General features: G+C 47.9%; 84 protein-coding genes, 4 tRNA genes and 1 pseudogene. 38 read left to right on the forward strand and 51 right to left on the reverse strand.

Annotated features, from left to right (window positions below; translation table 11 throughout):
• From ASC40_RS10085 to ASC40_RS10160, 16 genes are all read right to left on the reverse strand, one after another.
• Positions 1-743 (reverse strand): elongation factor Tu (locus ASC40_RS10085; RefSeq protein ID WP_141656144.1); only part of this gene is annotated, 743 nt, incomplete at its 3' end.
• A 115-nt stretch (positions 744-858) separates the two neighbouring features.
• Positions 859-934: transfer RNA gene (locus ASC40_RS10090), tRNA-Thr, on the reverse strand.
• Between the two features lie 15 nt (positions 935-949).
• A tRNA-Gly gene (locus ASC40_RS10095) sits at positions 950-1,024 on the reverse strand.
• Positions 1,025-1,090: 66 nt separating this feature from the next.
• Positions 1,091-1,175: transfer RNA gene (locus ASC40_RS10100), tRNA-Tyr, on the reverse strand.
• 17 nt (positions 1,176-1,192) lie between these two features.
• Positions 1,193-1,268: transfer RNA gene (locus ASC40_RS10105), tRNA-Thr, on the reverse strand.
• Between the two features lie 89 nt (positions 1,269-1,357).
• Positions 1,358-2,656, reverse strand: a complete 1,299-nt coding sequence (locus tag ASC40_RS10110; protein WP_055439692.1) for an adenylosuccinate synthase — start codon at positions 2,654-2,656, stop codon at positions 1,358-1,360.
• A gap of 76 nt (positions 2,657-2,732) precedes the next feature.
• Positions 2,733-3,899 (reverse strand): aminotransferase class V-fold PLP-dependent enzyme, encoded by a 1,167-nt coding sequence (locus ASC40_RS10115; protein WP_055439693.1) that lies wholly within the window; start codon positions 3,897-3,899, stop codon positions 2,733-2,735.
• 113 nt (positions 3,900-4,012) lie between these two features.
• Positions 4,013-4,897: a protease modulator HflC gene (gene hflC, locus ASC40_RS10120; protein WP_055439694.1), complete on the reverse strand. Its 885-nt coding sequence runs from the start codon at positions 4,895-4,897 to the stop codon at positions 4,013-4,015.
• 3 nt (positions 4,898-4,900) lie between these two features.
• Positions 4,901-6,088, reverse strand: coding sequence for an FtsH protease activity modulator HflK (gene hflK, locus ASC40_RS10125; RefSeq protein WP_055439695.1), 1,188 nt, complete (start codon positions 6,086-6,088; stop codon positions 4,901-4,903).
• A gap of 54 nt (positions 6,089-6,142) precedes the next feature.
• A complete protein-coding gene (gene hflX / locus ASC40_RS10130) occupies positions 6,143-7,438 on the reverse strand; it encodes a ribosome rescue GTPase HflX (RefSeq protein WP_055439696.1) in 1,296 nt (431 codons plus the stop codon).
• A gap of 35 nt (positions 7,439-7,473) precedes the next feature.
• A complete protein-coding gene (gene hfq / locus ASC40_RS10135) occupies positions 7,474-7,725 on the reverse strand; it encodes an RNA chaperone Hfq (protein ID WP_055439697.1) in 252 nt (83 codons plus the stop codon).
• A 144-nt stretch (positions 7,726-7,869) separates the two neighbouring features.
• On the reverse strand, positions 7,870-8,838 hold the full coding sequence (miaA, locus tag ASC40_RS10140; RefSeq protein ID WP_055439698.1) for a tRNA (adenosine(37)-N6)-dimethylallyltransferase MiaA: 969 nt from the start codon (positions 8,836-8,838) through the stop codon (positions 7,870-7,872).
• The gene (gene mutL / locus ASC40_RS10145) at positions 8,835-10,547 is read right to left on the reverse strand and encodes a DNA mismatch repair endonuclease MutL (protein ID WP_055439699.1); all 1,713 of its coding nucleotides are present in this window, start codon (positions 10,545-10,547) and stop codon (positions 8,835-8,837) included. The genes miaA and mutL overlap by 4 nt, the downstream gene beginning before the upstream one ends.
• A gap of 15 nt (positions 10,548-10,562) precedes the next feature.
• Positions 10,563-11,888 carry an N-acetylmuramoyl-L-alanine amidase gene (locus ASC40_RS10150; RefSeq protein ID WP_055439700.1) on the reverse strand — a complete coding sequence of 442 codons (1,326 nt, stop codon included), beginning with the start codon at positions 11,886-11,888 and terminating at the stop codon, positions 10,563-10,565.
• Complete coding sequence (gene tsaE, locus ASC40_RS10155) at positions 11,888-12,382, reverse strand: tRNA (adenosine(37)-N6)-threonylcarbamoyltransferase complex ATPase subunit type 1 TsaE (RefSeq protein WP_055439701.1); 495 nt, start codon at positions 12,380-12,382, stop codon at positions 11,888-11,890. The genes ASC40_RS10150 and tsaE overlap by 1 nt, the downstream gene beginning before the upstream one ends.
• A complete protein-coding gene (locus ASC40_RS10160) occupies positions 12,379-13,887 on the reverse strand; it encodes a bifunctional ADP-dependent NAD(P)H-hydrate dehydratase/NAD(P)H-hydrate epimerase (RefSeq protein WP_055439702.1) in 1,509 nt (502 codons plus the stop codon). The genes tsaE and ASC40_RS10160 overlap by 4 nt, the downstream gene beginning before the upstream one ends.
• An 85-nt stretch (positions 13,888-13,972) precedes the next feature.
• On the opposite strand from ASC40_RS10160, the gene queG reads away from it, so the two are divergent.
• The gene (gene queG / locus ASC40_RS10165; protein WP_055439703.1) at positions 13,973-15,088 is read left to right on the forward strand and encodes a tRNA epoxyqueuosine(34) reductase QueG; all 1,116 of its coding nucleotides are present in this window, start codon (positions 13,973-13,975) and stop codon (positions 15,086-15,088) included.
• A 311-nt stretch (positions 15,089-15,399) separates the two neighbouring features.
• On the opposite strand, the gene ASC40_RS10170 is transcribed toward queG, so the two are convergent.
• The 7 genes from ASC40_RS10170 to ASC40_RS10200 form a co-directional block, all read right to left on the reverse strand.
• Entirely contained in the window at positions 15,400-15,825 is a 426-nt protein-coding gene (locus tag ASC40_RS10170; RefSeq protein WP_055439704.1) for an OmpA/MotB family protein, read from the reverse strand.
• Between the two features lie 47 nt (positions 15,826-15,872).
• Positions 15,873-16,451, reverse strand: a complete 579-nt coding sequence (locus tag ASC40_RS10175; RefSeq protein ID WP_055439705.1) for a DUF1415 domain-containing protein — start codon at positions 16,449-16,451, stop codon at positions 15,873-15,875.
• Positions 16,448-16,858 (reverse strand): VOC family protein, encoded by a 411-nt coding sequence (locus tag ASC40_RS10180; RefSeq protein WP_055439706.1) that lies wholly within the window; start codon positions 16,856-16,858, stop codon positions 16,448-16,450. The genes ASC40_RS10175 and ASC40_RS10180 overlap by 4 nt, the downstream gene beginning before the upstream one ends.
• Positions 16,858-17,223, reverse strand: coding sequence for a DUF805 domain-containing protein (locus tag ASC40_RS10185; RefSeq protein ID WP_055439707.1), 366 nt, complete (start codon positions 17,221-17,223; stop codon positions 16,858-16,860). The genes ASC40_RS10180 and ASC40_RS10185 overlap by 1 nt, the downstream gene beginning before the upstream one ends.
• A gap of 108 nt (positions 17,224-17,331) precedes the next feature.
• Positions 17,332-18,246, reverse strand: a complete 915-nt coding sequence (locus ASC40_RS10190) for a M14 family metallopeptidase (RefSeq protein WP_055439708.1) — start codon at positions 18,244-18,246, stop codon at positions 17,332-17,334.
• Between the two features lie 28 nt (positions 18,247-18,274).
• Positions 18,275-18,685: an MAPEG family protein gene (locus ASC40_RS10195; protein ID WP_055439709.1), complete on the reverse strand. Its 411-nt coding sequence runs from the start codon at positions 18,683-18,685 to the stop codon at positions 18,275-18,277.
• A 90-nt stretch (positions 18,686-18,775) separates the two neighbouring features.
• Positions 18,776-18,994, reverse strand: a complete 219-nt coding sequence (locus tag ASC40_RS10200; protein WP_055439710.1) for a YheV family putative zinc ribbon protein — start codon at positions 18,992-18,994, stop codon at positions 18,776-18,778.
• A gap of 68 nt (positions 18,995-19,062) precedes the next feature.
• Between ASC40_RS10200 and ASC40_RS10205 the strand changes: the two genes are divergently transcribed.
• Both ASC40_RS10205 and ASC40_RS10210 read left to right on the forward strand, forming a co-directional pair.
• Positions 19,063-20,952 carry an ATP-binding cassette domain-containing protein gene (locus tag ASC40_RS10205; RefSeq protein WP_055439711.1) on the forward strand — a complete coding sequence of 630 codons (1,890 nt, stop codon included), beginning with the start codon at positions 19,063-19,065 and terminating at the stop codon, positions 20,950-20,952.
• Entirely contained in the window at positions 20,952-21,176 is a 225-nt protein-coding gene (locus ASC40_RS10210; protein ID WP_055439712.1) for a YheU family protein, read from the forward strand. The genes ASC40_RS10205 and ASC40_RS10210 overlap by 1 nt, the downstream gene beginning before the upstream one ends.
• Here the strand turns inward: ASC40_RS10210 and cysQ are convergent.
• Together cysQ and nudE are read right to left on the reverse strand one after the other, a co-directional pair.
• The gene (cysQ, locus tag ASC40_RS10215) at positions 21,151-21,996 is read right to left on the reverse strand and encodes a 3'(2'),5'-bisphosphate nucleotidase CysQ (RefSeq protein WP_055439713.1); all 846 of its coding nucleotides are present in this window, start codon (positions 21,994-21,996) and stop codon (positions 21,151-21,153) included. The two genes, ASC40_RS10210 and cysQ, sit on opposite strands and share 26 nt — an antisense overlap.
• Positions 21,993-22,541, reverse strand: a complete 549-nt coding sequence (nudE, locus tag ASC40_RS10220; protein WP_055439714.1) for an ADP compounds hydrolase NudE — start codon at positions 22,539-22,541, stop codon at positions 21,993-21,995. The genes cysQ and nudE overlap by 4 nt, the downstream gene beginning before the upstream one ends.
• Before the next feature lie 88 nt (positions 22,542-22,629).
• Between nudE and sthA the strand changes: the two genes are divergently transcribed.
• Positions 22,630-24,036 (forward strand): Si-specific NAD(P)(+) transhydrogenase, encoded by a 1,407-nt coding sequence (gene sthA, locus ASC40_RS10225; protein ID WP_055439715.1) that lies wholly within the window; start codon positions 22,630-22,632, stop codon positions 24,034-24,036.
• Between the two features lie 6 nt (positions 24,037-24,042).
• Here sthA and envZ read toward each other — a convergent pair whose 3' ends face one another.
• The 4 genes from envZ to ASC40_RS10245 form a co-directional block, all read right to left on the reverse strand.
• The gene (envZ, locus tag ASC40_RS10230) at positions 24,043-25,359 is read right to left on the reverse strand and encodes a two-component system sensor histidine kinase EnvZ (RefSeq protein WP_055439716.1); all 1,317 of its coding nucleotides are present in this window, start codon (positions 25,357-25,359) and stop codon (positions 24,043-24,045) included.
• Positions 25,359-26,099, reverse strand: coding sequence for an osmolarity response regulator transcription factor OmpR (gene ompR, locus ASC40_RS10235; RefSeq protein WP_055439717.1), 741 nt, complete (start codon positions 26,097-26,099; stop codon positions 25,359-25,361). The genes envZ and ompR overlap by 1 nt, the downstream gene beginning before the upstream one ends.
• 92 nt (positions 26,100-26,191) lie before the next feature.
• Positions 26,192-27,169, reverse strand: a complete 978-nt coding sequence (locus tag ASC40_RS10240; protein ID WP_082432551.1) for a sensor domain-containing diguanylate cyclase — start codon at positions 27,167-27,169, stop codon at positions 26,192-26,194.
• Positions 27,166-27,972, reverse strand: coding sequence for an alpha/beta fold hydrolase (locus ASC40_RS10245; protein ID WP_055439719.1), 807 nt, complete (start codon positions 27,970-27,972; stop codon positions 27,166-27,168). The genes ASC40_RS10240 and ASC40_RS10245 overlap by 4 nt, the downstream gene beginning before the upstream one ends.
• 176 nt (positions 27,973-28,148) lie before the next feature.
• On the opposite strand from ASC40_RS10245, the gene ASC40_RS11890 reads away from it, so the two are divergent.
• From ASC40_RS11890 to ASC40_RS10255, 3 genes are all read left to right on the forward strand, one after another.
• Positions 28,149-28,355 carry a chemotaxis protein CheW gene (locus ASC40_RS11890; protein ID WP_245622263.1) on the forward strand — a complete coding sequence of 69 codons (207 nt, stop codon included), beginning with the start codon at positions 28,149-28,151 and terminating at the stop codon, positions 28,353-28,355.
• Positions 28,352-28,840, forward strand: coding sequence for a transcription elongation factor GreB (gene greB / locus ASC40_RS10250; RefSeq protein WP_055439720.1), 489 nt, complete (start codon positions 28,352-28,354; stop codon positions 28,838-28,840). The genes ASC40_RS11890 and greB overlap by 4 nt, the downstream gene beginning before the upstream one ends.
• Before the next feature lie 108 nt (positions 28,841-28,948).
• On the forward strand, positions 28,949-31,276 hold the full coding sequence (locus ASC40_RS10255) for a Tex family protein (protein WP_055439721.1): 2,328 nt from the start codon (positions 28,949-28,951) through the stop codon (positions 31,274-31,276).
• 37 nt (positions 31,277-31,313) lie between these two features.
• Here the strand turns inward: ASC40_RS10255 and ASC40_RS10260 are convergent, their stop codons facing one another.
• Together ASC40_RS10260 and ASC40_RS10265 are read right to left on the reverse strand one after the other, a co-directional pair.
• Complete coding sequence (locus ASC40_RS10260) at positions 31,314-32,231, reverse strand: hypothetical protein (RefSeq protein ID WP_055439722.1); 918 nt, start codon at positions 32,229-32,231, stop codon at positions 31,314-31,316.
• A gap of 364 nt (positions 32,232-32,595) precedes the next feature.
• The gene (locus ASC40_RS10265) at positions 32,596-33,762 is read right to left on the reverse strand and encodes an acyl-CoA desaturase (protein ID WP_055439723.1); all 1,167 of its coding nucleotides are present in this window, start codon (positions 33,760-33,762) and stop codon (positions 32,596-32,598) included.
• 198 nt (positions 33,763-33,960) lie between these two features.
• Between ASC40_RS10265 and fabR the strand changes: the two genes are divergently transcribed.
• Positions 33,961-34,581 (forward strand): HTH-type transcriptional repressor FabR, encoded by a 621-nt coding sequence (fabR, locus tag ASC40_RS10270; protein ID WP_055439724.1) that lies wholly within the window; start codon positions 33,961-33,963, stop codon positions 34,579-34,581.
• On the opposite strand, the gene ASC40_RS10275 is transcribed toward fabR, so the two are convergent.
• Positions 34,550-36,328: an SLC13 family permease gene (locus ASC40_RS10275; protein ID WP_055439725.1), complete on the reverse strand. Its 1,779-nt coding sequence runs from the start codon at positions 36,326-36,328 to the stop codon at positions 34,550-34,552. The two genes, fabR and ASC40_RS10275, sit on opposite strands and share 32 nt — an antisense overlap.
• Positions 36,329-36,430: 102 nt before the next feature.
• Between ASC40_RS10275 and ASC40_RS10280 the strand changes: the two genes are divergently transcribed.
• The 3 genes and pseudogenes from ASC40_RS10280 (at position 36,431) to ASC40_RS10290 (ending at position 41,363) form a co-directional block, all read left to right on the forward strand.
• Positions 36,431-38,443, forward strand: coding sequence for a S9 family peptidase (locus ASC40_RS10280; protein WP_055439726.1), 2,013 nt, complete (start codon positions 36,431-36,433; stop codon positions 38,441-38,443).
• A gap of 19 nt (positions 38,444-38,462) precedes the next feature.
• Positions 38,463-39,560: a GGDEF domain-containing protein gene (locus tag ASC40_RS10285; protein WP_055439727.1), complete on the forward strand. Its 1,098-nt coding sequence runs from the start codon at positions 38,463-38,465 to the stop codon at positions 39,558-39,560.
• 72 nt (positions 39,561-39,632) lie between these two features.
• A pseudogene (locus ASC40_RS10290) lies at positions 39,633-41,363 on the forward strand (putative bifunctional diguanylate cyclase/phosphodiesterase).
• Positions 41,364-41,393: 30 nt separating this feature from the next.
• On the opposite strand, the gene pckA reads toward ASC40_RS10290, so the two are convergent.
• Complete coding sequence (pckA, locus tag ASC40_RS10300; RefSeq protein ID WP_055439730.1) at positions 41,394-42,995, reverse strand: phosphoenolpyruvate carboxykinase (ATP); 1,602 nt, start codon at positions 42,993-42,995, stop codon at positions 41,394-41,396.
• Positions 42,996-43,166: 171 nt separating this feature from the next.
• On the opposite strand from pckA, the gene ASC40_RS10305 reads away from it, so the two are divergent.
• Positions 43,167-44,492, forward strand: coding sequence for a sodium-dependent transporter (locus ASC40_RS10305; protein ID WP_055439731.1), 1,326 nt, complete (start codon positions 43,167-43,169; stop codon positions 44,490-44,492).
• A 2-nt stretch (positions 44,493-44,494) separates the two neighbouring features.
• Here ASC40_RS10305 and coaD read toward each other — a convergent pair whose 3' ends face one another.
• On the reverse strand, positions 44,495-44,986 hold the full coding sequence (coaD, locus tag ASC40_RS10310) for a pantetheine-phosphate adenylyltransferase (protein ID WP_055439732.1): 492 nt from the start codon (positions 44,984-44,986) through the stop codon (positions 44,495-44,497).
• A 113-nt stretch (positions 44,987-45,099) separates the two neighbouring features.
• Here coaD and ASC40_RS10315 point away from each other — a divergent pair, with 113 nt between their 5' ends.
• From ASC40_RS10315 to ubiA, 6 genes are read left to right on the forward strand one after another with little or no spacing between them, the layout of a single operon-like run.
• The gene (locus ASC40_RS10315) at positions 45,100-46,293 is read left to right on the forward strand and encodes a glycine C-acetyltransferase (protein ID WP_055439733.1); all 1,194 of its coding nucleotides are present in this window, start codon (positions 45,100-45,102) and stop codon (positions 46,291-46,293) included.
• Positions 46,294-46,316: 23 nt separating this feature from the next.
• A complete protein-coding gene (tdh, locus tag ASC40_RS10320; protein ID WP_055439734.1) occupies positions 46,317-47,342 on the forward strand; it encodes an L-threonine 3-dehydrogenase in 1,026 nt (341 codons plus the stop codon).
• A gap of 32 nt (positions 47,343-47,374) precedes the next feature.
• Positions 47,375-47,698 (forward strand): thiosulfate sulfurtransferase GlpE, encoded by a 324-nt coding sequence (gene glpE, locus ASC40_RS10325; RefSeq protein ID WP_055439735.1) that lies wholly within the window; start codon positions 47,375-47,377, stop codon positions 47,696-47,698.
• On the forward strand, positions 47,699-48,556 hold the full coding sequence (locus ASC40_RS10330; RefSeq protein ID WP_055439736.1) for a rhomboid family intramembrane serine protease: 858 nt from the start codon (positions 47,699-47,701) through the stop codon (positions 48,554-48,556). It abuts the gene before it with no gap.
• Between the two features lie 3 nt (positions 48,557-48,559).
• The gene (locus tag ASC40_RS10335) at positions 48,560-49,189 is read left to right on the forward strand and encodes a chorismate--pyruvate lyase family protein (RefSeq protein ID WP_055439737.1); all 630 of its coding nucleotides are present in this window, start codon (positions 48,560-48,562) and stop codon (positions 49,187-49,189) included.
• Positions 49,182-50,045, forward strand: coding sequence for a 4-hydroxybenzoate octaprenyltransferase (gene ubiA, locus ASC40_RS10340; protein WP_055439738.1), 864 nt, complete (start codon positions 49,182-49,184; stop codon positions 50,043-50,045). The genes ASC40_RS10335 and ubiA overlap by 8 nt, the downstream gene beginning before the upstream one ends.
• A gap of 1 nt (position 50,046) precedes the next feature.
• Here ubiA and plsB read toward each other — a convergent pair whose 3' ends face one another.
• A complete protein-coding gene (gene plsB / locus ASC40_RS10345) occupies positions 50,047-52,509 on the reverse strand; it encodes a glycerol-3-phosphate 1-O-acyltransferase PlsB (protein WP_055439739.1) in 2,463 nt (820 codons plus the stop codon).
• A 146-nt stretch (positions 52,510-52,655) separates the two neighbouring features.
• Here plsB and lexA point away from each other — a divergent pair, with 146 nt between their 5' ends.
• The 6 genes from lexA to ASC40_RS10375 all read left to right on the forward strand — a co-directional run bounded on the left by lexA (position 52,656) and on the right by ASC40_RS10375 (position 58,200).
• Positions 52,656-53,276, forward strand: coding sequence for a transcriptional repressor LexA (gene lexA / locus ASC40_RS10350; RefSeq protein WP_055439740.1), 621 nt, complete (start codon positions 52,656-52,658; stop codon positions 53,274-53,276).
• A complete protein-coding gene (locus ASC40_RS10355; RefSeq protein ID WP_055439741.1) occupies positions 53,273-53,686 on the forward strand; it encodes a hypothetical protein in 414 nt (137 codons plus the stop codon). Before lexA ends, ASC40_RS10355 begins: the two co-directional genes overlap by 4 nt.
• A 332-nt stretch (positions 53,687-54,018) precedes the next feature.
• Positions 54,019-55,107, forward strand: coding sequence for a cytochrome c oxidase subunit II (gene coxB, locus ASC40_RS10360; protein ID WP_082432556.1), 1,089 nt, complete (start codon positions 54,019-54,021; stop codon positions 55,105-55,107).
• A 12-nt stretch (positions 55,108-55,119) separates the two neighbouring features.
• A complete protein-coding gene (gene ctaD / locus ASC40_RS10365) occupies positions 55,120-56,706 on the forward strand; it encodes a cytochrome c oxidase subunit I (protein WP_055439743.1) in 1,587 nt (528 codons plus the stop codon).
• A 2-nt stretch (positions 56,707-56,708) separates the two neighbouring features.
• Positions 56,709-57,308, forward strand: coding sequence for a cytochrome c oxidase assembly protein (locus ASC40_RS10370; RefSeq protein ID WP_055439744.1), 600 nt, complete (start codon positions 56,709-56,711; stop codon positions 57,306-57,308).
• Positions 57,309-57,318: 10 nt separating this feature from the next.
• Positions 57,319-58,200: a cytochrome c oxidase subunit 3 gene (locus ASC40_RS10375; RefSeq protein ID WP_055439745.1), complete on the forward strand. Its 882-nt coding sequence runs from the start codon at positions 57,319-57,321 to the stop codon at positions 58,198-58,200.
• A gap of 30 nt (positions 58,201-58,230) precedes the next feature.
• Here ASC40_RS10375 and ASC40_RS10380 read toward each other — a convergent pair whose 3' ends face one another.
• Positions 58,231-58,446: a DUF2909 domain-containing protein gene (locus ASC40_RS10380; RefSeq protein WP_055439746.1), complete on the reverse strand. Its 216-nt coding sequence runs from the start codon at positions 58,444-58,446 to the stop codon at positions 58,231-58,233.
• A 50-nt stretch (positions 58,447-58,496) separates the two neighbouring features.
• Here ASC40_RS10380 and ASC40_RS10385 point away from each other — a divergent pair, with 50 nt between their 5' ends.
• From ASC40_RS10385 to ASC40_RS10405, 5 genes are read left to right on the forward strand one after another with little or no spacing between them, the layout of a single operon-like run.
• Positions 58,497-59,231, forward strand: a complete 735-nt coding sequence (locus tag ASC40_RS10385) for an SURF1 family protein (RefSeq protein WP_055439747.1) — start codon at positions 58,497-58,499, stop codon at positions 59,229-59,231.
• Positions 59,232-59,233: 2 nt separating this feature from the next.
• Entirely contained in the window at positions 59,234-59,776 is a 543-nt protein-coding gene (locus ASC40_RS10390) for a hypothetical protein (RefSeq protein ID WP_055439748.1), read from the forward strand.
• Positions 59,777-59,780: 4 nt separating this feature from the next.
• The gene (locus ASC40_RS10395) at positions 59,781-60,755 is read left to right on the forward strand and encodes a COX15/CtaA family protein (RefSeq protein ID WP_055439749.1); all 975 of its coding nucleotides are present in this window, start codon (positions 59,781-59,783) and stop codon (positions 60,753-60,755) included.
• A 44-nt stretch (positions 60,756-60,799) separates the two neighbouring features.
• Positions 60,800-61,723 (forward strand): heme o synthase, encoded by a 924-nt coding sequence (cyoE, locus tag ASC40_RS10400; RefSeq protein WP_055439773.1) that lies wholly within the window; start codon positions 60,800-60,802, stop codon positions 61,721-61,723.
• A gap of 6 nt (positions 61,724-61,729) precedes the next feature.
• Positions 61,730-62,353 (forward strand): SCO family protein, encoded by a 624-nt coding sequence (locus tag ASC40_RS10405; protein WP_055439750.1) that lies wholly within the window; start codon positions 61,730-61,732, stop codon positions 62,351-62,353.
• Here the strand turns inward: ASC40_RS10405 and ASC40_RS10410 are convergent.
• Positions 62,350-63,399, reverse strand: a complete 1,050-nt coding sequence (locus ASC40_RS10410; protein ID WP_055439751.1) for a polysaccharide deacetylase family protein — start codon at positions 63,397-63,399, stop codon at positions 62,350-62,352. The genes ASC40_RS10405 and ASC40_RS10410 overlap by 4 nt on opposite strands.
• Between ASC40_RS10410 and ASC40_RS10415 the strand changes: the two genes are divergently transcribed.
• The gene (locus tag ASC40_RS10415) at positions 63,389-64,750 is read left to right on the forward strand and encodes an MATE family efflux transporter (protein ID WP_055439752.1); all 1,362 of its coding nucleotides are present in this window, start codon (positions 63,389-63,391) and stop codon (positions 64,748-64,750) included. The genes ASC40_RS10410 and ASC40_RS10415 overlap by 11 nt on opposite strands.
• On the opposite strand, the gene ASC40_RS10420 is transcribed toward ASC40_RS10415, so the two are convergent.
• Both ASC40_RS10420 and nfuA read right to left on the reverse strand, forming a co-directional pair.
• Positions 64,716-66,113, reverse strand: coding sequence for a DUF4397 domain-containing protein (locus ASC40_RS10420; RefSeq protein WP_055439753.1), 1,398 nt, complete (start codon positions 66,111-66,113; stop codon positions 64,716-64,718). The genes ASC40_RS10415 and ASC40_RS10420 overlap by 35 nt on opposite strands.
• A gap of 100 nt (positions 66,114-66,213) precedes the next feature.
• The gene (gene nfuA, locus ASC40_RS10425) at positions 66,214-66,792 is read right to left on the reverse strand and encodes a Fe-S biogenesis protein NfuA (RefSeq protein WP_055439754.1); all 579 of its coding nucleotides are present in this window, start codon (positions 66,790-66,792) and stop codon (positions 66,214-66,216) included.
• Positions 66,793-66,943: 151 nt separating this feature from the next.
• Here nfuA and ASC40_RS10430 point away from each other — a divergent pair, with 151 nt between their 5' ends.
• Entirely contained in the window at positions 66,944-69,568 is a 2,625-nt protein-coding gene (locus ASC40_RS10430; protein WP_055439755.1) for a M14 family zinc carboxypeptidase, read from the forward strand.
• On the opposite strand, the gene ASC40_RS10435 is transcribed toward ASC40_RS10430, so the two are convergent.
• The gene (locus ASC40_RS10435; RefSeq protein WP_055439756.1) at positions 69,565-70,236 is read right to left on the reverse strand and encodes a ComF family protein; all 672 of its coding nucleotides are present in this window, start codon (positions 70,234-70,236) and stop codon (positions 69,565-69,567) included. The two genes, ASC40_RS10430 and ASC40_RS10435, sit on opposite strands and share 4 nt — an antisense overlap.
• Before the next feature lie 34 nt (positions 70,237-70,270).
• Between ASC40_RS10435 and bioH the strand changes: the two genes are divergently transcribed.
• On the forward strand, positions 70,271-71,074 hold the full coding sequence (gene bioH / locus ASC40_RS10440; protein ID WP_055439757.1) for a pimeloyl-ACP methyl ester esterase BioH: 804 nt from the start codon (positions 70,271-70,273) through the stop codon (positions 71,072-71,074).
• A gap of 40 nt (positions 71,075-71,114) precedes the next feature.
• On the opposite strand, the gene mutM is transcribed toward bioH, so the two are convergent.
• The gene (mutM, locus tag ASC40_RS10445; protein WP_055439758.1) at positions 71,115-71,930 is read right to left on the reverse strand and encodes a bifunctional DNA-formamidopyrimidine glycosylase/DNA-(apurinic or apyrimidinic site) lyase; all 816 of its coding nucleotides are present in this window, start codon (positions 71,928-71,930) and stop codon (positions 71,115-71,117) included.
• Positions 71,931-72,010: 80 nt separating this feature from the next.
• Between mutM and ASC40_RS10450 the strand changes: the two genes are divergently transcribed.
• Positions 72,011-72,667: a 2OG-Fe(II) oxygenase gene (locus ASC40_RS10450; protein WP_055439774.1), complete on the forward strand. Its 657-nt coding sequence runs from the start codon at positions 72,011-72,013 to the stop codon at positions 72,665-72,667.
• A gap of 69 nt (positions 72,668-72,736) precedes the next feature.
• Here ASC40_RS10450 and rpmG read toward each other — a convergent pair whose 3' ends face one another.
• The 4 genes from rpmG to ASC40_RS10470 all read right to left on the reverse strand — a co-directional run bounded on the left by rpmG (position 72,737) and on the right by ASC40_RS10470 (position 74,294).
• Positions 72,737-72,892: a 50S ribosomal protein L33 gene (rpmG, locus tag ASC40_RS10455; RefSeq protein WP_055439759.1), complete on the reverse strand. Its 156-nt coding sequence runs from the start codon at positions 72,890-72,892 to the stop codon at positions 72,737-72,739.
• 11 nt (positions 72,893-72,903) lie between these two features.
• A complete protein-coding gene (gene rpmB, locus ASC40_RS10460) occupies positions 72,904-73,140 on the reverse strand; it encodes a 50S ribosomal protein L28 (protein ID WP_055439760.1) in 237 nt (78 codons plus the stop codon).
• A 158-nt stretch (positions 73,141-73,298) separates the two neighbouring features.
• The gene (radC, locus tag ASC40_RS10465) at positions 73,299-73,976 is read right to left on the reverse strand and encodes a RadC family protein (protein WP_055439761.1); all 678 of its coding nucleotides are present in this window, start codon (positions 73,974-73,976) and stop codon (positions 73,299-73,301) included.
• Between the two features lie 48 nt (positions 73,977-74,024).
• Positions 74,025-74,294 carry a hypothetical protein gene (locus ASC40_RS10470; protein WP_055439762.1) on the reverse strand — a complete coding sequence of 90 codons (270 nt, stop codon included), beginning with the start codon at positions 74,292-74,294 and terminating at the stop codon, positions 74,025-74,027.
• Positions 74,295-74,469: 175 nt separating this feature from the next.
• On the opposite strand from ASC40_RS10470, the gene coaBC reads away from it, so the two are divergent.
• Both coaBC and slmA read left to right on the forward strand, forming a co-directional pair.
• Positions 74,470-75,690: a bifunctional phosphopantothenoylcysteine decarboxylase/phosphopantothenate--cysteine ligase CoaBC gene (gene coaBC / locus ASC40_RS10475; RefSeq protein WP_055439763.1), complete on the forward strand. Its 1,221-nt coding sequence runs from the start codon at positions 74,470-74,472 to the stop codon at positions 75,688-75,690.
• Positions 75,691-75,702: 12 nt separating this feature from the next.
• Positions 75,703-76,287, forward strand: a complete 585-nt coding sequence (gene slmA, locus ASC40_RS10480; protein ID WP_072243444.1) for a nucleoid occlusion factor SlmA — start codon at positions 75,703-75,705, stop codon at positions 76,285-76,287.
• On the opposite strand, the gene gpsA is transcribed toward slmA, so the two are convergent.
• The 3 genes from gpsA to ASC40_RS10495 are packed head-to-tail and all read right to left on the reverse strand — an operon-like array spanning position 76,288 to position 78,225.
• Positions 76,288-77,289: an NAD(P)H-dependent glycerol-3-phosphate dehydrogenase gene (gene gpsA, locus ASC40_RS10485; RefSeq protein ID WP_055439764.1), complete on the reverse strand. Its 1,002-nt coding sequence runs from the start codon at positions 77,287-77,289 to the stop codon at positions 76,288-76,290.
• Positions 77,290-77,301: 12 nt separating this feature from the next.
• Positions 77,302-77,805: a protein-export chaperone SecB gene (secB, locus tag ASC40_RS10490; RefSeq protein WP_055439765.1), complete on the reverse strand. Its 504-nt coding sequence runs from the start codon at positions 77,803-77,805 to the stop codon at positions 77,302-77,304.
• A gap of 30 nt (positions 77,806-77,835) precedes the next feature.
• Positions 77,836-78,225 (reverse strand): rhodanese-like domain-containing protein, encoded by a 390-nt coding sequence (locus ASC40_RS10495; RefSeq protein ID WP_245622262.1) that lies wholly within the window; start codon positions 78,223-78,225, stop codon positions 77,836-77,838.
• A gap of 220 nt (positions 78,226-78,445) precedes the next feature.
• On the opposite strand from ASC40_RS10495, the gene gpmI reads away from it, so the two are divergent.
• From gpmI to ASC40_RS10510, 3 genes are read left to right on the forward strand one after another with little or no spacing between them, the layout of a single operon-like run.
• Positions 78,446-79,981, forward strand: coding sequence for a 2,3-bisphosphoglycerate-independent phosphoglycerate mutase (gene gpmI, locus ASC40_RS10500; protein WP_055439767.1), 1,536 nt, complete (start codon positions 78,446-78,448; stop codon positions 79,979-79,981).
• Positions 79,982-80,004: 23 nt separating this feature from the next.
• Positions 80,005-81,111 (forward strand): murein hydrolase activator EnvC family protein, encoded by a 1,107-nt coding sequence (locus tag ASC40_RS10505; protein WP_169782096.1) that lies wholly within the window; start codon positions 80,005-80,007, stop codon positions 81,109-81,111.
• Positions 81,111-81,920, forward strand: coding sequence for a divergent polysaccharide deacetylase family protein (locus ASC40_RS10510; protein WP_055439769.1), 810 nt, complete (start codon positions 81,111-81,113; stop codon positions 81,918-81,920). Before ASC40_RS10505 ends, ASC40_RS10510 begins: the two co-directional genes overlap by 1 nt.
• 333 nt (positions 81,921-82,253) lie before the next feature.
• Here ASC40_RS10510 and ASC40_RS10515 read toward each other — a convergent pair whose 3' ends face one another.
• The 3 genes from ASC40_RS10515 to ASC40_RS11960 all read right to left on the reverse strand — a co-directional run.
• Positions 82,254-82,727, reverse strand: coding sequence for a hypothetical protein (locus ASC40_RS10515; protein WP_055439770.1), 474 nt, complete (start codon positions 82,725-82,727; stop codon positions 82,254-82,256).
• Positions 82,727-84,097, reverse strand: coding sequence for an RHS repeat domain-containing protein (locus ASC40_RS10520; RefSeq protein WP_169782097.1), 1,371 nt, complete (start codon positions 84,095-84,097; stop codon positions 82,727-82,729). The genes ASC40_RS10515 and ASC40_RS10520 overlap by 1 nt, the downstream gene beginning before the upstream one ends.
• A 367-nt stretch (positions 84,098-84,464) precedes the next feature.
• The coding region (locus ASC40_RS11960) for a hypothetical protein (protein ID WP_211256885.1) at positions 84,465-84,672 on the reverse strand (208 nt) is incomplete at its 5' end.

Consider the following 84,672-nt stretch of genomic DNA (forward strand, 5'->3'; position numbering starts at 1 on the left):
ATACCAACGATTTCAACTTCGTCACCAGTACGAACGATACCACGCTCTACACGACCAGTTACTACAGTACCACGGCCTGAGATTGAGAATACGTCTTCGATTGGCATGATGAACGGCTTGTCGATATCACGCTCTGGCTCTGGAATGTAGGTATCCAATGCTTCTGCCAATTCAACAATTTTCGCTTCCCACTTCTCTTCGCCTTCCAACGCTTTCAACGCTGAACCTTGAATGACTGGCAAGTCGTCGCCTGGGAAATCGTACTCAGAAAGAAGTTCACGAACTTCCATCTCAACCAATTCCAACAACTCTTCGTCGTCTACCATGTCACATTTGTTCATGAAAACGATGATGAATGGTACGCCTACCTGACGTGACAACAAGATGTGCTCACGCGTTTGTGGCATTGGGCCGTCAGTTGCAGCTACTACCAAGATAGCGCCGTCCATCTGCGCAGCACCAGTGATCATGTTTTTAACATAGTCAGCGTGCCCTGGGCAGTCTACGTGGGCGTAGTGACGTGCTGGAGTGTCATACTCTACGTGTGAAGTTGCGATGGTGATACCACGCGCTTTTTCTTCTGGTGCGTTATCGATTTGATCGAATGCACGTGCTGAACCACCGTAGGTTTTCGCCAATACTGTAGTGATCGCAGCGGTCAGAGTAGTTTTACCGTGGTCAACGTGGCCGATTGTACCAACGTTAACGTGCGGTTTGGAACGTTCAAATTTTTCTTTTGCCATGACAGCCTCTTTTTGGACAACGTACGGTGAGTTAACACCAACAATTGAAAATCATTAGCCGGCGATTATGCCGAATTAAGTGAGACGAGACAAGGGAAGAGTTTGGCCAGATACGTGGTGCTGATAGGCGGATTTGAACCGCCGACCTCACCCTTACCAAGGGTGCGCTCTACCAACTGAGCTATATCAGCACAAATACAGATTATTGGAGCGGGTAGTGGGAATCGAACCCACATCATCAGCTTGGAAGGCTGAGGTAATAGCCATTATACGATACCCGCATGCCTTGAATCGGGCCACCTCAAACCATTCTGGACTCACCGCATTCGCATGACCATGCTAAAAATTGGTGGAGGGGGCAGGATTCGAACCTGCGAAGGCTGAGCCGTCAGATTTACAGTCTGATCCCTTTGACCGCTCGGGAACCCCTCCAAAACCAGATTTTAAAATGGTGCCGGCACCAAGAGTCGAACTCGGGACCTACTGATTACAAGTCAGTTGCTCTACCAACTGAGCTATGCCGGCACCCCGGTTAGGTGGAGCGCATTCTATTGTATCGATTTTGATGATGCAATAGTAAAACGAATTTTTTTTAGCTTTTACGGTCCGTTTGGTTAATTTGCGAACGGATGACGCAAAATCATGGTCTCTGCGCGGTCTGGACCTGTTGAAATAATGTCCACTGGAACACCAGTCAAAACTTCAATTCGTTTTATATAAGCAAGCGCCGCCGTTGGCAAGTTTTTGTGCTCAGTAATACCAAAAGTACTCTCTTTCCAACCCGCCATGGTTTCATAAACGGGTTCAACGGTTTCATAATCTTCTGCAGCCATTGGCGGATAATCAACCACGTCGCCATTTGGTAATTTATAACCGATACAGATTTTCAATTCGTCTAAACCGTCAAGTACGTCCAACTTGGTTAAGCAAAAACCACTCACTGAGTTAATTTGCACTGCACGACGTGCTGCTACCGCATCGAACCAGCCAGTACGACGTTTACGGCCCGTAGTGGCACCAAATTCATGACCTTTAACACCAAGGTGTTGGCCTACTTCGCACTCAAGTTCAGTAGGGAATGGGCCGCTACCAACGCGAGTAGTATAGGCTTTAACGATCCCCAAAACATAGTCAATGTAGCGCGGACCAAAACCTGCACCCGTTGACACGCCACCGGCTGTGGTGTTTGAAGAAGTTACGTACGGATATGTACCGTGGTCGATATCCAACAACGTACCTTGCGCGCCTTCAAACATGATATGCCCGCCAGCACGACGTGTTTCGTCAAGCAATGCTGGAATGTCGGCAATCATACCTTCAAGCAACTTGGCAACTTCACGGCAATATTCCAGTACCGCTTCAACATCGACAGCTTCGGCTTGGTAATATTTAACCAAGGTAAAGTTATGAAACTCGACCACTTCGCGAAGTTTTTCTTCGAAGCGTTCAAAATGGAATAAGTCGCCAACTCGCAAACCGCGACGCGCCACTTTGTCTTCGTACGCTGGTCCAATGCCGCGGCCGGTGGTACCGATTGCTTTGCTACCGCGGGCTTTTTCGCGCGCTTGGTCAAGCGCAATATGGTAAGGCAAAATAAGTGGACAGGCTTCACTAATCAATAAACGCTCACGCACTGGTACGCCGCGTTTTTCGAGCATAGTAATTTCTTCCATCAATGCTTCTGGTGATAGCACCACACCGTTGCCGATAATGCATTTTACATTGTCGCGCAAAATTCCGGATGGAATGAGGTGTAAAACGGTTTTTTCACCGTCGATAACGAGGGTATGACCTGCGTTATGTCCGCCTTGATAGCGAACTACTAATGACGCCTTGTCTGTCAGCAAATCTACGATTTTGCCTTTACCTTCGTCACCCCATTGCGTACCTAAAATTACTACATTTTTGCCCATGATCTCGTTACCAGCGGTTACTGTTGAAAAAACAGGCGGCGATTTTAACAGGTATTTGGCATTGACGGTAGCCCGATCAGTTCGGGCTTAACGCTTTTTTCAATCGTTGGTAGTCTTCAACATCATGGTAGATAGCAAAGCCAAAACGTAAGCGATTGCCCCGATAATCAGTGCTGACACCCTGGTCTTCTAACTGCTGAGCTAATGCAGCTACCTGCTCCGCCGTGTCGAGCCTAAAAGTTAGGAAGTGGCCATGCTCTGCCAAATCGGCCGCTAATAAATGGTCGCGATTGACCAACGGATGCTGCAACTCGTCAAGCGTCGCCAAAAATGCCAGTTGCAACTGTTGTACATAGGTATGCATTTTCGCCAAGGATAGTCCGTCTCGCTGCCACCACTCCAATACACTTTGCAATCGATATAAGGCCGTAAAGTCCATAGTGGCACCAGCGAATCGCATGCCATCGTCGGCGTATGCAACCTCGCCTTGCTGCGGTTTCGCTAAGCTGGCAAAGTCAGCAAACCAACCGGTATATTCTGGACGTAACTGGCATTGTTTAGGTACCGCCATGAAGCAACAGCCCTCCCCAGCCTGCAAGTATTTATATCCGCCAGCTAGGTAAAAAATTCGGTCAGCATAGGGGCACAAATCTGTGGGTAACGCACCACAGCCGTGGTAGCCGTCGATAATAACTTGCGTCTGTTCTGGTACGTTAGGTAGCCAGGTTGATAGCTCTGGCGCTACCACACCAGAGTTATAGAATACCTGGCTGGTGAAAATAACGTCGTAGCCCCCCTGTTCTACTGCTGTTAACCAGCGTTGTGGGAAGGTTTCAAAGGGCTCGGTAGCAACGGTTACTAGTTCGAAGTTGTCACGTTCTTGCAGGCGCCGAATCTGGCGTGAAAAACTATGAAACTCACTGTCGGTACTAAGCACTCGTAGCGGCTTAGCTGGGTCAAAACTACTAAACACGCGATATAACAACTCGTGCGTATTGCCAGCAAATACAAACTGCTGCGGATGCGGGTGGTTTAGTAATTCTGCCAAACGACGCTGCACATCGGGTACGCGTTCACCAAAGATTATGTCCCATTTATGATCAACACCTTTAGCGCTATCAAGCCAATAAGCTAACTGAGCATCGCGGGTGCAATCTGGCCAGTAATGGTGGCTGTGTGGCGCACAATGCAAGGTGTCAGGATGCTGTGCCATAAATTCTCGGTAATGCGACTTATAAGACATAGTTGGTTGCTCGTTATTCGTTATTTGCTAGAGCTTAAACACAAAAAACCCGCGGAACAACCGCGGGTTTTTCTCTAATATCTAATATCTAATATCCGATATCGCACTTGCTCTTAATTAGCTGTTGATTGCTTCAAGTACTTGAAGAAATCGCTGTCCGGCTCCAACACCAACACATCGTTACCCGCTTCAAAGCTCTTTTCATACGCTTGCAAGCTACGAATAAACGAGAAGAACTCGGCATCTTTACCGTATGCATTTGCATAGATACCTGCCGCTTCGGCGTCACCTTGACCACGAAGTTCACGTGACTCACGTTCTGCGTCAGCCAACATTACGGTAACTCGGGCGTCCACGTCAGCACGAAGAAACTCGGCTTGCTCGCGACCTTCAGAGCGGTGCTCCATAGCAACGGCTTGACGTTCTGCACGCATACGCTGGAAAATTGACTGGCTTACTTCGGTTGGCAAGTTAATTTGCATTACCCGTACGTCAATAACTTCGATACCTAATTCCTGTGCACTATCAGCGCCACGAATCAAGGCCTCACGCATGAGGTTATCACGCTCGCCAGACACAATTTCTTTAATAGTTCGGCTACCAAACTCAGCGCGTAACCCACTGCTAACACGACGCGTCAAAAGGGCTTCCGCCTGCGCTTGATTACCGCCATTGGTTGACAAGTAATATGTGGCAAAGTCAGAAATACGCCATTTTACATAGGTATCAACAATAAGGTCTTTTTTCTCGCTTGTGACAAAGCGGTCTGGGTTGCCGTCTAAAGTTTTAAACCGTGCATCAAGACGTTTCACGTCTTCAATAAACGGTAATTTGAAATGCAAACCTGGGGTGTAAACAACAGGTTCACCGGTATCTGCATCACGCAGTACCTTTCCAAATTGAACAACAATGGCGCGTTGACCTTCTTTCACCACAAAAATCGATGAAAAGCCCAACACTACGGCAACGATTACGAGTACAGCTACAAAATTTTTCATCGTTTACCCCCGGCCATTATTAAAGCGGTCGCTGGTGCGAATACCGCTATTGTTAGAGCGTGTTGTGGTGCTACTACTTGGTTGCACGCTTTCTGTCGGACGCGAATTGGTGCTTGATGCTTCATTTCGCGCAGGCTGCTCACTAGCACGCTGCTTCTCAAGAATTTTATCTAATGGCAGATACATCATGTTGTTGCTGCCCTCAACGTCCACCATAACCTTGGCAGTGTTGCTGTATATATTCTCAAGTGTTTCTATGTACAAACGTTCACGAGTAACCTGTGGCGCGGCTTTATACTGCGGCAGTAACTCATTGAATCGAGCAACTTCACCTTGCGCTTTTAACACCACTTGCTCACGGTAGGCTTGTGCTTCTTGTAACACACGGCGTACCTGACCACGTGCTAGTGGCTCAATTTCACGCGCATAGGCTTCTGCTTCACGAATAAAACGTTGTTCATCTTCTTGCGCGGCAATGGCATCATCAAATGCGTCCTTCACCGCCTCTGGTGGGCGAGCTGGGAGCAAGTTGATATCCACAACTTGAATACCTAACTGATACGGCGCAATGATATTTTCAAGCAACTCAAGAGTGTTCTGGCGTACGGCTTCACGGCCAACAGTGAGTACTTCGTCCATGGTGGTGTGACCCACAACATAACGCAGCGCACTGTCAGTTGCTTGTGCCAAGCTGTTGTCAGCATTTTCTACCGCATATAAATAATCGCGCGGGTTCACAATGCGATACTGCACGTCCAGCTCGACGTGAACAACGTTCTCGTCTTGCGTGAGCATAAAGCCTTCGGACTGAAACTGCTGTACGTTGCTAACATCGACGGTTTGCACGCTATCAACAAACAATGGACGCCAATGCAAACCAGACTCCACCAAATTGTGATATTGACCAAAGCGCAGCACGACACCTCGCTCCGCTTCTTTCACCGTATAAAAGCCGGCAATAAACCAAATAACTACAGCAAGAATTGCGATAACACCAAAACCGCGGGCTGGAAAACCACCGCCAGTTTTATTGCTACCACCGCCTTTGCCTTTGTTACCGCCAAGCCCAAGCTTGCCGAGCAAATTCTTAATTGCTTCGTCGAGATCTGGCGGGCCTTGATCGCGGCCGCCTTGATTTTTCCATGGATCACGGTCGTTATTGTTACCGTTTCCCGGTTGATTCCAGGCCATTGATTACTCCAACTCTGGGTAGTTTATGAATTCTATTTTTCGCTTTGCTTGTAACTATTCTACAAAGCCTTGCAAGCTATCGCCATACTCTTCGGCAACTTGCTTGCTCAAACGCTGCCAATCTACAGCAGACATTCGTACGTGTAGCGCTAATTTACCGTCATCACGAGTCTGCTCTGACGTTACGCTTTTCATGGCATACAGCTTACCACGTAATTTGCCCATCGAGGGCGGAATTCGCAAGCATACGTCAACCATCTGCGGGCGCAAGCGCTTCACTAAAGCATCTTGTAACAAATCAATTCCAATACCAGACTGCGCTGATAGCCATACTCGCGTCGGCATGCCTTGGTCATCAGTATCAATACGCGCCACGCCGTCTGCTAGTTTATCAATTTTATTACAAATCAATAGTTGTGGTATGTCGTCGGCGCCAATTTCTTGCAATACCTCATGTACTTGAGCGATGTTCTCAGCCTGACGTTCATCAGCAACATCTATCACATGTAGCAGCAAGTCGGCTTCTTGAGTTTCTTGCAAGGTTGCCTTAAATGCGGCGACTAATTCATGAGGTAAGTGTCGAATAAAACCAACTGTGTCTGCCAAAATAATTGGCCCTACGTCGGGTAACTCTAACTTGCGCAACGTTGGGTCTAGCGTCGCAAACAACTGGTCTGCCGCATAGACATCAGACTCTGTCACGCGATTGAACAAGGTTGATTTTCCGGCGTTGGTGTACCCCACTAATGAAACCGTCGGTATTTCCGCTCGCTGACGTGCGCGCCGACCTTGTTCACGTTGTTTTTGAACTTTTTCTAAACGGCCAAGAATATTCTTGATACGACCACGAATTAAACGGCGGTCAGTTTCAAGCTGGGTTTCACCCGGACCGCGCAAACCAATACCGCCCTTTTGGCGCTCTAAGTGGGTCCAGCCGCGTACCAGTCGGGTTGAAATATGACGCAACTGCGCCAGCTCCACTTGTAACTTACCTTCATGGGTACGGGCGCGCTGGGCAAATATGTCGAGAATAAGACCGGTTCGGTCAAGCACTCGGCATTGGCAGAGCTTTTCTAAGTTACGCTCTTGGGTGGGGCTTAAACCATGATTGAAAATAACGATATTCGCCTCAAGCAGTTTTACCTGATCGGCGATTTCTTCGGCTTTACCTGAGCCGACAAAATATTTTGAACTTGGGGTACTGCGCGCAGCGGTAACCACACCAAGAGTTTCCACCCCTGCTGAAGCTACTAATAACTGCAATTCAGAAAGGTCTTCACGATCGATTTCTGCTGGAAAATCAACGTGGACCAGGATAGCCCGTTCACCACTATCAAACCTATCAAACAAGCTATCACTGCTCCTTTATTCTGTCTTGAATATAATTAGTCAATTGCCTCTTCGCTGCCTTCAGCTACTGGCAAATAATTTTGTGGAATACGCGCCGGTACCACTGTTGAAATGGCATGCTTGTAAACCATTTGGCTAACTGTGTTTTTCAATAAAATGACAAACTGATCAAACGACTCAATTTGCCCTTGCAACTTAATTCCGTTTACCAAATAAATCGAAACCGGCACACGCTCACGGCGAAGCGCATTCAAAAACGGGTCTTGTAACGTTTGCCCCTTAGCCATATTTATTATCCTTTTTTGTTATTGTTTGTGTCCAGCAACAACTTACTGCCCGCTCATGCTAGTCACTTGTTAATATAGTTTAAAGACTGTCATTTGACAGCATAACTATTTATTTCAGTCTTTACTGAATATAGGGTGAATCTATTAGTTTTCAAGAGCAGCTTGAGTAAATAACTGCGGCTCACTCGCGCAAATAGCCAGCGCTTGCTCCACCAAATCATCGGCGTCGGTTTCTAGCCACTGCACGCCAGGCCACTTCCTCAACCATGTAAGCTGACGTTTTGCCAATTGCCGCGTGGCAAAAATGCCTCGGTCTATCAGCTCGTTCTCATCAAATTCACCGTCTAAGTATTGCCATGCTTGACGGTAGCCGACACAGCGTAAAGCCGGTAAATCAAGATGTAAATCAGACTGTTGTCGTAGTTGTTTGACCTCGTCTAAGAAGCCTTGTTCCAACATTTGACGAAATCTTAACGAAATACGTTCATGCAGTACTTTGCGATCACTCGGTGCTATGGCCATTTGAATCACCGGGTATGGCAGGGCGCCATGTCGCTGCTGCGTTAACTCGGTAAGCGACTTACCACTTATTCGATAAACCTCAAGAGCTCTGAGCAACCGTTGAGGATCATTCTGATGAATTCGTTCAGCACTAACTGGGTCGACTTGTTGCAATTGTTGATGCAAAGCAGCAGCGCCTCGTAATTCCAACTCTTGTTGTAATTGCGCGCGAATTTCTGGGTTAGCTTCAGGCAGCTTAGACATTCCTTCCAACAAAGCCTTAAAATAAAGCATAGTGCCGCCGACTAATAACGGAATGCGCCCGCGAGCAATAATATCATCAATTTCGCGCCGCGCATCGGCAGCAAATTGTGCCGCTGAGTAACTCTCGGAAGGCTCACAAATATCAATCAAACGGTGCGGCGCTTGCGCCCGCTCTGCGGCGGTAGGTTTGGCCGTACCAATATCCATGCCACGATAAATTAACGCCGAGTCCACCGAAATAATGTCGCATGGTAGATGTTGCGTCAAGGCGATGGCTAAACCTGTTTTACCGGCGGCAGTTGGGCCGTACAAACAAATCACAAAAGGTTTTTCTAACGGCTGGTTCATTTTAATGCCTCCGGTAGCTCGGGCAGCGACACCGGTATAAACCAAGCAGGGTTGGCGTTACCGTTGTCCAACCACCAACGCCACCAGTGCTCTGCTTGGGTCGGCGAATACTCAGTTTGCACAGCGAAACTGGCCAACCAAGGCAGTACCTGAGACTCGAGTGAATCCTCGTGCTGCACTAGCTGTGCTGCAACTTCTGCTAAGCTTACTACAATATCGGTTTGCCGCAGAGGCGCTGGAACCTGCAATACAGTAACCGATAGTGATTTTCTCAGCGTTACTTCTAGCCGGATGCCAAGACGTGCCAATAACTTTTCATCAATTTGCGTCAGTTGTTTTACCAACGTCGGTTCAGTAATTTTTACCGGAACCAATAACGGCTGCCCAGCCAGCCCTACGCTAAATTGTTGTTGAATATGCTGCGTCAAATAGCTGTGTTGCACCCGTTGTAAATCGAGTAAACCAAGACTTGGCTGGGTAAGCAGCGCAAAGCGTTTCTGCACTACGGCGGTTACGCTTTGCTCAGGCTGCGCTGCTGCCTCTTGCGAAACAATCGGTACCTTCGGTGGTGGTGCAGCTCGGCTTGGAAAAATAGAATTATGCCGCGGTTGCAGCTCCCGTACTTGTGCAGCAAGCGCTTCATGGCTCGGTTTATAGCCATGAGATGCTGATTCCGGCGAGTCACTAGCAGGTGTTTGCGAGCTTGAGACTGCTGCACTTTGCAACGCTTGGCGTATCGCCTGCAGCACAAAGTCATGAATTTGCCTTGCTTGATGAAAACGCACTTCGTGTTTTGCTGGATGAACGTTAACGTCGACATCTTGCGCAGGCAACTGCAAATACAGCACAAAAGTAGGCACCCTATCATCGCCGAGCGTGTCTGCGTAAGCTTGACGCACCGCATGGCCTAGTAAACGGTCACGCATCATTCGGCCATTTACATAAAAGTACTGCACGTCGGCTTGGTGGCGGCAGCTTTGTGCAGGCGCTACCCAGCCCCATAAATGAACAGGCCCAGCCTGCTGTTCAAGTGCGACAGCCGTGTCAGTAAATGTCTTTCCGCATACTTGAGAAACCCGCTGTAGATAACTCTCGGGACTATGCACAGCCTGGTATTGACGTACCGATTTACCGTTATGTACAAGGTTAAAACGCACATCAAACCGCGCCAGTGCAATGCGACGTAAAACCTCATCGATATGATTAAATTCAGTTTTGTCGGTACGCAAAAATTTGCGCCGCGCCGGTGTATTAAAAAATAAATCTTGTACATCAACAGTGGTGCCATCTGGATGCGTTGCTGGAGCGAGTTCAGCTTGCATATCTCGCCCTTCAACCCAAGCCTGCCACGCCTGTTCTTGCTGTTGAGTTTTTGCCGTTAAGGTTAAGCGCGATACCGAACTAATACTGGCTAACGCTTCGCCGCGAAATCCTAGGCTTTGGATAGCTTCAAGATCAGCAAGTGAACTAATTTTGCTCGTAGCGTGGCGACTAAGTGCTAACGCAAGTTCATCTTTTGGAATGCCAGCACCATTGTCACGCACGCGAATACGGCGGCGCCCGCCTTGCTCAATGTCCACGGTAATTTCTGTTGCCTTTGCATCAAGGCAGTTCTCAACCAACTCCTTGACCACAGAGGCTGGGCGTTCAATAACTTCGCCGGCCGCTATCTGGTTAGCCAGACTTATCGGCAATAGCTGAATGGGCATGTATTAACCTAACCGTTAAGACGATGGAATTTGAAGCTTCTGCCCTACATACAACACGTTGCTGTTGAGGTCATTCTGCTCTTTAATCGCTTTTATCGTGGTATTGTAACGCTTAGCAAGCACTGAAAGCGACTCACCAGAACGCACCACGTGGGTACTGCTTCTATTGGTTGCAAATAATGTCCCATCTGGTGGGCGACGTTGAAAATAATTTCGAATACCCTGATAAATTGAGCGCGCCAGCTGCTGCTGATGTTTATTACTTTGCAGCAATTTCTCTTCTTGTGGATTCGATATAAACCCAGTTTCAACCAACATTGACGGCACATTACCAGAGGTTAATACAGCCAAACTAGCATGCTGCGGTTCAGTTTTGTGCATACGCGCCACGGCTTTCATTTCTGCAATAACTTCGGTTGCCATATCATAGCCAGAGCTCATTGCATGGCCCATCGACATGTCAATTAGTGCCTTATTGAGATAACCATAGGTGTCGTCTTCTTCAATTCGTAAGTCAACACCCCCTAAAACATCTGATAATCGCTCTTTATCTTCAAGCAGGCGACCCATTTCGTTGTTTGCGCGCCGACTCGACAACACCCATACCGAAGCGCCTCGGGGCTGCGGGCTTGTAAACGCATCTGCGTGAATAGAAACCAACAAATCCGCTTTAATTTCTTCGGCTTTTCGTGGACGCGCATTCAGGCCCACGTAGTAGTCGCCGGTGCGAATTAAATACGCCTGCATGGCTGGATCACGATTGATAATATCCGCCAACGCTTTAGCAATTTTCAAGACTACGTGTTTTTCATAAGTGCCGCTTGGCCCAATTGAACCAGGGTCATCGCCACCGTGGCCCGCGTCAATCGCGATAGTTACCTTGCGCTCTTCTAATTGTTCGGCACGTAGCGGCTCGTTTTTGCGCGCGAGCGAGCGCCCTGGCAAATCAACCACTAAACGCTCGCCATAACGATCATTAGCCGCTAATGGAAACACGTTTACATCTATTTTTTCGGTTAATTCAAGGACAATTCGAGTGGACTGCTTGTCTTTTGGGGTGCTGGTGCGAATTTTTTTAATCAACAGCGACTCGTTTTCAATGCTGCTTAAGTTAACTTTCAGTTGCGTCGCATTAAAATCTATCACTAACCGATATGGCTCAGCTTGGTATAGCGTGAAATAGCTATAATCGGGGCTTTGACCAAGGTCAAATACCACACGTGTGTTATCCGGCGCGGGCCACACTCGCACATTGTTAATGTCATTAGCTAGCGCGGCGAACGAAAGCATATAGACCAACGCACCGACCAAGCTTAGAAATACCGCTGTTAGCTTTTGCATTACATATTATCGAGCAATACCCGACCTCGTTCTGTTTGCGCACTTAAATTGATTGATCGCGCTGAGCCCGCATAATCAATCGTTATTATTATATCTGCCGGCGGAAGATATCCGGTACCGCGTTGCGGCCACTCCGCTAATACTATTCTATGGTTTCCAAGGTAATCACGGATACCCATAAATTCAAGTTCTTCTGGGTCTGCTAAACGATATAAATCAAAATGGTTCACAAACCAGGGTGCTAACTCATAGGTTTCAACCAAAGTATAAGTCGGACTTTTCACATGCCCTTTATGCCCCAAGGCTTGAATAAAGCCGCGACTAAAGGTGGTTTTTCCAGCACCTAATTCGCCTAACAAGTAGATTGTAAGGCCCGTATGTTCTAATTGTGCCTCTTGCACTTGCACTTGCTGTGCTAATTCATTCGCTAAACTTAGCAACGCCGCTTCATCAACGGCATGACGTGTGACATCTGTCATTAATGTTTCACTCATTTATCAATTACTTGCCATGGGTTCACCAATGCGCGCAGTTCCGCAATAATATCGCTGGCAAGTGTACCACGTTCACCATCACGTGCCGCAAGCTCACCAGCCACAGCGTGCAGCCATGCTGCAAGTGGTAATACCGAATCTGTTGCAACGCCTTGCGCAATCAACGCGCCGACTATACCGCTTAACACATCGCCGCTGCCGCCACTTGCCAGTGCTGGGCTACCGCGCCGACATACCCAACGCTGCGAGCTTGTTTGAACTAGCGTACCAGCCCCTTTGAGTAATACTTGTGCCTGAAAGTTCTGACAAAGTTTTGTAAGTGCGGTTAGTCGATCGGCATTAACTTCGGTAGTGCTGGTGTGCAACAAGCGCGCGGCTTCGCCGGGATGAGGCGTGAAATACCACGTTGACTGTGCTGGCTTGCTAAGTGTTAGCTCGGCGAGTCGATTCAGTGCATCGGCATCCCACACCACAGGGCCATACCACTTCGCCACGGTACTAACCAATTGATGCGCCCACGCACTCTGCCCCAGGCCAGGCCCAATAACTACGGCATCAGCTTTGGCTAATAATGGCTGTAAGTCATCGGTGACCGAATGCACCATAAGCTCGGGTTGCTGCATAGCTATCACTTGCTGCGACTGCGGGTGGCACGCCACCGAGACTTTACCTGCACCGCAACGCAATGCAGCTTGCCCTGCAAGCACGGCTGCCCCGCTCATTCCCGGGCCGCCAGCAACGATTAGTAGATGACCAAAATTGCCTTTGTGCGATGCTTTTCGGCGCGGCGACAATTGCTGCTCTGCACACTGGCTGCTAATTGCACGTAAACTTGGCGGTTGTTTATAAAATGTCGTTGCAATGCCTAAATCGGCTAACTCAATAGCCCCGCAATAGTTAGCCGCGAGCCCCGTAACTAATCCTAGTTTTAATGCCACCATGGTCACTGTAGTGTGGCTGTAAACAGCTATCGGTTGCGGCTGGCCTGTATCGCTGTTGAGGCCAGTAGGAACATCGACACTTAACACCCAATTTGAATACTGCTCGGCACACTGGTTTACAAGCTCAACGACACGTTTGAATTCGCCATCGAGCTCACGACTCAGGCCACTGCCTAAAAGCGCATCAACGACTATATCTTGCGCTTGAAAGTGATGGTTCTCTAGTTTATTCAAAGCAAGCGACGGTTGGCCCAAGTCATGCCAGGCTGCGGCGGCATGTTTAGCTAAAGCACTTTGCGGCGCGGCTGCCGCCACCTGCACCTGATAACCCTGCTGCTGGGCAAGGCGAGCTAAAACCCACCCGTCACCACCGTTGTTACCAGGCCCGCACAAAATAAGCACACGAGCCGGCGGCGGTTGCTGGCCTTGAATAGCTAGCAAGCAGGCCTGCGCCGCCCGTTGCATTAACTGAGCCATACTTATATCTAAGGATTCCGCCGCGGCGCGTTCGCCATTGCGGACCTGTTCAGTGGTATAAATCATTGTGCTGTAATCGGCGCTCATCAGTGCAGACCTTGGAGTTTTTTGCTATGTTAGCGCGAATTATCACGCTGGTTTGTCAGCTTTTGTTAAGGATAAATGCATTTTTATGGATTATCACCAACTTGCTGCAGATATCAAACGTTGGGGCGCTGAACTAGGCTTCCAAAAAGTTGGCATCACGGATATTGATCTTAGCGCCGAACGCGATTATTTGCAGAAATGGCTCGCAAGTGGCATGCATGGCACTATGGAGTGGATGGCTCGCCATGCAGATTTGCGTACTCGTCCCGACCAGCTGCACCCGGGTGCAATTCGGGCTATTTCTGTGCGTATGAATTATCTACCTGCTGAAGCTGGGTTTGCAAAAACCTTAAAGAATCCACGGCTTGGCTACATTAGCCGCTATGCGCTTGGGCGTGACTATCATAAATTAATGCGCAAACGCCTAAAACAGTTGGGCGAACGCATACAAGAAGCTTGTGCGGATCTCGACTTTAGACCCTTTGTTGATTCTGCTCCTATCATGGAAAAACCGCTGGCAATAAAAGCGGGGCTCGGTTGGCGCGGTAAACATACGCTGGTGCTTGATGAAGGCGGTGGGTCTTGGTTCTTTTTAGGCGAACTGTTAATAAACCTCCCATTGCCCACCGACCAGCCGGTAGCCGAGAAATGCGGTAGCTGCAGCGCGTGTATCACAATTTGCCCAACCCAGGCTATTGTCGAGCCTTATGTTCTTGATGCGCGCAAATGTATTTCATACCTAACCATTGAGCTACGCGACAGCATTCCTGAGTCGTTGCGCCCGCTTATTGGCAATCGTATTTATGGGTGTGATGACTGCCAACTCATTTGTCCATGGAACCGTTATGCGCAGCTGACCGACGAACATGATTTTTCGCCACGTGCAAATTTACATGCACCTGAGTTGTTAGCACTTTGGGCGTGGGATGAAGAAACCTTTTTAAAGCAAACCGAAGGCTCGCCTATTCGGCGCATTGGCTATGAGTGTTGGCTGCGAAATCTTGCGGTTGCCATGGGCAACGCCCCAACAGATACCGATATTATTCGCGCATTAGAGCAGCGTCGTGAAAGCTGCAGCGCTATGGTGCAAGAGCATATTGACTGGGCTTTAGAACGCCAGCGTTCAGAAGCCGTTAAAGTGGAAAAGCAAGTTGTACGGCTTGTGCGTGCGATTGAGAAAGGCTTACCTCGCGATGCTTAGTCGCGCTTTTGGCAACGCTAGGTTGTGCGGTTGCTGGTTTTACGAAGGTTTCTTGTTCTTGCGGGCTGCAAGCCACTAACACAACCATGGTGCTGATAATTAAGCCCAATAAAAACTTATACATGCTCTGCTCCCCCACGTCGCAACGTTAATCTATGATGTAACGTTGCACATAGTAAAGAGCTGCCAAGCTTGCCACAATAACCGCTCTGCAAGATTTTGGTAAATGTTACTCGGGTTCGCTAAGTACCAAATTAACCCGGCGATTCACCGCGCGACCTTCAGCAGTGTCATTGCTTTGTAGTGGTCGGCTATCCGCGTAACCAATAGCTCGCAGCTGATAGTTCCCAATTACTTGGAAATTGTGCGGTACTAATGGGAATATTGTCGGTATGGCCTTCAACGCTTATCATCAAGCGGTTCTTCGCAAGCAAGTCAATAATGGGCGCCATCACTTCGGCGGCACTTTCATTAAAGCTTGCTTCGCCGCTATCAAATAAAATTTTCTCACTCAGCTTAATATTGATTTTGCCTGGACTGCGGCTTACTTCAACATTGTCACCAAATCCAGAGCTGGCCATTTGCTGTTCAAGTTGGCCCGGCATGGTACTATATTGGTCTTGTTGATTACCGCCAGTTAAGTCCGCATTGGCTTCAGCCGCGGTTAACCCGTACTCTGATGACTGAGTGTCGGTTAACGCTTCAGTGACTGTTCGTGTGTAATAAGCATGCGACATGGCAACCTCATTTGGTCTACGCGACGCTTGCGATGTGATGGCTAGAGTTATTTTTTCGCGCGAATATTTGCGCTGGTGTCCGCCTTAATGTTTTCAAGTAAAGCGGCAAAATAATCAGCCCCTTTGGCTCGTGCGTAGTCAATATTGCGCTCGGGAATGCGCTCCGGTTTGTTGTAACTTGCTAACGCTAAGCTTAGCCCTTCTTCACGTAAAATATGCAAGGTTGGGTACGGCGCTCTATTGGTGTAATTAGCTGCATCATCTGCGGGGCTATCCGCGAACTGGTAGTCTGGATGGAACGTCGCTAACTGGTAGGTGCCGTCGTATCCTTCAAGCTCTAACAAACGCTCTGCCACGTCGACAAGATCAAGAAAGTCGTCGAAGTTGCTCACGCCCTCAGGAATAACAAACAATGTGGTCGCTATGCTAGGGGAGCCATCAAGCTGTTGGCAAAGCTGCAGTAGCTGCGCCAGCTGCTGTGCCCTGTCAGCACTATCGGCTACCTCATAGTGAATGGTTTGCTGCTCGACTTCGCGGCGCGCAAAAGGGCAAAAATTATGTGCAACAATAACGTCGTTAACCCAGCGGCCGGTTTGTGCAGTGATGGTTTGATGGTTTTGGCTCATAAGTGCGGGTTGTAAACCACTTCCCATAAATGTTGTTCGGGGTCCATAAAATACCCGGCATAGCCACCCCAAGCAGTTCGCTTGGCTGGTTTTAACCAAGCTGCGCCAGCTTGTTTTGCTTCTAGCAGTACTTGCTCTACTTGTGCTTCACTGGGCACATTATGGGCAAGCAGCACATTGGTGGGGGCATGGTTGTCGTGCGGCAAGCCAGTTTCATTGGCAAGACTTTGTTTTGGCCATAATGCAAAGGTCAAATTGTTGGCCAACTTAAAAAAAGCCACCGCGCCATTTTCATAGCTCTCGCCCACAATACCTTCAGTAGGCCAGCCGAGGCCGTCGCGATAAAACGCGACGGCTCGTTCTAGATTCTCAACCGTTAAGGTAATAAACGAGATACTAGGTTGCATTACATGCCTTTTGGATTTGGGCCAAAGCGGTTTTCACCTGGCTGGCTATCCAACACAAAGAATACGATAAGCACAATTGCACCAATAAGTGGAATGAGCGCAATTAATAGCCACCACCCTGAGCGATTGGTGTCATGTAACCGGCGCACACCAACAGCAATGGATGGAATAAGCACAGCTAAGGCATAAATGGTGCTCAATAAACCAACACCAGCCGCAGGATCACCTAAGCCGATAAAACCATCAATAAAACCGAGTACGAAACTCACAATGATGTTAAACAATACGAAGAACCAATACTCAGAACGACGCGCGCGGCCACTAAATACTGCGTATTTTTTGAGAACTGTAATGTACCAATTCATGTTATTTTTCCTTGTTATTATGCCCACTTATTATCGGCCTGCAAAAGCGTTGGGCTCACTAAAGCAGTACTGCATTCCGTTTGCTAAAAACAACAATAACACAAGGTGTTACAAGCTGCGAAGGTACTCTAATGCGCCTTTCACTGCAGCTACTTGTGCGGCAATACATTCTTGTGGTGAAGCATTCTCGCTATCGGGGTAAACTTCTGTGGTGCTGACATAAGCCGCATCAGTTAAGCCCATACATAAACCCAGTTGCTTACCGGCATAATGAATCACACCTTCTTGTTCAATGAGTGCGCCAATAATTTTGCCGTCGTTATCTGGCGGCGCAATATGAGTGACCTTACGCACCGAATCAATAATCGCTTTTTGAAACTCTGGGGTTGGTTTTTCCGAATTCCCGACCGTGTAAAAGCCATCGGGAATATTCCAATTTTCATTAAAAGTGCCGTCGCGGGCGGCCAGTGCTGGACGAAACTCTGAGTTATCGGTATCTGTTGTTTCGTGTAGATCAATATGCATTAAAAACGTCAGTTCGTGGCGCGCTAGGTAATCCATAATCGATGCACTTTCGCCAGCTGGGCTATTGTTTTTAAAAGAACGGTTTGGGTCAATCGCAAATGGGTTCCAGCGGTTTATCGTTTCATAACCCCACGGACTAATGCACGGCGCAACCATAATGTTGAACCACTGACTGTAATGCTCCGCGTGATCTTTAATAAACGCTAATGCACCATGCACCCCTGATGTTTCATAGCCGTGAACACCACCGGTAACGAGCACATTTGGTTTGCTGCTATCCCAATGGCGGGTCTTCACAACGAACAATGGAAACGTATTGTTGGGATACTCTAATGCCCCGTATTGCTCAACATCGAATTGCTCATGCAACTGATTGATTTGACTAACCACGTCGTCAAAATAAGAGCGCTTTACTTGTTGCGCCGCTAACCATTGTTGCTTTTCTTCTGCGCCCCAAGGTTCGCCCGGAGTGCCAATTGGATACTGCCGTTGATTCATAGATTATCCTAAACTTTGCAATTAATTTTTAAGCCACCAGCGCAATGGCGACCTGCACCAGCACCACCGCATTGGCAATAACGCCAATCATGAAGAAGTAACTACGTGGGCTGGGATTTTTTTCTGTCGCAATGCCGTAATACAGCAGCATGTGAATAATGCGAGCAAACGCAAATGCCCACACAGAAATAGCAAACCACTGGGAGTCTACCCCCACAAAAATAGCTAAAAATGCCGCGGCCAGAAAAAATGGAACGTTTTCAATACTATTTTGAAAGGTGCGGTGCGCCCGAAACACAAAGGAGTCGTGACTCAGCGAATCACTTATTTTGCCCGGCACGGCGCCCGGCTGCTTCGCTTTTGAACCACTGGCAATCAACCACTGAATAAAAACAGTGACAAGAATAACCCAAATACCGCCGAATACTATTTGACTCATGCTGCTCTCGCTTATTGATGTTAAAAGCAAAAAAGATGTTCTAACAGTAGCGGTTATTCAGCCCCCGTGCAACGCACATATGAAACCTAGTTACTCGGGTTTAAATATGCCAATAAGCCCCTCTTGCGACACCGATGGCTTGACCGCTTCAGGCTCTGGCTTTTTCGCACCACGCTCGGAAAACTCATGGCCACATTGTACACAACTCACTTTTTCTTCGTTGCCTTCAATGGTCAACATGAGCGTGTCTTGGGCATGGCAAGCTGGGCATTCAGCGCCAGCAATAAAACGTTTGCGAGTTTGAGTCATATTCACCTCTGTGGCTATCAGGTATAATTGTCGCAGAAACTTCGTCGAACACCAAGTTAAGGCTTCATATGATAAACATTCGCGCCATGTCGTTAATGCGCGGCGGCAAGGTCTTGCTCGAAAATGCAGACATCACCATTTTCCCTGGTCACCATGTGGGCCTTGTTGGCCGTAACGGTACCGGCAAGTCGTCACTGTTTGCGCTGTTACGTCAAGAGCTAAGCGTTGAGCAAGGCAGCTGCGAAGTGCCGAAGGCTTGGCGCATTGCGAGTGTTAAACAAGAAACCCCAGCGCTTGAGCGTTCAGCGCTAGACTACGTGCTTGATGGCGATACTGAATTACGTGAACTTGAGGCGCAGCTGGCACAAGCCGAAGCCGACCATGATGGCCACGCTATCGGTACGCTGCATGACAAACTGGCCACCATTGGGGGTTATGAGGCGCCCGCCCGTGCTGCTGCGTTGCTCGATGGTCTAGGCTTTCAGCCAGAGCAAATTTACCACCCAGTCAAGGCCTTTTCCGGCGGTTGGCGTATGCGCTTAAACCTTGCGCAAGCACTGATTGCCCGCGCCGATTTATTGGTACTTGACGAACCAACCAACCACTTAGATGTGGACGCTATTTTTTGGCTAGAAGACTGGCTGCAACGCTACCCTGGTACACTCATGGTTATTTCGCATGACCGTGATTTTCTTGACGCGACAGTGCAACATATTGTGCACATTGAAAACCGCACCGCCACTAGCTATAGCGGTAATTACAGCAGTTTTGAGCGCCAACAAGCCGAGCATATTGCACAACAACAGGCGCAATTTGAAAAAGAACAAACTCAGCGCAAACATCTGCAGAGTTACATTGACCGTTTTCGTTATAAGGCCAGCAAAGCCAAGCAAGCGCAAAGTCGCATAAAAGCGCTAGAACGGTTGCAGGCATCGGCGCCACTGCGGGCTGCCAGTGGTTTTAACTTCCAATTTAAACCACCAGCGCAATTACCCAATCCATTGCTGACCTTAGAAAAAGTGCAGGCTGGTTACGGTGATACGGTTATCTTGCGCGACATTAAATTCAACTTAGTGCCCGGTAGCCGGATAGGTCTGCTCGGCCGTAATGGCGCGGGTAAATCAACCTTAGTGAAGCTGCTTGCCGGTGAGCTTAAAGCACAAGCTGGCGTAGTGGCTTTGAACCCTGGCGTTAGCCTTGGTTATTTTGCTCAACACCAATTAGAAACCTTAGATGTGCAGGCAACCCCACTACAGCACCTGCAGCGCCTAGACCCTGCTGCAACCGAACAACAGCTACGCGACTTTGTTGGTGGCTTTGGCTTCTCTGGCGATGCCGCAACAGCGCTGGTGGGGCCTATGTCAGGGGGCGAAAAGGCACGCTTGGTATTGGCGCTTATTGTTTATCAAAAACCAAATATGTTGCTGCTTGATGAGCCCACTAACCACTTAGACAGCACCATGCGCGAAGCCTTGGTATATGCGCTACAAGACTTTGACGGCGCTATGGTTATTGTCTCACATGACCGACACTTGTTACGCACCACAGTGGATGAGTTTTATTTAGTGGCCAATCAACACGTCGAGCCTTTTGCCGGCGACCTTGACGCCTACCACGACTGGTTGAAGCAGCATGCGCAACAGCAAAAAACCGCGACCACCCAAAGCAGCTCGGGTAAAACTGATCGCAAAGCTGAAAAACGCCAAGAAGCTGAGCGCCGGCAAGCGCTTAAGCCACTGAAGGATCGTGTAAAAAAAGCTGAGCAAGCCATGCAGAAATTTGAACAACAGCTGAGCGAGTTGAACGAAGCGCTGGCTGACAATTCGCTGTACGAAGCTCAGCGCAAAGATGAATTGACCGAGCTACTTCAGCAACAAGCACACGCGCAAGCTCAGTTAGCGCAAGCCGAAGCCGAGTGGTTAGAGGCTGAAGAAGCCATACAAGAGGCGCAAAGCTAATGGAAATACCTTGGCAGCAAGTTAATCCCGACACGCTCACCCAACTCATTGAGGCTTTTGTGCTGCGTGAGGGCACCGACTATGGCGATGAAGAAAAATCGCTAGCGCAAAAAGTGGCCGATGTCCGCGCTCAATTAGAGCGCGGAGACGCCGTTTTAGTGTGGTCAGAATTGCACGAGACGGTGAATATTTTGCCCGCTAATCATCGTTTTGATGATGAGTAAACACGCTTTTCCAAGCAACGGCTGGGTCGCCCAAAATAATAAAATTCGGGTTGCCTAGGTTTGCTTCTTGGTTATAGGTTAGCGGCTGAAAATCTTCACTGACAATGCAGCCACCCGCTTCGCCAACGATCACTTCAGCAGCAGCGGTGTCCCACTCGCCAGTAGGCCCGACGCGTAAAAAGCAATCGGCACGGCCCTCAGCGATCATGCAGGCTTTTAATGAACAACTGCCAGCTGGAAACAATGCAAGTTCACGCTCAGCGGTCATGCGCTGCAACACACGTTCACGTGGCTGCCGACGGCTAATTGCCAGATGGATAACGTCTTGGGCGGGACCGGCCAAGCGCCGAATGTGAATTTGTTGCTTGCCGTGCGCGTCTTGACGAAATGCACCTTGCCCACGTTGCGCGGTGTACAACACATCACCGGCAGGCCAATAAATAACGCCCAGTACCGGCTGGTTGTGTTCAACCAAGGCAATAATCACGCCGAAATCACCACTGCGGGCAATAAATTCTTGCGTGCCGTCTATAGGATCAATAATCCAGTACCGAGACCATTTTTGGCGCTCTTCAAAGCTCAAATGTGAGCCCTCTTCCGACAAAATTGGAATATCGGGTGTTAGCGCCGCTAAACCATCAACTATTAACCGGTTGGCAGCAAAGTCAGCACTGGTCACCGGCGACTCGTCAACTTTTTCGTAGGTTTCGTACGCTTGTTCTTCGTACAATTCAAGAATTAAATCGCCGGCACGCAACGCAACGTCGGCCGCCCCTTGCAGCCACTGGGCAAGCTGTTCAGGGGCTATGTGTTGGCTCATGCTTGTAGCTCCCGCAATGTCATCAACAGCGCCGCAATACTTCGGGCTTCAGTAAAATCTTCTTGTTTCAGCAAAGCATCAGCCTTGCTGATTAACCAAGGCACTTGTTCAAGTGGTTCGGGTTCATCCCCAGGCAATGACTCGGGATATAAGTCGCGAGCAACAAAAATATGCATCGTAGCCGAGAAAAACTGGGGCGCCATAGTCACGCTTTTGAGTGGCATAAGTTGCTTAGCACCATAGCCAATTTCTTCTTTTAATTCGCGGTTAGCAGCTTCTTCGGGCGTTTCTCCTGGGTCAATCAAACCTTTGGGAAAGCCCAACTGATAGTTGTGTAGTCCCGCAGCATACTCACGGACTAGCATCAGTGTATCGTCATCAATGAAAGGAACAATCATGACAGCACCACGGCCGCTGCTTGCCATGCGCTCAAACTGGCGCTCGACGCCATTACTAAAGCGCAAGTCTACCGCTTCAATACGTAACAGCCGGCTAGCTGCTACAATGTGACGGGTTAATATTTCGGGAACAGGTTTGTGCGCCATGACGATTCCATTAAACTGGCTGAACACGAGTTGTTTCCGTTACTATAACGGCAAAGAAGCTTAGGGCACAACCAAGAAGGAGTGGTAAATGAGTGTAAGCGAGGCACAATTTGATGCGGTAGTGATTGGTAGCGGCCCTGGTGGCGAAGGTGCAGCTATGCAACTGGCGAAAAATGGCCGTAACGTTGCGATGGTTGAAAAACACAGTTCACTCGGCGGCGGTTGTACTCACTGGGGAACCATTCCTTCAAAGGCGCTGCGCCATTCGGTAAGCCGCTTAATTGAATATAACTCCAACCCTTTGTTCGCTGGAGAGCGCATTCATCGTGGCTTAACTTTTGCTGAAATTTTAAAACATGCGCAAGGCGTTATTCGTAAGCAAGTGGGGTTGCGTAGCAGTTTTTACGAGCGTAATGGCGTAACGGTTATTCATGGCAAAGCCGCCTTTGAAAACGCCAACCGGTTAAGAATAATTCAAGCAGACGGCACCGTTGAATACATCACCACCAAGCAGGTGGTTATCGCCACAGGTTCGCGCCCTTATCATCCAAACAATGTCGACTTTAACCATGAACGCATTTACGACTCGGACACGGTTTTAGACCTAAAACATGAACCCCGTAGCATTATTATTTACGGCGCTGGAGTTATTGGTTGTGAATACGCCAGTATTTTTCGTGGCTTGGGCGTCAAGGTCGATCTTATTAACACGCGCGAACGCCTGTTAAGTTTTTTGGATGCTGAAATTTCTGATGCATTGAGCTATCACTTACGTAATAGCGGCGTGGTAATTCGTCATAACGAAGAATACGATCGTATTGAAGGACACGACGATGGCGTGACTTTGTATACTCAATCAGGCAAACGTATTGATGCCGATTGTTTACTCTTCGCCAATGGTCGTTCTGGTAACATTGAAGGGCTCAACGTGCAAAGCGTTGGTTTGAAACCAAATCATCGCGGCCAACTTGAAGTGAACAAGCATTACCAAACGAAAACCGACACCATCTATGCTGTTGGTGACATTATTGGTTATCCAAGCTTAGCCAGTGCAGCCTACGACCAGGGCCGCATCTGCGCTACCGCCATGCTAAAAGGCGAGTGCAACCAACGCTTAATCAGTGATATTCCGACAGGTATTTATACCATTCCGGAAATAAGCTCTGTCGGTAAAACCGAAGAAGAACTTACCGCGCAAAAAGTACCTTATGAAGTGGGACGAGCTCAGTTCAAACATTTAGCGCGCGCACAAATTTCAAATATGGCGGTGGGTAGCTTAAAAATTCTATTCCACCGAGAAACCAATGAAGTTCTCGGCATTCATTGCTTTGGTGAGCGCGCTGCAGAGATTATTCACATAGGGCAAGCCATTATGGAACAAAAAGGTGAAGGCAATACCATTGAATATTTCGTCAACACCACATTTAACTACCCCACTATGGCGGAAGCATACCGCGTGGCGGCGCTTAATGGGCTTAACCGCGTACGCGGTTAAACTGCACTAAACCGGCAGTTCTACACGCACACAAAGCCCACCAAGGCGCTCACTTTGGCCGAGCAGTACGCGGCCATGGTGGCGTTCAATAATACGTTTAATAATGGCCAAGCCTAGGCCAGAGCCTTTCATGGCCCTGGCTTTATCGCCTTGGGTAAACGGCTGCATTAAATGCTCTACTTGGGCTGCAGGTATACCGGGGCCGTCGTCACACACCTTAAACCACGCCACCTGTCGAGCTTCGTCATAGCCCGTTTCAATAAGGACTTTTTCACGACCATAACGTTCGGCGTTTTCCAACAAGTTCAGCAGCACCCGTTTAATCGAAATCTCACGTACCGGTACGTTCGGCATGTCGTTATAAATCACTTCAATTTTTGAGTGCCATGAGTCAGGCACATGGGCCACCACGTCTTCGACCAAGTAATTCAAGTTCTGTTGTTCGTTGTCGGCTGAAGTATCACTGCGCACATAATCAATAAACTGATCGATAATCGAGTTCATATCGTCAATATCGCTAATAATACCTTCGGCCAGATAATCTTCAGCTGGTGGCATCATTTCGGTGGCAAGACGAATGCGAGTCAGCGGCGTGCGCAAGTCATGAGAAATGCCAGCCATAAGTAACGCACGGTCTTGCTCTAGCTGTTTCACGCCTTGGCTCATTTGGTTAAAAGCCCGCGTTACCGCAATCACTTCCGTTGAGCCTCGTTCAGGCAATGCATCGGGGTATTCACCGCTACCAATTTGCTTGGCTGCAGCCTCAAGCGCCTTTAAGGGCCGGTTTTGCCAGTTGGTAAAAACCATGCCCCCCAGCACACTTAGGCCGCCAATGAGCACCAAATAAAACAGCAATGGTGAGAAGCGCGCTTCATCAAAGTTATCAAGCTCAATCGTTAGCCAATAGCCGGGTAAATTTTCCGTACGTAACCACACGCGGTAAACGTCACCTTGTGAAATACGTACTTCGGTATTCGCTTGTAACAGATCAGATAGCTGTGCAGATAAAAAATTATAGGTCGTGGTGTTTGCAAGCCCTTGCTCTAACGCTTCGTCAACGCTAATTCCACGAATGCCTGTGGCTTGCGTGTAGCGCTCGACTAACTGCCGCTGCTGCTGCGCGTCAATGTCCACTTCAGACAGCCACTGGTCAAGCGTCAAAACACCTTGCACTTGCCGCGCCACAACACTACTTACCTGTTGCATGCTCGGTTTCACCACATACAACCCAACCATGACGTACGACACGACTTGGTTAATAAGTAGCAGCACCGCTATCAATGCAACGGTACGAGCAAACGCTGAGCGCGGAAAAAGTCGCATTAACTGGTCGCTTTTACGTCAGCACCCTTGCCGTCGGGAACAAACACATAACCGAGCCCCCAAACGGTTTGTATGTAGCGTGGATTAGCTGGGTCTACTTCCAACATACGACGCAAGCGCGACACCTGCACATCAATACTTCGCTCTAAGGCACTATAATCACGCCCTCGGGCTTGGTTCATGAGTTTGTCGCGCGACATTGGCTGACGCGGGTGCGTTACCAGTGCTTTGAGCACCGCAAACTCTCCGCTTGTTAGTGACATCGGCTCGTCTTTGCGAAACATTTCACGAGTGCCTAAATTTAAACGAAACTCACCGAATTTAATCTCTTGGTCATCCGCCGTTGGGGCACCCGGTATTTCTTTACCGCGGCGGCGCAGTACTGCGCGTACGCGGGCCAGTAATTCGCGTGGGTTAAAGGGTTTTGCCAAATAGTCGTCGGCGCCAAGTTCAAGGCCGATAATGCGATCCACCTCATCACCTTTTGCCGTTAACATGACAATAGGTATTTCATTGTTTTGCTGGCGTAAGCGACGGCATATTGACAAGCCATCTTCGCCTGGCAGCATTAAGTCAAGCACCATCAAATGAAAGTTTTCGCGCTCAAGCAGGCGATTCATTTGTTCACCTTCAGCCGCTGAGCGCACATAAAAACCCTGCTCGTGCAAGTAGCGCTCTAGTAAACTGCGCAGACGCGCATCATCATCTACCACTAAAATTTTAAAGGTTTCTTGGCTCATTGTTGACGTGCTCAGGTTATTCAATCAGGTTCATAATGCCACTATAGGGCGAATTAATTTAGTTTACCAACAACGGCTTGTAACGAAAGATTTCAGCCTATTTCGACACAGTTGCGACCTTGCCGCTTAGCTTGATACAAAGCGCGATCAGCACGTTGCATAACTCCCTCGCGGCTATCCTCGTCACGTACCATAGTTACCCCGACACTCATGGTAACAACGCCATGACGCCACCGCGTCGACTCGATTTTCTTACGGATACGCTCAGCGGCAGTTTGCAAGCCTTGCTCATCAACCCCCGGCAGAATAATCGCGAATTCTTCACCGCCTATTCTCGCTGCAGTGTCCACCTCGCGCATCAATTCACGTAGCAGCTTGCCGACTTTACACAGCACCTCATCACCGCAGCTATGGCCATGCAGATCATTAATTTTCTTAAAGTGGTCAATATCAAGTAACATCAGTCCAGCACTATCTCTTTGCCGCTTTTGCAACGTTAATTGATATTCCAACTGTTCTTCAAAGCTGCGGCGGTTGGCAAGTTGGGTCAGCTCATCGGTATGGGCTAGCCGCTGCAATTGCTCATTCAAGCGCAGTAGCTGTGCTTGATTTTCTTCTAACTCTTCTCGCGCTGCCTGTAACGCGTCTGTTGCTTCGCGCTGGGCCATGAGCGCCTGTTCCGCTTCTTTACGTGCTTCAACCAGTTGATCTTCGAAAATAAACCGACGTTGAATTGGCATGAAAGCAAACAAAAAGCTGGTCGCACCCTGGTCACTTTCTAGTTTGCTCGCATTAATTAACACGGGTATGTCGTGACCATCGCGATCACGCAAACGCAAATACATTTCTTCAACTAGACCTTGGTGTTGTAGCAACGGAAACACATGGGTGAGAAAAAACAACTTCCCTGAGCGGGCAAACAACTTATTAATAGGCTGACCAATGAGTTCCTCGCGCTCATAGTTCAATAACTTCAGTAGCATGGTATTAATTTGGGTAATTGTGCTATCACCATGAATAGCGAGTAACCCAACGGGGGCTTGTTCAACCCACGCGTTTTTTTCCATCATAAATTCGCCATTATTGCCTGACTGACTTCTTGCGGTGCGCTAACATGTGGATAGTGCCCTGCGGCATTTAGCTCAACCAGATCGCATTGTGGTATTTGCGTCGCCATGTATTCTATAACACTCACTGGAACAATCACATCTACCGCGCAATACATTAAAGTAACTGGAACGGGTACACGCTCTAAGTATTCCCTGTTGTCCGATAAAAATAGTACTTCTGCGAAGCGGCGCGATATTTCAGGGTTCGAATTTGCGAAGCTTTTACGCAGTTGTTCTGCTAGCTCAGGGCGCTGGCTATTTTCCATCACAATCGGAGCCAAGTAGCCGGCCCACTCAAAGTGATTACGCTCCATCATCGATAATAAATCGATAATGTCTTCACGCTCAAAGCCACCTTCGTAATCGGTATCATTCAGATACTTTGGCGACGGCCCAATAGCAATGATTTGCTTAAATAAATCGGGCCGCTCAATTGCCGCCAACATGCCAATCATACCACTTACCGAATGACCAACGTAATCAATGGCTCCTAGGTTTAACGCCTCAATAACATCAATTAGGTCTTGCACATAGCCGTTAAAGCTAGCGTATTTCTCTTTGTCATAAGCGCCAAAGTCAGAGCGGCCACAACCTACATAATCAAAAGTAATAGGCGCCACATTGTCGGGCAGTTGACTTAAAACTGGCAGCCAAATTAGTTGATCACAGCCAAAGCCGTGACCAAACACGACAGGCCGCCCTTGTGTTTTGTGTACGGTAATACAGTTACGTTGCTTTACGTCTTGATTTACTTGCTGCTGCATAGTTTGCCCGCTCGCTAACGAGTTATAAAAGCTTATAGTTTTAAAGTAGTTAGTTTACGCGTGAGATACCAGTTTTTCTTGTGAATTGACAATTTTAAGCTAAGCTTTAATCATTCTAAAAGCATGATATTCAAAGTCCTCTGCAATTTATTATAAAAGGAACTACATTGATCTCTGTGCTGCCTTTTCATCTCGCTGCGCAACAGTATGCTGTCCCTCTTGAGCACGTTTTACGAGTCGTACCCATGTTACTGCCGACGCAGCTGCCAGGCGCTCCAGGCAATATTGCGGTGGTGGTGTCTATTCAAGGCTATTTCTTGAGTAAGCCCTTACCCTATGATGAATTATCACCGCAATTTGAGAAGTGGCATAAAGCAGTATGAAAACCAATTTAATTAGTCGCTCGGGCTATTTGAAGTTACAGAACGAGCTTGACCATTTGTGGCGCGTAGAGCGCCGCGAAACCACTGAAAAAGTCGCTTGGGCCGCGAGTTTAGGCGACAGAAGTGAGAACGCCGATTACAAATACAATAAGCAGAAACTAAGGCAAATAGACAAACGCATTCGTTTTTTGCGCAAACGACTAGAACAGCTGAAAATCGTTGATTATTCGCCGCAACAAGACGGCAAAGTGTTTTTTGGCGCAACCGTTACCGTAGAAAACCAACAAGGCCTTGAGAAAACCTTCACCATTGCTGGGCCCGACGAGATTTATCAACGCAATGATGTGATTTCGATTGATGCCCCGATGGCCCGCGCTGCGTTGGGCAAGCAGCTTGATGACGAATTTGTCGTCAGCACCCCAACCGGCGCTCAGCTTTGGTTTGTCACGCATATTAGTTACCAACTGACCAAGCCTTCAGCATAGCTAACCGCTTTTTAACGCACAAAAGCGCACATTCGTAAAACGCCCTGATATACTTGAGCCCGTTTTTTTTTAAACCGAACAGAAACTCCAGAACCAAAGAGAGAAGCTATGAGCTCGATTACTCAGCAAATCGCGAACGAGTTAGCGGTCAGTTCGCAGCAAGTAAAAGCTGCTATCGCGCTATTGGACGACGGTGCCACAGTACCTTTTATTGCCCGTTACCGAAAAGAAGTGACCGGTGGTTTAGATGACACCCAATTACGCAACTTAGCCCAGCGTTTAACCTATTTACGCGAGCTTGAAGACCGCCGCGCGGTGATCTTAGCCAGTATTCGCGACCAAGGGAAATTGACAGCCGAGCTTGAGCAGGCGATTACCGCCACTGAGTCAAAAACCGAACTTGAAGACTTGTATTTACCCTACAAACCAAAGCGCCGCACCAAAGGCCAAATTGCCATTGAAGCGGGTTTAGAGCCGCTAGCCGACACGCTATTTAGCAATTTAGATACGGTTCCAGAACATGAAGCTGCTAAGTACATTAACGCTGACGCAGGCTTTGCCGACGAGAAAGCCGTTTTAGATGGCGCGCGCTTTATTCTTATGGAGCGTTTCGCCGAAGATGCTGCATTATTAAAGAAAGTTCGTGATTATTTATGGAATAACGCGAATATTTCTAGTGTGGTCGCCAGCGGAAAAGAAACCGAAGGCGCAAAATATCGCGACTATTTTGAGTTTAGCGAAGCGGTTAAAAAAATACCTTCTCACCGTGCTCTGGCGTTATTCCGTGGCCGCAACGAAGGCATTTTGCAGTTAAAACTTGATGCCGACCCACAACAAGACGACCCGAAAGCCCGTAGTTACGGCGAACAACTCATTGCTGCTCACATAAACTGGCAAGACCAAGGTCGCGCTGCTGACGCTTGGATGCAGCAAACTGTGCAATGGACTTGGCGCATTAAAATTTTGCTACACATGGAAACTGAGCTATTTGGTACCGTGCGTGAACGCGCGGAAACCGACGCCATTCAAATATTTGCCAATAACTTAAAAGATCTGCTTATGGCCGCCCCGGCCGGCGCTAAAGTAACCATGGGTCTTGACCCCGGTGTACGCACCGGTATTAAAGTAGCGGTGGTCGACAACACCGGTAAAGTGCTAGGCACTAATACTGTGTTCCCGTTCCAACCACAAAATCAGGTCGACAAGGCCATGCGCACTCTTGCCGGTATGTGCAAACAACATAAAGTTGAATTGATTTCGATTGGCAACGGCACCTACTCGCGTGAAACCGACAAGCTCGTGGGCGAAATGCTCAAAGCCAACCCTGAGATTAAAGCTAGCAAGGTCATTGTGAATGAAGCCGGGGCCTCGGTGTACTCGGCGTCAGAGCTTGCAGCACAGGAATTTCCAGATCTCGACGTTTCGTTGCGTGGCGCGGTGTCTATTGCGCGACGCCTACAAGACCCGCTGGCCGAATTAGTAAAAATTGAACCGAAGTCTATCGGTGTTGGCCAATACCAGCATGACGTAAGCCAAGCTCAGCTTGCGCAGAGCCTTGATGCTGTGGTGGAAGACTGTGTAAACGCCGTTGGCGTGGACATTAATACCGCCTCGGTTGCTTTGCTTGCGCGCGTGGCAGGTTTAAGCAAAACCTTAGCCCAAAACATTGTTGCGCACCGTGACAGCAACGGCCGTTTTGCTACCCGTCAGCAGCTACTTAAAGTAGCTCGCATGGGGCCTAAGTCATTTGAACAGGCCGCCGGCTTTTTGCGCATTATGAATGGCGAACAGCCACTTGACGCGTCCGCGGTTCACCCTGAAGCATACCCAGTGGTAGAGCACATGGCCGCACAGCACGGCCGCAAGGTGGCTGAGCTTATTGGCGACTCTAGCTTTTTACGCGGTTTAAACGCAGCCGATTTTACCGACGACAAGTTTGGCTTGCCAACGGTGCAAGACATATTGCGCGAACTGGATAAGCCCGGCCGCGACCCGCGCCCTGAGTTTAAAACCGCTAGCTTTAAAGACGGTGTTGACGACATTAAAGATCTGAAACCCGGCATGACGCTTGAAGGTGTGGTGAGCAATGTAGCCGCGTTTGGTGCTTTTGTGGATATTGGCGTGCATCAAGACGGCTTAGTTCACGTTTCTGCGCTAGCCGATAAGTTTGTTAGCGACCCACGTGAAATTGTCAAAGCCGGCGACATTGTGAAAGTGAAGGTTCTTGAAGTGGATGTGCCACGTAAGCGCATTAGCCTAACCATGCGCTTAAGCGATGAGCCTACCGCCGACCCAGCAAAAGTTGCCGGTAGTAAACCGGAAAGCGGCAAAGCCAAAACACCACGTCAAGGTGGTTCCCGTTCAGGTGGCCAGGCGCCGATGAATTCGGCCATGGGTTCAGCGCTCGCTGAAGCCTTTGCCAAGGCCAAGAAGTAAGCACCTGCTTACCGGTTGCGCATTGATGAAATAGGAATCAATGCGCGACTTGTTTTTTTTGTGCATTCATTAAACTCGTCATTAGCTCGACCATGGCCTCACTTTCAATCATGTTAGCAGTGGTTAACGCATTATCCCCAAATTCATTGGTTGCCGCTGGGTTTAACCCCTGATCAACGAGCCAACAAATTGCGTCACCGCGCTCCTTGGCAACGGCCATAATGAATAGGTGACTTTGTTCGGTCTCAGACAAAGAGCCTAGCTTGGTAACTTCTGGCCAAAGCGCTTGAACTTCGGTTAATAACCCCCAAAACAAGCCTTTGCCAACCCGCTCAAGTAACGGAACGGATGCATCGTGCAAGTTCGGCTCAAACGAATACGGTTGCCAAGCGAGATTTTCATCAGCCAACCCTAAGTAAACGGTTTGTTCTTTTATGCTAAACGGAAAATGGCGCAATGATTGATTAGCAAGACCCGTTACCGGGGTTTGCAAACGACCTAGCTTATCCCAAGTCGCGTTGGTACACGGGTCTGAAAATCCGTCGTTGGTCACCACAATAGCGCAGCCAAAATAAGGAGATAGGAAGTCCGTCAGCTGAACTACCGATGTCGTCGTCGCGTTATTTGCAGCAAGCTGACTGTACCAACGTTGTCCGTGCGCAAGAGCAATAGATGCCATACGCGAGTCAAGCAAACTGTTAGCTAATCCTTGGTAGGTTACTTGCGTAGGAAGCCAGTTCGGTTCAAGCACTGGCTCAGCTATAAGCGCATTAAACTCATCAGCGCTGTAATGACACAGCCGCAGAAGTAAAGGCCACTTGGATACCTTGTTGTGACTATAGGTAACGTCTTGGCAGTCGCCTTGTGGTGGCAGTTCTACCGCCTGAATCTCCTGAGTTTTAGCAACTGTCGCGATCCACACAGAAAATACGAGCACCCCAATATTTCGAATCATCAATTACAACTCCTAGCGATGTTGCTTTGTCTTGCTCAATAGTTAATTCACACCAACAACTTTCGAACATCATTGCAAACAGCTTCATTTTGCTCGGCAATCAAACGAAATCTGGCCCGTTAGCTCAATTTTTTTATGGTTGCAGCGGGGACAGTGCTGCGCTCAGACAATTTGTCGCGAGAAAGTTTTGCCCGCTCCGGGCGAGTGCGCAGAAAACGCGCTAATGCTATCTGCACGTCTTTTTCGGCAAGAAGTTGTATTTCATGGCAGCACCAAATGGATAAAACTGTATCCGTTATAGCGTAATATTTACGTTTTTGGATACAGTAATATCTAATTAGGCCTTACCAAGCCTTTTATTATATTAGGCGGCGTTCGGCCCTTGCAGGCTACGAGCCAACATTTGCGAAAACTCACGCTTGTGATGATTGAACGCATTTCGCACGACTTCGGCTTTTTCATGCAATTCAGCAACCGTTGGCACATGCACGTTCTGTGCTAGTGCCTTGGTTTTCATATCAAGCAATTGCTTGCGCACCTGATAGTATTCACGCAACTTGGCAACCAACACATCAAACTCTTCATGTAGCTTCGCCATGGTAGTTTCACACGAAATTTGAGCTTTTTCTGTGGCCTTTTTGAATTGCATTTCAAGGCGTGCTTTTTCAATTTGATAGCCGTTCGTACGTTTCAGGTTACGGGTAAGGCCTAGCCAAGAACACGATCGAATCAGCCATTTCGTTGGGTCAAACTGCCACCAGCGAATACCGTTTCGGTAGTCTGCTGAAAAAATATGATGGTAGTTATGATAGCCTTCGCCAAACGTCAATAAAGCCAGAAAACCATTGTCGCGCGCGGTGTTGCGGTCGGTGTAGGTTTGCTTGCCCCAAATATGGGCCAACGAATTAATGAAAAACGTGGTGTGGTGATTGATCACTAAGCGTGCAAAACCAACCAAAATTACCGCACCCCACACGTCGCCAAGCATTAAGCCAATAGCTACGGGCCAGCCAATGGTGGTGAGCAAGGTTAACAGCAAGTAGTTGCGGTGCTGCCACATCACAATCGGGTCTTTTTGTAGGTCCTTCACGTTATCGTAGTTGCTATAACGTGACGCTTGGTATTCACGCAGCATCCACCCTATATGTGAGTACCAGAACCCACGCTTAGCCGAATACGGGTCTTTGTCGTTATCGTCAACGTGCTTGTGATGTTCGCGGTGGTCAGATGACCAATGCAGTGCGCTGTTTTGTACCGCTAATGCGCCACCGAGCGCGAATAAAATTCGTAGTGACCAATGGGCGTCATAGGTGCGGTGCGCCCACAAACGGTGATAGCCTGCGGTTATTGAAATACCAGCAAAGACAATAGTGCCAAGCAGCGCAGTGATCAGGCCGGCAGAAAAGCCGTGCGTGAACGCATACCAAGGCACACCAATAGCGGCAACTGAAAACGTAATAGCGAACACCAAGGTGTTTAGCCAAATAATCGGGGGTTTTTCAGCGGCTGCTGAGCTTTCGCGTAATGACATATAAATAAACTCAAATTGCTAAGTAAATAATCTTGCTCTTTTTGCATGCCCTGCAATTCAGAGTACAAGTGTTCGCTCAATTTACATGTGACCCGCGCTAGGCGCAAGCACTTTCATGTAAAAAACGATGAATTGCGTGAACAAGCGTTCACTGACATAATTCGTTCGACCACACAGAATAGAAAGAGTTGCTTCAACATGGCTGGTATTCGCGCTGCCCAAAAAGAAAAGACCCGTCGAGCCCTTATTCAAGCGGCCATGAATCAATTGAGCGCTGAGCATGGCTACGCCAGTTTAAGCTTACGCGAAGTGGCGCGCGAAGCAGGTATTGCGCCAACCTCGTTCTATCGTCATTTTCAAAATATGGAAGAACTTGGATTAACACTGGTTGATGAAGGCGGGTTAACCTTGCGCCAGTTGCTGCGTCAGTCGCGTCAGCAAATTGCAAAAGGCGGTTCGATTATTCGTGCGTCAGTCACCACGTTCATGGAGTTTGTCAGTAATAACACCGCGATATTTCGTCTATTGCTGCAAGAAAAGTCAGGCAATTCGCGTGATTTCAGGCTGGCTGTTACCCGCGAAGTTGAGCATTTTACCGCTGAGTTAGTGGATTATTTAGTTGCTGAACAGAAATTTACGCGCGAACTTGCAGAGCTACAAGCTGACGCTATTGTCCGTATTGTTTTTAGTGCAGGCGCCGATGCTCTCGACGCTGATAATAAAGAAAAACAACGTTTAACCGAGCAAACTATTGCCCAGTTACGCATTGTGGCGCGCGGCGCAGAGGCTACGCGGCTAGCGGCCAAAACCCAAGAATAAGCGGCACAGCTGCTGCAATGAGTACAATCGTTAAGGGCAGGCCTAGCTTCCAATAGTCGCCAAATGCATAACCGCCCGGCCCCATAACCAGAATATTTGACTGGTGCCCAATTGGGGTAATAAAAGGTAGTGCTGCCCCTACCGCTACAGCCATTAAGAAGCCGTCTGCAGAAACCCCTAGTGACGAAGCCATATTCAGTGCAATAGGTGCCATGAGCACCGCCGCCGCTGCATTGTTAACAATATTGGACAATACTACGGTAACGACTAACAAAACCGTTAAAGCAACCGCTACTGGCGCATCGTTGCTGATCAATAACGCCCATTCAGCTAGAGTGTGGGCAGCGCCGCTACGTTCTAATGCCCCGCCTAACGGAATGGTTGCACCCAATAAAACAACAATAGGCCAGTCGACGTTCTCATAAAGTTCGCGCAATGGAATAATGTTGCTTAGCACCATAGCCCCCGCGGCGGCCGTAAACGCTACTGGAACTGATAATAGGCCAAGCGCACTGACCAATATGGCCGCGGCAAAGATAGCTAATGGGGTAAACAGTTTCTTTTCCCCGCCAATACGCATGCTACGCTGGGCTAATGGGAAACAGCCGAAACGACGAAACACATCAGTCAGTATTTCAGCGTCGCCCTGCAGCAACAGCACGTCGCCGGGCTTAAAGCGTATATTGGCTAAGTTAGGTTTTACCGGCTGGCCCTGGCGCGCAACTGCAAGTACATTAACCCCAAAGCGATGACGCAGGCGCAAGTCAGCGGCAGAACGGCCAATTAACCTAGAGTCAGGCCCAACAACCCCTTCCACCACTTGCACCTCATCGGAAACTAAGAAGCGGTCAGCAAGCTCTTCGTCAGCGTTTAATTCAAAGCCAGTTGCGTCAATAATTTGTTGTAACGTGTCTGTATCAGCTTCAACAATCAACACGTCCTCTGCTTTGATTCGATAGTAACGAGGGGGCGCAGTGGTTACCGATTTACCTTGTTTAATCGCGACCACCGCAAAATTCTCTTTTATTTTTGACTCTAGTTCATACAAAGTTTGGCCAACAAAACCGGCTGACTCAGGTACCCACAGTTCGGTTATATAAGAACTCATATCGTAGGGCGAGTTTGCTGCATCGCGGCTCTTTGTTTTTGGCACCAACCATTTACTAGTTAACCACATAAACACCAAGCCGATTGCCGCTAAGCTTAAGCCCACTGGGGTGAAGTCAAAAATACCAAAGCTTTCGCCGAAGGACTCATGGCGAATATCTGCAATGATAATATTAGGTGGCGTACCGATCATGGTAATAGTGCCGCCCAGCAATGAGCCAAAGGCCATCGGCATAAGCACTCGCGAGGCATGACCAATACCACTGCGTGACAATTGCAAAGCGACGGGAATCATAATAGCCATGGTGCCGGTATTGCTGATAAACGCCGAGCAAAACGTAGTTACACTCGTTAAGGCAATCATTTGAACCCAAGCTTTATCGCCGGCGCGCTTCATTAAAGAAGCAAGTGCATCAACCACCCCTGAACGCCACATGGCATGGCTAATGACTAACACAGCCGCGACCGTAATAACCGCCGCATTACCGAAGCCAGAAAAAACCTCTTGGGCTGGCACCAAGCCAAAAGCTGCCGCAACCAGTAGGGCAAACATCCCGACTAAATCATAACGCCAGCGGTCCCAAATAAAGAGCGTCAACGCCCCAATTAGAATGCCACCGATGAGTAATTGATCATTCATAGCTTGCCCGTTGCTGAAATGTTGTTAACAGATTGGCTATATTTCGTGGGAAGTCAATAATTTTACTGGTAAACTGGCTTAAATTTATGAGAGGAGCCTAGTATGTTACGCAACTTAATTATCTTGTTAGTTGCCGCAGTGACTGCATTCCCAGTGTTAGCGCGCGATATTACGTTAACCGAAACAGTGACTGTCAAATCGATCAATAGTGTCGCTTTAGCGGCAGATGGTGAGCTGGCCGCTTTTACCCGAGTGGTGCCTCGCACACCTTATATTGATGAAGACGGTAGCTCATATATTGAGCTGCATGTGGCCAATGGTGCCAACCAAAGCGTGCCGTTTATTACCGGCAAAGAGTCGCTAGGCTCTGTTAGCTTTAATGGCCAAACCATTTACTTTTTAGCCAAACGCGGCGAGGCGAAACATACTAGCCTTTATAAAATGTCTACTACGGGTGGTGAAGCGCAGTTGGTATTAAGCCATGACGCCGCAATTAGCAGTTATGCCATTAGCAACGATGGCCGCTACATTGCTTTTCGTGCCCGCGAAAAAGCCGATGAAACCAAGTCAAAACTTGCGAAAAAAGGATTTAAAGCAGAAGTTTATGAAGAGCAGCATGAGTTCACCCATTTATGGCTGTATGACACCCAAAACGCTGATACCGGTGCTGTTAAAATTACTAGCGACACACAAGTATTATCAGTTGCGTTTCGTCCTGCTCATGAGCAACTTTTAGTACGTGTAGCACCAACGGCGTTAGTTGACGACAACTACATGAGTAGCCAATATCAGTTACTCGACTTAAAGGGTAAGCAAGTTTCCGCGTTTGAGTCAGTGGGTAAACTCGGTAAAGCTGAGTTTTCACCTGACGGTCGATACTTGGCGGTGATTGGCGCAGCCGACTACAATGACCCTGCTGACGGTCGTCTATATGTTTACGACACCACCAAAAACAATGAGCGTAAAAACGTACTACCGGATTACTTAGGTCATGTACAGGACATTGCTTGGCGTCGTAATGACGAACTAATTTGGCTTGGTCACCGCGGTACACAAAGTGAAGTACAAGCATTAACCATGCAGTGGTTTGAAAGCCGCGTCATTATGGAACCCAGCAAATTAGTGGCTGTAGATATTGAAGTGACGGCCGGCAAAAGCGATGTATTGGTTCGGGCGCATAGTGCTGAGCACCCTACTGAATTATTCCGTATTAGTGGTGACCGCATTACCCGCGTTACTAACTCGAACCCTTGGTTAGCTGACATTACTATGCCGCGCCAAGAAACCATGCGTTACAAAGCGCGCGACGGCCTAACGCTTGAAGGTATTGTGGTTTACCCAACCGACTACCAAGAAGGCCAACGTTACCCACTCATGATGGTGGTGCACGGTGGACCAGAGGCGCATTACAGCAATGGGTGGCTAGACCGCTACGGCAGCCCAGTAAAATATGCGGCGCAGCAAGGTTATGCCCTATTCTTCCCAAACTACCGCGGCAGTACTGGGCGTGGCGTTGAGTTTTCAAAACTCGGCCAAAATGACTACGCCGGTAAAGAGTTTGATGATCTGGTTGATGCCAAAAAACACCTGGTCGATATTGGCTTAGTTGATAGCGCCAAAGTCGGTATTACTGGCGGTTCATACGGCGGTTTTGCTTCAGCTTGGGCGGCCACCGCGCTAACTGAACATTTTGCCGCGAGCGTTATGTTTGTTGGTATTAGTGACAATATATCGAAGTTCGGTACCACTGATATTGCCAAGGAAATGCACGCGGTGCATGCGCGCAGCTATCCGTGGGAAAAATGGCAATGGTATTTAGAGCGCAGCCCAATTTACCACGCAGAAAAAGCTCGCACACCAATTCTTATAATGCATGGCAAAGAAGATACGCGGGTGCACCCAAGCCAGTCTATGGAGCTATACCGCTATTTAAAAACTCATGGTAATGTACCTGTGCGTTTAGTACTTTACCCTGGTGAAGGGCACGGTAATCGACGCGTTGCCGCCCAGTTGGATTATTCCATGCGTTTAATGCGTTGGATGCAGCACTTCTTAGTTGAAGGTAACAAAGAAGCGCCAGCTCACGAGCTGCCGCATGCCGAGAACTTAAAATAATAATAACGGTAAGTAAAATATGAGTTGGCAAGCTTTGCTTAATAAGGGCTGGTGGGTTATTAACCACCCTTTTGAACGACAAGATCCGCGCTATTGGCGTATTCGATTAATGCAAAGCTTGCTGCTTATATTACAACTGTATTCCGGCATTTTTGTCATTCTTAACCTTACCTTGTTCGGTTATTACACTGTTGCCGTAGCTAACTTAGCCGTTTTTGCAGTTATTTTAGGCATTCAAACCGATCTACGTCGCAACCTCAATCTAGAGCGTAGTGCCAAGTGGCTTACCGGCACGATTATTGTGTTTATGGTTATTTATGTTGCGCTAACCCAGGGCCGAAATTACGCGTTCATTTGGTTAAGTATGGTACCCACCATCGCGTTCTTCTTGCTTGGTATACGCCGCGGCTTAAAAGTTACCGTGCCGTTTTTGCTACTAACCATTGGTTATATTGTTTGGTCTGCTAATGCCTGGCCTAGTTACGCTATTAATCTGCCCGCTTTTTTTAATATCTCGTGTGCTTTATTTGCGGTGCTTACTATTGCTCGGCATTATGAAAAATCCCGTGCTGAAGCTTATGCGTTTTTAGAAGAACGAAATGCAGAATTACAGCGCATAGCCATTACCGATGGGCTGACACAACTACATAACCGCTCGCACCTAGACACTGTACTTGATAACGAAGTGCAGCGGGCCCTGCGCCACAGCACGAAGCTTTCGGTCTTAATTCTAGATACTGATCATTTTAAAGTACTCAATGATAGCTATGGCCACCTTGTCGGTGACCAAGTGCTTATTGAGCTGAGCCAGTTGTTACGCGAGAAAATTCGTGCCACAGACATTTTAGGCCGTTGGGGTGGCGAAGAATTTATGATTATTGCGCCAAATACCGACGCGGAAGGTGCTGTTGAGTTGGCTGAAAAAATTCGAACCGCTACCGCCAAGCACCGATTCACCGATGAACACCTGCACCTAACAATTAGCGTTGGGGTAGCAGAATTCAATCAGCAAGACACGCTTATTTCCATTGTTCGTCGTGCCGATGAAGGGCTCTATCAAGCCAAGCATGACGGCCGTGACTGTACTCGCCTTGGAAAAACTTACACTAAGGTATAATTTACCCCTTGTTACATAAGCTTTACATTAGTATATTCGACTAAACATAGTAAACTAACGTAAAGATGTAGCATGGAAGTTAAACCTCACAATGTCACTGCTCTGAGCTCCCTCGCCCACGAGAAAGCGTTTTTGCTTGAACGTGCGGTAGAATCAAGCATTAACAGTATTGTCATCATTGATGCTCGTGCGCCCGGGCGCCCTCTGGTTTATGCCAATCATTCGTTTTATAAAACAACCGGCTACACGGCCGACGAAGTTTTAGGCCAAAGTTTACACTTTTTACAAGGCGGTCATTCTGATCAAGCCGTGGTGCAAGAAATCATTCACGCACTAGAACACCAGCTTGAATTAAAAACAACGGTACTCAATTATCGCAAAGACGGCACTAGCTATTGGAATGAAGTGCATATATCGCCGGTTCGCGAAGCTAACGGCGAGGTGTCACACTTTATTGGGGTATTGCTTGATATCTCTGACAAGAAATCAGTTGAAGAGCAGCTAACTTATCGCCAAACCCACGACGCCCTAACAGGTTGTTTGAACCGAGATTTCTTTGAGGAGCGGGTTGAGCATGACTTGTTGCTTGCACAACGCCAACAGCAAATGCTGGTTCTTTATTATATTGATATAGATAAGTTTAAAGCGGTCAATGACGCACTCGGTTTGGCTGGCGGTGACGAATTATTGCAGCAAATAGCTGAACGCATAAACCAGTTGCTTGACCCGGGCGACACCCTGGCACGCTTAGCCGCCGACGAGTTCGCCCTGCTGGTGCCGGAGGTTGCTAACGCCGAGGAAGCACAGCGTATTTTGCTGCGCCTGCAAGGTGTATTTAAACAGCCATTTACTATAGGCAAACACGCGTTAAGTATTACTTCTAGCATTGGTATTGCCGCCTACGAGCCCTTGCGCAAGTTAACCCTAGTGCCTGAAGCTCGCACCTTAATTCAGCATGGTGACATGGCCATGTATCAAGCCAAACAAAATGGTCGCAATACCGCGCATTGGTTTTCACAGGACATTTCACAGCAACTTAGCGCCAAGTTACTGTTGCGGCAAGAGCTTCACGACGCGCTTGAGAAACAGCAACTTGAACTGTATTACCAACCTATATTGTGCGCGGAAAATCAAACCGTATGTGCTGTCGAGAGCCTTATTCGCTGGCATCACCCAATACGCGGCATGGTATCACCCGCTGAATTCATTCCGCTTGCTGAAGAGTCTGGGCAAATTGTGGCGATGGGAAGCTGGGTGCTGGAACAAGCCTGTCATGATATTACCCAAATGAACAAGCTACGAAGCAAAGAAATTTCGGTGGCCGTCAACATTTCACCGGTGCAATTTATTCAACCAAACTTTCTGCACACCGTGCGCGACATTATGCAGCGAACTGGCGTTAAGCCGTCACACCTTGAGTTGGAAATTACCGAGAGTGTGCTGATGGCGGACGAGGAGCGTGCTATCGATACTATTCACACATTGGACAGTATGGGAATTAAAGTCTCGCTTGATGACTTCGGAACTGGCTAATCAAGTTTGGCTTATCTGCGGTTTTTACCGGTGCACAAAATAAAAATAGACCGTAGTTTCGTGCGAGAGATAGCTCACAGCAAGCGTGACAGCGCCATTTTGGCCGGTATTATAGCGTTAGCACACCAGCTTGATCTGACGGTGGTTGCCGAAGGGGTGGAAGAGCCGGTGCAAGCGAAACTATTGCGTGAAGCCGACTGTGACTTGTTGCAGGGCTTTTTATACGCAAAACCGCAGCCACTTGCGCAACTGCGGTTTGATTACAATTAACGTTAAAATTAACGCTTAAGCCTGTGTTCTTTAAAGCTGCGGGCCAGCTGCAACTAAAGCTTTACCTTCGTCGTTATCGGTGAACTTCTCAAAGTTCGCCACAAAACGGTTAGCAAGGTCTTGTGCTTTCACGTCCCAGTCACCTTTATCGGCATAGGTGTTGCGAGGGTCTAGAATGTGTTGCTCTTCAACGCCTGCTAATGCACTTGGCATAGCGAGATTGAAATATGGCAACTGCACAAATTCTGCGTCTTCAATGCTACCGTCTAAAATTGAGTCAATAATAGCGCGGGTTGCTTGAATTGAAATACGCTTGCCAGTGCCGTTCCAACCGGTATTCACCAAGTAGGCTTCTGCACCCGCAGCTTCCATTCGCTTCACCAGCACTTCTGCATACTGAGTCGGATGCAAAGTTAAGAACGCAGCACCAAAACAGCTTGAGAAGGTAGGCGTTGGCTCAGTAATGCCACGTTCGGTGCCGGCTAGCTTGGCAGTAAAACCTGACAAGAAGTAGTACTCAGTTTGTTCTTTGGTTAATTTCGATACCGGTGGCAACACACCAAATGCGTCTGCAGTTAAGAAAATAACTTTCTTCGCATGGCCGGCTTTCGATACTGGCTTAACGATGTTATCGATGTGATAAATCGGGTATGAAACGCGCGTATTTTCAGTTTTTGAGCCGTCGTTGAAATCAACCACGCCATTGTCACCTACGGTTACGTTTTCTAACAATGCGTCGCGACGAATGGCGTTATAGATGTCTGGCTCTGCTTCAGCTGACAAATTGATTGTTTTTGCGTAACAACCGCCTTCGAAATTGAATACACCGTCGTCGTCCCAACCGTGTTCATCATCACCAATTAACTGACGCTTAGGGTCCGTTGATAACGTCGTTTTACCGGTACCTGACAAACCAAAGAAAATGGCAACGTCACCGTCTTTACCAACGTTGGCAGAACAATGCATTGACGCAATACCTTGCAACGGCAAGTAGTAGTTCATGATTGAGAACATACCCTTTTTCATTTCACCGCCGTACCAGGTTCCGCCAATCAGTTGAATACGCTCGGTTAAGTTAAAGGCAACAAAGTTCTCAGAGTTTAATCCGTGTTCTTGCCACTTGTGGTTGATGCATTTTGCACCGTTCATAACCACGAAGTCAGGGGTGAAGTTTTCTAACTCTTCTGCTGACGGACGAATAAACATGTTTTTCACGAAGTGCGCTTGCCATGCAACTTCTGTGATAAAACGCACCGATAAACGAGTGTCTTCGTTGGCACCACAATAAGTATCAACTACAAACAAACGTTTGCCAGATAATTGCGTGGTAACCGTGTCTTTTAAGTCAGCCCAAATTTCTGGGGTAATGGCTTTATTGTCATTTTTGCCTTGGTCTGCCCACCACAACGTGTCTTTAGTGACGTCGTCGCGTACGATATACTTATCTTTCGGTGAGCGACCCGTAAAGATACCTGTATCAACAGCAACGGCGCCTAAGTCGGTGACAACGCCTTTTTCAAAGCCTTGTAGATCAGCACGTGTTTCTTCTTCAAATAATTGTTCATAGGAAGGATTATGGACAACTTCAGTGACGTCTGTGATGCCGTAACGGCCAAGATCCAGATCAGTCATGTGGCGGACTCCTGCGGGTCTGGTTTGAGCAAAATTATCGAAAAGTAAATGTGGGCGCGATTCTAACGTGAAATGGGCAAAAATGGTAGTCTTATGGATGTTATACAGGCTAGAATGCCTGCTTTTAACGGCTAATTTCTGCCGAAATTCAAACTCATAATTGGTTATTTTATGCGCGACAGCTTTCACACCCGAATTGGATTTATTCTTGCCGCTGCCGGTTCAGCTATCGGGTTGGGTAATATTTGGGGTTTTCCTAGCCAAGCCGCAAACCACGGCGGCGCTGCATTTTTATTGGTCTACTTGGCTGTAGTGGTCATTCTCGCGGTGCCAGCTTTGTACACCGAACTCAGCCTTGGCCATGCGGCGCAAGCAAACCCCGTAAAAGCCCTGTCATCATTAAGCCAAACAAACGCGCCTGTTACTGCCGCTAGCGGTAAAACCATGGGTTATTTGAACGTCATCGGTGCCATTCTTATGCTCAGCTTCTACCATTTGGTCGCGGCATGGATGGTGGCGGAGGGGCTTACTTTTCTGCTTACTGCACTAAGTTTTGATAGTTTGGCGCAATGGACACAAACAAGCTCTATGTTACGCGATATTATTTTGCTTTTAGTCTTTGTGTCGCTAACTTTTGGCATTGTTATCAAAGGGGTTCAGAATGGTATTGAGCGTTGGTCACGGCGTCTCATGCCGTTATTGGTGGTGTTGCTGATTGGACTAATTGTCTACATTGCCACGCTACCTGGTGCCAGTGATGGTTTTCGCGCCTATTTAGTGCCTGATTTTAATGCCATGCTCAGTGCTGACTTACTTGTTTCAGCTATGGGACAAGCATTTTTCTCGCTGTCTATCGGTCTTGGCGGCATGATGATCTACGGTAGTTATTTGAAAAAAGGAACACGCTTAGGCCGTTTAACATGGAGCGTAGCCGCTCTTGATACACTCGTTGCCTTTTTGGCTGGTTTACTCATTATTCCTGCATTGTATGTCGCCATGGCACAAGGCCTGTCGGTCACAGAGGGTGAGCAACTTATTGGCGAGGGCCGCTTAATTTTCCAAGTACTGCCGGACTTATTTGATCGCCTCGGCAGTACGGGCGCATGGTTAGGGTTTGGCTTTTTCGCATTGTTAAGTATTGCCGCGCTAACGTCCACCATCGCAACCGCCGAGGTGCCCATTGCTTATGCCATTGAAACGCATCCTGTGAATCGCCGCCGAGCAGCACTAATCGTTGCTGCTATCATTAGTTTCATTGGGCTTGCCCTAGTCGTGTTCTTCGACCCATTGTTTAACTGGGTGGTTACTTACGTGACGCAGTTTCAATTACCTTTGTCTGGGCTATTTTACTTTATCGTCATTGGTTGGCTGTGGCGGCGCAGTAATCGGCTTCGTGAGTTAGCTCGTACAGAACTTCGCTATCGCTTGTTATTCTGGCACTTACGTGTGGTTTGCCCGCTGCTGTTGGCATGGGTTTTTGTTGACGTTGCGCTGTAACATTACAGCGCTTTTGCGTGTACTTTTGCGGCCAACGCCTCGGCCACGCGAGCGCTCGTAAACTGGCGTACATCGCCATGATGAATGGCGACTTCTTTCACCAAAGTTGACGAAATAAAAGAGTTTTCTTCGGACGGTGTCAAAAACACGCTTTCCAGCTCTGGAAACAGCCGGCGATTCATGTTCGCCAACTGAAATTCATATTCAAAGTCAGATACTGCGCGCAAGCCTCGAATAAGCACTGTCGCCTGATATTCTTTGGCAAAGTCGACCAACAAGCCACTAAAGCCGACAACCGTAACGTTGGGCAGGTGCGACACTACATGTCGCACCAATTCAACCCGCTCGTCTAACGAAAACATCGGCTTTTTGCTTGGACTATTGGCTACGCCCACAATCACTTCGCTAAACAGGTTGGCTGCACGCGCGATTAAGTCAGCATGACCATTGGTGATTGGGTCAAAGGTGCCAGGATAAATTGCCCGTTGATGCATGAAATTTCTCCAGCGTTATAAATGAGGATGCCAAGCGCCCTGCTGATCAGGTAAACTATGGGGTATTCGATAACATTATGGTTCACCCGTAACGTCAACGCACGGAGAATTACATGAAGCAAGATTTTTATCAACAGCTTGAAACCCAGCTAGACGAGCTGCAAGCAGAAGGCTTATACAAAAACGAACGAATTATTTTAGGCGACCAAGACGCTGAAATTGAAGTAGGCAATGGTGAGTCTGTACTAAACTTTTGTGCCAATAACTATTTAGGTTTAGCCAACAATGCTGAGCTAATTCAAGCAGCCAAAAAAGGCCTTGATGAGCACGGTTTTGGTACTGCTTCCGTGCGTTTTATTTGTGGCACGCAGAACATTCACAAGACACTTGAAGCCAAACTCAGCGAGTTTTTAGGTACCGAAGACACGATTTTGTATTCATCGTGCTTCGATGCCAACGGCGGTCTATTCGAAACCTTAATGGGCCCTGAAGACGCCATTATTAGTGACGAGCTAAACCATGCCTCTATTATTGATGGTATTCGCTTAAGCAAGTCTAAGCGGTATCGTTACAAAAACAACGACATGGCCGACTTAGAAGCGCAGCTTAAACAAGCCAAAGCAGACGGCGCGCGTAACATTCTCATTGCTACCGACGGCGTATTCTCGATGGACGGTGTTATTGCCAACTTGAATGGCATTTGCGACCTTGCCGACGAGTATGGCGCGTTAGTCATGATGGACGACTGTCACGCAACAGGTTTCTTGGGTGAAAACGGCAAAGGCACGCACGAGTATTGCAAGGTGATGGGCCGTGTCGACATTATTACCGGTACTTTAGGGAAAGCGTTAGGCGGCGCGTCAGGCGGTTATACCTCAGGCAAAAAATGTGTCATTGACTGGCTACGTCAGCGCTCGCGCCCATACTTGTTTTCAAACTCGGTCGCCCCAGCTATTGTGCAAGCGTCTATTCGGGTGCTTGAAATGCTTGAAAATGGGCACGAGCTACGCGCCAAACTTTGGGATAACGCAAATTACTTCCGTACCCAAATGACCGCGGCAGGCTTTACCCTGAGTGGCGCTGATCACGCCATTATTCCAGTGATGATTGGCGATGCTAAATTGGCCTCAGAAATGGCTGACCGCATGCTCAAAGAAGGCATTTACGTTGTTGGTTTCTCATTCCCTGTGGTGCCGCGTGGCAAAGCGCGTATTCGTACCCAAATGTCAGCTGCCCATACACGTGAACAACTTGACCGTGCCATTGACGCCTTTACCCGCATTGGTAAAGACTTGGGCATTATTTAACACCGTCACTAAAGGTATAAACGATGAAAGCTTTAGCCAAATTACATGCGCAGCCGGGCATTTGGATGACTGACGTTGAAAAACCTGAGTACGGTTACAACGACTTGCTCATTCGTATTAAAAAAACTGCTATTTGTGGCACCGACGTACACATTTATAAGTGGGACGAGTGGTCACAAAAAACCATTCCGGTCCCCATGGTCGTCGGACACGAATATGTCGGTGTGGTTGAAGCCATGGGCGAAGGCGTACGCGGCTTTAGTACTGGCGACCGCGTATCTGGTGAAGGCCACATTACTTGCGGCCATTGCCGTAACTGCCGCGCTGGGCGCCGTCATTTGTGCCGTAACACCGTTGGCGTAGGCGTTAACCGCCCAGGCGCGTTCGCTGAATACTTAGTTATTCCGGCGGAAAACGCATTCAAATTACCAGATGACATTAGCGATGACTTAGCCGCTATTTTTGACCCATTTGGTAACGCTGTGCATACCGCGTTAGCCTTCGACTTAGTGGGCGAAGACGTGTTGATCACTGGCGCGGGCCCCATTGGTATTATGGCCGCCGCGGTAGCTCGCCACGTTGGTGCACGTCACGTGGTCATTACCGACGTAAACGAATATCGCCTTGATTTGGCGAAGAAAATGGGTGCAACTCGCGCTGTTGATGTCAGCAAAGAAAACTTGAAAGACGTCATGAACGAGCTTGGCATGAAAGAAGGCTTCGACGTTGGTCTTGAAATGTCTGGTGTGCCCTCGGCATTTGCACAAATGCTGGAAACCATGAACCATGGCGGCAAAATTGCCATGCTCGGTATTCCGCCACAAAGCGTAGCCATTGATTGGAACCAAGTGATTTTCAAAGGCCTTACTATTAAAGGCATTTACGGTCGCGAAATGTTCGAAACCTGGTACAAAATGGCAAGCTTGCTGCAGTCAGGTCTGGATTTGTCACCAATTTTGACGCACAGCATGTCTGTTGATGACTTCCAAGAGGGCTTTGACATTATGACCTCTGGTCAATCAGGTAAAGTCGTTTTAGACTGGACTTAGTCTGCGCCAATACAGAAAATTAGGAAGTAACCATGGCTGAATTTAAACGAATTAATGTGACCACCGCGCATCAAATGTGGCAGCAAGGAAATACACGATTTGTTGACATTCGCGACGAACGCTCTTTTGCTGCTGCACACATACCTGGTTCACAGCGCTTAACCGATGCCAATTTACAAGACTTCCTGAATGCTCTTGATGACGACCACCCAGTGGTGGTCGTTTGCTATCACGGCAATAGCAGCCAAGGCGCTGCGCAATACTTAGTGAATCAAGGCGTTGAAGATACCAGTAGCCTTGACGGCGGCATGACCGCTTGGGCACAACAATTTCCAGAGGCAGTGGAGCGCGGTTAAATGCAAAAATTACTGACCACCCGTGATGCTGACATGATGGCGAACCTGTATCGTTACCTACAGCAAAACGGCGTGCCAGTAACTGTTAGCGAGCAAGGTAATCAGCTTGAATTATGGTTAACGGTTTCGAGCTACCACGCGCACGCAAAGGCACTTATTCAAGCCTTTAAAGACAACCCTGAGGTTGCCAATCAAGCCTCTAACAATGCAGTTAACTCAGCAGCAGATTCTGCTAGCACAGCAGACAACAATAGCTTTACCCCTTCTATTTTGTCGATAATGCTGCGCCAAGCAGGTTGGTTCACGGCCTTATATGCGGCCGTTGTTGTGGTCGTTTTTCTTGGCTTAATGACACCTTTAGCCGAAGGTATTTTAGGCGCTCTACTGTTTAACCCGAATGACTTTGAAAGCTTACCTTGGGCGCAACCGTGGCGATTTATCAGCCCAGCCTTACTGCATTTCAGTGTGCTGCATATTCTCTTTAACGTGTTTTGGTGGTGGTATTTAGGCGGACGCTTTGAGCGTTACTATGGCACTAAGTGGTTAGTTTTGGCGTTTGCAGTATGCGCAATAGCCTCAAATACATCGCAATTTATAGAAAGCGGCCCTTATTTTGGTGGCCTTTCTGGAGTAGTTTATGGCCTATTTGGTATTGCTAGTGTCGTTGGTTGGAAAAACCCTCGACACCCATTGTTTCTTCCAAACGGCTTAATTATTTTTATGCTCGCATGGTTGGTGCTTGGTTATACGGGACTGCTGTGGGTCAACATCGCCAATACTGCCCATACAGCTGGGCTGGTTTCCGGTTTGATTATTGGCGTTGCTATTCGGTTTTTAACCCAATACGGTCGTCGGTAGTACATGCGTTTTTCTGAGTTACAACAACTCGAGTTCCCTATCGTCAGTCAGGGCCATCAGGCCGACTGGCAGCCAGCGCTTGAACAGCACTTGCCGAACAGTTCACTGCTGACTCAATGGCTGCTTGATCCCGACTCTCTTACCGCGAAATTAAAACGTCATTGCCAACACTTTTCGGTTGAGGTGCTCGGCCAGCGACCAGGAATTATTCGCCCGGACGAAGCTAAATGGTTAACCGAAAGTGCAGACCAGGAGCAAGCCAACGCCACCATTCGCGAAGTTATTTTATGCTGCGACGGCAAGCCCTGGGTATTTGCGCGTAGTGTTTTTCCTCAAAGCGCCCTTGATACAGCAGCACTGAAACTGGGCCAACTTGGGAACAAGCCGCTAGGTGCTCATTTGTTTGCACAGCCTGACCTGCAGCGCTCACGCATTGAAGTATCAACATTTTCCGCGCAGTCACGCATTGGTGCCCTTCACCAATGTTTAGGTTATCCGGCGCATTCGTTGTGGGGGCGACGCAGCTGTTTTACGGCTGCCGGTCAACGCGTATTGGTTGCCGAGGTCTTTATTGGCGAGTCTATTCCCGCGCAAATAGCGGCCACACTTATACAGGACAATACCCATGATTAACATTGGACAGTTTATCAGTGCTTGTTGGCGTTTAATGCGCGCAGATCGGCCCATTGGTAGCTTGTTACTTGGCTGGCCTACCCTGGTGGCCTTACTTATTGCTGGCAATGGGCACCCACCGCTGCGTACAGTGGTGCTATTTATGCTAGGGGTATTTGTCATGCGCTCGGCCGGTTGCGTCATTAATGACTATGCCGACCGCCATATTGATGGCCATGTTAGCCGCACTAAACTACGTCCGCTAGCAACCGGTGAGCTGAAACCTTGGCATGCACTCGCGCTGTTTGCATTATTGTTGCTGATTGCATTGATGATTGTACTGCAGTTCAATCAAGCCACCATTTTATTGAGTATTGCCGCGGCGGCAGTTGCCACCTTATACCCGTTTTGCAAACGTTTTACGCAGTTACCCCAAGTTGTGCTCGGGGTGGCATTTAGCTTCGGTGTGCTTATGCCATTTACGGCACTTGATCAAGGCTTACCACTGGTGGCGTGGATTTTATTTGCTGCCAATATTGCTTGGACAGTGGCCTACGACACTGAATATGCCATGGCTGATCGCGCCGATGACGTAAAGATCGGTGTAAAATCTACCGCAATATTATTTGCTGGCCATGACAAATTTGCCATTGCGCTACTACAAATAGCTACGTTGGCTTTATTGGCTTGGTTAGGTTACGAGTTGCTATTTGGATTCGTTTATTGGGTAGGGCTAGCCGTGATTATTGGCATGTTTTTATGGCAGCACTATCTGATATGGTACCGCGAGCCACAACGCTGCTTTCAAGCCTTTTTGCACAACAACAACGTGGGCTGGGTTTTAGCCCTCGTTGTTGCTGCACATTATTGGTTTTAGCTTAGTTGTGCGTGTCGCTTTCGCGCTGAACAAGCTGTTGTACCGACTGTCGAATAGTCTGTAACACCGCCGGCTCTAATAACAAGTCAACGCCATCACTAAAGTTGTCGACTCGCGCATCGGCAACCATTGCACCTGACTCTTCAACCGTGAAATAGCCTTCACTTTTCAACGTGCCAATAAGCGTGCTGAGTACTTTCTTATCGAAAAACTCGGGCGCATTGACACCGTGAATGGCACTAAGGCGCTCGGCAAGTTGCACCGAGTACTGCTCAAGATTTGAACGCGAGATAGGCTGTGCTTGTTGCAGAAGCTCAAGCACAATGGCGAATCGTTGCACCGTTTCGCTCGCGCTACGAGCTAGTAACACCAACTGCGAATAGTGCGCTGAGTCACGCTTCGGAACGCTATAACGATCAACCTCTATTTGGTTCAATAGCCCGCATTGCACGTATTGCTCAAGCAATGCTTTGACCCATAATGCCATGTCCGATTTGCTATGACTTATAAATAGCTCGGCCGCTAACAACGGATGCAAGTCAGTCAACAAATTAACTGCTTGCTCAGTGCTGAAGCGTTTGTGGCCCATTGCAAATGCGGCAAGTAACGCCGGTACAATAACCATGTGCATGATATTATTTCGGTAATAGGTCATTGCAATCGCTGTAGTGCCGTCTAACCGAATCATCTCACCAATGCCATCAGCCTCAACGGTAAATTTGTCGTGCTTCTTGGCTAGCTCCCACAGCTCTGCACCACTTTGCTCAGGTACGTATGCGTCTTTCGTGTAAGGCACTTCACGTAGAATACGAGTGTACAAATTTAGTTGGCTTATTAACTCTTCACGCGTAATGGCATGATGCTCTGAACTTAGCACAATCAGCGCTGACAGATTTATGCTGTTGAGTGCTGCCGAGTTATTGATACGGCACATAATTTGATCGGCCAACAAATTCACTGTTGGCGTCAACCATTTCGGGCGCTCAGGTTCTTCAGCGCCAGTGGTTATAGCTTCGCGCCATTTTGGCTGCAATTGCTCAAGCGCTTCGCCCAAATTGATAGGCTCACCGAAGCTAACATAGCCTTGCCCGAAATTACGCAAGTGACGCAAGCTACTTAGCACTTGCCACACCGACTCTTTCTCTTTCGACTTCCCTTTGAGCTCTTTTAAGTAAGTACCCACTTCCATCACATGCTCGTAACCTAGGTACACAGGTACAATAGACATGGGGCGCTGCTGGCCACCGCGCAACATCCCTTGTACAGTCATTGCTATCATGCCTGTTTTCGGTGGCAACAGTCGTCCAGTTCGGCTACGACCACCTTCGGTGAAGTACTCCACGGGGTAGCCTTTTTGGAACAGACGGTTGAGATATTCCCGAAAAACCGTTGAATATAATTTGTTGCCGCGAAAACTGCGACGAATAAAAAACGCCCCGCCACGGCGGAAAATTGGACCAGCAGGGAAAAAGTCTAGATTAATGCCCGCTGCTATATGCGGTGGCACTAGGCCTTCTTTATAAATCACATAGCTTAGTAACAGATAGTCCATGTGCGAACGATGGCACGGTGCATAAACAATTTCATGCCCAGCTTCGGCTAAAGCTCGAATGCGCTCACCACCTTCCACGTGAATACCATTGTATATTCGGCTCCAACACCAAGTCATAAAGCGATCTAATAGACGAACTAAAGTGTCACTATAGCTAGCGGCTATTTCATGCAGATACTTCTCGGCGGTTTTGCGCGCCTGTTGCTCAGAGACCTTTTTGCTACGAGCCTCATCGGCAATAGCTTGTTTGAGTGCAGGTGTGTCTAATAAGTCCTGAATGACCACTTGGCGCTCGGTCATTTTAGGCCCAGCAACGGCGTGACGCATACGTACAAAGTGCACCCGTGCAACACGCGCCAATTTGTGCGCTAAACGCTGTGTTGTGCCGCGCTGTGAAGCCATTTCGCGTAACGCCACAGGACGACTACCGCGGACGAGTATGTGGCGACCGGAAAACATAACTAGCCAAAATTTGCGCCAGTGTCCTGGATTATCAACGTCGGATACCATGGTGTGGCCCTGCCGCGGCTCTTGCCCCGGCGAACGCCCCCAAAACAAACCAATTGGCATCACCTGAATATTCAACTGACTGTCTTTTTGGTGTGCGCCAATCAGTTTTTCGAAATCCGTGATCGCTTGTTGCGCGCAGTTATGGTCAGTTTGATCTAAATACATGACACGCGACAACTGCTGGCCGTTGATCATTAAATCATCAGTCGGATCAGGTAGCCCGACGCTTTGCAGTGCACGCTGCGCTACCAATAAATCTGTGGTCGACGTTGAACGCATCACATACACCACATGCTTCTCGCCAACGACCTGCTGTGCAGTGTCGTCGAGAATTACTTCATAGCGCGTTAACCAGCGCACTGGCCAGTACATACAAGCGCGCCAAAAGCCTTTCAGACTCATGTAATATCCCCACTAATTACAGACCTATAAAGCATACCACTGTTGAAAAAATTTGTCTGATTGAAAAAAAGTTGCACAAAAAAGTTGCGAATCCAAAACACCTGTATATACTCACAGTATTACTGTATAGATAAACAGGTATCGTTATGCGACCATTGACGCCACGACAGCAGCAAATTCTGACACTTATTAAAGACAATATAGACGCAACGGGTATGCCACCGACGCGGGCAGAAATTGCACAGCGACTTGGATTTAAATCAGCTAACGCAGCTGAAGAACACCTTAAGGCGCTTGCCAAAAAAGGCGTTATCGAAATGATGCCCGGCATGTCACGTGGTATTCGCTTAGTCGGTTTAGAGCAAGAAGAAGTTCCCGAAGGTCTTCCTTTAATCGGGCAAGTTGCTGCGGGCGAGCCGATTTTGGCTCAGGAGCATATCGAAAGCCATTATCAAGTCGATCAAAACTTATTTAAGCCACATGCTGACTTCTTGCTACGTGTTAACGGTATGAGCATGAAAGACATCGGTATTTTAGACGGTGATTTACTTGCTGTGCATAAAACTCATGAAGCTCGCAATGGCCAAATTATCGTTGCTCGAGTTGAAGATGACGTTACCGTCAAACGGTTCGAGCGGCGTGGAAACATTATATTGTTGCACCCAGAAAACGAAGAGTTTTCACCAATTCAGGTCGATTTAACACACCAATATTTCACCATTGAAGGCTTGGCCGTAGGTGTGATTCGCAATGGAGCATGGTTATGAGAAACGAATATTTTAATGTCATGAATGAGCTTGGTTTTGATGTTTGGTCTGCGACCCCAGCATTAGAGTCGAATTGCCAGCACATTGAAAGCTTGCTTCCACGCCTTCAAGCGCTGTCCATGCGCACTCATCAATGGATCACCGTGATTGGAGCTCGCCGTGAGGTGATAGAACAACTTGTCGCCGCAGGCATTAGTCGTACGCGTATCCGTTGGGTGCATGGTCGTAATCAAGATGAACGCGAGTGGGCAACCGAACAAGCTTTACTTGCCGGCACCAGTAGCATTGTGCTTAGTTGGTTGGGAGAGCTCTCACCGCGCATGCAACAGCGCTTAAAAATGGCAAGCAAAGTCAGCCAAACTCATAGTTTTGTACTGAATGATTTACCTTCACCCACCCCACTCCACTAATCCTGCAAGTGAAGGTTGTCTATTAGGGCCACAGCAGTGGCCCTTTTTTTATACGCAAATGTAAAATTTATTCGAATTGCCGGTTTCTTTTTCACCAGAAAATGGTATTTTGAATGTGCATTAACTGCTAACACAATAAACAACAATAATTATTGATACATAACAACAAAGGGTTAGTGGGGAAAGCGATTTTCTAACGAAATGCTGTTCCTTTTTCTACTCACCTCGTTGTTCTTCAGGCTCGCACTTCGGTGTATTCGTGGCCCAAGCCACGTCGGAAGAATGAGAGGAGATGTCGCGTGAGTACTAAACTCATCACTGCGCTAACAGCAATGCTTCCATTTGCTGCCAGCGCGCAATCGTCGTTGAACCTGACTCAAGGGGTAACCGAGATCAGTCAACGCGTATACGACCTACACATGACAATTTTTTATATATGTTGTGTCATAGGCGTTATTGTTTTCGGTGCCATGTTTGTTTCCATGGTTATCCATCGTAAGTCTAAAAACCCGAAGCCGGCTACGTTTCATGAAAACGTAAAGGTCGAGATTATTTGGACTGTCATTCCGTTTTTGATCCTCATTGGTATGGCCATTCCAGCCACGCAAACCTTGTTTGCTATGGAAGATACCTCTGAAGCTGACGTTACCGTGTTGGTTACTGGGTCACAGTGGAAATGGCACTATAAGTATTTTGAACATGACGTGGAGTACTTTAGTTTACTTGCCACCCGTCAAGATCAAATCAATAACCGACTAGACAAAGGCGAAAACTATCTACTTGAAGTTGACCGCCCATTGGTTATTCCTACCGGTAAAAAAGTTCGTTTCTTGGTCACTTCAGATGACGTTATTCACTCTTGGTGGGTACCGGATTTTGCCGTTAAAAAAGACGCCAACCCGGGTTTCATCAACGAAGCTTGGACCAAAGTTGACAAGCCTGGTATTTATCGCGGCCAATGTGCCGAACTCTGTGGTAAAGACCATGGCTTCATGCCAGTAGTGGTCATTGCCAAAGAACCTGCTGAATATCAAGCCTGGATTAGCGAGCAAGAAGCCGTTCAAAAGCAAGCAAAAGAAGAAGAACAGCGCTTGTTGTCTATGTCGATGAGCAAAGATGAGTTGATGGAACTCGGTGAGCGTATTTATTTAGGTAATTGCGCAGCTTGTCACCAACCAAATGGTGAAGGTATTCCTGGTGTCTTCCCTAGCCTTAAAGGCACTAACATGGTGATGAATGACAAATCTGGCCATATCGATATTGTCGTAAATGGTAAGGCTGGAACCTCCATGCAGGCGTTTGGCAATCAGCTGAGTTTACGTGAACTTGCTGCCGTTATTACGTATGAGCGTAATGCCTGGGGCAACAACACAGGCGACCTCATTCAGGCCGCTGATGTTAACCAATTTGTGAAAGAGTAAGGGAGACCCGATATGAGCACAGTTGCTGGCGAGATGGATCACACTGATCATCACCACCACGCGCCATCGGGTATTACCCGTTGGTTGTTTACGACAAACCATAAAGACATTGGCTCAATGTACTTATGGTTCAGCTTTATAATGTTTTTGGTTGGTGGCTCAATGGCGATGGTTATTCGCGCCGAGCTGTTCCAACCAGGCTTACAGTTAGTAGACCCGCATTTCTTTAACCAAATGACCACGGTGCACGGTTTGATCATGGTGTTTGGTGCCGTTATGCCGGCCTTTACTGGGTTAGCCAACTGGATGGTACCGTTAATGATAGGCGCGCCAGATATGGCATTGCCACGCATGAATAACTGGAGCTTCTGGATTCTACCATTCGCTTTTGCCATTTTATTGGCGTCGTTATTCATGGAAGGCGGCGGCCCAGCCTTTGGTTGGACGTTCTACGCACCACTATCAACGACCTACAGTAGCGACTCAACCGCATTGTTTGTGTTCTCCGTTCATATCATGGGTATCTCGTCCATTATGGGCGCGATAAACGTTATCGTGACCATTATGAACATGCGTGCTCCTGGCATGACCTACATGAAAATGCCGTTGTTTGTGTGGACATGGTTTATCACGGCATTCTTGTTAATTGCCGTTATGCCGGTACTTGCCGGTGCGGTAACCATGGTACTAACTGACAAATATTTTGGCACAAGTTTCTTTGATGCCGCCGGTGGTGGTGACCCCGTATTGTTCCAGCACATATTCTGGTTCTTTGGGCACCCCGAAGTGTACATCATGATTTTGCCGTCATTCGGTATTATCTCAGCCATTATTCCAGCGTTCTCACGCAAACGGCTATTCGGCTATTCGTCAATGGTTTACGCCACCGCAGCAATAGCCGGTTTAAGCTTTATTGTGTGGGCACACCATATGTTTACCACAGGTATGCCGGTAGCCGCTGAGATATTCTTTATGTACGCCACCATGCTGATATCTGTGCCCACTGGGGTGAAAGTATTCAACTGGGTAGCCACTATGTGGCGCGGTTCTATCACCTTCGAAACGCCCATGCTGTTTGCACTGGCCTTCGTGATTTTGTTCACCATTGGTGGTTTCTCAGGTCTCATGCTGGCCATTACACCGGTGGACTTCCAGTATCACGACACTTATTTCGTGGTGGCACATTTCCACTACGTACTTGTAAGTGGCGCTATTTTCTCAATTATGGCGGCAGCGTATTACTGGTTACCCAAGTGGACCGGACACATGTATGACGAAACCTTAGCGAAGTGGCACTTCTGGTGCTCGTTAATTTCGGTCAACTTATTGTTCTTCCCAATGCACTTTGCTGGCTTAGCCGGAATGCCACGCCGTATTCCTGACTATTCACTGCAATTCGCTGATATTAACCAAATCGTTAGTATCGGTGGCTTTGCGTTCGGCTTGTCACAACTTATTTTCTTGTGGGTTGTGATCAAGTGTGCGCGCGGCGGTGAAAAAGCCCCAGCGAAGCCATGGGAGGGGGCAGAAGGTCTTGAGTGGACAGTGCCTTCACCGGCGCCGTATCACACCTTTGAAACACCACCCGAGGTGAAGTAATTATGGCGACCAACGAACCAACACCGAACAATGCGCGCCCCGATAACGCGCGCGTTGTAAAACGTCTGCTTTTTGTAGTTGTGGGCATGTTTGGCTTTGGCTTTGCGTTGGTCCCGCTGTACGAAGTGTTTTGCGATATCACTGGGTTTAACGGCCGCACCAAAAACGAACAAGCGGCCGCTAACACGCGCCAAGTAGATACCTCGCGTACTATTAACGTGCAGTTTATTACACGGGTCAACAAAGGCATGCCTTGGGGTTTTGCACCTGAAATTAATTCGGTGCGAGTGCACCCAGGCGAAACAAAAGTCGTCAATTTTCTGGCAAGTAATCCAACTGGACACAATATGGTGGCGCAAGCCATTCCGTCTGTTGCTCCAGGTGAGGCCGGGCTGTATTTAAATAAAACTGAATGCTTCTGTTTCAATCAGCAGCCGCTTGCGGCGGGGGCTGACACCAAAATGCCAATGCAGTTTTATTTAGACCCGGACATACCAGAACATATACATACGTTGACTTTGTCATACACCATGTACGATATGACAGCCAATGCTCAACCGGATGTGCTCGCTACCTTTGATGCGACGCCATCGGCCGACTGAGGATTATTTTATGGCACAACAACATGAAAAATATTACGTCCCTGCTTCTAGCCCGTGGCCAATAGTTGGCGCTATTGGTTTAGGGTTAATAGCGTTTGGTGCAGGGCACACCGTTATTGATATGAAAAATGAAGCTACCGACGGCTGGGGCGCAAACGTCCTATTTGGCGGCATAGCGGTTATGATTGTGATGTTATTTGGTTGGTTTCGCGATCAAATTAACGAATCAATGTCAGGCCTTTACAGTAATCAATTAGGGCATTCTTATCGCCAAGGCATGAGCTGGTTTATTTTCTCAGAGATCATGTTCTTTGCTGCTTTCTTTGGCGCGTTGTTTTACGCCCGTGTCATTGCCGTTGAATGGTTAGGCGGTGCTAGCAACAACGCCATGACTAATGAAGTACTATGGCCGGCTTTTGAGGCTCATTGGCCGCTTACCGAAACACCAGGTGGGACGAAATCAGGTGAAATGGGTTGGATGGGCTTACCGCTTTACAACACCATTATTCTGATTGTTTCTAGTTTTACCTGTCATTTTGCGCACGTTGGTCTTGAGAAGAATAATCGCAAACAACTTACATTGTGGTTAGGTATCACCATTGTTTTAGGTTGCATCTTCTTGTACTTGCAAGGGGCTGAATATGTACATGCGTACAACGACCTGGGCTTAACGTTAGACTCGGGTATTTACGGGAATACCTTCTACATGTTGACTGGGTTCCATGGCATGCACGTAACCCTAGGAACACTGATGTTAATCATCATGTTCTTGCGCGTTATTAAAGGACACTTCACGCCTGACAACCATTTTGCCTTCCAAGCAACAAGTTGGTATTGGCACTTTGTTGATGTGGTTTGGGTGTGCTTGTTTATTTTTGTATACGTTTTATAAAGTAGTGGTGACCGTACTAAGCTTTAACACTTAGTACGGTCGCGGATTCGGCGTCAGTAGTCCGGTCGCCAGTAAAATTACGATCACCACAATGGCTATCGCCGAGAACATAACTCGTTGGCCAAGATATTTTGTCATTGAGGGTTTGGTCGGGTCGTTGCGCAGCATGGCAAACAATGCGCGAAATAAATTAACGACCATAAATAACATGAGTAGTACCAGTATGATTTTTGCTGCAGTAACCATTTTACCTTCCTGTATTTACCTTAACAGTTTTGAGTTGAGCCCGGTTTGCTATGCGTAAATCTATTCGTATAAGCAAGCTTATTGGCGCGGTACTCACTGTGCTTGCTATTAGCTTTTTGGTCAAGCTTGGTTTTTGGCAACTAGAACGCGCGGAGCAAAAGCAGTTATTTTTCGAAGATTATGCTAACCGCAGCGAACAAGTGGTTGAACTTAATCAGCTACATTCGCCAAGCACAAGGGTTCCACGGTTCTCACAAGTTCGTATTCGTGGTCAGTTTAAAGATGATTATTTACTATTGGATAATCAAATTCATGAAGGCGAAGTGGGATACCATGTGATTGGGTTATTGCAGGCCGAGTTAGCGAACACAGAGCGTGTGGTTATGGTGAATATGGGCTGGGTTGCGCTAGGCGCAAGTCGCGACCAACGGCCAAAGTTAACCATGCCGCAGCAGCCACTATCAATTCAAGGCTATTTCTACCAACCAGAACTTAGTTCTGTTTGGGGTGCTGGTAAGTATATGATTGAAAATGATCAACACCCGGTGCGGGTGCAGCAACTCGATGCCGAAGCTATTGCCCAAACTCTGCAACTTCCCATCGAGCCCTATGTGGTGCTACTCTCGGAGAACGAAGAATTAGGCTGGCCACGCGCGTGGCAGCCTCAAGTCATGACACCAGAAAAGCACCGCGCATACGCATGGCAATGGTTTTCATTAGCTTTGGCCTGCCTACTTGTGTTCTGGTTTGCTAGCCGTTCCAAAAAAATAACAACAGAGGAATGAACATGTCGAACGTAAAAAAATCGCGAGCCACATTAATTGGTGTGGTGCTAGCTTTTTTAATTCCTGTCATTGGTGCCAAGTTGGTACTCGATCAAAACTGGTACCAAGGCGCGGTAACTAATAAAGGGACCATGTTGGTGCCACCGCTTGAGCTAAAAGAGCTAAACGCGTTACTTCCTGAAGGCTGGCGTGTAGCCCTACGTGACGACGGTGCATGCGGTGCAGCTTGTATTCAGGCCTTGTACGCCATGAACCAACTTGACGTCGCCTTAGGCAAAGAAACCGACCGCGTCGCACCGGTGTTAATCAGCGCCCAACCAAGCTCATTAGACTTAAGTAATGTTCCGTTGATTACGGCGATCTCTGACGCCGCCCTTAGTCAAGCAATCAATGCTGTACCGGCACACCATTTAATGATTATCGACCCGCTAGGCAACGTTGTGTTGCACTATGCAACGTTCGCCGATGAAGAAAAAATGCGTGCGGAAGCCAAGAATTTACTGGCTGACTTACGCACCTTGTTAAAGCTCTCGAAGATAGGGTAACAGCATGCGTGGCTTCGTAAAATTAAGTATTGTTCTAGCCTTTGTGGTGATTGTTTTAGGGGCTTACACACGCCTTACTGATGCCGGTTTAGGCTGCCCTGACTGGCCGGGCTGTTATGGTGAACTTACCGTACCCAAAGACGCAAACAAGGCTGCGGAATTATTCCCGGACAGCCCTCTTGAAAGCAATAAAGCCTGGAATGAAATGATTCACCGCTATGCAGCGGGGACATTAGGTCTGGTTATTCTTGCTATCGCTATTTGGTCACTGTGGCGTAAGCGCCAGCATAGCGACCAACCAGTAAAGCTTCCCTTGTTTTTACTGGCGCTGGTAACCTTCCAGGCTGCTCTGGGAATGTGGACTGTAACCATGAATTTACAACCATTGGTGGTTATGGGGCACTTATTAGGTGGGTTTAGCACCATATCGCTACTTTATTTACTAAGCTTAAGGTTGCAACGCGTACATATTCCGTTAGGTGACCCGAAAGTTCGGTCGTTGTCTGCGTTTGCGCTGTTTGCATTGATTGTGGTACTCGGCCAAATAGCCTTAGGCGGTTGGGTCGCTGCTAACTATGCAGCCATGGCCTGCACCGAGTTGCCATTTTGTGAAGGAAACTGGACCGAGCGTCTTGATGTCGCCGGCGCATTTTCAGTACCTGAGGCCAGCACTTATCAATACGGTGCTCATGACTATGCAGAACGCATGACGATTCATATAGCACATCGGTTTGGCGCTTATTTTACAATTTTGGTCGTTGGGCTTTTATTGTGGATGGGGTATCGCCGGGCTAGTTCAAAAGTCATTCGTAGCAGCTTAAATTGGATAACCGTATTATTAATTGCCCAAGTAGCACTGGGTTTTAGCAATGTATTATTGCTGCTGCCACTCAGTGTTGCCGTTGCACATAATGCAGTGGGTGCATTATTGTTGCTAAGCTTAGTCGGATTAAATTATAAAATCGCCCGCAATGCCTAAACTTCAAAAGAGGCGAGGATAACAACATGGCAGAACCAGCACATATGGCCAGTGCAAACGAAGCACTTGCTCAAACATACAAAAAACAAGCTCATTGGCGCGACTATCTCACGTTGACTAAGCCAAATGTCGTCTTACTACTATTAGTTACAGCTCTTGTTGGCATGTGTTTAGCATCACCAACCTGGATTGCCTGGCAAATTTTGGTGCCAGCACTTATTGGTATCGGCTTAATGTCCGGCTCTGCCGCTGCCGTGAACCATTTAGTTGACCGCCATATTGATGCGCGTATGGCACGAACTTTACGTCGGCCGCTACCATCTGGTGCTCTGTCTCCGAAGCGAGTGCTAACTTTCGCTGCAGTCATTGGTGTTATGGGGTTCGCAGTATTGGCTATTTGGGTGAATATGTTGACTGCTTGGTTAACCTTCGCCAGCCTTATTGGCTATGCCATGGTTTATACCATGTACTTAAAGCGTGCAACGCCACAAAACATTGTTATTGGCGGCTTGGCCGGAGCTACGCCCCCCTTATTAGGCTGGACCGCTGTAACCAATGAAATACATCCGTTTGCAATTTTGTTGGTGATGATTGTATTTACTTGGACGCCACCACATTTTTGGGCGCTGGCGGTGCATCGCGCCAAAGATTACGCTAAAGCTGAAATACCCATGTTACCGGTAACTCATGGTATCGAGTTTACCAAAACCTGTATATTTCTTTACACCATTTTGCTCGGTATTATCTGCTTGCTCCCTTACATTGTTGGTATGTCAGGTATTGTTTACTTGATTGGTTCTAGCATTCTAAGCATTTGGTTCTTAGGGTATGCGTGGAAGCTAAAGTTTGCCCCGACTAAGCATACTGCGTTTAACATGTTTAAATTCTCTATTTGGCAACTATTTGCGTTGTTTGCATTATTGCTAGCGGATCATTATTTAGTCACCCCTGTATTACCTTTAGGATAAAACACAATGCAACGATTTCTGGTTACCATTGTTGCGCTCATTGCGTTAGTTGCGGGGGTTGTTATTTACAACAACCTTCCTAAACCACAGCCTCAAGCGCTTGTTTACGAGCCTGCTCGTACGCTTCAGCCGTTTATACTTGAAAGCTCTCTAGGCCGCGAGGTGTCTAATACCGACCTTGAAGGACAATGGACACTACTTTTTACTGGCTACACATTTTGCCCAGATATTTGCCCAACCACTATGGCGGATTTACGCCAAGTACTACCTAAATTAAAGCAATACACTGACACGCCAGTAAGGGTATGGATGATTTCGGTTGACCCACAACGCGATAATGTAAAACGTGTGAGTGATTATGCTGGTTTTTTTGGTGCTGAGTTTGTTGGCATCCGTGCCGAACATCCGCAACTTTATCCGTTCGTAAATGACTTGGGTTTAATGTATTCCATTCCTGAAGAGGGTGAAACAGATTACTTAGTTAACCACAGTGCCGCCATCGTGCTAGTAAACCCTGCCGGACATCGGCAAGCCATATTTAAAGCTGAACATGTCATTGGCGAAATACCAACAGTAAGCATGGAGCAATTGGCAACTGACTTTTCTATCATTGCGCCAACGTTTCATTAATCAGGCCAACGCCCCTGTTGATCAGCACGAATAAACGGCTGCGAGTACCAATAAAAACGCCCATTGTGCGACTTACTTGGCACCGTACAATTCACGCGAGAACGCCCTATTGGCAACGCTTTATTTAGGCTTACGCGGAAACTATTTGTTTGCCATGTCGGCTTAAGTACCTGGCCACCCGCAAAACAATTCATTTGATTTTTATCAAAGTCGTCTGTGTTTGCTAATTCAACCACGAACTCGGGGGTATGATTGTCTGCAGCCAATAAAGGTTGCCGCGGATGGAAATCAACCACCGGCAGCGCAAGGCTTTTTAGTTTTGTCGCTAACGTGTCAATTGATGCGTATTGGGCAGATGCCGGAAACCTTGGAATAGCAGTGAGTGGGCTGGTAGCAGACCAGGGTCCCGAATGCTGAGCGAACGCAATAAATCCGGCTTGCTCAAGAATATCTTGCAGTGCTTCGTCATATTCACCATATGGGTAAGCAAAATGTTTCGCCTGCACGCCAAGGTGTTCATCTATGAGTTGTTGCGCTTCAACGACGTCTTTGCGCACCCGCTCGCGCCACGCTTCAACACTCTCTGAGTTGTTCCGCCAAGTCATGTGCCAGTGACTGTTTGAGTGGTTCGCAATATTCGCCCCATATTTTTGCAACTCTTTTAGCTGCTGCCAACTCATGTACTGGGTGGGCGCTTCCGCCATAAGTTTTGGGTTCACAAATATCGTGAACGGGTAACGGTATTTTTTGAACACCGCCAAACCATTGCGATAAACATTACGCCAGCCGTCGTCAATGGTAATTGCGGCGGTGTATTCAGGTAAACTTTCACCTGACGCTAGTCGCTGTTGAATTTCACTTAGCGACATCACCACAAAGTCGTTGTCCTTCAGCCATTCAAAGTGAGCCTCAAGCTCTTGCGCTGTTACTGAGGTAACGCGCGGTGTATCATCGCCAATATGATGGTATTGCAAAATAGCGACGCTATTCGGTGCCGACCATGCGCCGTAACTAACTAACGCAAGAATAATAAGCATGAATCGCATTAAAAAGTTCCCCTTCAAATTTGGCAAGTTGGCAGATCATCGCATTATCTTCGCCATCGCATTGCCAATGATTATATCAAATATTGCCGCTCCGTTATTGGGCTTAATTGACACCGCGATTATTGGTCATTTGCCGCAATCGATATACTTAAGCGCTGTTGCTCTTGGTGCTATGACAGTTAGTTTTATCTTTTTGCTCGCAATTTTCTTACGCATGACTACAACCGCTGAAATTGCAGCAGCCTTTGGCGCCAATGATCACTCGGCACAGCAACGTGTGGTGTTGCATGGCATAGCTATAGCACTGGGGCTCGGTTTCCTGTTGTGGTTACTTTCACCAGTACTCATTGAGTTTGCCTGGTGGCTTATTGAACCAGGCATCGAACTGGGGCAGCTAGCAAGTAGTTATGTGTCTATTCGGCTGTTTGCTGCCCCTGCCGCATTAATTAACTTACTCGTGCTCGGTGTTTTACTCGGCCGCCAACAAAGTCAGCGTGCTATGGCGCTCGTTATTTTTACTAACGCTGTGAATGTGGTTGCTGACGTTATTCTAATTTTAGGGCTAGACCTTAACGTCAAAGGCGCTGCTTGGGCATCAGTATTGGCTGAAGTAAGTACGGCGCTAGTCGGTATCTGGCTTATTCGCGACACCCTGACAGGCGTCAAACAATGGCAGTTTGACTTAGCTTACTTCAAACGATTTTCGCAAATGAACCGAGACGTCTTTATTCGTTCGTTATTACTGCAGCTCTGTATGGCCACTATGACCGGTTATGCGGCTCGGTTTGGTGCTGTTGTGGTTGCGGCTAACGCTGTGCTCATGCAGTTTTTAATGCTCATTTCACTGGGTCTAGACGGCATTGCATACGCTGTCGAAGCATTGCTTGGCGCGGCCCGTGGCCGTGGCGACACCCCAAAAATTCGCTATTGGATGAAGTTAACCTTGTTCTGGTCGCTGATTTTTTCTGTTGCTTATTGCTTAGTTTTTTTGCTGGCCGGCGAGTTTATTATTCGCCTATTAACCGACTTGCCCGATGTCATTAACACAGCTCTCGTGTATTTACCCTGGCTGGTGGTTCTACCGTTAGTCGGCCATTGGAGCTACTATTTTGACGGTGTTTATATTGGTTTAGGTTTAACTCAGGCCATGCGAGACACCATGGCTGTAAGTGCGCTGGGCATATTCATGCCCTCGGTTTTTATCGGGCAGTGGCTTATTGATAAAGAAAACGCCAACCATGGTTTATGGTTGGCGCTTAGTTTGTTTTTACTGGCCCGTGGCATTAGCCAATGGCTGTATTTAAAAAAGCATTCACTTACATTGCTGGTGCTAAATCATCCATCAAAATAAGTTGTGGTGGCAAACCACCTCCGGTGGCATCAACAGCTACAGCTGTGTATACACCGGCGCCATCAAGCTGTAGCTCGATAGGCCCAATGGCAGCGTCTTTTGTGCCTGTTGCTGTTACGGTAATCACATAACTGCCAGGCATAAGCGAAACGTAACCGGTAGACACCAAAGCTGCAGAGTCGAATGGCACGTTTTCAAATGCTGGTGTTGCTTCGGCAATATCAGCTGTTGCTGTCACATAAATATCTACCGCACCTGCACTTGGCGATGCATGCACCAACTGCACCTGCGCTTCGGTAGCAATGCGGCGTGTCCAATCTTCAATGACAGCCAAGGTTAGAGTACCTTCAGCTAAAGAGCCTACTGCATAAACGCTAACGCGTTGGTTATCTTGCAAAGGTAATACCGCATCATCGATGACAACAGGGTCGCCTCCAGCCGCCGCAACATCTACTAAATACTCTGCACCCGGCAGGTTAATAAAGTCAGTGGCTTGCAAGAATGCTAGACCAGACACTGCTGGTGTAGCCGCATTGTTAACGGTGATATCCACCGCCGGAGCATCCGCGCTGGCATGCACAATACGTAGCTCACCGCCGGCGTCAACTGAAGAAACCAGCTGTGCACCTGTACCATCAGCAACCTGCAACTGAATAGGTGACGGCCCTGTGCCGGTGTTAGTTACAGCAGCGATAACTAAGTCTTCGCCCGCCTCAAAAGTTGCTGCGCCACTATCAAATACCACCGCTGATGCATCACCTGCTGCCGTAACTCTAACTTGATATTCGCCAGCAGGAACATCTAGCTGCGGCGTGAAGTCTTGAAATTCTAAGGTTGCTGCAGCTTGTTCCGCGGTTAAATCAGCATCTACAGCGGTTAGATAAATATCTACCGCAGGTGCATCTGGTGCTGCGTGAACCACTTGCAGACGGAAGTTACCGTCAGCAATGTCGCTTACTGGGTTATCAATTATTAATGGCGCAATAGTTTCATCGCCAACTTTACCCACGGCGAACACTTCATAACGTGTATTGGCAGCTAACTGTAAATCGGCTGGCCCAATTACAGTAGCGGTTGATTCGTCGACTAAAATACCGTCTACCTGAACACTGTATGTGCCCTCGTCTAGCTCAAGCACCTCCGAAGAGGCCCCAAAGGGCACGCCGCTAAGCGCTGCTTCGCCATTAACCAGTACGTTGACATCAGGGGCGTCCGCCACCGAGTGATGCACACGCACAAAGGTTGATTCGGGTGGTGGGGGTGGTGGAGTTACTACTGTTGTTGGAGTATCATTGTCGCTACCACAGCCAGCGAGCAATACTGCTGCTGACAATGCGAGACCAAGTTTTGTGATCCCATTCATGACTATTTCCTCATTGTGTGTATAGGCAATTCACACTACGAAAGAAAATAGTGGATGGGATCACATCCACTTTCTATACAAGATTAATTTTTGGTAAAGATTAATAGTACGAATGTTCGCCAGGTTGATGCTCTGTCACATCTCGCACGCCATTCAACTCGCCAGGAAAGCGTTGTACAAGTTCTTTTTCGATGCCTTCTTTTAAGGTGACATCGACCATGCTGCAACCGTTACAACCGCCACCAAACTGCAGTACGGCAATGCCATCGTCGGTAATTTGGCTCACCGCAACTTTACCGCCATGGTTAGCCAGTTGTGGGTTAATTTCTGACTGAATCACGTACTCAACGCGCTCGATAAGTGGCGCATCGTCAGCAACTTTTTTAGCTTTCGCGTTCGGCGCTTTCAAGGTTAACTGTGAACCTAAATCTTGCTCTTCGTAATCGATGACAGCATCGATTAAAAACGGCGCACTACCTGAGTCTACCACTGCATCAAAGCCACTAAATGGCAAAATCTCGTCGTCGGCTTCAACCGAATCTGGTGGGCAATAAGACACCCCGCACTCAGCTGAAGGCGTACCCGGGTTCACCACGAACACGCGAATATTGGTATTATCCGCTTGTTCGGCAAGCAATTTGCGAAAATGTGCTTGTGCACTTTCTGTAATACGAATCATGGGCTAACCACCTCACTGCTATACCTGAGTAATTTAGTAGGGTATATCTTATCGCAAAAATTGGTCATTGCATAGTAAGCGGCTTTGGCTTAGGCAAAGAATTTGCTAGGTTGGTAGACCAATATTCTAGCTAGAAACATAGGAATTAATCATGCTTCGCAAGTTTGCTATCGCGTTAATGGGCGTTGTGTTGTCCCTTACGGCGCACGCTACTAGTCTTGATGACTATCTACCTAAAGACGTTAGTTATAATCCTGATATACCCACCCCGAAAGAGGTTTTGGGTTATGAAGTAGGCGAATGGCATGTACGTCCTGAGCAACTTGTTCGTTACATGGAAGTGCTAGCGGAGAAGTCTGACCGCTTTCAAATTGAAGTAACTGGTTACACCCACGAGCGCCGTCCGTTGGTATTGCTGACAGTCACTTCACCACAAAACCATAGCAATATCGAATCACTGCGCCAGCAACATGTAGCGTTGGCCGATCCAAATCAAAAAGGTGACGTCGACAACGCACCATTGGTGCTCTACATGGGGTATAGCATTCACGGCGATGAGCCAAGTGGCAGCAATTCAGCACTTTTATATGCCTATTATTTAGCCGCTGCAGAAGGCGAGAAAATTGAGGCGGTATTGCGCGATAGTATTATTTTGCTTGATCCAAGTTTTAACCCTGACGGTTTGGCCCGCTTTGCTCAGTGGGCAAACCAGCATAAAAGCCAAAACCTAGTTGCTGACACCCAGCATCGTGAACATATACAGCCTATGCCGCGCGGCCGAGTTAACCATTACTGGTTCGATTTAAACCGTGATTGGTTGTTGTTGCAACATCCAGAGTCACGCGCCCGCATCGCTAATTTTCAAAAATGGAAACCAAACGTCCTAACCGACTTTCATGAAATGGGCACAGATAGCACATTTTTCTTCCAGCCAGGTATTCCGTCACGCAAAAACCCGAATACCCCTGAAGAAAACGTAAAACTCACCCAAACCTTAGCTGAAGGACATGCGGCTGCTCTAGATCAACAAGGCCGTTTGTATTTTACTGAAGAAGCGTTCGATGACTTTTACGTGGGTAAAGGCTCAACATATCCGGATGTTCAAGGGGCTATCGGCATTTTATTCGAACAAGCATCAAGCCGCGGTCATGCCCAAGACTCCATTAACGGTTTAGTTGAGTTTCCGTTCACCATTCAAAACCAGTTCACCACTTCGTTAACCACTATGTACGGTGCGCACGCGAATAAAAAATGGTTTCTCGACTACCAACAGCGGTTTTACGATGACGCGATGGCAGCCGCCAAAAAAGCAGATTTCAAAGGCTACGTTGTGGGTGATAATACCGACCCAGCTCGCTTGAACGAAATGCTAAGTATTCTTGCGCAGCATGGTATTAAAAGTTACCCGTTAACCAAGTCTGTTAACGTTGACGGTATAAAATATTCACCAGGTAGTAGCTATTATATTCCGCTGGCACAAGATCAATATGTGCTCATTCGCGCCATATTCATGGACCAGAAGAGTTTTAAAGACAATACCTTTTATGATGTTTCTGGCTGGACCTTCCCACATGCCTTCAATGTGCAATTTAGTGAGTTCGATGGCTGGAGTATTGATGTTGCAAAACAACCATGGCAGGCACCAGCGCAACAGTCTGTCGAACTTCCAGCAGACGCTTATGCTTATGCTTTTGAATGGCATGGCTATTTTGCGCCGCGGGCGTTAACGCGTCTTCTGCAAGCAGACATTCATGTGCGTCAAGCAAATCAGGGGTTCACAGCAAAAACTGCCAACGGTAACGTTGAGCTAGCGCCAGGCACCGTAGTAGTCACACGCGCTTACCAAACCCAAGACTGGCAACAGGTACAAGCGAAGCTTGCAGAAATAGCCCGCGACAATCAATTAAAAGTACATGCTATTAGCTCAGGGTTAACACCTAAAGGTATGGACTTAGGCAGCCGTAATTTAGCGCCAGTTAAACCTGTAAGTGTGATGATGGTCGTGGGTACTGATGCCAATATGTACGAAGCTGGTGAAGCTTGGTACTACCTTGACCGCCACGTTGGTTTGCCGGTATCTATGGTCGACACAGATCGTTTAAACCAGGTTGATTTAACCCGTTACACGCATATTTTGATGGTCGATGGCCGTTATTCCAAACTGAACAAGCATAGCGCAGAGCGGCTACGTGATTGGGTAAACAATGGCGGTGTTATTATTGGTCAACAAGGTGGCGCAAAATGGCTCAGCGAGCAAAACATTTTGGCCGCTAAGTTTGTTGATACCAAAACGTTCCGCGACGCGTTTGAACGGCAAGAGCTTAACTACGGCGACATGGATGACTATTACGGCGAGCGTCGTTTAGCAGGTGCGATTTTCGAACTGCAGCTAGACACTACGCACCCGCTAACATTTGGCTTCCCACGTAATACACTGCCGGTGTTCAAAGATAGCCTCAACGCCATGGTCGTGCCTGAGCAGCCATTTGTAACCGTTGCTCGCTACAGCGAAAAGGCGCCTCTGTTGGCTGGTTTTACCGCCAAGCCTAACCAACAAACGTTGGCCGATAAAGCGGCAATCATGGCGCACCGTAAAGGCCGCGGTCGGGTTATTGCATTTGCTGACGATGTTAACTTCCGAGCATTCTTCTGGGGCAGCGCTAAGCTTTTGAGCAACGCTATTTTCCTGGCGCCTGAAGTACGTCCAACACTCAGTGACGAAGAAAACGTAGAAGCCGCAGCAGCCGAAGCTGCTGAGGCCGCTCACGCGCATTAGTCAGCGTCTCGCGGTTGATGTGGCTCGGCATAAGCAAGAGTCCACACATCAACCGCACTTGCTCCACGGCGCATCAGTGCATTGGCAGCTGCCGACGCTGATGCACCAGTGGTTAATACATCGTCAATAACCGCAAGCTTTAGCCCTGCAACATTGCGTGTGCAATACATGCTTTGGTGCATGTTCTGCCAGCGCTGCTCTGCCCCAGACTGATGTTGTTTGCCTTGATCATCGCGCAAACGCCGAAGCAAGCCTGCAGCAACCGGCAACTGCACCACCGGCGCTAAAGCATGCGTCAATAACCCTGCTTGATTGTAACCACGTTGACACCAACGCTTGTAAGTCATCGGCATGGCCACCAGCATATCTGGCCAAGCTTGAGGACGTTCTCGGTAGCAATGCCGCACTTGGCCCGCCAAAAATGGCGCCAATATTTTGGCCAACTCAGGACACCGTTGAAATTTGAAACGATGAATAAGATGCTGAATATCCGGTTGCCAACTAAAAGCCGAAAACCAGTGACGCCCAGCGGCTCGTTCTGGGTTTTGACAGCGCCAACGCACGCAAGAAGGTGGCAACCTGGGTAAGTCACGCAAGCATACTTGGCAAAACCCAGTTACTTCAGCAACACGTAACGATTGATCACATAGCCAGCAATACCCTAACATAGACGCTTCCTTTCGCAGTGGTAGAGAACATGTAATGGTAGCTTCAGTTTGGCGTGCCGTCAGGGGCACAGGAACGGATATTGTTGTACTCCATGGCTGGGGGCTGAATGCCAACATCTGGACACCCGTGGTGGAACCTTTAGCCCGCGAGGGACGGTTACATCGCCTCGACTTACCAGGTTATGGTGACTCACAATGGCCAGATAACTGCGAATTGTCGTTTGAGAATTTATGCCGACTGACGCTTGAAGCACTACCTGAAAAGTGTCACCTGATTGGCTGGTCACTAGGGGGCCTTGTGGCTACCCAATTGGCGCTAAGCCACCCCGAGCGATTTCACAGCCTCACCACAGTGGCTTCATCACCTTACTTCCCGGCGCAAGAAGACAGCTGGCCCGGTATTGAACCTCATATACTCAACACGTTCGCGAAACAGCTTAGCAAAGACTTTAAACGCACGGTTGAGCGCTTTTTGGCATTGCAGTCTTTAGGCTCTCCACACGCCCGTGACGACGTCAAACAAATTAAAGAGTGGTTATTTGCCAAGCCCATGGCTTCGGTTGAGGTGCTTGATGCCGGTTTAGATATGCTAGCCACAGTCGATTTACGACAACAGCTGAAGAACCTACAGGTGCCGTTACTACGTATATACGGCAGACTTGATGCATTAGTACCTGTGGCTGTTGCTGAGCAAGTAACACAGCTGCTACCTGCCAAACTCACAACACAGCAACCGGTAATTGCACCTCACTGCAGCCACGCGCCTTTTATTAGTGACGCTGCTGGTTTTATTGCTGCGTTGAAGCCATTTTTACAGCAAGTTAATAACCAGATTTAAGTGACGCGACGTTGCCAAGTTCGCTTGACAAACACCCCTACTAACGCTGACATTGAGTACAGTAAACAGTACTGCGTTGACCAAGACGAATTTCTTTTAAACGTTCGCCACATTGCATGCAAAGCTTACCGCCACGACCATAGACCATCAGTTCTTGTTTGAAGTAACCAGGTTGGCCGTCGGCTTGAGTAAAATCTTGTAAGGTCGTACCGCCCTGCTCTATAGCTTTCGCCAAAGTTTCTTTAATAATTGGGACGAGACGCTCATATCGGGCTCGACTAATTTTACCTGCCGCCCGTTTCGGATTAATACCAGCTTTAAAAAGCGATTCGTTCGCATATATATTGCCCACCCCAACAACCACATGGTTGTCCATAATAAACGTTTTAATCGCTTGCTGCTTACCACGTGACACGCTATATAAATGTTCAACATTAAACGTATCCGTAAGGGGTTCAGGCCCAAGTTTAGCTAGTAGAGGGTGACTTACGGCTGGGTGCTGTTTGCTATATAACCAACAACCAAAACGACGTGGATCATTAAAACGTAAACACCAGCCCGACGTTAACACCAGATCAATGTGATCATGCTTCACAACCAAAGTGTCTGTTGGAACGACGCGCAGCGCGCCCGACATGCCTAAATGAACGATTAAATAACCTTGTGTGGTGTGAATTATTAGGTATTTTGCACGGCGCTCAACGCGCGTAATGGTTGCTCCGACCACCGTCGAAACAGCTTCAGGTATCGGCCAGCGTAAGCGTCTATCACGCACCACTACATCGGCGATTTGTTGATTTTCTAAATGCGGCGCAATACCTCGCCGACTTACTTCAACTTCAGGTAATTCTGGCATAAATAGTCCATAGCATGATGCTTGTTTTTGTTGGCAAGCTACTCTATATTCGCGCGACCAAACTTGGGAGTATGCACTTCATGACAATAACAGCACCGGAGATTGATCAATCCGTCTTTAAAACCTCGGCGATTGATTTTGATCAACTGGCCGCCTACGGCTACGTTATTGTGCCAAATTTCTTAGCGCTCGAATACTGCCAACAGCTGTTTGTTTATGCGCAGCAGCTAACCGCTGCAGATTGGCAGCAAGCAGGTATTGGTCGCGCCGATCAATACACCACGAATACGGCTGTGCGCCAAGATAAGATCCGTTGGTTGAATGCGCAAGTGACGCCCGAGAAAGCTTATTTAGACATGATGGAAAATTTACGCTTACAAGTTAATCGCGAATTATTCATGGGGCTTTTCGATTATGAATGCCACTTAGCGCATTATCCGCCTGGGGCCTTTTATCGGAAACATCTTGATGCGTTCAAAGGTCGCAGCAACCGTATCTTAACCACCGTGTTTTATTTAAATCCCGATTGGCAAGAAGCCGACGGTGGGCAACTTGTCATTTACGGCGAGCGTGGTGAAGTACTTGAGCAAGTACTACCGGAAGCGGGAAAACTTGTGGTGTTTTTAAGTGACGTATTTGTGCACGAAGTACTGGCTGGTCAACGTGACCGATTCAGCATTACCGGCTGGTATCGGCATAATACAAGTGTAAATGGGGTGGTTGACCCAACCCGTTAAACCAGTGCAGCTGAATTTGAGACACAAAAAAACCCAGTCAAGACTGGGTTTTTTGTGCTCAGAAGAAGCTTACTTAATTTTAGCTTCTTTGAAAATCACGTGCTTACGAACCACTGGATCGTATTTTTTGATTTCCATTTTTTCTGGCATGTTGCGTTTGTTCTTGTCGGTAGTGTAAAAGAAACCAGTACCGGCAGAAGAAACTAGACGGATCTTATCGCGCATGGTTTAGCTCCTTACACTTTCTCGCCGCGAGCGCGCATTTCTGCAAGCACCGCGTCGATACCATTTTTATCAACAATACGCATACCTTTAGTAGAGATACGCAACTTCACCCAACGCTTTTCTGATTCAACCCAGAAGCGGTGAGATTGTAGGTTCGGCAGGAAACGACGCTTGGTCGCATTGCGCGCGTGTGAACGGTTATTACCGGTAACCGGACGCTTTCCTGTAACTTGACATACTCGTGACATCGTTTTTTTACTCCAAAATTGCTTCAAGCTCGCCTGTCGCCCATCGCGGCCTTGCCTTGAATCCGAGGGCGCATTTTATACAGCAAATCGGCCCGGCAATCAAGTGATCGCTGATATTTTTTGATCATTGTGATCCTGTAAACGGCGGCGCTACTTTACTACAGAAGCCCTCGCTCGGCAAATGAAACTGGCGAGCCTGCACCAATAACAAAGTGATCAAGCAGAGCAACATCGATCATTGTTAGGGCTCGCTTTAATCGCTCGGTTACCCGTTGGTCAGCTTGGCTTGGCTCAGCGACTCCCGACGGATGATTATGCGCTAAAATAACAGCGGCGGCGTTGTGCTGCATGACTAGTTTTATAATTTCACGGGGATATACCGGCGCTGCATTAATAGTGCCTTGAAATAATTCAACGTACTTTAATAATCGGTGCTGGCTGTCTAATAATAGAACGACGAAAATTTCGCGCTGTTGATGACGCAACTGCGCGGTTAAGTAGTCTTTCACCATAGCAGGTTGGGTAAAACCATCGTCGCGCCGCAATTGCCAGGCAAGATAACGCCGAGATATTTCCATGACAACCTGCAGTTGCATCACGCGAGCAGGCCCAAGCCCAGGTTGTTTTAGTAACTCTGCGGCTGGGGCTGCCAACATACCACCGATACCATCGAAGGTACTCAGTAGGTCACGCGAATAAGTAACAACATCTTTACCGCGAATGCCGGTACCCAGTAAAATCGCGAGAAGCTCTGAATCCGTGAGCGTGCCAACACCAAGCTCCGCCATTTTTTCGCGCGGACGCTCAGTTTCTGGCCATTCCTTTAACTTTGCCATTCCATTCTCCTAAGTGAGTACACATCGAATGGCAAAGCTTACTCTGAATTAGAAGTTGCGTGAGTCCATGTGGCTACGCTGTGCACGCTCAACATCTTGACGTGCTTTTTCACCCATTTCTTCCATTTCAGCTACCGTACGGCATACACGCTCTTTGAAGTTAGTGCCGACTTTAGTTTCATTACGGCAAATATGCGTGATCTCGCCCTCTTCATTTAAGATATAGTTAGCACTTGTGGTAGAACCTGAGCCTGTCGAATTGCATGCAGCCAATAAAAGAGCCAACGCACCACCAACAACTAATTTTACTTGTTTCATAAATACCCAACCGAATTGTTAAAAATTTGAATACTAATTTTAAATTTTCTTACCGAAAATGCAAACCCATTGTTTGTAACATTTTGTGTTATCGCTAACAAAGTGAGGTTGTGGTAAATTTGAAGTTCGCGACAAATCAGGTGGGTAACACTCCCAAAACATATGGATATTTACTATGGCAACCCTTGCTGATAAACGTATTCTAGTTGGTATTAGCGGTGGTATCGCTGCTTATAAGATTCCTGAGCTAGTTCGGCGCCTTAAAGATTATGGCGCTGAAGTGCGCTGTGTCATGACCCAAGGCGGCCAAGCTTTTATTACCCCGCTAACATTACAAGCGGTGTCTGGCAATGCGGTAGCAACCGATCTACTTGATCCGGCTGCAGAGGCTGCAATGGGGCACATTGAGCTAGCTAAGTGGGCCGATCTCGTATTTATCGCACCAGCATCAGCTAACACCATCGCTCAACTCGCTCACGGCCACGCAAGTGACCTATTGAGTACCCTCTGTCTTGCGACGTCAGCTCCTATTGCTATCGCACCTGCTATGAATCAGCAAATGTGGGCAAACTCGCTCGTGCAAAGTAACTGTCAGCGCTTAGCGCAACATGGCGTGACTATAGTCCCCCCCGCTAGTGGCGAACAAGCCTGTGGTGATATTGGCGCTGGCCGCATGCCAGAGCCATTAGCTTTACGCGAGTTCATTGTACAGCTGTTACAACCCAGTGAAGCACTGTTCGCGGGGCAACACATTGTCATTACAGCTGGGCCAACGCGCGAAGCTATTGACCCTGTTCGCTATCTGAGTAACCACAGTTCTGGGCGGATGGGCTTCGCACTTGCTGCAGCAGCACAACAACTTGGCGCTCAGGTGACATTGATTGCTGGCCCCTGTCAGCTAACAACACCTGCTGGTGTAAAACGCGTGGATGTAGTGAGTGCAAATGACATGGCTAATGCAGTAGATGAAGTTATTGCCGACGCCGACATTTTTATTGGCTGTGCGGCTGTTGCCGATTACCGCCCTGAAATTGCGGTAACGCAAAAAATTAAAAAAAGCCAAGATACCATGCACATTGAGTTGGTGAAAAACCCAGATATTTTAGCCAAGGTTGCAGCGCGTGATAATCCGCCTTTTACCATTGGTTTCGCTGCGGAAACTCATGACGTTGTAAATTACGCTCGCGGTAAACTTGAGCGTAAGCATTTAGCCATGATTGCCGCTAATGATGTTAGCAACAGTGACATTGGTTTTAACAGCGATGACAACGCGATGACGTTATTATGGCGCGATAACGCCGGAGAAATTCAGCAAACACAGTTAGCACGCGCTGCTAAACAAACCATTGCAGAGCAAATTCTGCGACACGCTGCACAAATTAAAAATAACTACTAAAAGGAGTTTTGCGTGGCTGCGAAACAAAACAGAAAGCAAGATATTTTGGCAGCGCTAGCTGCAATGCTTGAAACGAACCCAGGCCAACGTATTACCACTGCTCGACTTGCAGCAGAGGTGGGCGTCTCTGAAGCTGCTCTGTACCGACACTTTGCGTCAAAAGCAAAAATGTTCGAAGGGTTAATTGATTTTACCGAAGACGCAATTTTGTCACGCATAAATCAAATCACTGAGAATGAAAAAGACACGGTTGCACGTTGCGAGCTTATTGTGCGCTTGGTGCTCACATTTGTCGAACGTAACCCGGGTATTACACGCATACTTACCGGCGATGCGCTGCTTGGTGAACATGACCGTTTGCGCACGCGTGTGCTTGGCATTTTTGAAAAAGTAGAAGCTAATATCAAGCAAGTGTTACGTGAGCGTCGATTACGCGAACAAGTACGTGGAGGCTTTGATGAAGGCACGCTTGCAAACCTGGTTATGGCTTACGCGGAAGGCAAAATCGCCCAGTTTGTTCGCTCTGAGTTTAAACGCGCACCAACGGAGCATTTTGACGAGCAATGGCAAGCCATTGCCCAGCAACTATTAAGCTAATTATTCAGACGTGCGGGCCCGGCTCAACAAGTTAATTGCCGCTTGTTGAGGCGTGGTGTCGCCGTATAAAACGTCGTAAAGCTGCTCGCAAATGGGCATTTCAACACCATGACGTTTCGCTAGGGTGACCACCTCACGAGTATTACGATAGCCTTCAACCGCTTGGCCAATTTCTTTCATGGCTTGCTCTACCGACTTGCCTTGGCCTAAAGCTAAGCCAAAACGCCGATTACGCGACTGGTTATCGGTGCAAGTAAGAATTAAGTCACCCAAGCCTGCCATACCCGTAAAGGTTTCCGGCTTCGCGCCCAGTTTCAGCCCCAAACGGGTAAGCTCGGCCAAGCCACGGGTTATTAACGCAGTACGCGCGTTAGCACCAAAACCTACGCCGTCGGCCATGCCTGCGCCAATGGCAATCACATTTTTGACCGCACCACCTAATTGCACGCCAATAAAGTCGTCGTTTGTGTAAACCCGGAAACTGCGATCGCAATGCAGCAGTTCTGAAAGCTCTCCGACAAATTTGGGGTCGGTTGACGACATTGAAATAGCCGTTGGCAAGCCTTTCGCCATTTCCATGGCAAACGTTGGGCCTGACAACACCGCAAGGGCATGGTCTGTGCCCAATATTTCTTCGGCAACTTCAAATAATAGACGCCCTGTTTCAGGCTCTAGCCCTTTCGTTGCCCAAGCAATTCGTGCGTCAGCGCGCAAATGAGGCTTCATGTCACGCAACACTTGTGCAAAGGCGCTACTTGGCACCACCACCACAATGTTTTTACTGTCGGCCACAGCTTCAGCTAAGTCAGCCGTAACATGTAAAGTGTCTGGAAGTTGAATGCCGGGTAGGTAACGGGTGTTTTCGCGGGTTTTGGCCATGCTTTCTACTTGCTCAGCATCGCGCCCCCACAAACAGGTATGGGTGCCCTTGCGGGCAAAGCAAAGCGCTAGGGCGGTTCCATACGAACCAGCGCCTAGCACTGTAACTTGCGAATTACGCATATTTAGTAGCTATTATGCGTCAGCTTTTTGCTCAGCGGCTTGCTGTGCTTGTTGCTGTTGTTGTTGCACGTGCTGTGCAAATACGGCGTCAAAGTTAACTGGCGCTAGGTTCAATTGTGGGAACGTTGCACGGCTAACTAAGTTAGACAAACACTCACGCGCGTATGGGAACAAAATGTTCGGGCAGAATGCGCCAAGCAAATGCGCGCGCTGGCCGTCTTCAATTGCATCAGAAATAGTGAAAATACCTGCCTGATGAACTTCAGCCAAAAACGCAACGTCGTCACCAACTTTGTTGGTTGCGGTGATTTTAAGAACCACTTCGTAAACACCGTCTTCAATTTTGGTGTTTTTTACGTTCATGTCTAAGTTTAACTCTGGCGTCCACTCTTTACGGAAAATCTGCGGCGCATTTGGCGCTTCGAAAGACACGTCTTTCGCATAAATACGTTGAATTTGGAATGCTTGTTGTTGCGCTTGTTGGTCTGCACCATTTACTTGCTGTTCGTCAGCCATTTTTATACGTCCTATTACGAGAGATTAAAATTATTTCTTAACCAGTGGAAAACTGGCGCCCTGCCAAGCAGAAATTCCACCCTGCAGTACGGCAACATGTTCAAAGCCTGATTTGCTAAGAGCGGCTGCGGCCGAGCGCGCAGTCATTCCTGTTGCACATACAACCACGATGGGGGCAGTTTTGAATTTCTCAAGAGCTTGCACCTCATTTTTTCGAATCTTCTCGGCCGTTAAATGAATCGAGTCTTGAATGTGACCTTTACGGTATTCGTCTACTGAACGAATATCAACATACACACCGTCATTGCGGTTCACTAACAACGTTGCTTGCTGCGGCTCAAGTAGTTTCACTTTTGACGTTGCGCCTTTAATGTAACTGACGATGATCGCAATCAGCAGAATCACCCACAATAAACTCATAAAATAGTGGTCCATTGCGAAAGCGAGAAGTTGATCCATGAGATTGATGGCTCCAATTGAAAAAAAACAGCCACAGAGTATACCGACTGCAATTGTGGTTGCCAGTAAAATTTGCTCAATTGCGACAGTTCATTGCCGCCGACAAAGGATGCGCACAAAGCAAAAATCGCATAAAATAAACCCAATTTTTTGAAATCACTACTAAACCATTGGGGATGTCATGGCAAAGCCAAACACACCACTTGCCTTATTAATTTTAGATGGCTGGGGCCACCGCGAGGCGGCCGCCGATAATGCAATTGCTGCGGCGAATACGCCGACAATGGATAAATTGTGGCAATCATGCCCGCACACACTCATTGACGGTTCGGGTATGGCCGTCGGCCTACCCGATGGGCAAATGGGAAATTCCGAAGTAGGTCATGTGAATTTAGGCGCGGGCCGCGTGGTGTACCAAGACTTCACCCGTATTAGCAAAGCCATCGCCGATGGTGATTTCTTCAGTAACCCTGTATTAACCGAAGGCGTTGACGCAGCGATTCAGCACGGTAAAGCGATTCATATTATGGGGTTGTTATCGCCCGGTGGCGTGCATAGCCACGAAGATCACATGTTAGCCATGGTCGAATTGGCGGTGCAACGCGGAGCTGAAAAAATCTACGTTCACGGTTTTCTGGATGGCCGCGATACCCCACCACGCTCTGCGAAAGCCACCATTGAACGTTTTGATAAACACTTCGCGCAGCTTGGACGCGGCCGTTTTGCCACACTTTGTGGCCGCTATTTTGCCATGGACCGCGACAAGCGCTGGGACCGCGTGCAACAAGCCTGGCAGGCACTTGTGCATGGTCAAGGTGCATTCACTGCCGATAATGCGCTCATTGCTTTAGCCGACGCCTACGAGCGCGATGAGAGTGACGAGTTTGTGAAGCCAACCATTATTGCCGAGCCAGCCCCAATTCAAAATGGCGATAGTGTGTTTTTCATGAACTTTCGCGCCGACCGAGCACGCGAGCTTAGCCATGCCTTTTTAGACACTGAGTTTAGTGGCTTTGAGCGAGGTCAGGTACCAAACCTTGCGCGCTTTGTCATGCTGACCGAGTACGAAGCGAATTTACAAGGGCCCATTGCTTATCCGCCTGAAAGCCTAAACAATGTATTGGGCGAATGGCTTGCGAAACAGCAATATACGCAACTACGTATTTCTGAAACCGAAAAATACGCCCACGTGACCTTTTTCTTTAGCGGCGGTCGCGAACAAGAATTTGACGGCGAAAAGCGTGTTTTAATTCCATCGCCAAACGTCGCCACCTACGATTTACAACCCGAAATGAGCTCAGAGCAACTCACCGACGCCTTGGTTAGTGCAATAGAGAACCGCGAGTTTGATGTCATTATTTGTAATTACCCAAATGGCGACATGGTGGGCCATACGGGCAACTTTGATGCTGCCGTTAAAGCCGTCGAAGCTGTTGATCGGTCTATTGCTCGCGTTGTGGCTGCTTTAGAAAAAGTTGGCGGCGAATGTTTAATCACTGCCGACCACGGTAATGCCGAGCAAATGCAAGACCATAGTACCGGGCAGTCGCATACAGCGCATACCAGCGAATTAGTGCCGTTTATTTATGTGGGTCGACAAGCTGTCGCACGCGAGGGCGGTACGTTATCTGACGTAGCGCCAACCATGCTGCACCTGTTGGGCCTTGAGCAGCCGCCAGAAATGACCGGCAAACCGATTGTGACATTAACCTCGTGATGCGATGGCTGGTTGTTTTTATAATGCTTATAGCGCCGCTGCATGCAGCGGCGCAGCAAGCAAGTGCGGAAGAGCAAGCCAAAACAGAGGCACAGCTTGAACAAATTGCGGCTGAACTGAAACGCCGCGAAGCGGCCATTGGCCAGCGCGCTGAACAGCTCTCATTAACTGAGCGCGAATTGAAGCAACTTGAACAGCAAATGGCGACGGTTGCCAGTGAGCTTAATCGCACCCAAAAGCAACTCAATGATGCGCAAGGTCGCATCAACGACTTGCAAAGCCAAGCGCAAGCACTCGAACGGCAGCTCAGCCAACAGCGCAAGCTTCTAGAAAAACAACTGGATACAGCCTACCGCGTGGGCGAACACGACTACTTACGGCTTATATTGCAACAGCAAGAGCCAAGTAAATTTGAGCGTGTACTGGGCTACTATGGGTACTTCAACCGCGCACGTTTAGCGGAAATGGACGCGATTACTAAAACTCAGCAACAGCTACAGCAAGTTCGTAGCGACGTATTGACTCAGCAAGAAGAGCTAGAGCGCCGCAAGCAACAACAACGCCAACAACAAGGCGTGTTGAAAGCTCAACAAGACGAACAAAAACAGCTTATAAAACGATTGAACCGTGAACAGTCAGTCGATCAAAAACGTATTGCTGAGCTGAAGCAAGATCAAGAAGCGCTCGAGCAAGTATTGGCAGCCATTCGATCTGCGTTGCGTGACGAGCCCCGGCTAGAGGGCTTATCTGCATTAAAGGGCAAGCTAAGCTGGCCCGCAGCAGGTAAAGTACAACGTGTGTTTGGTCGCGCGCGCAGCGGCGGGGTAACTTGGAAAGGCATTGTCATCGACGCCGTTGATGGCGAGCCAGTGCGCGCCATTGCCGATGGCCGCGTTCTATATGCCAATTGGCTACGCGGATACGGTTTGCTGATTGTACTTGACCACGGAGATGGCTACATGAGCCTTTACGGCCACAACCAGACGATACTACCGGCCGTAGGCGACATTGTGCGCGCCAACGAAACCATTGCACTTGTTGGTCAGAGTGGCGGTCGAGAAGAACCTGCGGTATATTTCGAAATTCGCGTTAAAGGTGACGCAGTCAACCCAGTTCAATGGTGTCGTTAATGCAACGATTTTTCGGTGGTTTCATGGTTTTCATTATGGCGTTTTGCGCCAACGGCGAAGCCGTGGAAGAAGCCGACGTAGCTGCTACCGATAACTCTGCGCCGATAAAAATTGCCATTGTTATCGATGACCTAGGTAACAGTCGTTTTCAGCAAAATTTTGCAGAGCTTCCTGGTGCGCTGACCCTAGCGCTGCTGCCACATACTCCTTATGCTGAGCGTATTGCACAAGCAGCACAGAAAACCGGCAAAGAAGTCATTATTCACATGCCTATGCAACCCGGCAATAACATCGATGCAGGCCTAGGCATGCTTCGCAGCGAAGACAACAAAGCTGAATTTATCATGCTGATGGAACAAGCCTTCATGCACTTACCACAAGCTGTTGGCATGAATAACCACATGGGCAGTCGGCTTACTTCGCTGGTTGAGCCCATGCAGTGGGTGATGGAGCAGCTGGCACTGCGCAATTTCTATTTTCTCGACAGCCGCACAACCGCTGCAACCCAGGCAGAACAGGTAGCAAAAAATTTCGGCCTACCCGTGGCTCGACGCCATGTGTTTCTTGACAATGATCCACGCCTGAGCGAAATATCCGCTCGTTGGAATGACCTACTCAAACATGCAAAGAAAAATGGGGAAGCCATCGCCATTGCTCACCCGCATAGAACCACATATGAGTTTCTACAGGCTAAGCTACCTGAACTTAGCGCTAACGGTATTCAATTGGTTTTCGCTTCGCAACTGGCGCATCGAGAGCACCCAGCACCGACCATTGAACTTACTGAACATGAAGTAACAAGGCCATGACCAAAGGCGCTAAATAGCTGCTGGCTGATTATCTCGCCAGTGGTGGCTAAGGTGGTAAACACCGAGCCCAAATGGTCTTTAAAGAGCAAATACGTGGCTTCACTTGTTGTGCTTGCGCTTTCGCGCTGCACGATGACCACGTCATCCGCCACGGTGTAGCGGTACTCGGTTAAGCTGCCGGCGCCGCCGCTAACGACGACAACTCGTTGAACGCCATCTTGCCGAAGCCTGGCCTAGTCACGTATCATCTTTCTTATGCTAGCTTTGTGAAATGACACAGAATTCTGAACACTACCCTTTCTATTGCTTGGCTTAGACTGCTGCCAAGGCGGCTTAATTTAATACTCCTATATCACCATTTTTTTCTGTGTACTTATTATAAATATCGCACCGCTTGTTAATGGTTAAATAGCCACTATTTATTGATAAGTTAGGTGACCGATAACTCTTCAACCTTCCTAATATAGTCCTATTGTCGTATGCAAAGCTTTTATCGACTTTAAAAAATTCACCGAAAAATTCTACATGACAATTCAAATACTCTTTTAGTTCAGTTTTTTCAGTAGTAGTGCCAACTACAACAAACCTGTTTTTACTCTCAGTAAAACAAACTTCCATTGATTCACATAGATGTAGTTCACCATTTTGGTTTTTGAGATACCCATATAAAGCAACCTTTTTCCTGTCAAATTTATCAGGAAAAATAGATATTTCAGCAAAAGTTGCATATAGCATACTATCTTTGGTATCCGCTAAAACAACAGAGCTACATAATATTAACACTGAAATAATAATTATTTTAAACATTAGCAGCTCCCTACAACACAAGTTAACGCTGATTCATACGACTGTCTAGTGATAGGCCATGTAGAACGAGCAGTTGCCGGATTATACAAGCTCATACTAGTAGCTCCACTAGAAACCGAACTAACATACGCTCTGTAATATGACTTATGGCTATCTCTATGTTGTCCCCATGAGGCATAATGACTTCCATTAGAATGTGTATGCCAATCAGCTACCTGACCAAACTTATGAGGAAACATATTTAGTGAGTCAGATAAGTCAACAAAGTTACTATGGTAGCTAGTGACTATTTTGCCAATACTATGCCCACCGTGATTTTCATAAATATTCGCGCCGATTTCAGCCCCGTACTTGTCTTGTAAGTGACCTCCATTTTCATTTAACCACTTAGCAGCATCAAGTTCACCATTTTTGCCTGTAAATAATCCATGTTCCTTGGCTTTAACATTTAGATCTGCAAGTTCGGCATCCAATGCTTCACGGTTACTATTTGCAAACGTATTGTCATCGCTAGCCCCTGATTTTGAGCTACCTAACTTTCCAGCACGAGCTTCTCCTAACGTTCTCGCAAAAGCAGCGCCAAATGCTCCATTAGCGAACTTACCACCTGTAATCTTAGATATTGTGCCGCCAACAACCGCACTGGCAAAAACTCGACCAAATGCTGATTTAATACCGTTAATACTTCCACTCAGTGATGCGCCAATACCGGCAGACCAGAAGCCATGTCCAAACTTACCCCCCATAGCTTTGCTAGCAAGACCACCAACGACTCCATTGGTTATAAATCCGCCTAAGGTGTTTGCAGGACCTGCCATACCTGCTGTAAATGCTCCAATAATTGCACCTTTTAGACTTCCCGTAGCGATATACCCAGAAATAAACCCTGCTGCTATCACATTTATACCTGGTATAAACATAACCGCTATGGAAACGATCTGTCGCCAGTATTTTTTTATTCCGTCGAATAGCGCTTTGAAAAAATACCCACTCGGGTCGGTATAGCTCATGGGGTTCTTCAGCACATAGCTATAGCGGTTGTAGTTTTGGCTGTTCTTGGGCGCTTGCACAAACGGGTCGGCCTGTAAAAAGCGCCCGAGGGTGGGGTCGTAAATGCGCCCTTTCATGTGCACAATGCCCAAGGCATCCATCTGCCGATGCTCGGTAAAGCCTTGCTCGGTTGGCGGCAACATGCTGCCAAGTGCAACACCGCCTGCAGTGTAAATGGTTCGGGTTTGACCAAAGGCGCTAAATAGCTGCTGGCTGATTATCTCGCCCGTGGTGGCTAAGGTGGTAAACACCGAGCCGAGGTGGTCTTTAAAGAGCAAGTACGTGGCTTCCGTGCTTGTGCTTGCGCTTTCGCGCTGCACGATGACCACGTCATCCGCCACGGTGTAACGGTATTCGGTTAAGCTGCCGGCGCCGCTAACGACGACAACTCATAAGTTGTTAAAACTGGTTGGCATAATATGTTGAACGCCATCTTGCCGAAGCCCGGCCTAGTCACGTGTCATCTCTCTTATGCTAGCTTAGTGAAATGACACAGAATTCTGAACACTACCGATACAGATCGTCAAACCGAACATAATATTGCTAAAAAAACGTTCGCGATATTACCCTGAGTACGCACCCTAAATTCATCAATTGAACCAAAGAATCAAAGAACCAAAGAATCAAAGAATCAAAGAATCAAAGAATCAAAGAATCAAAGAATCAAAGAATCAAAGAATCAAAGAATCAAAGGAAGAACGATATAATAAAAACCAATGTCAACACTTGTCTTGTTTTAATTACGGAAACCATTAATCTATCATCACTTTTATTTAAATATTTAGATAAATGATTACCTTTTGTAAATGCCTCATGCGCATCCTTGATTTTTCTGTTACTCAAGCTGAACGACCTATCTTCTATTGACAGTTTTGCCGCAAATTTCATGGACAAG

The organism is Pseudidiomarina woesei, assembly GCF_001418345.1.
Taxonomy (GTDB): Bacteria; Pseudomonadota; Gammaproteobacteria; order Enterobacterales; family Alteromonadaceae; genus Pseudidiomarina; species Pseudidiomarina woesei.

Excerpts from the sequence above, each read along its gene's own strand:
- ASC40_RS10110 (WP_055439692.1), bottom strand. The coding sequence starts at position 2,656 with ATGGGCAAAAATGTAGTAATTTTAGGTACGCAATGGGGTGACGAAGGT.
- ASC40_RS10115 (WP_055439693.1), bottom strand. The coding sequence starts at position 3,899 with ATGTCTTATAAGTCGCATTACCGAGAATTTATGGCACAGCATCCTGAC.
- hflC (WP_055439694.1), bottom strand. The coding sequence starts at position 4,897 with ATGAAAAATTTTGTAGCTGTACTCGTAATCGTTGCCGTAGTGTTGGGC.
- hflK (WP_055439695.1), bottom strand. The coding sequence starts at position 6,088 with ATGGCCTGGAATCAACCGGGAAACGGTAACAATAACGACCGTGATCCA.
- hfq (WP_055439697.1), bottom strand. The coding sequence starts at position 7,725 with ATGGCTAAGGGGCAAACGTTACAAGACCCGTTTTTGAATGCGCTTCGC.
- miaA (WP_055439698.1), bottom strand. The coding sequence starts at position 8,838 with ATGAACCAGCCGTTAGAAAAACCTTTTGTGATTTGTTTGTACGGCCCA.
- mutL (WP_055439699.1), bottom strand. The coding sequence starts at position 10,547 with ATGCCCATTCAGCTATTGCCGATAAGTCTGGCTAACCAGATAGCGGCC.
- ASC40_RS10150 (WP_055439700.1), bottom strand. The coding sequence starts at position 11,888 with ATGCAAAAGCTAACAGCGGTATTTCTAAGCTTGGTCGGTGCGTTGGTC.
- tsaE (WP_055439701.1), bottom strand. The coding sequence starts at position 12,382 with ATGAGTGAAACATTAATGACAGATGTCACACGTCATGCCGTTGATGAA.
- ASC40_RS10160 (WP_055439702.1), bottom strand. The coding sequence starts at position 13,887 with ATGAGCGCCGATTACAGCACAATGATTTATACCACTGAACAGGTCCGC.
- queG (WP_055439703.1), top strand. The coding sequence starts at position 13,973 with ATGGATTATCACCAACTTGCTGCAGATATCAAACGTTGGGGCGCTGAA.
- ASC40_RS10170 (WP_055439704.1), bottom strand. The coding sequence starts at position 15,825 with ATGTCGCATGCTTATTACACACGAACAGTCACTGAAGCGTTAACCGAC.
- ASC40_RS10175 (WP_055439705.1), bottom strand. The coding sequence starts at position 16,451 with ATGAGCCAAAACCATCAAACCATCACTGCACAAACCGGCCGCTGGGTT.
- ASC40_RS10180 (WP_055439706.1), bottom strand. The coding sequence starts at position 16,858 with ATGCAACCTAGTATCTCGTTTATTACCTTAACGGTTGAGAATCTAGAA.
- ASC40_RS10185 (WP_055439707.1), bottom strand. The coding sequence starts at position 17,223 with ATGAATTGGTACATTACAGTTCTCAAAAAATACGCAGTATTTAGTGGC.
- ASC40_RS10190 (WP_055439708.1), bottom strand. The coding sequence starts at position 18,246 with ATGAATCAACGGCAGTATCCAATTGGCACTCCGGGCGAACCTTGGGGC.
- ASC40_RS10195 (WP_055439709.1), bottom strand. The coding sequence starts at position 18,685 with ATGAGTCAAATAGTATTCGGCGGTATTTGGGTTATTCTTGTCACTGTT.
- ASC40_RS10200 (WP_055439710.1), bottom strand. The coding sequence starts at position 18,994 with ATGACTCAAACTCGCAAACGTTTTATTGCTGGCGCTGAATGCCCAGCT.
- ASC40_RS10205 (WP_055439711.1), top strand. The coding sequence starts at position 19,063 with ATGATAAACATTCGCGCCATGTCGTTAATGCGCGGCGGCAAGGTCTTG.
- ASC40_RS10210 (WP_055439712.1), top strand. The coding sequence starts at position 20,952 with ATGGAAATACCTTGGCAGCAAGTTAATCCCGACACGCTCACCCAACTC.
- cysQ (WP_055439713.1), bottom strand. The coding sequence starts at position 21,996 with ATGAGCCAACACATAGCCCCTGAACAGCTTGCCCAGTGGCTGCAAGGG.
- nudE (WP_055439714.1), bottom strand. The coding sequence starts at position 22,541 with ATGGCGCACAAACCTGTTCCCGAAATATTAACCCGTCACATTGTAGCA.
- sthA (WP_055439715.1), top strand. The coding sequence starts at position 22,630 with ATGAGTGTAAGCGAGGCACAATTTGATGCGGTAGTGATTGGTAGCGGC.
- envZ (WP_055439716.1), bottom strand. The coding sequence starts at position 25,359 with ATGCGACTTTTTCCGCGCTCAGCGTTTGCTCGTACCGTTGCATTGATA.
- ompR (WP_055439717.1), bottom strand. The coding sequence starts at position 26,099 with ATGAGCCAAGAAACCTTTAAAATTTTAGTGGTAGATGATGATGCGCGT.
- ASC40_RS10240 (WP_082432551.1), bottom strand. The coding sequence starts at position 27,169 with ATGATGGAAAAAAACGCGTGGGTTGAACAAGCCCCCGTTGGGTTACTC.
- ASC40_RS10245 (WP_055439719.1), bottom strand. The coding sequence starts at position 27,972 with ATGCAGCAGCAAGTAAATCAAGACGTAAAGCAACGTAACTGTATTACC.
- greB (WP_055439720.1), top strand. The coding sequence starts at position 28,352 with ATGAAAACCAATTTAATTAGTCGCTCGGGCTATTTGAAGTTACAGAAC.
- ASC40_RS10255 (WP_055439721.1), top strand. The coding sequence starts at position 28,949 with ATGAGCTCGATTACTCAGCAAATCGCGAACGAGTTAGCGGTCAGTTCG.
- ASC40_RS10260 (WP_055439722.1), bottom strand. The coding sequence starts at position 32,231 with ATGATTCGAAATATTGGGGTGCTCGTATTTTCTGTGTGGATCGCGACA.
- ASC40_RS10265 (WP_055439723.1), bottom strand. The coding sequence starts at position 33,762 with ATGTCATTACGCGAAAGCTCAGCAGCCGCTGAAAAACCCCCGATTATT.
- fabR (WP_055439724.1), top strand. The coding sequence starts at position 33,961 with ATGGCTGGTATTCGCGCTGCCCAAAAAGAAAAGACCCGTCGAGCCCTT.
- ASC40_RS10275 (WP_055439725.1), bottom strand. The coding sequence starts at position 36,328 with ATGAATGATCAATTACTCATCGGTGGCATTCTAATTGGGGCGTTGACG.
- ASC40_RS10280 (WP_055439726.1), top strand. The coding sequence starts at position 36,431 with ATGTTACGCAACTTAATTATCTTGTTAGTTGCCGCAGTGACTGCATTC.
- ASC40_RS10285 (WP_055439727.1), top strand. The coding sequence starts at position 38,463 with ATGAGTTGGCAAGCTTTGCTTAATAAGGGCTGGTGGGTTATTAACCAC.
- pckA (WP_055439730.1), bottom strand. The coding sequence starts at position 42,995 with ATGACTGATCTGGATCTTGGCCGTTACGGCATCACAGACGTCACTGAA.
- ASC40_RS10305 (WP_055439731.1), top strand. The coding sequence starts at position 43,167 with ATGCGCGACAGCTTTCACACCCGAATTGGATTTATTCTTGCCGCTGCC.
- coaD (WP_055439732.1), bottom strand. The coding sequence starts at position 44,986 with ATGCATCAACGGGCAATTTATCCTGGCACCTTTGACCCAATCACCAAT.
- ASC40_RS10315 (WP_055439733.1), top strand. The coding sequence starts at position 45,100 with ATGAAGCAAGATTTTTATCAACAGCTTGAAACCCAGCTAGACGAGCTG.
- tdh (WP_055439734.1), top strand. The coding sequence starts at position 46,317 with ATGAAAGCTTTAGCCAAATTACATGCGCAGCCGGGCATTTGGATGACT.
- glpE (WP_055439735.1), top strand. The coding sequence starts at position 47,375 with ATGGCTGAATTTAAACGAATTAATGTGACCACCGCGCATCAAATGTGG.
- ASC40_RS10330 (WP_055439736.1), top strand. The coding sequence starts at position 47,699 with ATGCAAAAATTACTGACCACCCGTGATGCTGACATGATGGCGAACCTG.
- ASC40_RS10335 (WP_055439737.1), top strand. The coding sequence starts at position 48,560 with ATGCGTTTTTCTGAGTTACAACAACTCGAGTTCCCTATCGTCAGTCAG.
- ubiA (WP_055439738.1), top strand. The coding sequence starts at position 49,182 with ATGATTAACATTGGACAGTTTATCAGTGCTTGTTGGCGTTTAATGCGC.
- plsB (WP_055439739.1), bottom strand. The coding sequence starts at position 52,509 with ATGAGTCTGAAAGGCTTTTGGCGCGCTTGTATGTACTGGCCAGTGCGC.
- lexA (WP_055439740.1), top strand. The coding sequence starts at position 52,656 with ATGCGACCATTGACGCCACGACAGCAGCAAATTCTGACACTTATTAAA.
- ASC40_RS10355 (WP_055439741.1), top strand. The coding sequence starts at position 53,273 with ATGAGAAACGAATATTTTAATGTCATGAATGAGCTTGGTTTTGATGTT.
- coxB (WP_082432556.1), top strand. The coding sequence starts at position 54,019 with ATGCTTCCATTTGCTGCCAGCGCGCAATCGTCGTTGAACCTGACTCAA.
- ctaD (WP_055439743.1), top strand. The coding sequence starts at position 55,120 with ATGAGCACAGTTGCTGGCGAGATGGATCACACTGATCATCACCACCAC.
- ASC40_RS10370 (WP_055439744.1), top strand. The coding sequence starts at position 56,709 with ATGGCGACCAACGAACCAACACCGAACAATGCGCGCCCCGATAACGCG.
- ASC40_RS10375 (WP_055439745.1), top strand. The coding sequence starts at position 57,319 with ATGGCACAACAACATGAAAAATATTACGTCCCTGCTTCTAGCCCGTGG.
- ASC40_RS10380 (WP_055439746.1), bottom strand. The coding sequence starts at position 58,446 with ATGGTTACTGCAGCAAAAATCATACTGGTACTACTCATGTTATTTATG.
- ASC40_RS10385 (WP_055439747.1), top strand. The coding sequence starts at position 58,497 with ATGCGTAAATCTATTCGTATAAGCAAGCTTATTGGCGCGGTACTCACT.
- ASC40_RS10390 (WP_055439748.1), top strand. The coding sequence starts at position 59,234 with ATGTCGAACGTAAAAAAATCGCGAGCCACATTAATTGGTGTGGTGCTA.
- ASC40_RS10395 (WP_055439749.1), top strand. The coding sequence starts at position 59,781 with ATGCGTGGCTTCGTAAAATTAAGTATTGTTCTAGCCTTTGTGGTGATT.
- cyoE (WP_055439773.1), top strand. The coding sequence starts at position 60,800 with ATGGCCAGTGCAAACGAAGCACTTGCTCAAACATACAAAAAACAAGCT.
- ASC40_RS10405 (WP_055439750.1), top strand. The coding sequence starts at position 61,730 with ATGCAACGATTTCTGGTTACCATTGTTGCGCTCATTGCGTTAGTTGCG.
- ASC40_RS10415 (WP_055439752.1), top strand. The coding sequence starts at position 63,389 with ATGAATCGCATTAAAAAGTTCCCCTTCAAATTTGGCAAGTTGGCAGAT.
- ASC40_RS10410 (WP_055439751.1), bottom strand. The coding sequence starts at position 63,399 with ATGCGATTCATGCTTATTATTCTTGCGTTAGTTAGTTACGGCGCATGG.
- ASC40_RS10420 (WP_055439753.1), bottom strand. The coding sequence starts at position 66,113 with ATGAATGGGATCACAAAACTTGGTCTCGCATTGTCAGCAGCAGTATTG.
- nfuA (WP_055439754.1), bottom strand. The coding sequence starts at position 66,792 with ATGATTCGTATTACAGAAAGTGCACAAGCACATTTTCGCAAATTGCTT.
- ASC40_RS10430 (WP_055439755.1), top strand. The coding sequence starts at position 66,944 with ATGCTTCGCAAGTTTGCTATCGCGTTAATGGGCGTTGTGTTGTCCCTT.
- ASC40_RS10435 (WP_055439756.1), bottom strand. The coding sequence starts at position 70,236 with ATGTTAGGGTATTGCTGGCTATGTGATCAATCGTTACGTGTTGCTGAA.
- bioH (WP_055439757.1), top strand. The coding sequence starts at position 70,271 with ATGGTAGCTTCAGTTTGGCGTGCCGTCAGGGGCACAGGAACGGATATT.
- mutM (WP_055439758.1), bottom strand. The coding sequence starts at position 71,930 with ATGCCAGAATTACCTGAAGTTGAAGTAAGTCGGCGAGGTATTGCGCCG.
- ASC40_RS10450 (WP_055439774.1), top strand. The coding sequence starts at position 72,011 with ATGACAATAACAGCACCGGAGATTGATCAATCCGTCTTTAAAACCTCG.
- rpmG (WP_055439759.1), bottom strand. The coding sequence starts at position 72,892 with ATGCGCGATAAGATCCGTCTAGTTTCTTCTGCCGGTACTGGTTTCTTT.
- rpmB (WP_055439760.1), bottom strand. The coding sequence starts at position 73,140 with ATGTCACGAGTATGTCAAGTTACAGGAAAGCGTCCGGTTACCGGTAAT.
- radC (WP_055439761.1), bottom strand. The coding sequence starts at position 73,976 with ATGGCAAAGTTAAAGGAATGGCCAGAAACTGAGCGTCCGCGCGAAAAA.
- ASC40_RS10470 (WP_055439762.1), bottom strand. The coding sequence starts at position 74,294 with ATGAAACAAGTAAAATTAGTTGTTGGTGGTGCGTTGGCTCTTTTATTG.
- coaBC (WP_055439763.1), top strand. The coding sequence starts at position 74,470 with ATGGCAACCCTTGCTGATAAACGTATTCTAGTTGGTATTAGCGGTGGT.
- gpsA (WP_055439764.1), bottom strand. The coding sequence starts at position 77,289 with ATGCGTAATTCGCAAGTTACAGTGCTAGGCGCTGGTTCGTATGGAACC.
- secB (WP_055439765.1), bottom strand. The coding sequence starts at position 77,805 with ATGGCTGACGAACAGCAAGTAAATGGTGCAGACCAACAAGCGCAACAA.
- ASC40_RS10495 (WP_245622262.1), bottom strand. The coding sequence starts at position 78,225 with ATGAGTTTATTGTGGGTGATTCTGCTGATTGCGATCATCGTCAGTTAC.
- gpmI (WP_055439767.1), top strand. The coding sequence starts at position 78,446 with ATGGCAAAGCCAAACACACCACTTGCCTTATTAATTTTAGATGGCTGG.
- ASC40_RS10505 (WP_169782096.1), top strand. The coding sequence starts at position 80,005 with ATGCTTATAGCGCCGCTGCATGCAGCGGCGCAGCAAGCAAGTGCGGAA.
- ASC40_RS10510 (WP_055439769.1), top strand. The coding sequence starts at position 81,111 with ATGCAACGATTTTTCGGTGGTTTCATGGTTTTCATTATGGCGTTTTGC.
- ASC40_RS10515 (WP_055439770.1), bottom strand. The coding sequence starts at position 82,727 with ATGTTTAAAATAATTATTATTTCAGTGTTAATATTATGTAGCTCTGTT.